Consider the following 112574-nt stretch of genomic DNA (forward strand, 5'->3'; position numbering starts at 1 on the left):
CATTGCCACGGTCTGTTCCGTCATGGTCGGGGAAGGAGTGAAGCGTCAGATACTTCAAACCTACCCTGTTCCGGGCGGAACAGATTTCTTTTTGCCCCAGCTTTAGTACCCCGCAACTTGGGTTAGCAACGAAACGACGGGGCTTTACTCCACCACCTCCCGGCAGGCCCGGTACAGGTCTTTCCACCCCTCGCGCTCCTTCACCACGGTTTCCAGGTATTCCAGCCACACCACGCGGTCCTGCACGGGGTCTTTCACCACGGCGCCGGTGAGGCCGGCGGCCAGGTCGGCGGCCTGCAGGGTGCCGTCGCCGAAGTAGGCGGCCAGGGCCAAGCCGCTGTTGAGCACCGAAATGGCCTCGCCGGTGCTCAAGGTGCCGCTGGGGCTTTTGAGCTTGGTCTTGCCGTTCTCGGTCACGCCGCCGCGCAGCTCCCGAAACACCGTCACCAGGCGGCTGATCTGCTCCAGGGCGGCCGTGGTGGGCGGCAGCTGCAGGGCCCGGCCCGTCTTCTCCACCCGGCTCTGCACAATCTGCACTTCCTCGGCCACCGACGTGGGCAGGGGCAGCACCACCGTATTGAAGCGGCGGCGCAGGGCGCTGCTCAGCTCGTTGACGCCCTTGTCCCGGTCGTTGGCGGTGGCAATGACGTTGAAGCCCCGCGTGGCAGCCACCTCCGTGCTCAGCTCCGGCACCGGCAGCACCTTCTCGGAAAGCACCGTAATCAGCGTGTCCTGCACGTCGGCCGGAATGCGCGTCAGCTCCTCGATGCGCACCAGCGCGCCCTCGCGCATGCCGCGCAGCAGGGGTGAGGGCACCAGGGCGTCGGGCGAAGGGCCTTCGGCAATGAGGCGGGCGTAGTTCCAGGAGTAGCGGATGGCGTCCTCGGAGGTGCCGGCCGTGCCCTGGATAAGCAGGTTGGAGTGCCCGCTGATGGCCGCCGTCAGGTGCTCCGACACCCAGCTTTTGGCCGTGCCGGGCACGCCCAGCAGCAGCAGGGCGCGGTCGGTGGCCAGGGTGGCCACGGCAATTTCCATCAGCCGCCGCTGCCCGATGTACTTGGGCTCGATGACGAAGCCGTTGTCGAGCGTGCCGCCGAGCAGGTAGGTCACCACGGCCCAGGGTGAGAGGTGCCAGTTCGGGGGCTTGGGCCGGTCGTCGGCGGCGCGCAGGGCGGCTAGTTCTTCGGCGTACTGCACCTCGGCGTGCGGGCGCAGGATGTCAGGGGTGCTGGGCGTGGCGGACATGGCGGAACGAGGGTAGGATGAAAGACTGGAAAATCGGGCGGAGGCGTCCGGGTATAGTGCTGACGTGAGCTACGCGCGGGCCTCAGCCGCCGTCGGGGGCGGGCGGCTCGGTGAAGGTGCCGGCCAGCTGCTCCCGGAACTGCAGCGCGTCGAGCAGGTGGTTGAAGGCGTAGTTCAGCGAGGGTTCGACTTCCCGCAGCGCGTTCAGCACCTCGGCGCAGCGGGCGTACTGCTCGGGCGGCACGGCCCCCTGCATGTGGCGCAGCAGGGCCTGCAGGCGGTAGTGCAGGCTGTAGCGCGGCGCCGTGCCCGATACGGTCAGCGTGTTTTCGATGAGGCGCAGGGCCCGCTCGGTGAGGGCGGCGGGCCAGGGGCCTGGCGCAGTCAGCAGCAGCGGCTCCCAGGCGGCTTCGGGCTGGCCCAGGCGCGGCTGATTTGGCAGCTCCCGCAGCAGCAGGGCGTGCACCTCGGTGGGCGGCAGCAGCTCCGTCACCACCTCGGCGGGCAGCAGCACTACCTTCGGATTGGCCAGCTGCAGGCCCAGGTAGGCCAGGGCCCAGTCGGCGGCGCGGTGCAGGTGCAGGGCTTCGCGCCAGGCGCCCAGCAGCAGGTCGGACCACTCGCCGGCGGCGGCCAGCTGCAGCAGCTTGTCGGGGCCGACCTGCCAGTGGGCGGCCCAGCGCTGGGGCGGCACCAGGGCCAGTAGCTGCCCGAGCCAGGCGGCTTTTTCGCCGGTGTAGCGCGCGTCCTTCTGCTCGATACCGTCGGCCAGCCAGCCGGCGTCCCAGGCTTCGGGCAGGGTGACTTCCAGCTTGTCGGCGCCGAGGAGGGGCGTTTTAAGGTTCAGGTAGGGCTGGGCGCGCTGCCACAGGCGCTCGGCCAGGGCGCTGCAGGGCAGGCGGGCCAGCAGGGGCACCACGGCGCGGCGCACTTCCTTGCTTTTGGAGGCGAGGTAGGGCGTGAGCAGGGCCTCGTCGGCGGGATTGGGCTGCTGCAGGGCGGCCAGCAGCACGGCCTGGTTGCGGGCGGGCTCCTGGGGCAGGGCGGCGGCCAGCAATTCGCGGGCCCGGGCCGGGTCGCGGCGCAGCAGGGCGGCGAGGTAGTCGCGGCGCTGGGCGGGCGTACCGGTGTCCCAGGAGGCTGCGTCGGCGGCGGAGGCGGCCAGCAGGGCGGTCCAGGCGGGGTTCAGCGCGGCCAGCCAGGCCCCGCGGGTGCCCAGCACGGCGGCGGCCGGCTCGCGCAGCTCGGGGCGGGTAGCGGCCAGCTCGAGCAGGGCGACCAGCAGGCGGTGCGGCACCCGGCGGCCGTGGCGGGCCAGCGCCTGCAGGTAGCCGGGCAGCAGCTCGGGGTACTGCCCGTCGAGCAGCTGGCGCAGGGCGTCGGTGCCGGTTTTGCCCAGGGCGGGGAGGGTTTCGGGGCCGGCGGGGGCGGGCGCGGCAGCCGTTACGGTAGGCGCGAGGTAGCCGGCTTTGCGCATCAGGCCCAGGGCGCCGGCGGCGTGCAGCAGCTGGGCTTCGGCGGGGGCGTCGGGTGGGGCGGGCAGCTCGGGCAGGGCCGGCACGGGGCCGCTGCCCTGACGGGTGCCCAGCAAAGCCAGGCGCAGCAGCTGGGGCCAGGCGGTGGGGTCGGTCATGGCGCGGTGGGGGCCGCTACGGGCGCGGCGGCGCTGGTGTAGGTGATGGGCAGAAAGGTGCGGCCGTTCCACTCTCCGAACAGGGTAATGGGGTACCCGCCGCTGGCCGCCAGCAAGTCCCAGCCGGCGGGGCTGTCGGGGTGCAGCGCGAGCTGCTGGCCAGTGGGCGCGTGGCGCAGAGCCACCTGCCCGTCGGGCAGCAGCACGGGCACCATACCGGCCAGGGTGCCGGGCCACTCGCGCAGCCAGGGCAGCCGGCCCAGGGCGGCGGCGTAGGCGTCGAGCAGCTCGGCGGGCGCGGTGGCGGGAGGCAGTTGCTCGGTTTGCAGGCCCCGGAAGGTCCAGTCGGGCCCGACGGCGGCGCGCAAACCCAGGGCGCCGGGGTAGAACACCACCCCGCCCCGGTACCGGGCCCCGAACACCAGCGGGGTGGCGAAGGGCTGCCCGCCGAAGCTGAACTCCAGTACCAGGGCGTAGCGCCCGGCCGTTTCGCCCCAGAGCCAGCTGCGGCGCACCAGCAGCCGCTCTTCCTCGATGCTCACCTGCCCGGCCACCAACCAGGTATCCGTCACGGCGGGCTGCCGGGCCAGCAGCTCCTCCTTCTTCACGTTCACGCCGGCCAGCTGCAATACATCCTGCCGCAAGGCCTCCGGCAGCTCATCCAGGCGCAGCAGGGCGCGGGCCAGCAGATACAGCTCCCCGAGGCGGCTCAGCTGCCGCTCGGGCCAGTCGGCACCGGCGTAGCGCAGGCCGGGCAACTCGCGCAGGGTGGCCGCCAGGCCCGGCACCTGGTCGTCGACGAGGCGGGCGGCCTGCTGTTCCCAGAAGGCGGCGCCCTGCTGCTCGGCCTGGGCCAAGCCGGTGCCCATCACGTCGTGCAGCCAAGTGAGCAGCTCGGCGGCCCCGCGCGCCATGCGCTGCCGCCGGGCCGGGGCTACGGCGGCGCCGGCCGGGGCATCGGGGGCCGCAGCTTCCTCGGGCGCGTCGGCCGCTTTGGCAGCGGCTTCCTCGGCTTTCACGGCTTTCTTTTCCTGGGTTTGCTGGCGCTTGCCCAGCCATTCGGCCAGCCAGGCGGGCGGCTCGGTACCGCTTAGGAGCTGGGGCTGGCGGGCCAGCAGAATCAGCAGGCCGGCGCCGTGCTTGCAGGGGAAGACGCGGCTGGGGCAGGAGCACTTAAAGGCCGGGCCGCCGCCCAGGTCGATGCCGACCAGGTAGGGCTTGGAGCCGCTGCCGGCGCACTCGCCCCAGGCGGCTTCGGTGGTCTGGCCCAGGTTCTGCCACTTACTGGGCGAGGCCAGCTCCAGGCCGCGCTTGAGCGTGCCGGCGTCGGGTATCAGGGAGCGGGCCTGTTCTTCGGTCCACATAAAGACGGCGCGGGGAATACGGGCGGAGGTAACATATAGCGCGGCCGGGCCGCGGCGGGCAAGATAGACGCTGCCGGGCAAATGGCCGCCGCGGTGGCAATCGGTGACTGAGCGAGTGAGTGAATGAGTGATTGACCTGGACGTCTGCTCAATTCACTCATTCACTCAGCCACTCATTCACCGATGGGTCTCAGGCCGAAAATTCCTCGCCGCAGTGCTGGCAGCGGTGCAGGGTGGTGCCGGCGTAGAAGATGCGTTTGTACCAGGGCTGCTGGGCCTCGGGCTCGGGCCACACGTGGTAGGAGCCGCAGTGGGGGCAGCGCACGGCGGCCCGCTCGGTGCGCCGCCGCTCAAACTCGGCCACGATGTCCTGGGCCGCGGCCACGTCTTCTTCCTCGATGAGCAAGCGGAAGTACAGCCCGTCGCCGAAGGGTAGGGTGGCCGGGCCGTAGTTTTTCACCAGGCTCACAATGCCGGCCTCGTCGTGCAGGCGCTGGTACAGGCCCACGGCTTCGGTGTAGGTGAGGTATTCGGCGGCGGGGACGAGCATCACCGGCAAAGGTAGCGGGGCCAGCCGGCCGGAAAAGCCGGGTACGCCAGGATGTAGCGCGGGCTTTAGCCCGCGTTGCGCAGGACGATTGTTGCGGAACGGATGGCGTCTGGATGATTGGGGTTACTATCTGCCGGACGCGGGCTGAAGCCCGCGCTACCCACTCACCCGCTGCTACCGGCGCTTGCTGCGCCGCGCCCCGGTGGCATTCAGCTGGCTGCGGAGCTTGGCCACGTACAGCAGCAGGCCCAGGCTGAGCACGGCCAGGCCGGCGGCCAGCAACTGGGGCGTGCTGCGGCCCGACTGGGCTTCGCGGGCGGCGTCCTCGGCGTCGCGCAGTTTTTTCTCGCGCTGCTTGTCGCGCAGCTCCAGGTTGGCAATCTGGTTTTGCAGGTCGTAAAACCGCTCCTTGGTGGAGGTCTGGTCGGTCTGGGCCACGGTGACCTGCTGCACGGCCTGCTGCTTTTCGGCCACGAGGCTGGCCTGGCGGCGCAGTTCCCCGTCTTTCAGCGCCTTCACAATCTCGGTATCCTTGCGGATGATGCCTTTCAGGGCGTCGATGACTTCCTGCAGGTCTTTCTTGGATGGCTTGTTGGCCAGAAAGGCGTTGCGCTGGGCGTTGGCGGCCTCGTAATCTTTAATCAGGGTTTCGCGCTGCTGAATCAGGCCCGGCAGCGGGTCGGTAGGGGCGGCGGGGGGCGTCTGGGCCGGGGCGGCGGGGGACGTCAGCAGCAGGGCAGCGGCCACGAGCCGGGTCGCCGCGGAGCGGGAGAGGGGCAGCAAAGCAGAAAGGGTCATGCGGTAAAAATCAGGCGGATAAGCCAGTCGGGCCTTGGCCGGAGCTGCCGGAATGCGTAACCCGGCAGCATGAAACGCTACCTATACGCAGCTATTGCCGCCATGGCGGTCCTGGCCTCGGCCTGTGCCGGCGCCAAAGCTACCACGGCCACCGCCGACAACGGCCCGCGCCTGACCGGCTCCAACAACGTCCCGCAAAGCTACTACGACCAGGCCCGCCGCACCGTGGCGCCCTTCGCCCTGGTGGAAGCCAGCCCCGACGCCGACTACGGCTACACCGCCGAGAAGCCCGCCTGCGTGGGCGGCATCAAAGACAACGACTGCGCCCGCAACGAGCAGCGCTTCCTCAACGCCCTGCGCGGCCCCGAAGGCCAGGAAATCAGCTGCCGCCGCCTCGGCAGCTGCTGCGGCTTCAGCACCCCCAACGGCCTGATCAATAACATGGGCCTGCTCGACGTGTACCAGCTCACCTGGCCTGGCCAGGACAAGCCCGTTAAGCTCTACCTCAACTGCTACGACAGCGAATCCCTGCGCATTCCCCAGGGCCTGCGCGTCGCCGGGCTGTAGGCGCGGCTTCCACCTCGAACAGCCGCCCGTCGAAATTTTCGACAGCGGGGTAGCAGCGTCCGACTCCCGTGTCGAAAATTTCGACAGGCTTCCCCGAAGGCTTGGGATGCCTTGCCGCCGTTCGCGGCAAGGCATCCCAAGCCTTCGACCATACTTCCTCCGTTCGCGGCAAGGCATCCCAAGCGTCCGACCACGCTTCCGCCGTTCGCGGCAGGGCTTCCCAAGCGTCCGGAAAACCTTCCGCCGTTCGCGGCAGGGCATCCTAAACGTCCGACCACGCTGCCGCGAATGGCGGAAGCGTGGTCGATCTGCTTCACGTCCCTTTTCAGGCTGCTGCGTGCCGGGCCCGGCCCACGCGGGGCTTTTTGTAGAACAGCAGGATGAGGATGGGCAGCAGGGTCAGCTCGGCCACCACGCCGAAGAGCAGGGTGAGGCCGATGAGCAGGCCCACGTAGAAGGTGCCGTCGAAGGAGGAGAACAGCAGGGTGCTGAAGCCGCCCACCAGGATGAGGGAGGTGACGATGACGGCCTTGCCGGCCAGCCGGTAGGTGCGGCTCACGGCGCGCCGGACGGTGGGCTCCTTGCCCAGCATCAGGCGCAGCTTGCTGATGAAGTGAATGGTGTCGTCGACGGCAATGCCGAAGGCAATGGTGAAGATGATGCTGGTGCTGACTTTCATGGGCACCCCGCACAAACCCATCACCCCGCCCACCACCACGATGGGCAAGAGGTTCGGGATGAGCACCACCGGCACCATGCGGATGGAGCGGAACAGGGCCAGCACGATGGCCGTGACCATCAGCACGTCGACCCCGATGCCGATGAGCATGTCGCGCGTGAGGTTCTGGTTGTTCTTGTCGATGAGCAGGGCGGAGCCGGTCTGCCGGGTGCGCAGGACGGTGGGGTCGGTGTGCTCCCGCAGGAAGCGCTGCAGGCCCCGGTTGAGGCCGGCCACCGTGGTGCTGCCTGGGTCGGGCATGCGGCCGGTCAGGCGGCCCTGGCTGGCGTCTTCCAGGGCCAGGGCCCGAAACTCGGCCTTCTTCCGGAACGGCCGCACCCGCCGCAGCAGCCGCTGCAGCTCGGCTTCCGAGTCGGGGAGGCGGTACTCTTCCAGCGCGCCCCCGTTCACGGCCTTGCGCACCGACTTGACCACCGTCACGGGCGAGGCCACGAAGCGCAGGCCGTAGCCCCGTTGCAGGTAATTCTCGATTTCCTCGGTTTCGCGCAGCACGTCGAGGCTGAAGACCGAGCGGCCGCCCTGCGGAACCAGGTGCAGCTCGAAGGGGCGCACCCCGGCAAACTGCCGCTCGAAGAAGCGGAAGTCCAGCTGCACCGGGTCGTCGTCGGCCAGGTCGTCCAGGAGGCGCGACTCGATGCGCACGCGCGAGGCGGCGGCGAGGCTGCCGGCCACCAGCACGGCGGCGGCCCCCAAAATCCAGCGGCGGCGCAGCAGCACCAGGCGCAGCAGGCGCGTGAGCGGCCCGTCCCAGCTGCGCCCGGCCCCAAACTGCTGCTGCGGCCGCGGCAGCAGCACCAGCAGGGCCGGCAGCAGCGTGAAGGAAAGGGCGTAGGCAATGAGCACCGCCAGCCCCGTGTACAGCCCGAAGTTGTGAATCGGCCGAATGTGGCTGGTCGTGAGCGTGAAGAAGCCCAGCGAGGTGGTCAGCGCCGACAGCCCCGAGCCGAACATTGACTCCTTCATGCTCACGCGCAGGGCCGGCACCGTCGGGGTGCCTTCGCCCGTCTCCGTCACGTAGCGCGTGAGCAGGTGCACCGAGTCGGCAATGCCCACCACGCACATCATCACCGGCAGCAGGGCCGTCATCAGGTCGATGCCCGCCCCCGACCAGCCTACCAGGGCCAGCCCCCCGATGGTAGCCCCGGCCACCACCGTCAGCGGCAGCACCACGCCCCACCAGGCCCGGAACGTAAGCCAGAGCAGCCCCATCACCAGCAGCACCGACAAGGACACGAACAGGGCCATTTCCACCTTGAGCCGGTCCACGAACACCGACTGCGCCACCAGCTTGCCCCCGAGGTGAATCCGCGCGTCGGGGATGCCCAGGCGCGTCAGCTCCCCGCGCAGGGCCGCCATCAGCGAGTCGCCGGGCGGCTTCTTGAGGTCGGGGTCCGTCAGCAAGACCACCGTCACGGCCCGCGCGTCGGGCGCGAACAGGTTGCCCACCAGCCCGGGCGTGCGGTAAATCAGGGCCGAGTCCTGGGCGCGGCTGGCGGGGTCGGTGGCGAGGCGGTCGAGGTGCAGGTAGGGTACGTTGAACACGCCCAGGCCCTCCACGATGGGGTTGGCGGCGGTGGTGGGCCCGATGACCTGCTGCACGTGGGCCTGCCGCTGCGCGAAGTGAGTAAAGGTGTCGACACGCTGGGCAAAGCCGGCGTCGAACAGGGTGCGCCCGGCCGGCGCCTCCAGGCCCACGAGCACGTAGTCGTTGTCGTTGCCGAAGCGGGCGGCGTAGTCCTGGTAATAGGCCAGGTCCGGGTCGCCGGTGGGGTAGAAGTCGTTGAAATTGTAGTTGAAGCGCAGGCGGGCGAGGCCCGTCAGGGCCACGAGGCCCAGGATGGCCAGCCCGGCCAGGGTCAGAAAGCTCAGGGAGCGGGGACGAAGCACGCGGTAAAGCTAGGGTGAACCGGCGGCGGTATCGGGGGCGTTGCGTAGATTAGGGCCGGCGGTTGAGCCAACCGCCCGTTTCCGGCTTTTGTTTCTTCTCACCCCATTCAATTTCCACCCCATGAAAAACGCCCTGCTCGCCCTGGCCCTGTTCGCCTTCGTCGGCACCGCCTCCGCCCACGACAAGGACGGCAAAGACAAGGACAAGAAAGGCGCCAAGAAGGAAAACTGCTCGGCCGAAATGAAGGCCGGCTGCGCTTCCAAGGGTGCCACCGCCGGCACCCCGTCCTGCTGCATGAAGAAAGGTGCTTCGGCCTCGGCCGCTGCCCCCGCCGCCCAGCCGGCCGCCCCGGCCGTGAAGTCGCTGTAAGGGGCCTCACCCCCCCCGGCCCCCTCTCCCGTGGAGAGGGGGAGCCTGATGTCAGCAACGACAGCGGGAGCCATGAGCATCAGGCTCATGGCTCCCGCTTTGTGTTTCCGCACTGCTCAGTGCGGAGAAATCATTTAGGCTACTTCGATAGCACACCAGCGGCGGGCAGCGGAGGCGCTAGCCGGAGCTGCCCGCGTCGTTGCTGATGGCTGGCTCCCCCTCTCCACGGGAGAGGGGGCCGGGGGGGTGAGGCCCTACTGCTTTTCCAGCGTCTTGCGCTGGTAGTCGTGGATGGCGCCCTCGCAGATCCAGTTGGCCAGGGCCTGGCGGTTCTGGGGCAGCACGAAGCGGCGCTGGTCCTTGCTGTTGCGGATGTTGCCCAGTTCGATGAAAACGGTGGGCGCGTAGCTGTTGCGCACCACGTAGAGGCTGGTGCGCGGCGAGACGGTGCCCACGTAGGGGCGGTTGGGCTGGTAGCGGGCGTAGCGGCGCTTGAAGACCTGGTGGATATTCTTCGCGAGGCGCAGCCCCACGGCGCTGCGCTCGTGGTGGTAAAAGAACACGTCGGTGTTCAGGCCCGCCGAGCGGCTGTCGACGTGGATAGTAATCATGCGCTGGTAGGTTTTCTTGCCGTAGCGCCCGTGCAGACGGTTGATGGCGTTGGTGTACTGGCGCAGGCGGGCTACGTGGCCCAGCGGGATGGTCAGGTTGGGGTAGGTCAGCTCGTCGGAGTCCATCTTCAGCACGCCCTCGTCGCGGATGCCGTCGTCGGGGTCCTGCACAATCATGTGCACGGTGGCGCCGTGCTCCATCAGTACCCGGGCCAGGCGCACGGTCACGTCGTAGGCGTACTCGTCCTCGGCCAGCTTGTAGTTGCCGTACTGGCCCACCGCGCCGGGGTCGGGCCCGCCGTGGCCCGACATGAGGTAGAACACGGCCCCGCGCAGGGCTTGGTCGCTGGCCGTGGGGCGGCCGTACTTGCCGAACAGCAACGCTGTGCTGCCGCTGCGCCCCTTCACGGCCCGCACCACCTCGGTTTTGGCCGCGGCCTTCTTCGGGCTGCCGCTTTTCTTCTTGGCCGCCGCCAGCTGCGCCGCCGATTTGCGGGCGGGCAAACGGTAGGTTTTGCCCACCCGCAGGCTGTTGCGCGGGCCCAGGTTGGCTTTGTTCAGGGCCACAAACTCCCGCTCGTACAGCCGTGGATTCAACCCGTGGCGCACCAGCAGCGTCGAAATGACGTCGCCGCGGCGGGGAGTGACCTTGCGATAATGCTGGCTAAAGGCTGCAACCGGAATGAGCAGGAGAAGGAGCAGAAGTATTCGCAAGGCAGCGGAAAGTCGGGTTGGAACGAGGCGGAGTAAGCAGGGCTAAGTAGCGGAAAAAGGCTGGATAACGACCGGGTAGGTGGGTAATAAATAGGACACGGCTAGGGGTAGTACCGCAAAAGTAGTCACAGGAGTTGCTGCGGGAAGTAATTCGGCGCGTACTTGGGCGTATTATTTGTGCCCTAAGCGCATGATTACCGGCCTGATTGCTGCGTGATGCCGACCGTTGAAGTTTCTACCGTTATCCGGGCGCCCCGCGCCCGCTGCTACCAGCTGGCGCTGAGCGTCGACCTGCACGCGCTGTCGACGGCCCGCACCGGGGAGCAGATTGTGGGCGGCGTGCGCAGCGGCCTGCTGCAGCTGGGCGACTCGGTCACGTTCCGCGCCCGGCACTTCGGCGTGTGGCAGCAGTTCACCAGCAAAGTCACCGAAACCCGGCCGCCGGCCTACTTCTGCGACGAGATGCAGCGCGGCGCCTTCCGCTCCATGCGCCACGAGCATTACTTCACCGAAACCGCCGGCCTGACCGAAATGCGGGACGTGTTTCACTTCGTTTCCCCGCTGGGCCCACTGGGCCGCCTCGCCGATGCTCTGGTGCTGCGCCGCTACCTGCGCCGGTTTCTGGCCGAGCGCGGCGCCGTCATCAAGCACTACGCCGAAACCGACGCCTGGCAACAGGTGCTGCCCGGCACCACCTGAACGCCATGACCATTGCCGAGTGCCTGCCGCAACTCCTGTCCGACCCGAATTATCAGCTGCTGCCGCCGGCTGCGGAAGCGGCGCTGCAGCAGCTGGAGCAGGCGGCGGCAGCGCCCCTGCCCGGCCAGCTGCGGGACTTATACCGGCTCAGCAACGGCATTGCGGAATACATGGACCTGGGCGCCGGCGTTGAGCTGGTCGGCTACCTGGTACTGCCCGCCGAAGAAGCTGCCGGGGAAAACCGGGCCGTCCGCCTGCACCCGCAAAGCCCAACGGAGGCTACTCTGCTGATTTTTGCGCACGCCTACACCGATGGTGGCCGGTTCGGGTTTCGGGTAGCTGATTTGCCGGCCGCGCAGTCCGCCGTTTACTGTTGGTTTCCCCTCGAAGACGAGCTGGAGCTGGTTGCCAACTCACTGCCGGAGTTTCTGCTGGGCTGGGCCGGCGGGCAGATTAGCATTTGAGCCTAGCTCCGGTGCCGCCTGCTTACTTTTGTCAACTACCCTAGCCCGCTTCCGCCGCCATGCAGCAATACCACGACCTTCTGCGCCACATCCTCGCCCAGGGCGCCCAAAAGACCGACCGCACCGGCACCGGCACCTTGTCGGTGTTCGGCTACCAGATGCGCTTCGATTTACAGCAGGGCTTTCCGCTGGTTACCACCAAGAAGGTGCACCTGAAGAGCATCATCCACGAATTGCTCTGGTTTCTGCAGGGTGACACCAACACCGCCTACCTCAAGGAGCACGGCGTGAGCATCTGGGACGAATGGGCCGACGCCGCGGGCAACCTCGGCCCCGTCTACGGCAAGCAGTGGCGCAGCTGGCCCGACGGCCGCGGCGGCCACATCGACCAGATGCAGCAGGTGCTCGACCAGCTGCGCCGCTCCCCCGATTCGCGCCGCATCCTCGTCTCGGCCTGGAACGTGGCCGAGCTCGACCAGATGGCTCTGATGCCCTGCCACGCCCTGTTCCAGTTCTACGTGGCCGACGGCAAGCTCAGCTGCCAGCTCTACCAGCGCTCCGCCGACGTGTTCCTCGGCGTGCCCTTCAACATTGCCAGCTACGCCCTGCTCACGCTGATGGTGGCCCAGGTAACGGGCCTGCAGCCCGGCGAATTTATCTGGACCGGCGGCGACACCCACCTCTACAGCAACCACCTGGAGCAGGCCCGGCTGCAGCTCAGCCGGGAGCCCCGCCCGCTGCCGCAGATGCGCCTGAATCCCGCCGTGCAGGATTTGTTCAGCTTCCGGTACGACGATTTTAAGCTCGAAAACTACGACCCCTGGCCGGCCATCAAAGCTCCCGTGGCCGTGTAGCGGCGGAGCGCCTGACCTTGCTAAGTTGCAAAAGACCGTTCGCGGCATTTCTCCCGGGAAATGCGCGGCGGTCTTTTTTGTTTGAATGGTATTATGTTGGTAATGCCCTGGCTGCAACTGGTAAGATGGATAGTGCTTTGGCTAGGAAATAGCCTACTGATATGGCCGGCAAAGGGCTCATAAGCTATTATTTGGAAAGTTGAATCACATTTTCATGTGATAGAAAGACTGATTTTGCGACTTCCGGCGTTGTAGTACAAACGCCGGAAGCCTCTTCAGCGGACAAGGCTGATAGATCCGAAAAAAGGCCCAATCTTTGTGTTGGGAAAATTAAACCCTGGCGTCTGAATCCAATCAAATCGGTCTGACGTACGTAAGCCCGTGACTTCCACCACTTCATACCCGACGCTTTCCCCTGCCTTTGGCCGCTGCCCGCTGCCACTGCGGCACCGCGTCCTCATTGCGCTGTACGCGCTGGAGCTGGGCCGGCAGTCCCGCGCCGAAATTCTGGCCATCAACGACGTGACCGAAGCCGATTTGCAGGAATTCCAGGCCGACTGGCTGCGTATGCGCCGGCGCGGCCGCGTCAAGGCCTAAACGGCCTCCCAGCGTCGCAGGTCCGCTAGTAAAGGGTGGTCGGCGGCAAAAAGAACGGATTCTATTTGGGCCACAGCCCGGATGCCGGCCACGTTGGCCGTAAATGCGGCCTCGGCCGTGAGCAGCTCCGCCGCGGCAAACAACCCTTCCTGGCAGGGCAAGCCGTGGGCCCGTGCCACCCGCAGCAAGTGCGCCCGGCGTATTCCGGCCACGCAGCCGCTTTCGAGGCTCGGCGTGTACAACACCCCGTTTTTCAGCCAGAACACGGCCGCGGCTACGGCTTCGGCCACGTGGCCGTGGGCGTCGAGCAAGAGCAGCTCGTCGAGGCCGCGCGCCTGCCGCTCCTGGGCGGCCAGCACGTAATGCAGCGCGTACGGCCCCTTGCAAAAGGACAGGGGGGAAAACTGCGTGCGGATGCCCGTGGCAAAGCTGGCTTGTGCAATCAGGGCGTCATGGGGCGTGAAGGGCGCGGCCGTCAGCAGCCAGTGGGCGTTGGCGGTGGGCGGGGCGTAGAGGCCGCCGCCCCCGCGCCAGAGCTGCAGCCGCAGGCGCACCGGGCCGGCTACGCCGCTGGCCGCGGCAAAGCGGGTTAGGGTGGCGCCTAGAGCGGCCGGCGTGCTCAGGGAGGCGGGCAAGTCCAGGTGCAGGGCGGCGGCGGCGCGCTGGAGGCGGGCGGCGTGGTCGGGCAGCCACTTGACGCGGCCGCCCGCGCAAATCAGCGTCTCGAAAAAGCCGTCGTTGAACTGCAAGCCGCGGTTGGGTAGGGGCAGGCGCACGGCTTCAAGGGGCAGCAGCTCCCCATCGAACATAGCCAGCGTGGAAGCTTCGGCGCTCATACCAGCGCGAATTTCTTGCCCGGCAGGGCCCGCACCACGCCCCGAAACTCCAGCCCCAGCAGCAAGGTCGACACCTCGTTGATGGGCAACTGGGCCTGCCAGCTCAGCTCGTCGATCTGCTTTTCCTTGCAGGCCTGCAGAATTTCGAGCAGGCTGAACTCCTGGGCCGTAAAGTCGGCCGGGCTGAGGGCGGAGGCCGGCACGGCGGCGGGCTGCAGCGCGCCGTCCCAGTTGAGCAGCTGCTCCACGTCCTGGGGGCCGGTGTAGATGGCGGCCCGCTGGTTGCGAATCAGGTGGTTGCAGCCCTCCGAAGCGGGCTGGTCGAGGCGGCCGGGCACGGCCAGCACTTCGCGGTTGTAATCCTGGGCCAGCTCGGCGGTGATGAGCGCACCGCCTTTTTTGGCCGCTTCCACCACCACCGTGGCGTCGGCCAGCCCGGCAATGATTCTATTCCGCGCGGGGAAGTTGTACTTGTCGGGCGGGGTGCCGAAGGTGAATTCGGTGAGCAGGCCGCCGCCCTGCTCCAGCATCTTTTCGGCGGTGCGGCGGTGGGCATGGGGGTAGATGCTGTCGAGCCCGGTAGCCATGACGCCCACGGTCGGCAGGTTTTCCTGCAGGGCCGCGCGGTGGGCCACGATGTCGATGCCGTAGGCCAGGCCGCTGACGATGAGCGGCTGGTAGGGCGCCACGCCTTTGATGAGCTTCTCGGTCTGCTCGCGGCCGTAGTCGGTGGCCTGGCGGGTGCCCACCACGGCCAGGGTGCGCGCATTGTTTAGCTCGGCCGTGCCCTGGTAGTAGAGCAGCACCGGCGCGTCGGGCACGGGGCGCAGGCGGGCGGGGTAGTCGGGGCGGGTGTAGTAGAGCAGGCGGGCGCCGTCTTTCTCGGCCCGGCGCAGCACCTGCTCGGCCTGGCGCAGGGCGGGGCCGGCGTTGCGCAGCACGTTTACCAGCGCGGGGCCCACGCCGGGCACTTTCAGCAGGCGGGCCTGGGGCGCGTCGAGCACGTTCTGGGCCGAGCCCAGGTAGCCGATGAGCTGGCGCGTGACCAGCGGGCCGATGCCGGGCAGCAAGGTCAGGGCGACTTCGGATAGGAGGGAAGCGGGTGCGGTGGCTGGCTGCGCATCGGCAGCAGAGGCAAATAGCGGCACGGCAATACGTCGTTAATAACCCTGGCTCGGAAAGCGTCGAGCCCGGTAAGCGGTAAATATAGTTTCCTGGTACCCATCGGTCCTACAGCCGCGTAGCGGCGCCATATCAACAGCCGGCAAGAACCGATAAGAACGACTGAGCTCCGTAGGAGCGGTACCTTGACCGCGCGGTCAAGGTACCGCTCCTACGGAGCTCGGGTTTGTTTTTGGCTACGGCTTTCTATTGGCGTGACGCCGCTACGCGGCTGGGGCTACTGCTCGGGCTGCTGAGCGGGATTCTGCTGCTTCCCGGCCACGTCCAGCTCCTTGCGCAGCTGCACCAGGAAGTTGCGCACCTTTTCCAGGGAGTGAATCACGTCGACTTTCTCCTTGAGCTGGGGGCCGCGCTGCTTCATAATGTCGCGGGCGCCGGGGATGGTGTAGCCGCGCTCCTTTACCAGGTGGTAGATGGTGCGGAAGGTCTCAATGTCCTGCGGAGAGTAAAGGCGGTTGCCTTTCTTGCTCTTGCGTGGCTTCAGATCCTCGAACTCGGTTTCCCAGAAGCGGATCAGCGAGGGCGCCACGTCGAACTGCGCGGCCACTTCGCCGATGGTGTAGTACTGCTTCTCGATGTCGCGCTCTTTGTAGGGCATGGGGCGGGTAGAACTGAGACCTTAGAAATTAGAGCTGAGAAGCGCATTACGCGGGACGAAAAGGCGTCAGAACAGGTCTCAGTTCTAACTTCTCAATTCTCACTTCTCCAAACTACCTTTGCCGGAAGGCGTTTCCGGGGCCGCTGCGGCGGCTTCCGAAGCCGAAAAATAGCCAAAAACCGGCGGCGGCCAATTTTTCCGGCTGCCGCGTTGTTCCAAACCGATACCCACGTTACGCGCCGCTTCCCGCGCGCCCGCAGCCGCTCATGTCACTTCCCTCCGCTTCCCAGGTTCGTCAGCAGTTCCTCGACTTCTTCGCCTCCAAGGGCCACCACATCGTGCCCTCGGCCCCCATCGTGGTGAAGGACGACCCCACGCTGATGTTCATCAACTCGGGCATGGCCCCGTTCAAGGACTTCTTCCTGGGCAACAAGCCCGCCCCGTACAAGCGCATTGCCGACACGCAGAAGTGCCTGCGCGTGAGCGGCAAGCACAACGACCTGGAGGAGGTAGGCTACGACACCTACCACCACACCATGTTTGAAATGCTCGGGAACTGGTCGTTCGGCGACTACTTCAAGACCGACGCCATTGCCTGGGCCTGGGAGCTGCTGACCGAGGTGTATAAGCTGCCCAAGGACCGCCTGTACGTGACCTACTTCGAGGGCGACCAGGGCGACGGCACCGCCGCCGACACCGAGACCCAGGAGCTGTGGCGCAAGTACACCACCGATGACCGCATTCTGCCCGGCAACAAGAAGGACAACTTCTGGGAAATGGGCGACACGGGCCCCTGCGGCCCCTGCACCGAAATCCACATCGACCTGCGCAGCGAGGAAGAAGTGGCCCAGAAGCCCGGCCGCGAGCTGGTGAATGCCGACCACCCGCAGGTCGTCGAAATCTGGAACAACGTGTTCATGGAGTTTGAGCGTCGCGCCGACAAGTCGCTCATCAAGCTCCCCCAGCAGAACGTGGACACCGGCATGGGCTTCGAGCGCCTGATGATGGCCGTATCGGGCGTGAAGTCGAACTACGACACCGACGTATTCCAGCCGCTCATCCAGTTCATTGCCAAGGAAGCCGGCGTGCAGTACCACGGCACGACGCCGGGAATTAATAATGAAGAATTAAGAATTAATAATTCGGTAGAGGCCGACAACAATCAACAATCAACAATCAACAATCAACAGCAGAAAACCGACATTGCGGTGCGCGTCATTGCCGACCACATCCGCACCATCGCCTTTACCATTGCCGACGGGCAGCTGCCTAGCAACGTGAAGGCTGGCTACGTCATCCGCCGCATCCTGCGCCGGGCCGTGCGCTACGCCTTCTCCTCGCTGAACCAGAAGCAGCCCTTCCTCTACAAGATCGTGCCGGTGCTGGCCGACCACATGAGCGGCATCTTCCCCGAGCTGAAAGCCCAGGAGAAGTTTGTGACGCGCGTGATTGAGGAGGAGGAAATTGCCTTCCTGCGCACCCTCGAAAACGGCCTGCGCCGCTTCGACGCGCTGGAAGAAGGCTTCCGCCAGAACGGCGGCCACGTCGACGGCAAGTCGGCGTTCGAACTCTCCGACACCTTCGGCTTTCCCTTCGATTTGACGGCCCTGCTGGCCCGCGAAAAGGGGCTGACGGTGAGCGAGGAGGAGTTCAAAAAGGAGCTGGAGCAGCAGAAGGCCCGCTCGCGCAACGCCTCCGAGCAGGAGCAGAGCGACTGGACCATCGTGGAGCCCTCGCAGGAGCAGCCGCGCTTCGTGGGCTACGACGCCACCACGGCCGAGGCGCGCATCCTGCGCTACCGCGCCGTGACGCAGAAGGGCAAAACCGAGTACCAGCTGGTGCTCGACCAGACCCCGTTCTACGCCGAGTCGGGCGGGCAAGTGGGCGACACGGGCTACCTGCTCACCCCGCTCTCCAAGGTGCGCGTCATCGACACCAAGAAGGAAAACGACCTCATCGTGCACTACACGCTGGATTTGCCGCACGACCTCGACGCCGCGGTGACGGCCCAGGTGGACGAGGCCCGGCGCCAGCAGATTCGCAAAAACCACTCGGCCACCCACCTCATGCACGCGGCCCTGCGCCAGGTGCTCGGTACGCACGTGGCCCAGCGCGGCTCGCTCGTGAACGAAAAGCTGCTGCGCTTCGACTTCTCGCACTTCTCGAAAGTGACCGAGGACCAGCTGCGCGAGGTGGAGCGCATCGTCAATGAGCGCATCCGCCAGCAGATTCCGCTGGGCGAGGAGCGCGCCGTGCCGCTGGAAGTGGCCAAGGAGCGCGGCGCCACGGCCCTGTTCGGCGAGAAGTACGCCGACGTGGTGCGCGTCATCACCTTCGATGCCGACTACTCGGTGGAGCTGTGCGGCGGCATTCACGCGCCCAACACCGGCGAAATCGGCTTCTTCAAGATTGTGAGCGAGTCGGCCGTGGGCGCCGGGGTGCGCCGCGTGGAAGCCGTGACGGCCGAGCGCGCCGAGCAGTTTGTGGACGAGCAGCTGGACCTGCTGGCCCAGGTGCGCGAGCTGCTGGGCAACCCCCAGCACCTGACCACCAGCATCCAGAAGCTCTCGGAGGAAACCGCCACCCTGCGCAAACAGCTGGAGCAGGCCGAGCAGCAGCAGCTCGGGCAGCTCAAGGACCAGCTGGCCCAGCAGGTGAAGCCGCTCAATGGCGTAAACTTCCTGGCCGCCAAAGTGCCCGCCCGCTCGGCCGACGCGCTCAAAACGCTGGCCTTCGGCCTGCGCCAAGTGACGGAAAACCTGGTGCTGGTGCTCGGCGCCGACGTGGACGGCAAGCCCCAGCTGGCGGTGATGCTCGACGACGAGCTGGCCAAGGGCGGCAAGCTCAACGCCTCGCAGCTGGTGCGCGAGCTGGCCAAGGAAATCCAGGGCGGCGGCGGCGGCCAGCCGTTCTTCGCCACCGCCGGCGGCAAGAATGCGGCCGGGCTGGACGCTGCTATCGGTAAGGCCGAAGGGCTGGTGAGCGGGTTGCTGGGGTAATTCCTGGCTGACGCTGGATCAATAAGCAACGGCTCCGGGCGGCAACGTCCGGGGCCGTTGGCGTTTTAGGGCCGTTCGGGCAATGCAGAGACGCATACTTGCGTCTCGTCGTTGAACATCCTCGTGGGGCGTCAATACCCAGGCGGCGCGGACGAGGAGACGCGAAACGCCGCGTCTCTACACGCGGGAGGCACTATTGGAAATAATTCTGAAAGCTGGACCAGAATTATTTCCGACGGCCAGAAATAATTTTACTCCGTCAGTCAGAATTATTTCCACCCGCCAGAAATAATTTTAGACTTTTAACAAAAATTATTTCCGCTTATGGCCCGCCCCGCTACCCATTCGAGCTTATCGCGGCTATACACGCATTTTGGGCTGAAAGCATACGAGCTGGCCCAATACCTGGGCATTACGGCCGTTCAGCTGAGCCGCATGAACACGGGGCAGCGCCCGTACAGCCAAGAGGCGCGTGAGGGTCTGGCCCCTTTCGAGGCGGCCTTGGAAGCGGCCACCGCCGCCCCGCCGCCCCCGGTGCTGGAGGCGCCCGACGCGGCTCCGCTGCAGCGCCGGCTGCGCTACTGTGAGCACCACGCCCGCCGCCTGCGCTGGGAGCTGCGCCCCCTGGAGGAACAGGCGCGGCAGGCTGGTGCCCGGGTGGCTGCGCTGCCTGCTGTGCGGGCCGCGCTGGCCCCCGACCCCGGCCCCGAGAACAAGCCCGCCGTCAGCCGCGCCACCTGGCCGGCCTGGCTGAACTGGTTTCGGCACCGCTGGCTGGGCGAGTATTTTACGGCCCTGCCCGCTGACCTAAGCGCCCAGTATCACCTACTACGGCTGCAAGCCGAAGCCCTGGAAACCGAAGCCGCCGCTTTGCAACAGCTGCTGGCCGGCGAAACAACCTGAACCCTCGCGTGTACTGCGCCATGAAGATGCCTGAACCGAGCCCGGAGCTACTCGCGCAGCTACAAGGCTTGCTGCTGCCCAAAACCCAGCTTACCGTCGCGCCCGCTGCCCGGCCCGCCGCTACCCAGCTGCTCTCGCACCTCGGCGGCGACCCGTACTTCGAAGCGGGGGAAGCCTGGCCCGTGAACCCCAATACCGGGCAGCCGCTGGAGCTGATTTTTCAGCTGGTGGACGAGGGCGGCCGCCTGAACTGGCCCTTCCCGGCCGCGGTGGTGCAGTTCTACCTCGATCAGTACGGCGAGGAGGGCGTGTACGACGACAGCGACCCGGCCCAGTACCGCTTCCAGGTGTACCCCGCCATCCGGCCCGGGCAGCAAGCCCTGGTGCCGCGCCCGGCCGCGCTGCCGGCCATCGGGTGCTACAGCATCACGGCGCAGCCCCGGCAGTCCTTGCCCGACGACGACGAGCTGGAGCTGATTAGTCCCGCTACCAAGGCCCTGTGCCGACAGCTCGCGGGCGAGAAGTGGCGCAAGGTCTACAACGCCGCCGTGGCGGCCGTGCTGGGTGAGGCGCCGGACCTGGGCTCCTGGGTGGGCGGCTACGCCCAGTGGCTGCAGGGCGCCTATCCCACGGGTGAGTTTCTGCTGCAGTTCGACAGCAACGAGGCCTTTATGTGGGGCGACTCCGGGCTGCTGTACTTTTGCTACGACCCGGCCGATCCGGCGGCGGTTTCGTTTCAGCTGCAGAGCTGCTGAGGCGGCCGGCGGGTTCTGCACCAGGGCGTTGCCGTTTGGTTATTTGCCGGAGTGACTGCGCACAGTTGGCCGCAAGGTGCTATTTTTAACCAAACGATTGGACAATGAAAGTGCTGTTATTGGCGGCTTGCGCGCTGCTCGGTCCGGTTGCGGCCTGGGCCCAGGCGCCGCAGGAGTGCATCAAGGATTCGCTGGTAAGCTTCTACGACATCGACTGGGTGGCGGTGAAGCCGGCCCAGGCGTACTACCTGCAGGTAAAAATGCCCGCGCGGGCCGGAGCGCCCGCGCTGACGCGGATTTTCTTTCCCGATGGCCGCCTCTACTCCGAAGTCAGCTACAGCACCGCCGACCGGCGCGTGGTGCAGGGCCCGGTGCGCACCTGGTACCCCGACGGGCAGCCGCGGCTGGACTACCGCGCCGACGACGGGAAAATCGACGGCTACCTGCGCAGCTACTACGCCGACGGCCGCCTGAAGCGCAACGACCTCTACGACCACGGCCGGCTGATCAAGGGGCAGTATTTCACGCCCGACGGGGAATTGGTGCAGCCCCACGTGCCGGTGCAGCAGGACCCGGCCTTCCCCGGCGGCCCGGCCGCCCTGACCAGCTACCTGCAGGGCCACCTCACGTACCCCACGTCCCTCACCGACGTGGGCGACGGGCAGGTGCTGGTAGCCTTTACCGTGACGGCCCGCGGCGACGTGACGGATGTACGCGTGCAGACCAGCATCAGCCCCCAGCTGGACGCCGCCGCCGTGGCCGCCGTGCGTACCCTGCCCGCGTTCGAGCCCGGCCGCATCGACGGGGAACGAACCCCTATGACGGTGCTGGTGCCCATCACCTTCAAAGCTCCGGGCGTTATCAAGGCCATGCGCCAGCTGGGGCTGTAGCGGCCCCCGGGCCGTCGGCTGCCTGTGCACAACGGCCCGCGGGCCTGCACTACCGCCCGAGCCGGCGACGGGCGGTGCCCCGGTGCCGTACCCGCAAACCTGGCCACGGCGCCCGGATTCCTTGGCCGCTGCCCAGTAGCTAAAGTAGCCTTATGATTCATCGTCTTGCCCAGTGGTGGCGGCAGTTGCGCGCCTCACCCGCTGCCCCGGCCGCCGCTTCGCCTGCCACGCCCGCCGCCGCCGACTACGCCCGGGTGCGCTACGAAGCCGCCGACGGCCGCCCGCTGCCCACGGCCGAGGGCGCAGCCCGGCGCATCGGCTACCGGCCGCTGCCCGACGGCGGCCTGGAAACCGAAACCTGGGAGCTGGCGCCGCCGGAGTGGCTCAGCACCCGCACCCGCGAGCAACCCGACGCGCAGGGCCTGCTCAGCTACCGCCGAACCCAATACTATCCCTGGGGGCAGGAGCGGCGGCGCGTGGCCCTGCAGCACCCGCCGGCCGGGCCGCCCATTGTCGACTACCACGAGTATTTTCCCACCGGCGAGCTGCAGCGCCACCGCCGGCTGGCCGAGGGGGCGCTTGGCACCGTGTTCGGGCTGGAGCCCTGGGTTCCCAGCGACCCGTATACCGAGGAAATGCCGCAGTTTCCGGGCGGCATGGAGCAGCTGATGCAGGATTTGACCCGCTACCTGAAGTACCCGCGGCAGGCGCTGATCAGCGGGCAGGAGGGACGCATTCTGGTGTCCTTCACCCTAGGCCCCGACGGGGTCATGCGCGACTTTACCGCCCCGCCGGAGGCCCCGCCCGTGCTGGCCCGGGCGGCCATCGAGGTGCTGGAGCAGGTGGCCCAGCGGCGGCGCTGGCGGCCGGGCTTCCAAAAGCGCCGGGCGGTGTCGGTTTCTTACTCGGTTCCCGTTACATTTACCATCCGATAACGCCCCGGGCGTGGTCGAAAGCATTATTACAGGCCGCTTTACGTGGTTATTGCCCGCATGAAATGGTTACTCGGAGCCGCCTTGGGGCTGCTCAGCGCCGCTGCGCCGGCCGCCTTGCTGCCCGGCCCCGCGCCGGAGCGTACTTTTTACCTCGACTACGGCTACCACGAGGCCGCCGAAGGCACGGCCGAACTGGGCTTCGTGGCCCGGCGCTACCGCCCCGCACCCGAGGTGACGGTCGACAGCATCTTCAGCCTCGATGCCCGCACGCTGCGGCGCGTGCTGACCCGCACCCGCCGGCCCGGCGGGGATACGCTGGTAGCCGCGGTGCACTGGCTGGCCGGCGGCACCCGCGCCCGGGAGGAAGAGCGCCTGGCCGGCAAGCTGCACGGCACCCAGCGCCTCTACGACGCCCAGGGCCGGCTGCAGCGCCAGGCCCGCTACGAGCGCGGCCAGCGCCGCGACAGCACCTGCTTTGACGCGCAGGGCGCCGCCGGGGCCTGCACCGGCCGCTTCTACACCGAGCAACTGCCCGAGTACCCCGGCGGCATGGCCGGGCTGATGCGCTACCTGGCCCAGAGCATCCGCTACCCGGCCGAGGCCCTGCGCCGCCGCGCCCAGGGCAAGGTGGAAATTACCTTTCTCGTCGACGAAACCGGCCAGCCCCGCGACGTGCACGTGAGCCAGGGCGTGCTGCCCGCCCTCGACGCCGAAGCCCTACGCGTGATGCGCCTGATGGGCCGCTGGGCGCCCGGCCGGCAGCAGGGCGAGCCGGTGCCGGTGTACTACACCGTGCCCGTCACCTTTGCCATTCGCTAATCCGCTTTTCTCACCCCAACCTTACTCTTATGCGCTTTTCTACCCTCAGCCTGGCGGCCACCCTGCTATTTACCGGTCTGACGGCCTCGGCCCAGACGTTCAATTCGCCCGGCGAGTACAACAACTTCATCGTGGCCGAGCAGCGGGCCATGCTCAAGAAAAACCTGCGCTACATCAGCAAATCGGCCCACTCCGACAACGAGAAGAAAATCGACTCGAAGCGCATGGAGCTGGTGAAGCAGACCGAGCAGAGCCTCAACAAGCTGGCCAAGATGCCCGCCTTCAAGGACGACAAGGGCTTCAAGGAGCAGACCACCGAGGCCTTCTACCAGCTACTGAAGGTGTACTCGGAAGACTACAAGGCCGTGGACATGCTGGCCGGTACTCGCACGGCCACCGTGGAGAACATGGAGCAGTACTTCCGGCTGCAGGAAGTGGCCGAGCACAAGCTGCAGGTTATCAACGACTCGGTGGACGCGGCCCAGCAGCGCTTCGCCAAGCGCCACGGCATGACCATCGGCGAGGACCCCGAGGGCAAGCGGCTGGCCAAGTACATGCAGCAGGTATCGGAGGTGAATGCCTACCAGCACAAGGTGTACCTGGCCCAGTTCCGCACCGAAAAAGCCAACGCCAAGCTCCACGACGCCCTGCAGGCCCAGGACGCGGCCGGCTTCGAGGCGGCCCGGCAGCAGCTGCTCACCGACGCCAAAACCGCCCTGGCCGAGCTGGCCGCCGTGCCCGCTTTCCGCGGCAAGGACGGGCAGTACCGCGACGCGGCCAAGGCCCTGGTGACGTTCTACGCCGGCATGTGCGAAAAGCAGTTTGTGCAGATGCAGGAGCTGATGACGCGCAAGGACCAGCTCAGCAAGAGCGACGTGACGACCTACAACGCCTGCATCAACCAGCTGAACACCGGCGGCCAGAAGTTCGGCGAAGCCTACAACCGCGCCGGCAATGCCTTCATGGCCGCCTACGTGCCCGTGTTCAACGACTAAGAGAAAGGCTCGGGCTGGCAAGGCAAAGAACGTCATCCTGAGCCCAAGCGAAGGACCTTCCTCGTACCCGGCACCGCCGCTGATGCCAACGTGAAGGCGCTAATCGACGGGAACGACAAAGCGCAGCTACTACCAAAACTTAGTGGCTGCGCTTGTTTTGTTGCTCGCGTAACAGGCGTCTGCACTTTGTCTGCCACGGCAGTGCAGGGCCCGAGGAAGGTCCTTCGCTTGGGCTCAGAATGACGGGCTGGGTTGGCCGCCTATCTGCTCACACCAGCCAGCTCATCGAAACCACGCGGTTGTAGGAGCCAAAAGCCCCGGCGCATGGTGCGGAGTCGGGGCAAACCGCGTACTTTCCGGCTGCTGAACCTCAACCTTTCCCGCGGCATGTTTTACCTGATTCCGCTGCTCCTGCTGGCGCTGCTCCTGTTTCTCTCCTTTGTCGTGGTGCAGCAGGGCACCGTGGCCGTCATTACCATTTTCGGCAAGTACCAGCGCATCATGCGGCCGGGCCTGAACCTGAAGATTCCCTTCATCGAGTTCGTCTACAAGCGCATCAGCATCCAGAACCGCTCCCTCGAACTCTCCTTCCAGGCCATTACCAGCGACCAGGCCAACGTAAACTTCAAGGCCATGCTGGTGTACGCGGTGCTGAACCAGGAGGAAGAGTCCATCAAGAACGTAGCCTTCAAGTTTGTGGACGAGGTGAGCCTGATGCAGGCCCTGGTGCGCACCGTGGAGGGCAGCATCCGCACCTTCGTGGCCACGCAGCGGCAGGCGGCCGTGCTCAGCCTGCGCGGCGAAATCGTGGCCCACGTGAAGGAGCAGCTGGATTCGACCCTGGAAACCTGGGGCTACCACCTTATCGACTTGCAGCTCAACGACATTGCCTTCGACGAGGAAATCATGCGCTCCATGGCCAAGGTGGTGGCCTCCAACAACCTGCGCGCCGCCGCCGAAAACGAGGGCCAGGCCCTGCTCATTACCAAAACCAAGGCCGCCGAAGCCGAGGGCAACGCCATCAAGATTGCGGCCGAGGCCGAGAAGATTGCTGCCCAGCTGCGCGGGCAGGGCGTGGCCCTGTTCCGGGAGGAAGTCACCAAGGGCATGGCCCACGCCGTGCAGGAGCTGACCGACAACAACCTCGACCCCTCGCTGGTGTACTTCTCCATGTGGACCGAGGCCATCAAGCACTTCGCCGAGCAGGGAAAGGGCAACGTCATCTTCCTCGACGGCTCGAACGAGGGCATGCAGAAAAGCATGCAGCAGCTGATGGCCATGCAGCAGCTGCCCCGTAACCCGCGCTAGGCGGCCGGCTGCGCCCCGCCGCTGGCTGCTTTAAGGGGCAAAATTCATCTTTCAGTAACCCGCGCCCGCGTTTCCGGCCCAACGGAAGCGCGGGCGCTGCGTTTAACAGGCTTCCACTGCTTCCTCCGTGCCCATGCGCCTACCGTTTACCCTCTGCCTGCTGGGCGGCCTCGTGGCCGGACCGCTGGCCGCCCAGCAAGTACCCAACCTGCCCGTGGTGGCCGTGCTCGACGAGCTGCGCGACAAACCCACCGCCCTGCGCTACTACGACCAGTGGTGGGCCCCGCTGCCCTCGGCCGAGGGCGCCGCCTGCTACGACGTGCTGCAGCGCCAGGACAGCGCCGGCGTCAACTGGCACGTGCGCCGCTACGATATAGCCACGAAACGCCCGCTGCTGGACTTGGGCTTCAGCGGCCCGCTGCCCTGGGCCGTGCCCGAGGGCCGCAGCCGGCAGTGGTACCCCTCGGGGCAGCTGCGCGAGGAAGCCAGCTACCGCAAGGGCATGGCCGAGGGGCGGCTGCGCACCCTGTACCCCGACGGCAAGCCCCGCCGCATCGTGGACTACTACCGCCAGCGCGTAGCCAAGGCCGAGTGCTTCGACGCGGCCGGGGAAGCCGTGGAATGCCCCGCTTACCACACCTTCGCCCAGCTGCCCGCCGACGGGGCCAGCCCCGACGTGGTGGAGCGTATTGCCCAAACCTACCCGCAGCACCTGCCCGCCGGCTTCAGCCGCGCCGGCAAGGGGGCCGTGTACTTCGCCTTCTACGTCGATACCCTGGGCCGGGCCCAGGCCCCGCGCATCCTGCGCAGCGACGACGAGGGCCTGAGCGCGGCCGTGCTGGAAGCCATTCGCCGCCTGCCCACCTTTGAGCCCGCCCGCCAGGAAGGCCGGCTCACCCACGACGCCGTCGAGGGTTTTGTGCTCTACAGCCCCGCCGTGGCCAAGCGCCGCAAGTAGACCCCTGTGGCGGTCCGTCGTTTGTCATCCTGAGCGCAGCGAAGGACCTTCCTCCAACCCAGCACCAACTAATAAGCGCAGCCACCAACGTCCTATCGTTGGTGGCTGCGCTTCTTTTATGCCCTGACTTTATAATAGCGTTAGAAGAATGTATCAGCGGCGGTGCGGGGTAGGAGGAAGGTCCTTCGCTCTGCCTAGGATAACTAACAACGCCTGCCGAAGAAGGACACTTATGTATCTTGGCCGCATGGCTACTCTTTTACCCAAGCTCGTCGTTTCCGCCGCCCTCGGGCTGCTTGCCACCGCTGCGGCGGCCCAGGTGAAAACCATCACTGCCCCCGAGCAGCTGGACGGCCAGCGCGTGGCCGTGCGCTACCTCGACCGGCACCTGGTGCCGCTGCCCTCGGCCGAAGGCGCCTACGCCTACGACGTCATTCGCCGGGCCGACAGCCTGGGGGTACGCTGGCGGGTGCGGCGCTTCACCGTGCAGGGCCACCAGCAGCTGCTCGACGCGGGTTTCAGCAGCGAAATGCCCTGGGTGACGCCCCACGCCCGCAGCCGCGAGTGGTACCCCTCGGGGCAGCTGCGCGAGGACGTGAGCTACCGCCTCGGCAAGCCCGATGGGCCCATGAAAACCTACTACCCCTCGGGCAAGCTGCGCCGCGACCAGCAGAACAAGGCGGGCACGGTGGTCAAGAGCGAGTGTTTCGGGCCGGAAGGCCAGGCGCTGGACGAGTGCCCCGGCTACCGCACCGCCGCCAAGCTGCCCGGCAAGGGCGCGGGCCAGGCCATCCTGTTTCAGAGCGCGCAGAAGCAGTTTGCGCAGTTTGTGCCCAAAACCTTTACCCGCGCCACCGACGCCACCGTGCACCTGGCCTTTCGCGTCGACAGCCTGGGCTACGTGCACGACGCGCGCGTGCTGGCCTCCGACGACCCCCAGCTGAACGCGGCCGCCCTGGAAACCGTGCGCAAGCTCCCGCGCCTGACGCCCGCCACCGAGGAAGGCCAGCCGGTGAGCAGCGTGATGGAGGGCGACTTTTTCTATTACCCCTCGCGCCGCACGGCGGCCAAGGAAGAATAGGAGGGTAGCGCCGTCCGGCTGCGGGCCAAATGCCCGGGGGCAGCGTGGTCTGGCGCTTCGCGCTGCCCCCGGGCAGGCCCAAATCGGCCCGCCAGCGCGTAAAAAAGCGCCGGGGTTTCTAACTTGCAGCTTCGACGGCCGCGCCGCTGCGTTGCCCGTCGCTCATTCCCCTATGGACGAAAGCATCAAATCGAAATACCAGCCGGTTATCGGGCTGGAAGTGCACGCGCAGCTGCTCACCCGCAGCAAAATGTACTCGGCGGACGAAAACGAGTACGGCGCCCTGCCCAACTCCAACCTCTCCGTCATTACCCTGGGCCACCCCGGCACCTTGCCGCGCATCAACCGCACGGCCGTGGAGTACGCCATCAAGATGGGCCTGGCTACCAACTGCCAGATTACGCGCGACAACCTGTTTGCGCGCAAAAACTACTTCTACCCCGACCTGCCCAAGGGCTACCAGATTACCCAGGACAAAACCCCGCTCTGCACCAAGGGCCACGTGGATATCCGCCTGGCCGACGGGACGGTAAAGCCCGTCGGCATCACGCGCATTCACATGGAGGAAGACGCGGGCAAATCGATGCACCTGGCCGGGGAAGTGGAGACGCTGGTGGACCTCAACCGCGCCGGCGTGCCGCTCATCGAAATCGTGTCGGAGCCCGACATCCGGGATGCCGACGAGGCCTACGCCTACCTCTCCGAAATCAAGAAGCTGGTGCAGTACCTCGATATCTGCGACGGCAACATGGAGGAAGGCTCGTTGCGCTGCGACGCCAATATCTCGGTGATGCTCAAGGGCGCCACCAAGTTCGGCACCAAGGTGGAGGTGAAAAACATGAACTCCTTCCGCAACGTGCAGCGCGCCATCGAGCACGAAATCGAGCGGCAGATTGCCCTGCTCGAAGCCGGCGAAGAAGTGGTGAGCCAGACCCGCGGCTTCGACGCCACCACCGGCACCACCCAGGCCCAGCGCACCAAGGAGACGATGAACGACTACCGGTACTTCCCGGAGCCGGACCTGCCCCCGGTCATCGTCGACGACGAGTGGCTGCACCGCGTGCAGAGCGAGCTGCCGGCCCTGCCCCAGCAGCTCTACGCCCGCTTTACCGGCGAGCTGGGCCTCTCGGACTATGACGCCAACGTGCTCATCGCCGACAAGGAAGTGGCCCTGTACTTCGACGAGCTGACGCGCCTGACGCCCAACGCCAAGGCCGCCGCCAACTGGATTTCGGGCCCGGTAAAGTCGTTCCTGAACGAGCGCGCCCTCACCATCACGGAATTCCCGCTGACGCCCCAGCACCTGGCCGACATCATCGCGCTGCTCGACGAGAACAAAATTAACTCCTCGGTGGCCCGCCAGCAGCTCTTCCCGCACCTGCTGGAAAACTCCTCGCTCTCGGCTGCCGAAGCCGCCGACAAGCTCGGGCTGCTGCAGCAAGCCGACTCGGGCGAGCTGGCGGCCCTGGTGCAGCAGGTTATCGACGCCAACCCGGCCAAGGTGGCCGAGTACCGCGCCGGCAAGAAAAACCTGCTGGGCATGTTCATGGGCGACCTGATGAAGCTCACCAAAGGCAAGGCCGACCCCAAACTCTCCAACCAGCTGCTGCGCGACAAGCTGGAACAGGCTTAAGCCGGCTTGCCCACTTGCAACCTCGAACCCACCGATTGGCCTCCATCGGTGGGTTTCTTGTTTCATTTCGCTTGCTAGTATTCGATGTCCACAATTCGTATGGCCGCCCTGGCTCTGCTGGGTACGACTGCCCTGCCGACCTTCGCGCAGCAGAAAATGCCCGCCACCCGCCGCGCCCCGGCGCCCAACTTTGCAGTCAGCGGGCAGCTCAGCCACGCGCCGGCCGGTACGCGGGTGCTCCTTGCCACCGCCGGCCGCCAGCCAGTAGTCCTCGACTCCGCCGCCACCGATGCCGCCGGCCGCTTCCGGCTGCGCGGCGCGGTGCCCGGGCCCGACGTGTACGTGCTGCAGGTGCGGGGGCAGCGGCCCACCACCGGCCTGGCCCTGGCTCCCGGCAGCCGCCTGCAGGTGCGCGCCGACGCCGCCCAGCTCTGGCGCACGGGCGAAGTCACGGGCTCGGCCGAAGCCGCGGCGCTGTCGGCCCTGAACCGGGAACACGCCCGGCTGATGGCCCACATCGAGGAGCTGGCCCAGCAGCGCGGGCAAACCGCCGATACGGCCGTCCAGCGCCGTATTCAGCGCGACTGGGACGCCACCATGGCCGCCTTCGGGGCGGCGAACCTGCGGCTGGCCCGCGGCTCGTCGTACCTGGCGCCGTACGCCGTGTACACCTACCTGAGCGGCGTCGGCTCCGACGTGGCTTTTGTCGATTCGGCCACCGCGCGCTACGCCCGGCAGTGGCCCGCCTCGCCCTACACCAAGAAGCTTCTGCAACTGCAAGACAGGCGCCGCGCCACGGCCATCGGGCAGCCGGCCCCGCCGGTAGTGCTGGCCGACCCGCAGGGGCAGCGCATGGCCCTGAGCAGCCTGCGCGGCCAGTATGTGTTGCTGGATTTCTGGGCCTCGTGGTGCGGCCCCTGCCGCCAGGAAAACGCCCACCTCGTGCAGCTGTACCGGCAGTACCGGGCCAAGGGCTTCGCGGTGTACAGCGTGTCGGTCGACAGCAAGAAGGCCGACTGGCTCAAGGCCATCGAGCAAGACGGGCTAACCTGGCCGCAGGTGCTCGACGAGCCGGGGGAGCGGAGCGTGGCCGCCAACAGCTACGACGTGATGGAGTACCCCACCACGTTTCTGCTGGACCGGGAAGGGCGCATCCTCGCGAAAAACCTGAGCGGCGCGGCCCTGGATAAGAAGCTGGCCGAGCTGCTGCCCTAGGCCAAAGCGCCCCGGTTGCGCGCCGGCGCGTATCTTGCCGGTCTTCCATTTTCCGTGCCCCGATTTATGCCGCTCAAACCGTATTCTGCCCTGGCGCTGGCCGCGCTGCTGGCCACGCCGGCCCTGGCCCAACAGCCCCGCAAAGCCGCCAAAACCACCAAGCCCGCCCCCAACTACGAGCTGCGCGGGACCCTGCAGAGCGCCCCAACGGGCAGCAAGGTGTACGTGGTCGACTACAACGACGGCCGCGCCACCCGGCTCGATTCGGCCACGGTGGACGCCAAGGGACAATTCAGCCTGCGCGGCACGGTGGCTGAGCCCGCCGTGTATTACCTGGGCGCGGAGCAGAAGCAGGAGCTGCTGGCCGTGCCGCTGGCCGCCGGCACCAAGCTCGACGTCAGGGGTAATGCCGAGAAGCTGGCCGCCTCGGGCGCGGCTACGGGCAGCCCCGAAGCCGAAGCCCTGGCCACCCTGCAGCGGGCCCGCATGGAAAACGCCAGGAAAAGCATGGAGCTGCGCCAGCGCTACCGCGGCACCGCCGACGACGCGGCCCGCGCCGCCATCGAGCGGGAAGCCGAGGCGCTGGACGCCCAGCTGACGGCCCTGACCAAGCAAATGGCCCGCCGCCCTACTTACTTGGCCCCGTTTGCTGCCCTCAGCCTGCTCGGCGACGACGCCCAGACCGCCTTTCTCGACTCGGTGACGGCCGTGTACCAGAAAATCCAGCCCGTGTCGCGCTACACCAAGGCCCTGCTGGCCCACCAGGCCCGGCAGCGGGCCACCGCCGTGGGCGCCACCGCCCCCGATATCCGGCTCACCGGCGTCGACGGCAAGATTATTCCGCTCAGCTCCCTGCGCGGCAAGTACGTGATGATTGACTTCTGGGCCTCCTGGTGCGGGCCCTGCCGCCAGGAAAACCCCAACGTGGTGAAGCTCTACAACGCCTACAAAAGCAAGGGCTTTGAAATCTACGGCGTGTCGCTGGACCAGGACAAGGCCAAGTGGCAGAAAGCCATTGAGACGGACGGCCTGGCCTGGACGCAGGTGTCGGATTTGAAGGGCTGGCAGTCGGCCGCCGGGCAGGCCTACGGCGTGCAGTCCATCCCGGCCACCGTGCTCATCGACCCGCAGGGCCGCATCGTGGCCAAAAACCTGCGCGGCGAGGCCCTGGAAAAGAAGGTAGCCGAGCTGCTGCACTAGCGCCAGCAGCCCCGCACCGTGCACAAAACCCACCGCTGGCTTGGCCGGCGGTGGGTTTTGTGCTTTATTCGCCGACCCGAATATTGTCCGCCCGGCTTTGCTCGGATTATTCTTCTCCTATCACTTCTTTCCGCATGCGTATCCTGTTGCTGCTGGCCGGGCTGAGCGCCCTGTCAGTCTCCGCCACCGACCCTTACGAGCTGCGCGGCCAGGTGCGTGGCCTGGCGGCCGGCACCAAAGTCTACCTCACCCAGTACCGCAACCAGCGCCACGAGCGGCTGGATTCAACCCAGGTGACAGCCGACGGGCAGTTTGTGCTGCGGGGGCAGGTAGCCGGGCCGGACATGTATTCCCTGGCCTTTTCCTCCCTGAAAGCCATTGTGCGGGTGCCGCTGGCGCCCGGAGCCCACGTCCGCTTCGAGGCCGCCCTTAGCAAGGACCGCATGAGCGGCCGGCTCAGCGGCACGCCCGACGCGGACCTGTGGCAAGCCTGCAGCAGCCTGATTCCCTACGTGTTGGTCGAGCAGCACAAAGCCAGTGACAAGAAGCTGCGGCAGTTGCAGGCCCTGCTGCGCCGGCACCCCGACTCGCACGCGGGGGCCTACTTCGTGCGCCACTACCTGGTCGGGCAGGAAAGCCAGCAGCTATTCATCGACTCGATGGCCGCGGTGTACCGGCAGCACCTGCCCGCGCTGCCGCTGGTGCAGGAGCTGACCGAGCGCCGCGGGCTGCGCCAGGCCACCAACGTGCAGGATATGGCTCCCGACATAAGTTTGCCCGATGCCAGCGGCAACACTGTGACGCTGAGCAGCCTGCGCGGCAAGTACGTGCTGGTGGATTTCTGGGCCTCCTGGTGCAGGCCCTGCCGGGAGGAGAATCCGGCCCTGGTGAAGCTCTACCAGCAGTACCACCCCAAAGGCCTGGAAATCTTCAGCGTCTCGCTCGACAACTCGAAGGAGAAGTGGCAGAAAGCCGTGCAGACCGACGGGCTGCCCTGGATTCACGTGTCGGATCTGAAAGGCGGACAGGGCCCGGCCGAGGGCGCCTACAACGTGACGGCCGTGCCCTACACGGTGCTGGTGGACCCACAGGGTCGTATCGTAGCCAAAAATCTGCGTGGGACGGCCCTGGAAAGAAAGGTGGCTGCGCTGCTGAAGTAGGGGCGGAGCCGCGGCCAGCTTCGGCGGCCGTCTGCCCCAGTTGCCCGGCTGGCGTTGGATGAGGTCTACATTGATTTGCCTGACTATTCAAGAGGAACATGTTGCTGTTTGCCCTAAGCGGATTGCTGGCGGCCGCACCGGCCCCGCCCGATTCGGCCCGCCTCAGTGGCCGCGTGGCCCATGCACCCGCCACTACCTGGGCCTACGTGTACCCGCCCGGCGGCGACACCCGCCGCCGCGTCTGCCTCGATTCGGCCCGCCTGGATGCCAAGGGGCGCTTTGCGCTGCGCGTGCCGCTCACGCAGGGGCCGGAACGGTACAACCTGCAGTTTTCGGGCGAGGCGGGCTACTGGCCGGTGCCGCTGGCGCCCGGCCGGCTGGTGCAGTTCGAGGGGGATTTGCGGCCCAGTGGCCCGGTGAAGGTCAGTACCGGTCACTTCCGCGGCTCCCCCGAAACCGAGCTGGACGACGCCTTTATGGCCGCCTACCGCACCGCGCTGAGCAGCAAGCGGGCCGGCAAGCACGACAAGGCGCTGGCCGCCCAGGCCCGGGCCCGCCAGCTCGTGCGCCGGCACCCCGATTCGTTTCTGGCCGCCTGGTGGACCAGCGCCTTTCTCACCCAGGATACCGACCAGCGCGTGTTCGTCGACTCGATGACTACGGTGCTGCGCCAGCGCCTGCCCGACTCGCGCTACACCCGCGCCCTGCTGCGGCGCCAGCAGCAGCAGGTGGCGCTGCAGCCCGGGCAGCCCGCGCCGGCCTTTGCCCTGGCCACCGCCCTCGGCGGCGACTCGCTGCGCCTGGCCAGCCTGCGCGGGCGCTACGTGGTGCTGCACTTCTGGTACCTGTACCAGGCTTCGGCTTCGGTGCGCCTGGCCCCCGGCAGCCGCCCGGCCGATCTGCTGCCGCTCTACCACTGGGCGCAGGGCCGGCCGGTGGAGCTGGTGAGTGTGGCCTTCACGCCCGACCAGCTGCGCTGGCTGGCTGAGGTGCAGCGCGAGCCGGGCGTGAGCTGGCCCCAGGCCGCCGATGCCCGGGGCTACCGCGGCCCGCTGGCCGAAAGCTACGGCGTGAACAAGGCGCCGGGCTTCGTGCTCATCGGTCCCGATGCGCAGCTGCTGGGCCTGGGGCTGGATTTGGACGAGGTGGAAAAGCAACTGCGCCAGCTGCTGCCGTGACCTTAGCGCGGCGGGTTCGGGACAAATCACCAACTTGCGGTGTTGCTAAGTCCGGCGCGGGCAAGTCCGCGCCGTCCCGCCTTCTGATTTCATGAAATACCCTATGACAAGCCTGTTTCTGGTCGCCTCGCTGCTGGGCGTATCCTCCGCCTGCTCCGACGCCGCTTCGTCCACTTCGTCGGCCGCTGAAACGGCGGCGGGCCCCGGCTACGAAATCAGCGGGCAGCTGCGCAACGCCGCCGCCGGCACCAAGGTGTACCTGGCCGAGCTGAACGGCAACCAGTTCGTCTCGCGCGATACGGCCACCACCGACGCGCAGGGCCGCTTTACCCTCAAGGGCTCGACCCCGGAAGCCGCCCTCTACCAGCTCAAGCTCGACGAGCAGAACCAGGTGCTGGTCAGCCTCGACAACAAAACCAAGCTGCAGCTGACCGGCGACGCCAAGCGCCTGAACGAGGACTACACCGTGAAGGGCTCCAAGGACTCGGAGATGCTGCAGCAGCTGGTGCGCCAGCTCAACACCAGCGGCCGGCAGGCCCAGGGCGTGATGCAGCGCTACCAGAACAATGCCCAGGCCGGCCGCCAGGACTCGATGCAGGCGCTGGAAGCCAAGTTCTACGCCGTGCAGGGCCAGAAAACGGCCGCGCTGAAGCGCCTCATCAAGGCCAACCCGACCTCGGTGGTATCGGCCTTTGCCCTGAGCGACCCGCAGATTGTCAATCCCGACGAGAACTTCGGCTTTGCCGATTCGGTGGCTACCCAGCTGAAGAAAGCCCAGCCCAACTCGCGTTACACCAAGGCCCTGGTGCAGGCGCTGGAGCCGCTGCGCAAAACCGCCGTGGGCACTATCGCGCCGGACATCAACCTAACCGACCCCAGCGGCAAGACCGTGGCCCTGAGCAGCCTGCGCGGCCAGTACGTACTGTTGGACTTCTGGGCCTCGTGGTGCGGCCCCTGCCGCCAGGAAAACCCCAACGTGGTCAAAACCTATCAGCAGTACAAGAACAAGAAGTTCACCATCTACGGCGTCTCGCTGGACCAGGACAAGGGCAAGTGGGAAAAAGCCATTCAGGCCGACGGCCTGACCTGGACGCACGTATCGGACCTGAAAGGCTGGCAGTCGGCCGCCGGGCAGGCCTACGGCATTCAGTCCATCCCGATGAACTTCCTGCTCGACCCGCAGGGCCGCATCATTGCCAAAAACCTGCGCGGTGCCACCCTGGCCGCCGAGCTGGCGAAGCGGATCAAGTAAATGGCCAAATGGCTGGATGGTTAAATGGCTGGTCGTTCTTGCGGCCCCGACTCATCAGCACAAAAACGGCCCTTTCCGAGCGGGAAGGGCCGTTTTTGTGTAACCCTAAACAGGGCAGGCAGTACCACTTTAGCCATTTAGCCATTTAGCCATTTAGCCATTTAGCCATTTAGCCATTTAGCCATTTAGCCATTTAGCCATTTAGCCATTTAGCCATTTAGCCATTTAGCCATTTAGCCATTTAGCCCAGAAACATCCGCTGCAGGGCCTGCCAGAGTTGTTTCTTGCGGCCGTTGTCGTACTCGATGATTTCCACTTCGGCGGCCGGCAGGTAGGCCACGTCGCCGATGCGCACGGGCTCGTAGGGCTGGGTGCGCTTGGTAGCCACGTCCAGCAGGTTCTTGCCGAAGCCGATGACCTCACGCACGGCCAGGCCGCGGGCGCGCAGCTCCTCCAGGCTGACGGGGTAGGGCGAGCGGACGTTTACGATAACGCACTCCTCCATCACCCGCTGAATGGCCTTGAGCATGTTGTTCAGGAACACGTTGCGCTGCAGGCGCGGCAGCAAGGCGGCGTCCTCCAGGCGCACCAGCAGTACCAGCCCGTTGGCATTGCTGCCGAGCGTGTCGAACTGCACCGGGGGGCGCGAGGCGGGGGCGGCGGGGGCTGGCGGGGGAGTAGGAGCCGCTGCGGGCGGGGCAGGCGCTGCAGCCGCGGGCGTCGGGGCCGGACTGGGCGCGGCTGCGGCCGTACGAGCGGCTTTCAAATCGGCCAAAGAGGGCAGGCGGCCAGGCGCCGCGGCGGGCTGAGCAGCGGCAGCCTCAGCAGCCACCGGGACGGTGGCAACTGGCGGCGCTACTGGCGGCGGGGCAACCGGGGGCGCGGGAGCTGGGGCGGGCTGGGGCGGGGCGGCCACCGGCGCGGGCGGCGTCACGGCTGCGGTTGGTGCTGCCACCGCCGGGGCCACTGCTGGCGGCGCTACCGCTGCTGGTGCTGCGGCCGGAGCGGCAAAACCGGGCTCGGGCACCACGTAGAGCGGGGTGCCGGCGTAGAGCTGCTGGTAAAAGGCGAGGGTGGCGTCGTCCACGGGCGGGCGCGGGTAAATGAGAAGAGCTGACTGGAAGATGCAAAAACCGCCGGATTTTTCCGCTGGTTCCGGGGGCGGCAGGCACGTACCGCTGCTGACTTGGGCCGGTTCGGCGTACGGGTGGTGGCCGCGCAGCGGACTGTACGGCTCAGCCTGCAGCTGCTATTCCAGCGCCAGGAAGGCTTTCAGCTCGGTGGCTTCCTGAGGCTTCATGCGGCCGGCCAGCACCAGGCGCAGCTGCCGGCGGCGCAGGGCCCCTTCGTAGAGGCTGATTTCCTCGGGCGTTTCGGCCACAGCCTCGGGCACGTCGATGGGGCGGCCGCTCTGGTCGACGGCCACGAAGGTGAAGAAGGCCTCGTTGGATTTCACTTTGGTGCCCGAGGGAATGTCCTCGGCCCACACGTCGATGTGCACTTCCATGGAGGAGCTGAAGGAGCGCGTGACCTTGGCTTCCAGCGTTACCACGTTGCCCAGCCGGATGCCCTCCCGGAACGAGACGTTGTCGACGGAGGCCGTGACGACGATGCGGTTGGAGTGGCGCTGGGCCGAAATGGCGGCGGCCACGTCCATCAGGTGCATCATGCGGCCGCCCATCAGGTTGTTGAGCGTGTTGGTATCGTTGGGCAGCACCAGCTCGGTCATCCGGACGAACGACTCGCCGACGGGCTTCTGTTTGCGCATGGCAGAAAAACTAGAAAGGGAAAATCGGCCGCAAAGATAGCGCCGGGGGCGGCTGCGGCGGCATGGGGCCCTAAAACAGACCGCCCCCGCACCAGAAGGCGCGGGGGCGGCAGTTCGGAAGCCGGTGCGGCCGCAGCGGGCTATTGCACCAGCACGCGAGTGGTAAACAGCTCCTGGCCCAGCGTGAGCTGCACCACGTACACGCCGGCGCTCAGGCGGCGGCCCTCGGTGCCCAGCGCAATGCGCTGCTGCCCGGCGCCCAGCTGCTGGGCGAGCGTGGTCAGCACGGGGCGGCCCAGCAGGTCGAGCACCTGCACCTGGGCCCGGGTGGCTTTGTCGAGGGTAAACTGCACGGCCGTTTCCTGGGTCAGCGGGTTCGGCGCCACCGAAATGCCGCGGGTACGCATGTCCTTGGCGCTGGAAACGGTGGCCGACTCTACCCGGAAGTTGTCCAGGAACAGGTTGTTACCGTCGTTGGTGGTTACTTCGATGCGCACCACCAGACGCGCCGAGCCCTGGTAAGCCGCCGGAATATTGAGCGTGGTGGTGGCCCACTCCGTGGCCGTGGGCGTGAAGTTGCCCGCAATGGGCAGGCGGGTGGTGTTGGTAATCAGCAGGCCCGCGTTGTAGTTCACGTTGTTGCTCCAGGTCACGCCGCAGTCGGAGCTGAAGGCCACGCGCAGCTGGTCGGTGGAGGTAGACACGCGGCGGGCGTAGGCCCGGTCAAATGACACCTGGTAATCGGTAACGCCCGGCACGCTCGTCAGGTCGATAACGGGCGAGTACAGGGTCGTGACCACGCCGTTGTTGATGTTGGGCAGGCGCAGGCGCAGGGCCGCGGTGCCGGGCCGGCTCGGGCCGTTCACCCCGTTGATGCGCTGCCACCGGTCGGAGCCGGGCGAGGAGGTTTCGTTGCGCCAGCTGCGGTCGGCATTGCTGGAGTTGGCCTGCCACTCGTTGTCCTCGAAGGCTTCGGCGTAGGGAGCCGGGAAGGCCGCCCCCGGGCCGAGCACGCGCACCACTTGCTGCTTGGTCACGAAGCTCGGGCCGTTGGGGCTGCTGATGGTCAGCGTCACGTCGTACACGCCGGGCGTGTTGTAGGTCACCGTCACGTTCTGGGCCGTGGAGGAGGAGGGCGAGCCGCCGGGGAAGCTCCAGCTGTAGCTCACCGTGCCCAGGTTGCCGTACGACTCGTTGATGAACTGCACCGAGCCGCCGGGGCAGATGGTGCTGACGTTGCTGCGGAAAGCCGCTACCGGCGGGCAGGCCGGGGCCACGTAGCCGTCGTTGGTGCCGGTGGCCACCAGGTTGGCGGCCGACACCAGCGTGGAGCGGCAGGCCAGGCTCAGCGAGGCGCGCATCACGGCTTTCTGCCCCTCCGTGAACATGTTGGAGCAGTCGGCGTAGTCCATGTAGTTCTGCGTGTTGGCCACCGGGCCGCAGGTGGCCTGGTTCAGGTTGCAGTCCTGCTGGGCACCCACCGTGTTCGGCGTGTCGGCAATGCCGTCGTCGATGTTGCAGTTGGAGGGCAGGCCGGGCGTGTTCGAGCCGCCCCAGGTGTGGGGCAGGCCGAAGTAGTGGCCCAGCTCGTGGGTGAGGGAGCGGGCGCAGAAGTTGGTGCCGCAGCTACGGCCGAGGGAGCCGAACTGCGCGTTGCGAATCACGATGCCGTCGTAGAGCGAGCCGCCGCCGCAGGGCAGGATGGCGTAGCCGCCGACGCCGTTGGCGTTTTCGGCTACCCAGATGTTGAGGTAGCGGCTCACGTCCCAGCGAATGACGTTCTTGATGGAGTTGTCGCCCACCAGCGTCTGCGTGGAGTAAGTGCGCGTGATGCCGGAGGTGCAGTTGCCGTTGGGGTCCTTCTGGGCCAGGCGGAACTGAAAGCCCGGGCGCGCGGCAATGGCCCGGAAGCGCGGGTCGATGGCGGCCGTGTCGGAATTCTCCTTGTTGAAGTCGCGGTTGATGATGCGGACCGCGTCGTACACCTGCGCGTCGGAAATGTTGTTGCTCGTGCCGTTGTAAATTACGTGGACCACTACGGGCACAATCACGTCGGGCAGGGCGGCTACGCGGGCCTGCTCGGCGGGCGTCATCTGGGCTACGCTGCGCAGGAAGTTGCGGTAGTCCTGCTCCATGCCGGGATGGCGGGCAAATTCAGCTTGTTGCACGCTGTCGAAGGCGCAACGGAAGCCGTAGGTGTGCTCAGGGCGTTGCTGGCGCTGCGCCGAAGCCTGGCCAGCCGAGCCCAGCACTGCCGCCACGGCCACCCACAGGAAGGGTAGAGCTTTGCGTAACATGAAGGGGGTTAGGGTGTAAGAAAGGGTGGTAGCCGGCCATACGTCGGCGGGTCGACTATTAGACCCCCGTCGCAGCTCAAGCGTTGCCCAAGGTACGCACCCCGGCCCGAATTAATTCCCGCCGCGGCCTAGCTGGCCCAGCCCGCCGCCCCGCGCAGGGGCACGAAGCGGAACTCCTCAAAATCCTCGCGGGCAAAGCCGTCGGCCGATTCGCGCACCACGCGCACCATGCGCTGGGCCTGCTCCGAGCCCACCGGCACCACCAGCACCCCGCCCACGGCCAGCTGCTGCAGCAGGGGCCGGGGCAGGGCCGGGGCCGCCGCCGTCACCAGGATGCAGTCGAACGGGGCCTGGGCGGGCAGGCCCACCGAGCCGTCGCCGCAGTAGAGCTGGGCGCCGCGGTAGCCCAGGGCGGCCAGCCGCTGCCGGGTGCGCTCAAACAGCACCCGGTTGTACTCGATGGTGAAGACCTCGGCCCCGAGCGTGAGCAGCACCGCGCACTGGTAGCCCGAGCCGGTGCCCACTTCCAGCACCCGCTGCCCGGGCCGCAGCTGCAGCAGCTCGGTCTGGTAGGCCACCGTGTAGGGCTGCGAAATCGTCTGTCCCTCGCCGATGGGAAAGGCCTTGTCTTGGTAGGCGTGCGACTCGAAGGCCGGCTCGAAAAACAAGTGGCGCGGCACTTCGCCGATGGCCCCGAGCACCCGCTCGTCGCGGATGCCCTTGCGGTGCAGCTCGGCCACCAGGGCGCGGCGCTGGCCGCGGTGGCGGTAGGAGTCGGGGGCAGCGGCGGCGGAAGCGGGAGGAAAGGCGGGCATGGCGGACGACGGGCAAAACCGCCCTACCTTTGCGCGCGGCCGGGCGGCCTCTACTGCCCGCAAAGCTACGGCGGCGCGGTAGTTGTGCCGCGCCCCGGCTTGGTAGTTTCGCTTTTCCATTCCTTACGCCCCGTTGATTCGCTCCCTGCAAAAGTTTAAGCTGCTGGCCGCCGATTTTGGGGCGGGCCTGCTGGCCTGGGGTAGCTTTTACCTGCTGCGCAAATACCTGCTGAGCGAAATCAACGCCGGCTACCGCTTCACCGGCGACCAGCTGTTCACGCTCACCGGCTCGGCCCTGATGATTGCCCTGTTCTGGGTGGCCCTGTACGCGCTCATCGGCGAGTACCGTGACATCTTCCGCAAGTCGCGGGTGGGCGAAATCATCCGGCTGGCCCGCATTTCCTTTCTGGGGGCGGTGGTCATCTTCTTCGCCCTGCTGCTCGACGACCAGGGCGTGAGCAACTACCGGCTCTACTACAAGACCATTTCGGCCTACTTCCTGCTGCACTTCACCATCACGGCGGTGCTGCGAACCTGGGCCATCACCAGCATTCAGGGGCTGGTGCGCAAGCGCGTCATTTCCTTTAATTCTTTGCTGGTGGGCTCCAGCCCGCTGGCCCTGGAAACCTACCGGGAGCTGGAGCGCAGCAACCGCCACCTGGGCCTGAACATCATCGGCTTCGTGCCCGTGGGCGACGCCGTCGACCCGGACCTGGCCACCGAGCTGCCCCGGCGCGGCTCCTACGAGCGGCTGCCGGCCCTCATCCGGGCCCTGCACGTGGAGCAGGTGGTGGTGGCGCTGGAGCCCTCTGAGCACCAGATGATTCAGCAGGTGCTGGCCCAGCTGGAAGGCACCCCGGCGCGCGTGAGCGTGCTGCCCGACGTGTACCAGATTCTGCTGGGCTCGGTGAAGGTCAACCACCTGTTCGGCACTCCGCTCATCGAAATCAAGCACGACCTCTTGCCGGTGTGGCAGGAGGTGCTCAAGCGCGGCATCGACGTAGTGGGCTCGTCCCTGTTTTTGCTGCTGGCCTGGCCGGTGTACGCCTTCACCGCCGTGATGGTGCGCCTCTCGTCGCAGGGGCCCATTTTCTTTGCCCAGGAGCGCATCGGCAAGCACGGACAGCCCTTTAAGATCTACAAGTTCCGCTCGATGTACATCGACGCCGAGCGGCTGGGGCCGGCCTTGTCGAGCAAGAACGACCCGCGTATCACGCCCTGGGGCCGCTTTATGCGCAAGGTCCGCCTCGACGAGCTACCGCAGTTCTGGAACGTCATCAAGGGCGACATGAGCCTGGTGGGCCCGCGCCCCGAGCGGCAGTTTTTCATCGACCAGATCATGCAGGTGGCCCCGCACTACCGCCATTTGCACCGCGTGCGTCCCGGCATTACCTCCCTGGGCCAGGTGAAGTACGGCTACGCCGAGACGGTGGCCGAGATGGTGCAGCGCCTCAAATACGACATCCTCTACATCGAAAACATGTCCCTGGCCATGGACTTCCGCGTGATGCTCTACACGCTGAAAATCATCGTGGAAGGCCGGGGTAAGTAATTAATAATGAATAATTAAGAATTAATAATTGATACTGGGCGGCTGCCAGCGGCGCCGATTCCAATTATTAATTGTTCATTCTTAATTCTTAATTGTGCGAAGCACCATGTTCACCGGCATCATCGAAGCCCTTGGCACCATCACGCAGGTGCGCACCGAGGGCACCAACCGCCATTTTACCGTCGCCTCGCCCTTTTTCAGCGAGCTGCAGATTGACCAGAGCGTGGCCCACGACGGAGTCTGCCTCACGGTAGTCGCCCTGGATGCCGCCGCCGGCACCCACACCGTCACGGCCATCGACGAAACGCTGCAGAAAACCAACCTGGGCTCCTGGGCCGAGGGCCGGCAGGTGAACCTGGAGCGCTGCCTCGCGGCCAACGGCCGCTTCGACGGCCACATCGTGCAGGGCCACGTGGACCTGACGGCCGTCTGCGAATCGGTGGAGGACCAGAACGGCTCCTGGCTCTACCGCTTCCGCCACGAAACCGGCCCGGGCCGCGTGACGGTGGAGAAAGGTTCCATCTGCGTCAACGGCGTGAGCCTGACCTGCTTCAACAGCACCGACGACGGATTTTCGGTAGCCATCATTCCGTACACCCACGAGCACACCACCTTTCAGCACCTGCAGGCCGGTGACCGGGTGAACCTGGAGTTTGACATCGTGGGCAAGTACGTAGCCAAGCTGCTCGGGCGGTAGCGGGCCACCACGCCGCTGCTGCCCGAACGAATGCTCCTTGCAACCGCTACGGGGCCATCGTGACTCCTATGGCAGACTCCAACGAACCGCAATGATACGGGCATGAGCAAAGTAAATGCGGTAGCGCGGCGGTGGATGGCGGTAATAGTCGCCACGGGCGCGTTGGCGGGCTGCCAGCGAATCGAGTGCGAAGAATTTCAGCTGGACCACCCGCTGATGCGCTGGCACTGGTTTGCCGATCTGCAGCCCGGCTACACCTTCGTCAACGGCCGGGGTGTGGGCGTACAGCTGACCCAGACGCAGTATGACCGCAGTGCTTACGAAAAGCGTTGGTGTCACCTATGCGCTTGTTCCACGGATCTGCAAACCGACTACACCTGCGAGGCGCTGGGCACGTTGTTTCAGAGCGGTGTGGGTTACGAAAGTCTGGCTAAGCCCAGTGATACGAATGGTGACGTGTATTACGGGATAAACCGTCTGTATTCCACCGAGCGCGACTATAGCTCGTTTCGCAGCCGCGATTCCACGCTGGAGGAAAACGTATATCAGGGCTTGCCACCGCAGTTTGCCGTACGTCGCCGCACATCGGTGACCTTGCTAACTACCACCGTGGCCGATGTGCTGGAACTGACCGTGCTGGATACGGCCCGGGCCGGGGTGGAAAAAGTGTGGGTGAAATCTGGAAGCGGACTGCTCGCCTTTCAGCGTCGGGGCGTAGTTTGGCTAAAACAGTAACGCCGCATACGCTCGATGCAATGCTGACACCGTCAGGCCGGAAGCCGCTGCGGAAGCCCCGTCGCCCGATACTCCTCGGCTTGTGCCTGAGTCTGACGGCCGTAGCCTGGCAGTCGGAGCCACCGCGGCACCAGCCGCCCGCCGCTGACGGCCGCTTCGTCAGTTACCGCGCCGACCCGCGCCGGCTGGCCCTGTACTGGCACGACGAGCACGGCCAGCCGCTGCGTAGCCTGGGCCGGCTGCGCGGCTGGCTGGCCGGCCAGCAGAAAACCCTGGTTTTCGCCACCAACGGCGGCATGTACCGCGCGGGCAACGCCCCGGTGGGCTTGTTCATTCAGGCCGGCAAAGTTGTCACGCCGCTGGATACTGCTGCGGGCACCGGCAACTTCTACCTGCGGCCCAACGGCGTGTTCTACCTCACTGCCGACGGCCGCGCCGCTGTGTGCCGTACCCAGGACTTCCGCCCATCGGGCCGCATCCGCTACGCCACGCAGTCGGGGCCGATGCTGGTTATCGACGGGCGTATTCACCCGGCCTTTCAGCCCGGCTCGAAAAACCTGAACGTGCGCAACGGGGTGGGCCTGCTGCCCGACGGGCGGGTGCTGCTGGCCATGTCGAAGCAGCCCGTCAGCTTCTACGAGTTTGCCCGCTACTTCCAGCAGCAGGGCTGCCGCCAGGCCCTGTACCTCGACGGCTTCGTGTCGCGCACCTACCTGCCGGCGGCGGGCTGGCGGCAGACCGATGGGGACTTCGGCGTCATCATCGGCGTGACGGCGGCGGGGCGCTAAGCTCAGCCGTTGGCACTTTTCGGCGGCTACTGCGTAGGAGCGAAGGAGTACCAACTCCTTCACCGTCATGTCGAAACGCGAATTAATCGAACCCACGCCCGGCGACAAGCGCTACGTGCGCCGCAACGACAAGGGGCAGTTTACCAGCGAGGTGGACCTAAACCGCTCCCTCTCGCAGGACGATAAGCACAATTCCCGCGTCACCAGCCGCCCCGGCCAGGGCGACCGGGGCGACGGCCACACCGGCAACCGCAAGCCTGCCCGCTGATAAGTGACAAGTAACAGGTGACACGTGACAGGTTTCGCTCACCAGCCGCGTAGCGGCGCCACGTCAATAGCCCGTCAGAACTGATAAGAACGACTGAGCTCCGTAGGAGCGGCACCCTGACCGCGCCGGTTGGGTGCCGCTCCTACGGAGCTCGGGTTTAGTTTCAGATACATCTTTCTATTGACGTGGCGCCGCTACGCGGCTGGCGGGCGAAACCCACCGCAGCAGGACCAGTATCATCCTGTCACCTGTCACCTGTCACCTGTCACCTGTCACCTGTCACCCCGTCGCCGGGGAGGACCACCAGCGGGCGGCGCCCAGGCGGTAGAGGCGGTGGCAGCCCCAGGCCAGCAGGCTGCCGAGCAGGGCGCCGGCCACCACGTCGGTGGGGTAGTGGGCGGCCAGGTAGATGCGGCTGAAGCTGACCAGCGCGGCCCAGGCGAGCAGCAGCGCCTTGGCCACGCGGAAGCGCGGGGGCAGGGCCAGGCACAGGAACACGGCCAGGGCGAAGGCATTGGCCGCGTGCGAGGAAATAAAGCCAAACTGCCCGCCGCAGCCGTTGGCCAGGTTCAGCGTGGCCGACAGCTCCGGGTCGTGGCAGGGGCGCAGGCGGGCGAAGTAAGGCTTAAAGAAGCGGCTGCTGATGCCGTCGGCCAGGGCCACGCTCAGGCCCAGCAGCGGCAGCAGCAGCAGGGCCCGCCGCTCGAACAGGTAAGCCAGCGCCACGATGATGACAAAGTAGGCCGGAAACCACACGAGGCGGTCGGTAAAGAAAATCATGAGCCGGTCGAAGGCCGGGGTGGCGGCGTCGTTGGCCGACTGCACCAGCCAGCGGTCCAGCTCCTGCAGGTGTTCAATCAAGGGGCGGATTGGGCGAATTGTCGAGCCAATTTACGCCCTTTTTCAGCCACCGCAGGGTGTCGGCCTCTCGGGAGCCGGGCGCGGGCTGCAGGTTGTAGTGCCACTCGCAGCGCGGGGGCAGGCTCATCAGGATGCTCTCAGTACGGCCGCCGGTTTCCAGCCCGAAGCGCGTGCCGCGGTCGAAGGCCAGGTTGAACTCGGCGTAGCGGGCCCGGCGCAGCATCTGCCACTGCACCTCGGCCTCGCCGTAGGGCAGCCCGGCGTTGCGGCGCATCAGTTCCGAATACGTGCGGCCGTATACCTCGCCCACGGCCTGCACGAAGGCGAAAAGCTGGTCCCGGTCGCCGTCCTTGCCCACGGTGAGGCGGTCGAAGAAGATGCCGCCCACGCCCCGGGTTTCCTGGCGGTGGGGCAGGAAGAAGTAGTCGTCGGCCCAGGTTTTAAACCGCTCGTAGTAGCCCGGGTCGTGCTGCTGGCAGACTTCCGCAATTTGCTCGTGAAACCAGCGGGCCTGCTCCACGTCCACGTAGATCGGGGTCAGGTCGAGGCCGCCGCCAAACCAGGCCTCGCCGTTGCCGGCCTCGAAGTAGCGCACGTTCATGTGCGAAATCGGCACCATCGGGCTGCGCGGGTGCTGCACCACCGACACGCCGGTGGCGAAGTAGTTCGGGTCGGGCATGAGCAGCACGCGGGCGGCCTGCTCGCTCATCTGGCCCTGTACGGCCGAGAAATTCACCCCGCCTTTCTCCAGGATGCGTCCGTGCTGAATCACCCGCGACTCGCCGCCGCCCCCCGAGTGGTGCTGCCACACGTCGGGCTGGAAGGTGGCCCCGCCGTCGGTGGTTTCGAGCAGGGTATAGAGCCATTGCTGAAAGCCGCGCATCCACTGCTCCACTTGCTGGCGGAACGGCGGCTGGGCGGTATCGGGGTCGAGGGCCATGTCGGAGGAAAGAGCGGGAGTGAGCAGCGGGGCAGCCATGAGCGGCGGAGCAGAGGTGAAACGATGCCGCAAAGCAAGGAACCACTGCCCGCCGCCGGCCTGACGAAAATCAGCCCCGCCGGGTGTTTGTTATCAGCCGCAAAGGTGGCGGTTTTTCGGCGTTGGGACCGACTGGTGGCGCGGCTCGAGGTTCGAGTTTGCGGCCGGCGCATAACTTTGGGCATGCGCATGCTGCTGGTTGTCGTGAGTTTATTCCTGTCGCCCTGGCTGGCCGCTGCCCAAGCGTCTGAACCCGCAGCACCAGTTAAAGGGGTCGATAAAATCCTGATTTTCACGGCCGACACCGGCCAGGTTGTCCTGAATCGAATGATTGAGGCGTTAACTCAAACCGGCTTCGAACTGGATACCGCCGTTGTCGGCTTTGCCCAGACGCTATACGTCCCGATTGTGGCCGCCTACGAATCGGCCGTGCCCGCTACGGTTTCCGCCCGCGTGCGCGTACGGCCCGGCAACGGTGGCTCGATTATCTTGCTGGATGGCGACTGCCTGGCCGAGTCCCGTCTGCCGCCAGACACGAAAGTCAAGACCGAACCGGCCCGCTACGCGGGCAAGCGGCGGAGCGTGCCCCGCGCGGCCTTTCGGATGCTGCGCGGCGCGGCGCTGGCTTACCCCAATGGGAAAGTGCTCTACCGACGGTGGGACGCCGGAACCCCGGAACCGTAAGGCGGTGGGCTGGCTGCTGGCAACCGTATTACTGTCAAGGGTTTTCGTTGTATCCTAACGAGTGTTTGCTGCCGGGCCGCCCGCATCTGCGCCCGATGCCTTAATTTCGCCATCCGCCACCTTCCGCGCTCAGCATGCAAACCGATTCCGCCCTGGAAACTCCCAAAACCGTCGTTGCCAGCAAGGCCGCCCACATCGACCGCGCCACCCTGCTGCGGGCCTACCGCCTGATGCAGACCTCGGCCGAAATGGCCCGCATCTACGAGGAAAACAAAGCCGTGACGGCCAAGTACGTGCACGCCACGGCCCGCGGCCACGAGGCCATTCAGCTGGCGGCGGCTTTCCAGCTGCGCGAAACCGACTACTGCGCCCTTTACTACCGCGACGACGCCTTTATGCTGGGCCTGGGCCTGCAGCCCTACGAGCTGATGCTGCAGCTCATGGCCAAGCGCGACGACCCGTTTTCGGGCGGGCGCACCTACTACTCGCACCCCTCGCTGCGCCGCCCGGGTGTGCCGATCATCCCGCACCAAAGCTCGGCCACCGGCATGCAGGCCATTCCGGCCACCGGCATGGCCCACGGAATCAAGTACCTTGAGTCAATTAATAATGAACAATTAATAATTAATAATTCGGCGGAGGGCCCCACGGCGCACCAGCAGGAAATTATTAATTCTTCATTGTCAATTATTAATTCAACACCCGTGGTTTTGTGCAGCATCGGCGACGGGGCCATGACCGAGGGCGAGGTGGCCGAGGCCCTGCAGATGGCGGCCCTGCACCAGCTGCCTATCATCTACCTGGTGCAAGACAACGAGTGGGGCATTTCGGCCACCGGCCGCGAAATGCGCTCCATGAACGCCTACGAGTTTGCCGCCGGCTTCAAAGGGCTGCACCGCCTGCAGTGCGACGGGGCCGACTTCGTCGACAGCTACGCCACCATGCAGGCCGCTACCGACTACGTGCGGCAGCGCCGCGGGCCGGTGCTGGTGCACGCCAAATGCCCCTTGCTGGGCCACCACACCAGCGGCGTGCGCCGCGAGTGGTACCGCGGCGACAACCTGGCCAAGCACCAGCAGGACGACCCGCTGCCGCGCTTCCACCAGCAGCTGCTCACCGAAGGCTTCTCCGAAGGGGAGCTGGGCTACGCCCGCGCCGCCGCCGAAGCCACCGTGCAGGAAGACTACCAGCGCGCCCTGGCCGCCCCGAACCCCGACCCGGCCACCTTCGCCGACCACGAATTCGCCCCGGCGGCCGTGACCGAGGAAGCCGGCGAGCGGGCCCCCCAGGGCGCCGACAAAGCCATCATGGTGGATGCGGCCCTGCACGCGGTGGACGACATTCTGCGCGAGTTTCCGGAGTCGCTGTTCTACGGCCAGGACGTGGGCGGGGAGCTGGGCGGCGTGTTCCGCGAGGCGGCCCTGCTGGCCAAAAAGTACGGCGACGCTCGGGTGTTCAACACGCCCATCCAGGAGGCCTACATCGTGGGCTCGACGGCCGGCATGTCGGCCGTGGGGGCCAAGCCCATCGTGGAAATCCAGTTTGCCGATTACATCTGGCCGGCCCTGAACCAGCTGGTGGAAGAGCTGTCGAAGTCCTGTTACCTGTCGATGGGCAAATTCCCGGTTCAGTCGCTGATTCGGGTGCCCATCGGGGCATACGGCGGGGGCGGGCCCTACCACTCCGGCTCCATCGAAAGCACGCTGCTCACCATCCGCGGCATCAAGGTGGTGTACCCCTCCAACGCGGCCGATATGAAAGGCCTGATGCGCGCCGCCTTCCTCGACCCGAACCCGGTGGTGATGCTGGAGCACAAGGGCCTGTACTGGAGCAAGGTAGCCGGCACCGAGGACGCTAAAACCGTGGAGCCCGAGGCCGGCTACGTCATTCCGCTGGGCAAGGCCAACGTGGTGCAGGAAGCCGCGGCCGACAAGCTGGCCCAGGGCGACACCTGCGTGGTCATCACCTACGGCATGGGCGTGTACTGGGCCAAGGCAGCGAGCAAGCAACTGCCCGGCCAGGTCGAAATCCTGGATTTGCGCACCCTGAACCCGCTCGACTGGGACGCCGTGCAGGCGGCCACGCGGCGCCACGGCAAAGTGCTGGTGCTGACGGAGGAGCCGCTGATGAACAGCTTCGCCGAAAGCCTGGCCGGCCGCATCCAGCGCCACTGCTTCCAGCAGCTCGATGCGCCGGTCTTCACCCTCGGCGCCGCCAACCTGCCCGCCATTGCCCTGAACGTGGAGCTGGAAAAGCAGATGCTGCCCAACGCCGACAAAACCCTCGCCGCCCTGCAGGAGCTCTTGCAGTGGTGAAATGGCGAGATGGTGAAATGGTGAGTTGACGTTCACGCGGCTCCTGCTCCGTCAACAACTCCAAAGGCAAACGGCCCCGGCAACATCAGTTGCCGGGGCCGTTTATGTATGAACGTCAACTCACCATTTCACCATCTCGCCATTTCACCACTCAGAAGGGGTACCCAATGCCGATGTTGGGCTGCACGCGGTAGTCGCCCTGGCCGTTCTTGCCCAATTGCGGCAGCACGAAGCGTTTACCTTCCGGGGCGGTGGGGTCGTGTACCTTGGCGGCGAAGTCGAGGCGCACGATGAGGAAGGTGAAGTCGAAGCGCACCCCCAGGCCCGAGCCCACGGCAATTTCGCGGTAGAAGCGGTTGAAGGCAAACTGGGCGTTGGACTGCGCGTCGCCCTGGTGGCGGATGGTCCACACGTTGCCGAAGTCGGTGAAGGCCGCCCCGTAGATGAAGTCGTAGATAGGGAAGCGGTACTCCACGCTGCCTTCCAGCAGCACTTCGCCGGGCTGTTCAAGCAGGCCCGCAGTCGTATTAGCCAGGGAGCCGGTGCCGAGGCGGCGCGGCAGCCAGGCCCGCACGCTGGAGCCCCCGCCGGCAAACAGGTAACGGTCGTAGGGAATGATGTAGCCGCTGGGCTGCTGGACGCTGTTAAACTGGGTGCGGGTCAGGGCAGTAGCCAGTCCCCCATTGACGCGCCACACGAAAAACTGGCGGGTGCTGAGCTTGTGGTAGCGGCGGTAATCGGCGTTGAGTCGGATGAAGTCATACACCGTTACGTTCGAATTGCCCACGTCGTGGTTGGACGCCTCCCCGTTGGCCGTGTACAGGCTGCGGAATGGTCCGCCGAGCTCGGCAAATAGGCGCAGATAGCGCCCGTCGAGCGTTTGGGTGAAGTCGTTGTCGTTGTAGAGCGAGGTAGCGTTGATGCTGGGCACCAGCACGGGCTGAAAAGCCTGCAGCAGGGCCGCCCCGTTGGGCTGCTGGGCCAGCGTACGTCGAAAAGAAGTATCCAGCTTGCTGCGCACCAAGCTGATATCCAGCGGTGTCAGGATAAACTGGTGGAAGATATTGCGCTGCCAGATGTAGTCGTACGTCGCCTCCAGGTTGGTCCGTTTGTACTGCTGACGGTCCACGTACGTGAAGCTGGCGGTAAGGCGCGTCCGGGGACTATAGTTCGTAAAGTACCGGTTGGTATGCCACGGCACCAGAAACTGCGGCAGCGTCAGGTTCACGTTGGCCCCGAACTGGGTGGTAAGGCGGCTTTGGCGGGTATTCGGATTACCATCCGAACCAGCCAGAGCAAACTGCCCTTCCAAACCGGCCCGCAGGCCAATGTCCAGCACTTCGGCACCGCCAAACGCATTGCGGACGCGCACCCGGTAGTTTACGAACGGCCCCGGCCTGTTGGCCACCACCGTGCCGCCCAGCTCGGTATTCTGCTGAATGCGCTTCTGCGGCGTGGTACTCACCGTCGCGTCCAGAATGCCCCGGAGCGAGTCGTTGGCGGGTTTCTGGTAGTTCACGGCCACGTAGCGGAACACGTCGAGGCCGGAGAGCTGGCGCTGGGTCTGAATGGTGTTCAGCAGGCTGTACTGCTCGCCGGGGCGCACCAGCAGCTTGCGGTCCAGGATACGGGTGCTGAAGCGGTGGTTGTAAGCCAGATAGTCTATCCCGTTGCGCCGCACCGTGTCGCGCTGCAGGCCGAAGCGGTTCAGGCCCGCGTCGGTGATGAAGCTCACGCGGCGCACCCGGTACTGCTGGTGCCGGTCGGCGTCGTCGGGGTTGGCCACCTGCACCAGCAGGCGCACGGTGGTCGGGGCAAAGCTGGTGTCGGCTTCCAGCGTGATGTACTGGGCCTTGAAGTCGTAGTAGCCGCGGTTTTTCAGCAGGGCCTCCAGCCGGCTGCGTTCCTGCCCGATCAGCCCCTCGTCGTAGTACTGGCCCACGTGCAGCAGCTGGCGGGTGGTGTCCGCGCGAATGAGGCGGGCCACGGCCGTGTCGGGAATGTCGTAGCGCAGCTGGGTAATTTTGAAGCGCGGACCTTCCTCCACGTTGTACACCACCGTCACGCGGCGGCTGCGGGCCTGAGCCTCGGCGTGCTTGGCCGAATCGGCCCGAAACAGGCGTGCCAGCGGGCCCAGCGGCTCGGGCGGAGCCTCCGCGGCCGACACGCGGGTGCGGAAAAAGCCCTTGGAGCGCATGTAGATGCCAATCTGGTCGGTGGTGACGGCCGTCAGGGCGGAGTCATACACCACCGGCGGCTCCCCAATGCGCATGATGGCGTTGCCCTTGTCGAGCTTGCGCTGCAGCTTCTGGATGCGCCGCTCCCGCTTCTGCAGCAGCCGGCCCACCGCCACCGAGTCGGTGCCGGCGGCGGCAATGCGCTGCTTGAACTCGTACAGGGTCGTGTCGAGTTTGGTCTGCAGGCGCTCGGGGTTATAGAAGGTGTAGCCGAGGTTGTAAATTGCGAGCTGTGGCACCGGAAACTTCCGGTTGGGCCGCTGCCGCAGCAGCTCCTCCAGCGACTCCCGCTCCAGCTGCCGCACGCCTTCGATGCGTACGGCCGTGAGCAGGCGCTGCTTCGGCCCCAGCAGGCGCATGGGCGAGCAGCCCGTCAGCTGGGCCACGGCGGCCGCGCCCAGTACCCAATAAGCTCCGCGCCACCGCGGCCAGGAGAGACGTATCACTGAAAGAATGGTTTCGAAAGCCGTTGCCAAGTACGTGCAGCAATTGCACCAAAAAAAATACCGCCAGCGCACCGGCACCTTCCTGGTGGAGGGCGCCAAAAGCCTGCGCGAGCTGCTAAGTTCCGGACTTCGGCCCGAACGGCTGCTGCTCACGACCGATTTTGCCGCCCAGCCCGGCCTGCGCCTGCCCGCCCAGGTGCCCGTCGACGTGGTCAGCGCCGAGGAGCTCACGCGCCTGGGCACCCTGCAAACCAACGACGCGGGCCTGGCCGTAGTGCGCATTCCGGAGGAAACCGCGCTGCGCCCCCGGCCCGGCGAGCTGCTGCTAGCCCTCGACCAGGTGCGCGACCCGGGCAACGTGGGCACGCTCATCCGCCTGGCCGACTGGTACGGCCTCCAGGGCGTGGTGTTGTCCGACACATGCGCCGACGCCTGGAACCCCAAAACCGTCTCTTCCACCATGGGCTCGTTCACCCGCGTGCCCGTCTGGCAGCGCGATTTGCCCGCCTGGCTCCGGCAGCTGCCCCCGGAGCTGCCCGTCTACGGCGCCGACCTGCACGGCGACAACGTGCACCGCCTGCAGCTGCGCCCCACCGGCGTGCTGGTAATGGGCAGCGAGTCGCACGGCCTCACCGAGCCGGTGGAAGCCTGCCTCACCCAGCGCCTGCACATCCCCGGCCGCGGCGGCGCCGAAAGCCTGAACGTGGCCATTTCCGCGGCGATATTGCTGGATAATTTCTTCCGGGGAGAGTGAGTCGTTGCTCTAAGTAGCCGTCAGGTCGGGCTCCGAAAGCTATTTCACCAGAAACAACTCATAACTATTAATTAAATGCAGGGTGTACTACCACTTGTCAGCTTGGTTTTTTTGTCGTCTTGCGTTGTTGGGGTCAAACCCAAGAAGTCGGCTGCGCTAAGCGACAGAGGCATTGTGTTGAGAAATAATGTCTGCTCGATATTTATACGAAAGGACGCGATTATAGCTAAGGCTCAACAGATACGTGACAGAAATAAAACCGACTTGCATATTAAGCAAGTGCTGGAAAAGATGATGCTGGAATGCGGAAAGGACACCGCTAGGCTGGTAACGATAGATGTGAATGAAAGATGGGACGATACAGCTTCCAGTGCAAGCTCGTTAAATAGCTCTTATAGGTTACTGCGCTATTATCAAATTGACTTGGCGCTGTTGAAAAAAGGCGACGTGAAACTCGTTGACAATAGCAGTGGCGCAGTTATTAGAAAATACTACTACCAGAAGCACAGTCATGGTGGATATTTGGGTTATGAATTTTTGCTGAAAAAGGGCGCCGTATTTTACGACCGGGTCGTCAGGGTAGAATAAGACGAAAAATGGCTGGCCGTTCCATCTGAACGACCAGCCATTTAACCATTCGGCCATTTAGCCTTAAATATCCCCCAGTGTGATGCCGAAGCTGATGGCCTGGGCTTTGGGGCCGCGGTTTTCCTTGAACACGTCGTTGAGGTTGTACTTCACGAACAGGTCGAAGTTGCGCACGCCGATGGTGCCGCTCACCCCGTACTGGAAGTCCTCCAGGTTGTAGCTGCCGCGGTCCTTGTCCTTGTGGGTGCGGCCGTCCTGCTCGTACTTCAGCTTGGTGTGCGCCCCGATGCGGTAGCCCACGAAGCCGCCGGCGCCGATGCGGAACAGGTCTTTATCCGAGTCCTTGTCCTTGAACTTCAGGGTGAAGCCCACCGGCAGGTTCAGCGAAGTCACGGCCAGCTTGCTCTTCTCCAGGTTGCGCTGGTCGGCCGGCTCCTGCACGATGTCGGTGCGGTTGGCGGCGGCGTTGGCCGAGAAGTAGCGGTTGCCTTCTAGCATGTAGTTGTTGAAGGCTATTTCCGGGCCGAGGTGGAAGAACAGCGGGCTGTTCTTGCCGGTGCGGGCCCAGAATTTCCAGTTCAGCGCCACGTAGCGGGAGCCCCAGGCCCGCAGGTCGTAGGGCTGCTCCACGCCGCCGGGGGCGTAGGTTTGCTTGTTGACGAAGGTGTTCAGACCCAGGTCGACGCCGAAGTCGGTGCCGCTAAGCTTTTTCTTGTGGGCCACGCGCTTGGCCTGCTTCACGGAGTCGGCCTTGGGGTCGTTGCTGTTGATGCGCACCGACACGTTCTCGTTCTGGCCGTCCTCCTCGGTAGTGACGGTCACGCCGAGCTTCTTGTTCATGAACACCTCCACGCGGTCGGCGTTGGGCTTGGAGCCGCGCACCGTCACGCGCACCTGCTCGGGGGCGGCCTTGCTGCTGGGCTTGTCCTTGGCGGGGTAGAACTCCATGGTTACCTGCCCGTTGCTGCCCTTGCGCCCCGCCGATTCGGCCTGGGTGATGTAGGCGTCGAGCAGCACCATCAAGGAGTCGAGCTTGTAGGCTTTCAGCTCGCGCAGCTGCTGCTTGTCGCGGGCTACAATGGTCATCGACACCTGGTTGGGCAGCTTTACCATGATGGTATCGTCGTTGCCGGCGGCGGCGGCGGGCAGGTTTGCGGCGGTGGCGGCGGTGGCACCGGTGAAGAGCAAACCAAGGGCAGCGAGAAAGGAAGCGGGTTTCATAGTCAGGGAAGGAAAGGCAGGAGGAAGGGGAGGCGAAAGGCGCCGGCGGGGCGCGGCTTACAGCGAAATAGTCTTGGTGAGGGTGTGGCCCGCCACGCGGGCTTGCACCGTAAGGGCAGGGTTGGCGGGCAGGCCGACCTCGGTCAGGTCGGGTTTTTCGCCCTGGGCGAGGCGGCGCACCTGGCGCAGCACCCCGCGGACGCTGGGCCGCGTCCGGCCCGGGGTTTCGTCGGCAGCGGGGGCGGCGGCCAGGGCGGCCACGTTGTCCGGCTGCTGCCGCACTTCTACTTCAATGGCGCCCATCGTGGGGGCCGTGGCCACGGCCGGGGTGTTGGGGGCCAGCGCAGCGTTGGTCGTCGGGGCCGGGGCGGTTACCGGTTGGGCCGCCAGGGCCTGACGCTCAACTACCGAAGCCTGCGGGGCGGGGCGGAAATCCGGAGTTTCCGTCCGGGCCGGCTCTGGGCGCGCTGCAGCGCGCGGCGAGGTGCGGGCCAGTAGGTGCTGCTGTTGATGGGTAGATGGAGTGCGGGGGGCCACCGTTGCCTGGGCTACCGCCGTTTTTTCGATTTTTTTCGCGGCGTCGGCCGGAGCTTCTTCAGCAGTAGTGGCGGCGTCGGTGCGGGCGGCTATATCGGCCGGGTTACCCGCGGTTGCTGACCCGAAACCGGCGCCATTGGCAGCTGCTTCGGGCGTGGTAGCTGGAACCGTGGCCGGGTTGGTGGCCTGGCTCGGGCGGGTCGTCGTCGAACCCGAGGCCAGCGTGCCTTGCCCGGCGCCCTGGCCCAGCTGCGGATTCTGCCACACGAGCCAGCCGCCGCCGGCTACCAGCAGCAGGGTCACGGCGGCGGCTACGGCCATCCAAAAGAAGCCGCCGCGGCGCTTTTTCTCTTCGGGCTCCAGCTGCTCCTGCAGATCGTACCACAGGGAGGGCGGGGGCGGAGTGGCGTGCTGCTCCAGCTTGGCGCGAAACAGCTTATCAATATCTTCCGGTTGCATGATGAGGCGTAGTTGAGGTGGAAGGAAGGGCCGAAGCCGAGGCGGCTTCGAGGCGGCGCTGGAGCATGGCCCGCGCCTTGCTGAGCTGGGATTTGCTGGTGCCCTCCGAAATGCCCAGCAGCTCCGCAATTTCGGGGTGGGTGTAGCCTTCGATGGCGTACAGGTTGAACACCGTGCGGTAGCCGGCCGGCAGCTCGCTCAGCAGCTGCATCAGGTCGGCCGCCGCCAGGTCGCTTTCGGCCGTGGCCTGGGTCGAGGGCACGTCGGTCACCATGTCGTCGATGGCCAGGTGCAGGGGCTCCTTGCGGCGCAGCTGCCCCAGGGCTTCGTTGACCATGATGCGCCGGATCCAGCCCTCGAACGAGCCTTCGTGGCGGTACTGCTCCAGGGCCCGGAACACCTTCACGAAGCCGGTGAGCATGGCTTCTTCGGCGTCGGCGCGCTGGCGCAGGTAGCGCAGGCAGACCGTCAGCATCAGCCCGGCGAAGCGCTCATAGAGCTGCTTCTGCGCCCGGACGCTGCCTTGCCGGCAGGCACTGATGAGTTCGAGTTCGTTCACAGCTCAGAAGGGTAGTGGTAGGCCGGTAGCGGTGGGGTTTGAAGCGCTAGATGAAGAAGCCCGGGGCGAGGTTGCCCGAAGAGGTAGAAAATTTTTCAGCGCGGCCCAGGCAGCCGTTGCCGGGCGGCCGCCCGCGCCCTTGGGGCCGCTTTTCAGCGGACTGGCACCAGCCAAACCTTACCCGGTGCCGCGGTCGGCCAGCCGGTGGGCTGAACAATTGCGGCCGGTAAGGGGTATTGTATGTATCAACATTGATTCTGTGATATGAGCAACATGCAAGGAAAAGTCGTGCTGATAACGGGTGCCGCCATGGGCCTGGGCCTGGCCGCCGCCAAGGAACTGGCCCGCCAGGGCGCCCGCCTGGCCCTGGTCGACTACAACGAGCAGAGCCTTCAGCAGGCCCAGCAGGCCATCAGCCAGGAGTTTGCCGACGCGGAGGTGCTGATCGTGGTAGCCGACGTATCCGACGAAGCCGCCGTGCGAAAGTACGTCGACGAAACCGTGGCCCGCTTCGGCCGCATCGACGGCTTCTACAACAACGCCGGCATCGAGGGCAAGCAGGCCAGCATCACCGAGTACGACCTGGCCGTGTTCAAAAAGGTTATCGACATCAACCTGCTGGGCGTGTACTACGGCCTGCGCTACGTGCTGCCGGTGATGCAAAAGCAGGAGTACGGCCGCATCGTCAACGTGGCCTCGGTGGGTGGCATCCGCGGGGTGCTGAACCAGATGCCTTACGTGGCCAGCAAGCACGCCGTATCGGGCATGACCAAGAACGCGGCCCTGGAGTACGGCCGCTACGGCATCACCACCAACGCCATTGCCCCCGGCGCCATCCTCACGCCGATGGTGGCCGAGGCCTTCAAGCAGGTGAACCCCGCCGACCCCAAGCAGGCCGAAGCCCAGTACGCCAGCCACAACCCCACCCGCCGCCTGGGCCAGCCGGAGGAAGTAGCCAAGCTGGTAGCTTTCCTGCTCAGCGAAGACGCCTCCTACGTCAGCGGCCAGACCATTGCCATCGACGGCGGCGAATCCAACATGTACGGCAACGCGGAGTAAGGCTCCTGGAGGTGTTGGCAGAAGACAAAAAGGCCGTCATCCTGAGCCCAAGGCGAAGGACCTTTCTCACACCCCGCACTGACTAAAAAGCGCAGCCACCAACGCCCTGACGTTGGTGGCTGCGCTTTTTGATGCTACTGTTAGGCCGCCCGAGCTCGGACTGTAGCGGCGGTGCAGGGTAGGAGGAAGGTCCTTCGCAAGCTCAGGATGACGTTCTGAAGAATCAATAATTGCCCACCGACAGCATCACCAGCGTGCAGGCTTCGATGGTTTGAATGCCCTGCTCGCGGGCCTTGCGCTCCAGCTCGTAGTTTTCGGTGCCGGGGTTGAAGATGATGCGCTTGGGCTTCAGGTCCAGGATGTAGTCGTACCAGGCGGGCTGGTTTTGCGGGCCCACGTACAGGGTCACGGTGTCCACACCCTCGACGGCGGGCTTGTCGAGCTGAATGTCGAGGCCGGCTACCTGGCCCTTGCGGATGCCCACCGGCACCACCTCGTGCCCGTGGCTCTTGAGGCGGTTGACGGCCTGAAAGGAGTAGCGCGCGGGGTTGTCGGAGGCGCCGAGGACGACGGTTTTCTTATTCATAGTGCTTGGTGCTGAGTGCCTGGTGCCTAGAACGCGACTAAGCCAGGAAAGGGGGAGAGTGTTAATGGAATACGCGCAATAACCGGCAAAGGTGCAACCAGGTTTGCCGACCATGGGTACCGCACTAAGCACTAAGCACTAAGCACTAAGCACTAAGCACTAAGCACTAAGCACTAAGCACTAAGCACTAAGCACTAAGCACTAAGCACTAAGCACTAAGCACTAAGCCAATGCCGCCGCGGCTTCGGCGCACCGCTCCCCGTCCATGGCCGCCGACACGATGCCGCCGGCAAAGCCCGCGCCCTCGCCGCAGGGAAACAGGCCGCGCACTTCCGGGTGCTCCAGCGTGGCCGCGTCGCGGGGGATGCGCACGGGGGCGGAGGTGCGGCTTTCCACGCCCACAATCTGCGCCCCGTTCGAGGTGAAGCCCGGAATCTTGCGCCCGAAGGCCCGGAAGCCCTGCCGCAGCCGGTCGGCCAGCACCGGACCCAGCACCTCATCCATGGGCACCGACACCAGGCCCGGCTGGTAGGAGGTTTCGAGCAGGTTGCGCGAGGTCTTTTTCTGCACGAAGTCGCCCAGCAGCTGGGCCGGGGCCAGCTGGGTGCTGCCCGCCAGCCGGCAGGCCCGCTGCTCGATTTCCTGCTGCAGCCGCAGCCCGGCCATTACCCCGTCGCGCCGCAGATTCATGTCCTCCGGCTCTATGGCCACCACAATGCCCGAGTTGGCAAACTGCGAGTCGCGGCGGCTGGGGCTCATGCCATTGACCACCACCTCGCCCGGGGCCGTGGCCGCCGGCACGATAAAGCCGCCCGGGCACATGCAGAACGAAAACACCCCGCGCTGCCCGCCCGGCCCGTCCGACTGCTGCACCAGGGCGTACGAGGCGGCCGGCAGCTGCCCGCGGTCGGCGCGGTGGTACTGGGCCTGGTCGATGAGGCTCTGCTGGTGCTCCACGCGCACGCCCAGGGCAAAGGGCTTGGCCTCGATGCGCACCCGGCGCCGCTCCAGCAGCTCGTAAATATCCCGCGCCGAGTGCCCGGTAGCCAGAATGACGGCGTCGCCCAGGATTTCCTGGCCCTGCTGCGTCAGCACCCCGCGGATGCGGCCGTCGGTGAGGATGAGGTCGTCCACCCGGGTGTCGAACAGCACCTCGCCGCCGTGGTCGAGGATGCTCTGGCGCAGGGCCTGCACCACGTAGGGCAGCTTGTTGGTGCCGATGTGCGGGTGCGCGTCGATGAGGATTTCCGGGGTGGCGCCGTGCTGCACCAGCAGGCGCAGCACCCGCTGCACGTCGCCGCGCTTCTTGGAGCGGGTGTAGAGCTTGCCGTCGGAGTAGGTGCCCGCGCCGCCCTCGCCGAAGCAGTAGTTGGAGTCGGGGTTGACGAGGTGCTCCTTGTTGAGGGCGGCCAGGTCGCGGCGGCGGCTGCGTACGTCCTTGCCGCGCTCTAGCACCAGCGGCTTCAGGCCCAGCTCGATGCAGCGCAGGGCCGCAAACAAACCGGCCGGCCCGGCGCCTACGATAACCACCGTTTTCGGGGCCCGGCTCACGTCCTGGTACTGCACCCAGGGCCCGAACAGCTCCCGGGGCGGGGGCGACTGGTACACGTCGGCGCGCAGGCGGATGCCCACGTTGCGCCCCCGCGCGTCGATGCTGCGGCGCAGCAGGTGGACAAAATCAGCCTCGCCGGGCTGCAGGCCGGCGGCTTTCAACAGGGCCCGGTAGCGGGCCAGCTCGTCGTACGCCTCGGCGGACGACAGAACGATTTCAACTTCGCGTTTTTGCATCAGCAGAGGCGGCGGGGAGCTGGGCCCGCAAGCCGGTAGGGTAAGGGTCAGACGGCAAAGATACGGCGAATGGTTCCAGTGGGGGAGCCAAGCTGCCTGACTTACCGATTACGTTTTATCTATATCAACCTCTGGTTTTGGCTGGCCCGCTCAATGGGGAGGCTCGCAACTCAAGCTGACAATCCCTCGGCAAATTAGGAGCAAATTCAACGAATGGTTGAGCTGATCCGCCGAGCCAGCAACTTCAAAAATAAAGCTCTTCAAAAGGGACGCCATAAGTCACGCTCGCGAAGCCACTTTTGACGCTCTAAAACTGCTATAGAAGCGTCAAGGACGAGACGATGAACTTCATAGAGGGCTTTGGGAAGCGAACCAGCTTAGCAAAAAACTAACAGAATAAAAAGCCCTGGTTCTTGCCATTGTCCTAAATAATCACTATTACCTTTGGTGTAAAGCACGACTAGCTGCCCGGTCAACGCATCGTCCCCGAAAGACGAAGCCCCCGGCAGTTACAGCTACCGGGGGCTTCTAGAAGTGGGCAGCGTCACACAACCCATTTCTAGTATGACTAAGCGTCGTGCTCCGCGAGAGAAGCCTGAAGGGGGCGACTTTCGCAGCCAGCTGATTGCCCAGCTGGTGAATGCCCTGGTGCGGGTAGGTCTAGACCACCTACTGAAGCACTTCGGGCTCTAGGACGGCGGCGGTTCGGTGGTGGTACACCGGGCCGCCGCTTGTCGTGTCATGACAAATATACGTTAAGCGTCCACAAGTAGTACACATTCGGTTACTCCTTTTAGGCACCGATTTAGCTGCCTGTCCATTTGTGATTTTATTTATTGTGTTGATAATCAGGTGCATTTATTCGGGCAGTTGTCCGTTGGATCATCTGCTAGGCCAGCAATTTGGTTACCAATTCGGTTACCATGTTCAGCTGCTAGGTGCGCTTCGCTACGAAGGGAGCCAGTCAATTCATCTTAATCAAAAAGGCCCACGCAGTAATTGCGCGGGCCTCTGAATAACAAACCAAACTCAAGCCAACTACACCGCCCCCGCGCTGCGCGAGGCCGTCTGCTTGCGGCTCTGGTAGTACAGCGTGAGCCGCTCGTAGTACTTATTGGCGCCCTGGTTCTGCACGTCGTAGCGCTGGGCGAGCTGGAAGTAGCGGTGGGCGGCGGCCGCTTCGCCCTGCTCGGTGAGGCAGGCGCTGAAGCCGTAGTACACGTTGGCGTTGGTGGAGTCCAGCAGCCAGGCCTGGTTGAAGCGCTTGATGCTGGTGGTCAGGTCGCTGGCGTAGAAGTGGCTCCAGCCCTCCGACACGCTGCTTTCCGAAGCGGCCCGGCGGTTCTGGCGGTACTGCTTCAGCGACTGGGCGATAAACTCTTGGTCCAGCTTGCGCAGGGCCTTGGACTTGGCCGCGCCGCCGTAGCGCGGCAGCGTGTTCAGCGGGGCCGGCCCGCTCTGCTGGCCGGTAGCCAGGGCGTCGGTCAGCGAAAGGGCAACCAGGGGCAGGGCGAGGAGCAAGCGTTTCATAGACAGGCGGTCGGGCAGGGGCGGCTATCAGGGGGCAATATAACAAAACCGCCCGGAGAACGAGCGTCCCCGGGCGGTTAGTATGCGTCCGTTAGTGCTGGCTGACGGCAGCCGACTCTTCCAGCACCTTGTCGACCCAGCTGCGGCCCCAGTCCTCAAACTCCTGCGCGGTCCAGAGCTGGGGGTAGAAAATGCGGCGCTGGAACTTCGGGGGCAGGTATTTGCGCCAGTTGGTGCCGCCGGTGGCGGGCACCGCGTCGCCGGCCTGCCGCTCCAGGTAGCGCACCGCCGATTTGTAGTGCATCAGGGGCCAGTTGATGTTCACGTTCACGTCGAGCTGCTTGAGCTGGCGCAGCAGGCGCGGGTGGCGGCGGTCTTCCTCGGGCAGGCGCTGCACCACGGCCCACACGTTGCGCTGGCGGAACTTGGCGGCGTGGTCGAGCAGCTGCTGGTGGTATTTGCGCTCAAACTCAATCAGCGTCAGGGCCTTGGCGCCGGTGTCTTCCACGGTGGCGCCGGCTTTCCAGTAGATGCAGCCCATCAGCTCCTCGTGGTTGTCCGACTCGCCCAGCAGGCGCGCCTTTTCCTTGTCGACGAGGTTGCCCAAATCGGTGGAGCTGATTTCGATGAAGCGGTACTGCACCGATTGAAAGCCCGAAGCCGGCATCAGGGCCATGCGGAACTGCAGAAACTGCTGCCGGTCCATGCCGTCGACCATCACGTCGAACGAGTCGATGAGGTTCTCAAAGTAGCGGTTGATGCGGCCCAGGCGCAGCACCAGCTCGCCCAGGGTGGGGGCTTGCAGGTCGCCGATCTGCTCGTACTCCACCAGGCAGAGCTTGAAGTACAGCTCCGTAATCTGGTGGTACATGATGAAAATCCGCTCGTCGGGAATCTTGGTCAGCGGACGTTGCAGGGAAAGCAGCGTATCCAGCTCGATGTAGTCCCAGTAATTGATGTAATCGGCGTGGTAGAGGCCTTCGAGGTAGGCTGCCAAATCCTGGCCGTCAGCGGCATATTTCTCCTGGAGGCGCCGCAGCTGGGTGAGGACTGCGGGCGAAAACTCTTCCTGGTTTGGCATGGAGGGGTGGAAAGAACGAGAAGGGTGGTGGGGTGGTGGGTGGGTGAGGGAAGGCACAAAGAACGAAAAAGAAGAGAAAATGCCAGCCCGGCCCCCACCTTTTGTGCAATTGGGGCGTCTCGCGGGCACGCGCGAGGCCAGGCCGCTTCCGTACCAGGCCGGCGGCCGGGTTGGTTTTGTGGCCCAACGCAGTACCTTTAGCCCGCTTTCCCGCAGAAAAATGGCTGAGAAGTCCTCGATTTTTGACATGATCGGACCGGTGATGATCGGGCCGAGTTCCTCGCACACGGCTGGCGTGGTGCGCATTGCCCGCGCCGCGGTGCGGGTGCTGGGCTCGTTGCCCACCCACGCCACCATCACGTTCTACAACTCCTTCGCCCGCACCTACGAGGGCCACGGCTCCGACCGCGCCATCGTGGCCGGGCTGCTGGACTACGCCACCGACGACGTGCGCATCCGCGACTCGTTCGACCACGCCAAGGCCGCCGGGCTGCAGTACGCGTTTCAGGGCGTGGGCAATGCCTCCACCATGCACCCGAACACCATCCGGCTGGAGCTGCGCGACGAGCGGGCCGGTACCCAGGTAGAAGTCATCGGCCAGAGCCGCGGGGGCGGGGTTATCCGCATCGTGGAAGTCGACGGCTTTCCCTGCGACTTTTCGGCCGCCCTGCACACGCTCATCATCGACGCCGACGACGTGAAGGGCTCCATTGCCTTCATTGCCGACGTCATTGCCCACGACGACTGCAACATTGCCACCATGAACGTGTCGCGGAAGGGCAAAAACCAGGTGGCCCGGCAGTTCATCGAAATGGACTCCCCGCTGACCGACATTTCGCTCGAGTACCTGCGGCATTTGCGCTGGGTACACGCCGTGCGCTACATCCCGGCCATTGATTAATGCAAGCATTATCAGTTATTCGCGGACACAACGTTGGGGAATTGCGTAATCTCGCCCCCGTTAACCGACCCCTTTGCCCTACTACCGATGAAACAAACTGACTCGACCCTGCCGGGGCGGGCCATCCGCGCCGCCGCTCTGCTGGCCACGCTGGGCCTGGCCCTGCCCGCCGCGGCCCAACAAGCCCCGCCCGTCGCGCCGCCGGCGGCCGCTGTGCCCCAGGCCGCGCCCGCCGGCCCGCTCTCGCTGATGCAAGCCGTGGAATACGCCCTGCAGAACAACCTGAACGTGCGCCTCTCGCAGCTGCAGGCCGAGCTAAACGAGGCCACGCTGCGCCAGAGCCGCCTGCAGCAGCTGCCCACGGCCCAGGCCAACGCCTCGCAGACCTGGAACTACGGCACCAACGTCGACCCGCTCACCTATACTTTCCAGAGCCAGACCACGCGGGCCAATAACTTCTCCGCCTCGGCCGGCCTGAACATCTTCTCGGGCTTCCAGGTGCGCAACACCATCCGGCGCAACGGGCTCGACTACCAGGCCGCCCTGCTCGACATCGACCAGGCCCGCAACGACCTGTCGCTGAACGTGGCGTCGGCCTACCTGCAGTACCTGCTGGGCGAGGAGCTGCTGCGCGCCAGCCAGCTGCGCATCGACACCGACCAGCAGCAGATTGAGCGCACCCAGAAGCTGCTGCGCGCCGGGGCCGTGGCCGAAAGCAACCTGCTCGACGCCCAGGCCCAGCTGGCCTCCGACGAAGTGAGCGTGGTGACGGCCCAAAACCAGCGCGATTTGGCCCGCCTGCAGGTGGCCCAGCTGCTCAACCTCGACCAGGCCCGCACCAGCTCCCTGCAGCTGCAGGTGCCCACCCTGCCCGACCCCGACGAGATGCCCGCCATGGACGCCGATGCCGATGGCACCTACCAGATTGCCCAGGGCACCCAGCCCCAGGTGAAGGCCGCCGATTTGCGCGTGCAGAGCGCCGTGCGCGGGGTGGAAGTGGCCCGCGGGGCCTACTACCCGCGCCTGACGTTCGGGGCCAGCATTTTCTCGGGCTACTCCTCGGCCCGCATTGCCCGCAAGCTCACCGGCGACTCCACCATCGTGCCCTCGGGCTTTATCTACCAGGTGACGCCCAACGGGCCCCAGGCGGTGCCGGGCGTGTTTGCCGGTATTCTGCAGCCCCGCTTCGAGACGCTGTCCGAGGGCTTCGGCTCGCAGGTGAAGAACAACATTGGCAAGCAGCTGAGCTTCAATCTGATTGTGCCCATCCTGAACGGCTGGCAGGCCCGCACCAACGTGCAGCGCTCCGTCATTGGGGTGAAGCAGGCCGAGCTGCGCGCCGAGCAGACGCGCCTGACCCTGCGCCAGACCATTCAGCAGGCCTACGCCGATGCCTTGGCCGCCCAGCGCCGCTACGCCTCAAATAAGCGGCAGGTGGAAGCCCTAACTACGGCCTACCGCAACGCGGAAATCCGCTTCAACAACGGCCTGCTCAACGGCACGGACTTCAACCAGGCCAAAAACAACCTGGCCGGGGCCGAGTCGTCGATGATTCAGGCCAAGTACGAGTACCTGTTCCGCCGCAAGGTGCTCGATTTCTACCAGGGTAAGCCGCTCGATTTGTAAAATGGCCAAATGGCTAAAATGGCTAAATGGCTAGTCGTTCAACCGGGTTGAACGACGGTCAGCTAGCCGTTTAGCTATTTCTTGTCGTGCCTAGGCGACCAGCCATTTAGCCATTCAACAATTTAACAGTCAAATGAAAAACAACCGCTTGTTGTGGATCCTGCTGGGCGTGCTCGTGCTGCTCGTCATTGGCGGGGTGACGGCCAAGAAAAAGGGCTGGATTGGGAAGCCGGAAGGCACCGAAGTGCTGACGGACAAGGCCGCCCCGGCCAACATCGTGGAGAAGGTCAGCGCCTCGGGCAAGGTGCAGCCCGAAACGGAGGTGAAGATTTCGCCGGACGTATCGGGCGAAATAACGGAGCTGTACGTGCGCGAGGGCGACTCCGTGCGCAAGGGCCAGCTGCTGCTGCGCATCCGTCCCGACAACTACCAGGCCATGGTCAGCCAGCAGTCGGCCATGGTGGGCACCCAGCAGGCCAACGTGGGCCAGTCGCAGGCGCGGCTGCAGCAGCTGATGGCCAACGCCAAGCAAACCGAACTGACCTACCGCCGCAACGCCTCGCTCTACAAGCAGAAGGTGATTTCGCAGGCGGAGTACGAGCAGGCCAAGGCCGCCTATGAAGCCTCGCAGGAGGAAATCAACTCGGCCCGGGCCAGCATCAAAGCCGCCCAAAGCTCGGTGCGCTCGGCCCAGGCCGGCCTGGAGGAAGCCCGCCGCAACCTCGACAAAACCACCATCTACGCCCCGGTGAGCGGTACCGTGAGCAAGCTCAACGTGGAGAAGGGCGAACGGGTAGTAGGCACCTCGCAGATGACCGGTACCGAAATCATGCGCATTGCCAACCTGAACTCCATGGAGGTGCGCGTGAACGTGAACGAAAACGACGTGAGCAACGTGGACCTGGGCGATTCGGCCGACGTGGAAGTGGACGCCTACGCCTCGCGCAACATCAAGTTCCGCGGCATCGTGACCAGCATTGCCAACACGGCCAAGGACGCCCTGACCGCCGAGGCCGTGACCGAGTTTGAGGTGCGCGTGCGCCTGCTGCCCGAGTCGTACCGGCAGCTGGTGCGCACGGTGGGCGGCCGTACGGTGGTGCCCTTCCGCCCCGGCATGACGGCCTCCGTCGACATCATCACCGACCGCAAGAGCGGCGCCCTGGCCGTGCCCCTGGCCGCCGTGACGACCCGCTCCGACAGCGCCCTGGCCAAAAACGACAAGCCGGAAAGCAGCGGGGTGAAAGTGGGCCGCGGCCGCGGCGGCAACAGCTCCGCGGGCGACGAGGCCAAGCCCAAGGGCGACATCGAGGAGGTGGTGTTCGTGGTGCGCGGCGGCAAGGCCGTGCTGACGCCCGTCAAGACCGGCATCAGCGACTTCGACCACATCGAAATCCTCTCCGGTGTGCAGGCCGGCGAAGAAATTGTGAGCGGGCCGTTCCGGGCCGTGTCGAAAACCCTGAAGGACGGGGCGCTGGTGACGGTGAAGGATGCCAAGTCCTTGAACCGCGCCGCCTTGAAGGAAGGCGAGAGCGAAGGCAAAGAATAAGCAACGGATACGGTTGCTGCCGGCAGGGGCCGGGCCGAACGAGCGTTCGGCCCGGCCTTTCGCTTTTTTTGGCTAAAATCGGCCTTTCGTAGCGCTGTAGCGCGGGCTTTAGCCCGCGTTTGTCCGAACGGTTGTCGTTGCACCGGCTGGGCGGATTATACTATTCGACGGACGCGGGCTGAAGCCCGCGCTACGGGCACGCTGCTTCTTCCGACTCCATTTCCCTCGCATTCCCCTTGGAAAAAATTGCCATGATTGGCGGCGGCTCCTGGGCCACCGCACTAGCCAAAATTCTCTCCGAAAACGGTGCCCGCGTGGGCTGGTGGCTGCGCCACAAGGAGGACGTGCAGCACCTGCAGCGCACCCGCCACAACCCGCGCTACCTCTCCTCGGTGCAGTTCGACCTCACCCGCGTGTTTCCGTCGACCGACGTGGAGGACGTGGTGAAGGAAGCCGACTGGGTGGTGCTGGCCGTGCCCGCCGCCTTCGTGAAGGAAACGCTGGACAAGCTGGACCGCGACGCGCTGAAAAACAAGCGGGTCATTTCGGCCATCAAGGGCATGATTCCGGGGCGCAACGAGCTGGTGACGGACTACGTGTCGGAGCGGTTCCGGCTCAGCCGCGAGAAAATGGGCTGCGTGGCCGGTCCCTGCCACGCCGAGGAAGTGGCCCTGGAAAAGCAGAGCTACCTGACCATCGGCTCGCCCGACCTGGCCTTGGCCGAGGATTTCTCGCAGCTGCTGCGCAACCGCTACGTGAAGGCCCACGCCGCCGCCGACCTCGACGGCATCGAGTACTGCGCCGTGATGAAGAACATCATTGCCCTGACCTGCGGCGTGGCCCACGGCCTGGGCTACGGCGACAATTTCCAGGCCGTGATGGTGGCCAACGCCGTGCAGGAAATCCGCCGCTTCCTCTACGCCCTGAACCCGCAGCCCCGCGACCTGTCGGCCTCGGCCTACCTGGGCGACTTGCTGGTGACGGCCTACTCGCAGTTCTCGCGCAACCGCACCTTCGGCAACATGGTGGGCCGCGGCTACTCGGTGAAGTCGGCGCAGATGGAAATGAACATGGTGGCCGAGGGCTACTACGCCGTCAAGAGCATCTTCGAGGTCAACAAGGACCTGCGGGTGAACATGCCCATTACCTCGGCCGCCTACCACATCCTGTACGAAAAGGTGGCCCCGGCCGTGGAAATCGAGCTGCTGAAGGAGAAATTCCGGTAGGCGTGGGGCGGCCTCAGACGATGGTAAAGTCCGATGGGTCGGCGGGGTTGTAGATGATCTGCACCGACTCGCCAGCTTTGTACCTCGGAATGAGTAGGGCGACACCGTACTCTTCTAGCCGCTCTACCGTCTGTCCAGACTGCGTCTGAAAGCGAACAACCGGCCGGACTACGGTCGTGCGGCCCCAGCAAATCTTGTTGCGCACTACTGTGCCGGTGGTGCGGATGCCCGTAGCCTTCAAGTCTATTTCGCGCTGGAAAGCTTTGATAACGCCAACGATAATCACTCCCAACACGAGCACAGAACAGCAGCCGAACAAAGCCACCAACTGGGAATCAGATAAAAACATGAGTAGAGGACTTAGGTCAGGTACTAGACGGCTGTTATACGTCCCAGCAACTGCTCCCCGGCCGATTTCTGCCGCCGCGCTTCCACCAGCTGCTGGGCCTCCGCCAGGCTCTGGGGCACCACACCGATACCGTCGCAGCCGCAGGAAAAGAAGTTGAAGCGGTTGTTGGCCAGGTACTCAATGGCCGCCCATTGCTCCGTTTGCGCCTGCTTCGGCAGCTTCAGGTCACGGCCCAGGTTGCGCGTGGGGCCGCCGCAGCCGGGGCAGCGGGCCGGGGTTTCGGGGTGGCGGTGTTCTGGTAGCAGGTCTTCGGCGTTGCGGCGCTTGAAGCCTTTGCGGCACTGGAAGCAGGCGTACGTGGCTTTGTACTGGTGAAAAGCGTATCTACACATCGGTTTATTCGTTGAATGAGCCCTAAAACAGCTTGATTATGCAAAGTACGCCGCCAGCCGGCAATCGGCCCGGCGGGCTACGGCGTCACCCTGACTCATCACCACAAAACCTCCTATGGCCACCTGGGACTACCACAATTTCGACAACGACGCGGCGGCTGACTTCGCCGAGGATTTTCGCCAGCGGCCCAACGAGGCCGTGCTCTACGAGGCCCTGGCCACCGTGGCCGAGGAAGAAGGCGTAATCGAGGCCGCCGACGCCAGCCAGGCCCTGGCCGCCGCCGAGCTGGTGGCCGCCATCATCGGCAAGCCCGCCCAGGACATGCCCGTGGGCCTGCTGCCCGCCACCACCCTCCTCGACGCCGACGGGCAGGAGGACTTGCAGGAGCTGGCCATCGAAGCCGTGGAAGCCGTGCTACGCAGCTCCGAGCTGCAGCAGCGCTGGGCCGAATCGGAAAACCACGCCGCCTGGCAGGCGCTGCAGCAGAACCTGCTCCAGCGCCTCGGCTTCGACGAGGAGTAGCCGTGCCCTGGCTTGTACTGGCCCTGCTCACGGCCCTGGCGCTGGCCTTCTACAACTTCTTTATCAAGCTGGCTTCCAGCCACGTGCCGGCGGCCGTGGGCGCGGTGTGGCTGCAGCTGGTGGCCGCGGCCCTGGGCGCGGTGTGGCTGCTGCGGCTCAAGCTGCAGGGCCAGCCGCTGCCCCTCAGCGGCAAGGGCCTGGGGCTGGCGGCGCTGGCCGGGCTGGGCGTGGGCCTGGCCGAAATCCTGACCTTCGTGGTCTTCAGCCGCGGGGTGCCGTCGTCGGTGGGCACGCCGGTTATCGTGGGCGGCTCGGTACTGCTGACGGCCGTGCTCGGGCTGGTGCTGCTGCGCGAGTCCCTTACGCTACCGCAGGCGCTGGGTCTGCTGCTCATCGTGGGCGGCATTGCCCTGCTGGTGCGCGGGCATTAGAGCAGCCGATGACATACAAATGCCTCCGACCACAACAAAAAAAGCAAAAGGGAGTTATATACCTATATTTAGGCAATTGCATTGTTTGCTTAGGCTGTAGCTGCCTGCAATAGCCCGGCCGCAATGCTCAACCGACATACCCGCATCCGCCGCGAGGCCCGAGGAATGGTTAACTCGCAGCGGGGTAGCCGCCGTATCTACGGCCCCGGAGTGGCAGCCGGCCCTCCGTTACCCCCGTCGGCACCCGGCGGATGCCGGTAGAACAGGCGCCCCAATCGGGGCGCCTGTTCGCGTTTCAGAGGTCGTTGCGGGCGGGGCAGCTGGAGCATAAGTAGCTGCTCACCGCGGCGGCTCCGAAAAAAATGCGCAGCGCAAACGTTTGTATTTATCCGCGAGCCAACGCTTTACGCGGCGCCCCGTAACTTTGTCGAACTGCACTAAACCATTTTCCACCCCCGATAGAGCGCGCCCGTTGGGCGGCGTATGGTTGAACGCTTTGACCGGGACTCACATGATTACGTTGGCATTGCCGGGACAGATAACTCCGCGTACTCACCGCCTGGCGGTGGCTACCTGGTTCTTTTTACAAGGGCTGATTTTTGCGAGCTGGGCCTCGCGCATTCCCTCCATTCAGCAGCGCATGGGCCTGTCCGAAGGCGACCTGGGCCTGCTGCTGCTGGCCATTCCGCTGGGGCAGCTGCCCTCGTTGCCCGTCACGGGCTGGCTGGTGCACAAGTACGGCAGCCGGCGCACCGCCCTGGCCGGCGCCATGATTTACAGCACGGCCCTGGTGGGCCTGGGCTGGGCGCCCAGCCTGTGGCTGCTGCTGCCCTGCCTGGTGCTGTTCGGCTTCGCTAGCAACCTGATGAACATTTCCATCAACACCCAGGCGGTGGGGGTGGAGGCCCTGTACCCCAAGCCCATCATGGCCTCCTTTCACGGCATGTGGAGCCTGGCCGGTTTCACGGGCGCGGCCATCGGCACGGCCATGATTGGCTGGGGCGTGATGCCCGAATACCACTTCCTGCTCATCCTGGCGCTGATTCTGCTCGGGGCGGTGCTGAGCTGGGGCGCCCTGCTGCCGCACGCCCGCACGGAGGACGAAACCGAGCAGCCCCTGTTTGTGCTGCCCGACCGTACCCTGCTCAGCCTTGGGGCCATTGCCTTCTGCGCGCTCATCTGCGAGGGGGCCATGTTCGACTGGAGCGGGGTGTACTTCAAAAAAGTGGTGCACGCCGACAAGGCCTGGGTAGGCGCGGGCTACACGGCCTTTATGAGCACCATGGCCCTGGGCCGCTTCGGCGCCGACTGGCTCACGGCCCGCCTCGGCCCCAAAGCCGTGATTCAGCTCAGCGGCTGCCTCACGGCCGTGGGCTTGCTCATTGCGGTGCTCTTCCCGACGCTCGGGCCAGCCATGCTGGGCTTCATGCTGGTGGGCTTCGGTACCTCGTCGGTGGTGCCGCTGGTGTACAGCGCGGCCGGCAAGTCCACGGTGATGTCGGCCGGCATGGCGCTGGCGGCCGTGTCCACCATCGGCTTCCTGGGCTTCCTCATCGGCCCGCCCATTATCGGCATGGTGGCCGGGGCCACTTCGCTGCGCATTTCCTACTCGCTGATTGCCGTGATGGGCCTGTGCGTGGCCGCCGTGGCCAGCCGGGCCAGGCTGTAGCGGCTGGGGCAACGGGGGCGCGCAACGGAATCCGGCGGGTGAGCAGGCTCGTCCGCCGGATTATTTTTTGGTCAGTTATTGGGGCGTAGTGGAGAATTATTCTCCGCTAGCAAGAACAAATTTCTACCTTGGGGGTATAGTACCTGCAACCCTCAACCCATTACGCCTATGACTCCCAATCAGCCCAATTCTCCGCAGAACGGCCACAATGGCCACTCGAACGGCAACGGCCACTCGCCCGTCGACGGCACTGGCACGGCCGTCACGGGCGCCGGTACCTCGCAGGACCAGCGCACGGCGGAGGGCGAAGGCGCCCAGACCCTGACCACCCGCCAGGGCCACCCCGTCACCAACAACCAGAACCTGCGCACCGTGGGCAACCGCGGCCCCGCAACGCTGGAAAACTACCACTTCCTGGAGAAGATGAGCCACTTCGACCGGGAGCGGGTGCCCGAGCGCGTGGTGCACGCCCGCGGCGCCGGCGCCCACGGCGTGTTCGAAGCCTACGGCAAGGTGGGCGACGAGCCCATCGAGAAGTACACCCGGGCCAAGCTCTTCAACCAGGCCGGCAAGCAGACGCCGGTGTTCGTGCGTTTCTCCTCGGTAATCCACGGCGGCCACTCGCCCGAAACCCTGCGCGACCCGCGCGGCTTCGCGGTGAAGTTCTACACCGAGGACGGCAACTGGGATTTGGTGGGCAACAACCTGAAAGTGTTCTTCATCCGCGACGCGATGAAGTTTCCGGACCTGGTCCACGCCTTCAAGCCCGACCCGGTGACCAACCGCCAGGACGGCGGGCGCATCTTCGACTTCATCTCGAACACGCCCGAGGCCCTGCACATGATTACCTTCCTGTTCTCGCCCTGGGGCATCCCGGCCAACTACCGGCAGATGCAGGGCTCGGGCGTGAACACCTATAAGTGGGTGAATAAGGACGGCGTGGCGCACCTGGTGAAGTACCACTGGGAGCCGCTGCAGGGCATCAAGAACCTGACGCAGCCCGAGGCCGAGGCCATCCAGGCCAAGAACTTCAACCACGCCACCCAGGACCTGTTCGACCACATTGCCCAGGGCGACTTCCCGCAGTGGGAGCTGCGCGTGCAGCTGATGTCGGACGACGAGCACCCGGAGCTGGACTTCGACCCGCTCGACGACACCAAGCTCTGGCCCGAAGACCAGTTTCCGCACCTGCCGGTGGGCCGCATGACCCTGAACAAGAACCCCGAGAACTACTTCGCCGAGGTGGAGCAGTCGGCCTTTGGGACCGGCGTGCTGGTCGACGGCCTGGACTTTTCGGACGACAAGATGCTGCAGGGCCGCACCTTCTCGTACTCCGATACCCAGCGCTACCGCGTGGGCACCAACTACCTGCAGCTGCCCATCAACGCGCCCAAGAAGCACGTGGCCACCAACCAGCGCGACGGGCAGATGGCCTACCACGTGGACACGGTGCCGGGCCAGAACAACCACGTCAACTACGAGCCCAGCTCCATGAACGGGCTGAAGGAAGCCGCCAAGTCGGGCGAGGAGTACACCCCGAGCTACAACGCCAAGCTGGTGCGCCAGCCCATCGACCGGCAGAACAACTTCAGGCAAGCCGGGGAGCGGTGGCGCCTGCACTCCGACCTGGAGAAGGACGACCTCGTCAGCAACCTGGTGGACGCCCTGAGCGGGGCCGTGCCGGAGGTGCAGCAACGCATGGTGGAGCTGTTCACCCAGTGCGACGAGGAGTACGGCCGCCGCGTGGCCGAGGGCCTGAAATCGGCCAAGGGCTCCAACGGGCAGCAATTCTACGGCAACGGCCTCAATAACAAAGGCGCCGAAGCCGTGGCCCAGGCCGAAGCCGTGTCGCACGAAGCCAAGCCGTATTAATTTAAGCTGTTAATTGCGAGTAATTGGTGGTCAGCGCAGATAGCCGCTAACCCGCAACCGACAACCAAACACAACCGCTGCCGGTTGGCCCTCTTCGGAGGTCCGGCCGGCAGCGGTTGTGTTTAGGGCTCAGGTGGAATGTGCGGGTCTACTCGTCGTCTTCGACGGAATCGGCGTCGAGGTAGCCGGGCGTGGGGGCCAGCACCGAATCGGTGGGCGCGGGGCCGCTCTGGGCGCCGCCGGTGGAGTCGATGACGGGGTTGTTGAGCCGGTCCTCGAGCTGCTGCTCGGCCGGCGTCGGGGCGGCTTCTTCGGGCGGGGCGGTTGCGTCGGCGGCGGATTGTTCCCGCGGCGCCCGGCGGGCTTCGCGGCGGGGCGGGGCGGGTTTGGCGCGGTGCTGATACAGGTACCAGAGGCCCCAGCCGCCCAGCACCACCCCGATGACCACGGCCACCACGGCCGCCGCGCGCCAGGGCTGCAGCCGCCACGCCGAGTACCGCCGAACCGTGGGGCGGGGCGCGGGCCGGGCAACCGGCGGCGCCGGAGAGTGGGCGGCCGGCCGCGCCGGCGGCGCCGCAGCCGGAGTGGGGCCAGGGGGCGTCGGGGTGGCGGGCCGGGCCTGCAGCTGCTGAATAAGGGTGCCGAGCTGCTCGATGCGAGCGTCCAGCTCCCGGTTGCGGGCCGCCGATTCGGCGCGGGCCAGCTGCACGGCTTCGCGCAGGGCTTCTTTTTCCTGGGTTTCGGCGGCCAGGCGGGCCTGCAGCTCGGCGGCGGCCGGCGCGGCGGCCGAGGCCTGGGCGGCCAGCTGCTGCTGGAGCTGCCGGATGATATGTTCCCGCTCGGCTTCACGGGCGGCGGCGGCCTGGGTGTGCTGGTCCAGCTCGGCCCGCACCTGCTGCTGCACCTGCTCCAGGCGCTGCTTTTCGGCGGCCGCGTCGGGGGCGTAGCTGGCGTACTGGGTGTCGGGCGGAATGTCCTCGGCCCCGAGCCAGCGCCAGAGCTGCCGGGCCTTTTGCGTCCAGAAATCCTCGGCGCCGCTGTCCTCTGCCTCGGCGGCGCTTGCCGTTTCCGCCGATTCGGTCAGCAGGTGCTGCAGCCACTGCTGCAGGGCCGCCGGGGACAGGGCCGCGCCGGGCACCTGCAGGCGCTGCAGCCGCCGCGGCAGGTGGGGCAGACTGCTGAGCAGCTGGTAGTGGTCGGCGCCGGTCAGCGCGTTCAGCCGGGCTTCCACCTCCGAGCCGAAGGTGACGGGCTGGGCAAACAGGGCAATGCCGGCAATGACTTCGGGGCGGATGGGGCCGAGGCCGGGCTGGGCCGTCAACCAGGCGGCCAGGGCGCGCTGCTGGCGCTGAAACTCGGTGTAGGGGTTGGCGCTGCTGCCCCGGCCCGGCAGGGGCTGGCCGCTCAGCTGCCAGGGGCTGTGGCCCAGGGCCGGAATGTGCAGGGAGCCGCCGCGGGCAATAAACTGCAGCAGCACGATGCCCGCCGGGCGCACCACCACGGCGTCGAGCGAATCGGCATCGGCCAGGGGCAGATTGCCCAGTAGCAGCAAGGGGGCCTCGTCGGCCTCGGCCAGGGGCTGCAGCAGCGCGTGCAGGGCATCGAACTGCGCTTCGGCGGCGGAATCGGGGAAGGGCGCGAACAGAAAGCTGTGCAGCATGGAAAAGCAGGGTGGAAAACCGGCCGCGGGGCCGCGGCGGCTAAGGTACGCGCTGCGGGCGGGGGCGGCCCAAAAGTAGCCGCTACAGCCCCCATCGGCCCCGGCGGGGCAGTCGGCGGTCTGGGCAGAAAATGCAGCGGCCGGCGGCCAGGTCGGGAGCTTGCCGCCTTCGATGAGCAGGCCGCTGCCGAGCCGGCGCAGGGTCGGCCCCACATATCTATGCGTCACATCAAAAAGGGGCTTTTTCTGGCCTTTCAGCGGCTTTTGGCCCCCGTTTATGTGATTGTGCCGGGGCGGATTTGGGCGCTCCTTTGTCTTCGGTGCCGCGCTGCCGTGCGGACCGAGTTCTACCGCCGCCCAACTCCGCCCTGACCATGAACAAGCTTGCGCCCCTGCTGATGCTGCTGTTTGCCTGCAGCCTAGCGGGTAATCATACCACCCCGTTGCGCTTGACCAGCCGCCCGGTGCTGGCTGCGGCCAGCGCGCCCGATGCCGCCCGGCTGCTCACCTGCCGCCTGCCCTCCAGCGCCTCGGCCGTGCGCGCCCTGGCCCGCCTGCTGCGCGCCTACGCCGAAGCGCCGGCCATAGCGCGGGAGGCGTATCGGGCCATCCGGAGCGCGTAACCCAGCCGCGGCGTCAGGGCTGGGCCGGCAGGAGGCGGAACACGCGCACGTCGGCATTTTCCAGCACCAGCGGGGCGGCGGGCGGCGCGGCGTGGCCGGCTTTGTCGAGCAGCTGAAACTCGTAGCCAATGCCCGGGGCCGGCGCGGCATCCACGCGCAGGCGCCAGCCGGCGGCTTCGCTGTAGTGCAGCAAATACACCTGGTAGTGGCCGTGGTCGGTGAGCACCCGGTGGGCGCCCTGCCGGCGCAGCCACCGGGCGGCGGCCTCCACGCGGGCGTTGCGCTGGGCCTCGTCGGCGGCGCGGCGCTGAAACGGCACCAGGCCCGCTCCGGCCCACAGCAGCACCGGCAGCCCTACCGACAGCAGCACCCGGCGCCGCAACGGGGCCAGGGGCCGCCAGCGCAGCAGCAGCTCGGCCAGCAGGGCGCCCAGCAGCAGCAGGAAAAATACCCGGTACGACAGCACCCGCGTGGGCGGGTACACCTCGCGCACAGCCAGCAGCAGGTAGGGCAGCCACAGGGCCAGCAGCGCCGCCAGCACCAGGGCGCGGTAGGGCCGGGCCGGGCGCCACCAGCGCAGCAGGGCCAGCCAGCCCAGGCTCAGCGCCAGCGTGGGCCAGAGCCCCAGCGGCCCGTAGCCCAGCAGCTGCCCCTCGATGTGCTGGGCGTAGTGCAGGGCTTCGAAGACGCTGTGCCCGGGCCGCGGACTCACGTAGTCGTTGCCGAACAAGGCCGCCGGTCCCGACACCACCAGCACCGGCGCGTACAGCAGCACCGTCAGCAGGCCCGTGAGCAGGCCGGCCAGCGTCAGGCGCAGCAGCCCGGGTCCGTCGCGCCGCCCGAGGGCCGCCAGCCCCAGGGCCCCGAACAGGCTGGCAAACAGCAGCAGGTAAGTAGGCATGGCGTAGAGCCCGGCCAGGCTGCTCAGCACCAGCGCCGCCCAAGCCAGGCGGGGCCGGGCCGTGCCCCGCAGCAAAGCCACCGCGGCCACAAAGCCCAGCTGCCCGCACAAGGCCAGCAGGAGGTAACCCCGCCCCACCGCGCTCTGAAACAGAGCGTAGGGAAAGAAGCCGAACAGCAGGGTAGTGAGCAGGGCGGCCCGGTAGCCCACGCGCCGCAGCAGCAGCAGGCCCACCACGGCGCTGCCCGCGGTGCCGAGCAGGAAGGTGGGCACGCGCATCGTCCAGTAGATGTTGCCGCTCAGCTGGCTGCTGAGCCAGCACAGCGCGCTGTACAGAATGTGGTTGTTGGGAATGGGGTAGAAGCTGGTGGCCGCCAATACGCCCGGCCGCACGAAATACTGGTAGCTCACCACCTCGTCGCCGTACAGGGGGTAGTGCAGTAAGTAGTAGAGGCGCACCAGCGTCAGCAGCGCCAGCAGGGCCAGCGCGGTGCGGCGGGCCCCGGCGGGCAGGCGGCGCCAGGCGCCCAGCAGGGGCGGGGCTGTGCGCCACTCCCGGGCCAGGGCGGCCAGCTCCTGGTACCAGCGGCCCCGGCGGCGCCATTGCCAGAGCAGCGCGGCTCCGCTGCCGGCCAGCAGCACCAGCAGCAGGGCCTTGGCCCGGGCGTAGGCGGGGAAGGTCAGGGCCAGGTCGAGGTAGCGAAACGTGCCGTCGTGGTAGCGCTGCTGGCGCAGCTGGGCCAGGGCCGCGTAGGTGCTCGGGCCGTACAGCAGGGCCAGAAACAGGCTGATGGCGCCGAGCAGCGCCAGGCCCAGGGCCAGAAAAAAGCGGATAGACGGCTCCGGCGCGGATGGGCGGCTCATTCGGGAAGGGTAGAAGGCGGCAGGGCCGGCAAGAAACGAAAGACGGGCTAGGCCGCCGGCGCGGGCCGGGGGCAGCGGCCAAAGGTAGGGCCGCCGCCAAGCAGCCGCCAAGCAGCCGCCAAGCCCGGCGCGCCGCCGTCGACCCGCAAAAAAACCGGAGCACGCAGAAGTTCTTGACATAGGGTTGTCGCAGCCGGCGGGCAGCTTTGCGGCGTACCTTTTCTGAATCTGCCATGATGCAACTCCCCCTGACCGGCAAAACCGCCCTGGTAGCCGGGGCCACCCGCGGCGCCGGGCGCGGCATTGCCCTCGAACTCGGCGCGGCCGGCGCCACCGTCTACGTTACCGGCCGCAGCACCCGGGCCCAACGCTCGGAGTACAACCGCCCCGAAACCATCGAAGAAACCGCCGAGCTGGTGACGCAGGCCGGCGGCCGGGGCATTGCCGTGCCCACCGACCACCTTGAGCCCGCCCAGGTGCAGGCCCTGGTCGCCCGGATCGAGCGCGAGGCCGGCCGCCTGCACGTGCTCGTCAACGACATCTGGGGCGGCGAACAGCTGGCCCAGTGGAATACCCCGGTGTGGGAGCATTCGCTCGCCAACGGCCTGCGCATGCTACGCCTGGCCCTCGATACCCACCTCATCACCAGCCACTACGCCCTGCCGCTGCTGCTGCGCGAGCCGGGCGGCCTGGTGGTGGAAATGACCGACGGCACGGCCGAGTACAACGCCGCGCACTACCGCCTGTCGGTGTACTACGATTTGGTCAAGAACGCTGTCACGCGCATGGGCTGGGCGCTGGCCCGGGAGCTGGCCCCGCACGGGGCCACGGCCGTGTCGCTCACGCCCGGCTGGATGCGCTCGGAAATGATGCTCGACCACTTCGGCGTGACCGAGGCCAACTGGCGCGACGGGGCGGCCAAGGAGCCGCACTTCGTTATTTCCGAGACGCCGCGCTTCGTGGGCCGGGCCGTGGCCGCCCTGGCCGCCGACGCCAACCGCAGCCGCTGGAACGGCCAGTCGTTGTCGAGCGGGCAGCTGGCCCAGGTCTACGGCTTCACCGACGTCGACGGCTCGCGGCCCGACTGCTGGCGCTACCTGCGCGAGGTGGAGGAGCCCGGCCGGCCGGCCGACGCTACGGGGTATCGGTAGGCAGCTGCGCGTCGTCGGGCGGGAAGTGGTGGCGGGCGGCCCGCGTCAGCACGTCCCGCACGGCGTCGCGCAGCGCCCCCGGCCCCACAATGCTGACCTGCTCGCCGAAGTACAGTAGCCAGTGGGCCACCGCGGGCAGCGCGTGCACCCGCAGCGTCATTTCCACCGCGCCGCCGGGCAGCACCTGCTCCTGCTCCCAGCCGAAGAGGTACTTGTCGTCGCGCACCAGGGCGTAGCCGCGGGCCGTGAAGCGGAGCGTCACCGCCTGCCCCGGCCGTTGTTGTTGTTGCTGCCAGTAGCTGTGCAGGGTTTCGGGCCGGGGCGCAAACCTCTCGTCGAGCAGTTCCAGGGCTTCGATGCGGTCGAGGCGGAAGTTGCGCAGCTCCCGGCGCAGGCGGCAGTAGGCCAGCAGGTGCCAGTGCAGGTGAAAGTACAGCCCGACGGGCTCCACCGCGCGCGTGGTCGGGGGTTGGTGCGCGGCGGCGCGGTAGTGCAGGCGCACCACCCGGTGCTGGGCCAGGCTGCGCAGCAGCGGCTGGCGCACGTCGGGCCCGGCGGCGGGGGGCGGCTGCCGCAGGGGCTGGCGCACGGCAATGAGCGGGGTGAGGTGCTCGGCGTAGTCGCGCTCGGGGCGGCGCAGCACGGCGCGCACCTTGTCCAGGGCCGCGCGGGTGAGCCGGGCGGTGGCGGGGTCGGTAAACTGCTCGGCCAGCTTTTCGGCCGTGAGCAGGGCCGATACCTCCTCGCGCGAGAACATGACCGGCGGCAGGCGGTAGCCCTCGGCCAGCGAAAAGCCCACGCCCGGCTCCCCGCACAGCGGCACCCCGGCTTCTTCCAGGGTGCGCAGGTCGCGGTAAATCGTGCGCACGTTCACTTCGTGCCGGTCGGCCAGCTCCTGGGCCCGCACCACGCGCCGGGTTTGCAGCTGCAGCAGAATGGCGGTAAGGCGGTCCAGGCGGTTCATAAGCAAACCAGGCAAACGGCGGGTACAGACGCACGCCTACGTCTTCGTCGTCAGCTACGCTGACCTGCAGCTGCCGACCTTGCTCTAATACTGCGGCGGACGGGGCCCTCCGACCGTTCAACGACGAGACGCAAATATGCGTCTCTACCGAACGTCAGCCGAGCCCGGCAGGCCGAAGCCCAGCTTACCCAGCTCTTCCCACACGCGGTGCACCGGCAGGCCCATCACGTTGAAGTAGGAGCCTTCGAGCCGCGTGACGGCCACCAGCCCAATCCAGTCCTGGGCGCCGTAGGCCCCGGCTTTGTCGAGCGGGCGGTAGTGCTGCACGTAGTGGCGGATTTCAGCTTCCGTGAGCGGGCGGAAGTGCACCCGGGTTTGGTCCGAAAACACCACCTGCCGCCCGTCGCCGGTGAGCAGGCACACGCCGGTGTACACGTCGTGGGCGCGGCCCTGCAGCAGGGTGAGCATGCGCACGGCGTCTTCCGCGTCCACGGGCTTGTTGAGCACCTGCTCGTCGAGGCACACGATGGTATCGGCCGTGAGCAGCACCTCGCCCGGCTGCAAATCCTGGCGGTAGGCGCTGGCCTTGTGGGCGGCCAGGTACTCGGCCACCTCAGCCCGCTGCAGCTGGGCCGGGTACGTCTCGTCGACTTCCTTCAGCCGCACTTCGTAGGTCAGCCCCAGGTCGGTCATCAGCTGCCGGCGGCGCGGCGAGTTAGAAGCTAGAATTAGACGCATTTCTTTGGTGACAGGTAACACGTGACACGTAACAGGTGAAGGTGATGCAGGGACTGGTAACATACGCCAGGCTCGGAACGACTAACCTGTTACGTGTCACCTGTCACTTGTTACCCCAACAGCCCCACCGGCTCGGTGTCGCGGATGCTGGTGAAGAGCAGGCCGCCGAGGGTTTTGGGGTAGAAGAAGGTGGATTTGGGCGGCATCACGGCCCCGGAGTGGCACACGCGCTCCACTTCCTGCATGGTCACCTCGTTGGTAATGAGGGCCGCGCGGGCCTCGCCGCGGTCCACGCGCTGCAGGCACTCGGGGAAGTTGCGCACGTAGGTCACGCCCGGCCACTGCCGCTGCGCATCCGGCCCCACGATGCCCAGGGCCCGCTCCAGCACGAAGTAGTGCAGCACCGTCAAATCCAGCTGCTTGACCTCGGGCGTGGTGTCCCAGCTGAGTTGCTCGTGCACCTCGGGGCGCAGGCGCAGCTTGTAGGGCTGCCCGCTCAGGTACAGCCCGAAGGCCCAGGGCTTGCCGGCAATAATGTCGGGCAAATCCCCCGCATCCTCCTTGGGCGTGACGACGAAGTAGGGCTCCAGCCGGGCCAGAAATTCCGCGTCCGTCAGGCCGCCGGGCAGCTCCAGCAGCAGGCGGTGGGTGGGCAGGATGCGCAAATCATTCGAGGCCGCGTTGGTGAGGTACATCAGGTGGAAATGCCAGGGCTCCGCGCCGGTATTAGCCGGTTCGGCGGCCATGCGGGCCTGCCGGTAAGCCAGGGAGCCTTCGTAGCGGTGGTGCCCGTCGGCCAGAATGATTTGCCGCTCGGCCAGCAGCTGCTGGAAGCGGCGGATAACGCGCGCGTCCTGAATGACGGCCAGCACGTCGCGGGCGCCCTGGTAGTCCTCCTCGGTCTGGCAGAGCGGATCCAGAATGGCCTCGTCGAGGTAGCGCTCTAGCTCGTGGCTGTCGTCGCGGTACAGGCCGTGGGTGGCGCTGGTCTGAAACTGGGTGCGGGCCAGCAGCTCGGCGCGGTCGTTGACGGCCGCGGGCAGGGTATTTTCGTGGCGCAGCACCACGTTTTCGCCCCAGTCGTAGGCCCGGATGTGGCACATAAAGCCTTTGCGCACAAACTCCTGCGGGCTGCCCGGCAGGCGGAAATACTGGTAGTAGGCGTAAATTCCCGGCAGCGCGTCCTGGCGCAGCACCCCCGACTGCTCCCAGTCGGTAAGCCGGCGCAGGGCCTCGCCGCTGGGGTCGGGCCCGGGCCGCGGCACGGAGAGGTGGATGCTGTTCAGGGGGTTGCGGTACAGCGTCTCCCGCTGCTTCTGCGACACCACGTCGAACAGCGGCGACACGTAATCATCAATGCGCTGGCTCAGCTCAGCATTGTAGCGCCAAGCGCGCACGGGTTGGATTTCGGCCATTTTTAATTAAGAATGAAGAATTAATAATTAATAATGAAAGAACCAGAGAGGCGCCCGCAAGCCAACACGCCAATTATCAATTCTTCATTCTTAATTATTAATTAAGCTCAAGGCGCCAGCCGGCTGCGCTGCCAGCCCGCGGCGGTGCGCTCGTACACCAGCCGGTCGTGCAGGCGGGAGGGGCGGCCCTGCCAGAATTCCAGGCGGTGGGGGCGCAGTACGTAGCCGCCCCAGTGCGGGGGGCGCGGCAGCGGGTCCTGGCCCGCGAAGCGCTGCTCCACCTCTTGTTCGCGCTGTTCCAGCTCCTCGCGGCTGCCGATGACCTGGCTTTGCGGCGAGGCCCAGGCGCCCAGCTGGCTGCCGCGCGGCCGGCTCTGGAAATACTCCGTCGATACCTGGTCGGGGGCCTGCTCCACGGTGCCCTCCACGCGCACCTGCCGCTCCAGGGCGGGCCAGAAAAAGGTGAGGGCGGCTTTGCCAGTAGCGGCCAGCTCCCGGCCCTTGCGCGAGTCGTAGTTGGTGAAAAACAGGAAGCCCGCGTCGTCGGGCAGGCCTTTGAGCAGCACGATGCGCGCCGACGGTTGCCCGTCGGGGCCCACGGTGCTCAGCGTCATGGCCGTGGGCTCGTCGGCCTGGGCCTGCAGGGCTTCGTCGAGCCAGCGGCGAAACTGGCGCAGGGCGTCCGCGTCGGCGGCGGCTTCGCTCAGCTCGTGCTGGGCGTAGGTTTTGCGAAGGTCGGCCAGGTGTTGGTCTTGCATAGGGCGGCAAAATGAACCGGGCGTAAAAGTAGAGAAGTAACACGTGACAGGTAACAGGTGCCGCGTTATTGGGCAGAAGCACCCCAAACCGCTCCGCGGCCCTTCCAGAAATACCCGCCGCCCGGTTGCAACCAATTCCGTCGCCCGCAGTACCCACCTGTCACCTGTCACCTGTCACCTGTCACCTGTCACCTGTCACCTGTCCCGGGAACCCGCAGGCCCCCCGTCAACGTAAGGCTAAGGGCCCCACCCAAACTTGCGCGTGCCATTTCTTCGCGCATCTTTGCGCCGTGCCGAGCGTCCGTGGTAATATCTTTCACCCTTATCAGCCCCCTTCGCGTCATGTCCACCGAACTCCGCAGCGGTAGCCTGCTGATATCCCAGCCTTTCCTGGGCGACCCGAACTTCGAGCGGTCGGTGGTACTGCTGTGCCGCCACGACGAGGAGGACGGCACCTTCGGGCTGATGCTGAACCGCCCCACCACCGTGCGCCTGGGCGACGCCATGAACCTGCCCGGCGGCGACGAGCACCCCGCCGCCACGCTGCCCTTGCACGTAGGCGGCCCCGTGCAGCCCGATACCCTGCACTACCTGCACCAGCGCGCCGATTTGCCCGGCGCCGAGTCGTTGGGCTCCGACGTGTACTGGGGTGGCGACTTCGAAATCCTGCTCGGCCTCATCGCGGCCGGTGAGCTGACGGAGAACAACTTGCGCCTGTACGTCGGCTATTCGGGCTGGACGGCCGGGCAGCTGGCCGGCGAAGTGCAGGAAAATACCTGGATAGTGCACCCGAATGCTGCCGGGAAAGTGTTTACTTTGACCACTGATGCCTTCTGGCAGGCCATTTTGCGCGAAAAAGGCGGCCGCTACCGCCTGCTGTCCAACTACCCCGTGGACCCGCGCCTGAACTAACGTACATCGCCTGCCCGGCCTGCCCACTTCCTGGGGCCGCCGGGCAGTCTTGTTGAGAGAGAACCATGCAACCGGAGAACGAGAACACCGCCCCCAACCGCCCCGAGCCCGAACAGGAGTCGCCGATGAGCATCCTGGAGCGCCGGCTGGCCGAAATTGCGAAGTCCCGTCAAGGCGACGAGGCTGGCAATGCCCCTGCTGAAACCCAATCCGCCACTCCCACGGCCCCGACGGCCGCCACCTCGCCCGCGGCAGAGGTACCGGCCGCTTCCACGCCCGTCGCTTCCTTGGCCACGCCCGACGTGCCCGCCGATGCTTCGCCCTCGGCCCAGCCCGCTGCCCCGGCACCCGTAGCCGCCGCTGCCGCCGACGACATCACCGAGCACGCCAACCAGAGCGCCCCGGCTCCCGTCGATGCCACGGCGGCCCCCGGTACCGCTGGCACCGAAACCACGCCCGTCGTGCCGGCCGAGGCCAGCACCAGCGCCGCTGAACCGGCTTCAAGCCCGGCTGTAGCTGACCTGGGCCAGTCGGCTGCCAATAAGGCCTTTGCCGAGCAGCAGCAAGCCGAAGCCGCTCCGGCGGCGGAGCCCTCGGCTGCCCAGCAGCGCGCCGAGCAGCACTACGGCAACGAGGGTCCCGGCGCCGTGGCTCAGGCCTCGGAAAACCAGCCGCCCGTGGAGGCCATTCAGCCCGACGTAACTCCGGCTGCGCCCGCCGAATCTTCCGAACCGCTGGCCGTAACGCTGCCCGCCCAGCCCCTGGCTTCGGCCGAGGCGCTGGAGGCCGCGCCGGCTCCGCTGGCCGCCCTGCCCACGTCCAACAACGAATCGGCCACGGAAGCGGCCCACGCCGCCCCGCACCACGACGACGAGGAGGACTACGTGCCGGAAACCCCGGCCCCGGACTTCACCAAGCTCGACCAGGTGGCCCAGGGTGCCTACCTGCTGGAGCTGTTGCGCCGCCCCGATGCCCGCCAGAACCGCCGCCAGATCCTCGACCTGCACCGCCAGTACGAGCAGGGCGTGGGCCACGAGCGCGGCGCCGCCCGGCAGCGCTTCACCGAGGCCGGCAACCAGGCCGAAGACTTCAACTTCGCCGGCCCCGAGCACTACGCCGAGGTGACGAAGAACATGCAGGAGTACCGCGACGCCCGCGTGCGCGATGCCAAGCAGGAAGACGAGCAGCGCGCCAAAAACCTGGTGCACAAGCAGCACCTGTTGTCGCAGCTGCGGCAGCTGGTGGAGTCGGCCGAAACCAAGGACTCCTCGGCCCGCATCAAGACCCTGCAGGCCGACTGGAAAGCCACCGGCCCGGTACCGCAGGCCCAGTCGCAGGAGCTGTGGAACAGCTACCACGCCCTGCTCGACATCTACTACAACAACCGCGGCCTGTTCTTCGAAATGAAGGAGCTGGACCGCCGCCGCAACCTCGAAGCCAAGGAAACGCTGATTCAGCGCGCCGAGGCCCTGGTCAGCCAGCAGAGCATCAACAAGGCCCTGACCGAGCTGCGCCAGCTGCACGAGGAGTGGAAGGGCGTGGGTCCGGTGCCCAACGACATGCGCGAGCCGCTGTGGCAGCGCTTCCTGCAAGCCTCCGAGCAGGTGCACAACCGCAAGCGCGCCTTCGTGGACGCCCGCTCGGCCCAGGAAAACGCCAACCTGCAGCGCAAGCAGGAGCTACTGGCCCAGATTCTGCCCTTCGGCGAGTTCAAGACCGACCGCGTGAACGAGTGGCGGGCCAAAACCGACGAGCTGCAGGCCCTGAAGGAGCAGTGGGACGCCGCCGGCCTTGTGCCACGCAGCCAGGCCGAAACCATGAACAAGCAGTTCTGGGGCGCCTATAAGGGCTTCTTCCAGCACAAAAACCAATACTTCAAGGCCCTCGACGAGGAGAAAAACCGCAACCTCAAGGCCAAAATCGCGCTGTGCGAGGAGGCCGAGGCCGCGCTGCAGAACCCCAACTGGGAGGAAGGCCGCGAGGTGGTGATTCGGGTGCAGAAGGAGTGGAAAAACATCGGCCGCGTGCCCGAGAAGCAGTCGGACAAGATCTGGCACCGCTTCCGCACCGCCTGCGACTCGTTCTTCGAGCGGAAGCAGACCGAGACGCGCCAGCGCGAGCAGCACCAGCAGCAACTCTCGCAGGAGCAGGCCGCCCGCCTCGACGCCATTGCCTCGCAGGTGGCCGTGCTGTCGGAAGACAACCCCGGCACCCAGGAAGGCCTGCAGGCTTTGGTGGCCGAGTGGAGCCAGAGCGAGGTGCCCCAGCCGGGCCGCCGCGGCGGCAGCGCCGCCCAGGCCGAGGAGAAGTTCCTGGAGCTGATGGGCAAGTACATCGACACCATCCCCGGGCTGAGCTACGCCGAGCGCGACGAGCAGCGCTTCCAGCTGGAAGTGCAGCGCCTGAAGTCGAACCCGGAGGCCCAGCAGCTGCTGTACCGCAAGGAGCAAAACCTGCGCCGCGACATCAACGAGCTGGAAAACGACGTGGCCACGCTGCAGACCAACCTGGACTTCTTCGCCCGCTCGAAGAACGCCGGCCAGCTGCGCGAGGAGTACCAGGGCCGCATCGACGAGGCCAAGCAGCGCATCGAGCGGCTCAAGCGGCAGCTGCGCGTGGTGCGCAGCTAAGCAGCGAACCTTGATTGAAACGAAAAGCCCCGTGCCAGCTCTGGCGCGGGGCTTTTTTCGTGAACGGCGGGTTGGGTTTGGGCGGACAGACGGCGGCGGATGTATCAGGGAAGCCACGGCGCCAAAACGGGGCGCAAGGGGCTGGAAGCAGGAGGTTACAGGCTGGGCGGCAGCAGGGCCTGCAGCTGCTGGTAGAGCTGTCGGGCGCCGTGCGGGGCCAGGGTATCGGGGCGGCCCCAGGCCAGGCGCACGGGCTGGCCGGCTGCGGTGCAGCCTTCGAGGAAGTAATAATGCGGGCCGGGCTGCTCGAAGTACAGGCTGTCGGCGGACAGGGCGGCGAGGCGGCGGAAGGCGGCGCGTGCCTGGGCGGCGGGCACTTTCAGGGCCGCCGTGGGCGGGCTGCCCGTCGGCAGGCCAATGCCGGCCTGGGCCAGCAGCACCCCGTCGGCCCGCAGGGTGTAGGTGGTGCGGTGGCTGGAATAGGCGCTGCCGTAGCCGAACTGCAACTGGCGCACGGCGGGGTCGGTGGCCAGCAGGGCGGGCGGCGTGGGGCCGCTGAACAGCTGGCGCTGGCAGGCGCCGAGGCCGCTGAGCAGCCCGCAACCGAGCAGCAGGAAAAGGGGAGAAGCAAGGGGCGTTTTCATAGCGCAGAAAGAGCAGGAGCAGCATCGGTCAGCCGTGCCGAACCGACAGGGCAAAGGTCTACCGCGCTGACGTACAGATCAATGCCACGATGATGCGAGGGTTCTGCGGCGTTGATTGGAGTTTGCCGGGTTGCGCCCGGGAATCAGCCGGCCGGGCCCCGGCCGCGGCCCCGATGATGTGAATGGCCGCCGCCGCGCCCGGAATTAGACGCCTTTTGGCACCTTTGCGCCGCGGCCCTTCACCTTCCGCCGCGCCCGCGCCATGCCCCAAGGCACTATCCTCATCATCGACGACGAACCCCGTCTGCGCCAGCTGCTGGCCCGCTTGCTCGAGCTGGAAGACTACCACGTGCTGCAGGCCGTCAACGCCGCCGAGGGACTGGAACTGCTCGGGCAGCACCCGCAGGTGCTGGTGGTGCTCTGCGACGTGAAGCTGCCCGACGCCCACGGCGTGCAGCTGCTGCCCCGCCTGAAGCAGAAGGCCCCGCTGGCGGAAGTCATTCTGATGACGGCCTACGGCACCATCATCGACGGGGTGCAGGCCATGAAGGACGGCGCCTTCGACTACCTCACCAAGGGCGACTCCAACGACCAGCTGCCGGTGCTGGTGGAGCGCGCCGCCGAAAAGGCCCGCCTGCGCTACCGCGTGCAGGAGCTGGAGCGGCAGGTGGGCGCCCAGCACTCCTTTGAGTCGATGATCGGGCACGCGGCGGCGCTGGAGCGGGCCAAGACCCTGGGCCGGCAGGTAGCCGCCACCGACGCCACCGTGCTGCTGGAAGGGCCCACCGGCTCGGGCAAGGAGCTGTTTGCCCAAGCCATTCACCAGGCTTCGGGGCGGCGCTCCAAGCCCTTCGTAGCGGTGAACTGCTCGGCTTTTCCGAAGGATTTGCTCGAATCGGAGCTGTTCGGCTACAAGAAAGGCGCCTTCACTGGGGCGCTCGGCGACAAGAAGGGCCTGCTGGAAGAAGCCTCGGGCGGCACCTTGTTTCTGGACGAAATCGGGGAGCTGGAGCTGGCGGTACAGGCCAAGTTTCTGCGGGTGCTCGAAACGCAGACCTTCACCAAGCTCGGCGACACCAAGCCCACCAAGGTGGATGTGCGCTTGGTAGCGGCCACCAACCGCAACCTCAAGCAGGAAGCCACCGCCGGGCAGTTCCGCCCCGATCTGTACTACCGCCTCTCCGTCTTCACCATCCCCGTGCCGCCCCTGCGCGACCGGCCCGAGGACGTGCAGCCCCTGGCCGAGTATTTCCTGCGCTACTTCGCCGCCCGCATGAGCAAGCGCGTGCCCGGCCTGGAGGCCGAAACCCTGCGCCTGCTGCAGCGCTACGACTGGCCCGGCAACGTGCGCGAGCTGAAGAACGTGCTGGAGCGCGCCGCCATTCTCACCCCCGACGCCCAGCCCCTGGCCGCTGCCTACCTGCCCGACGAGTTTCACGCCACTGCCGCACCCGGCGCCGGCCTACCCGGCTTTAGCCCCGACGACCGGAGCCTGCGCGCCCTCGAAGCCCGGCACATCCGCCAGGTGCTGGCCGAAACGGAGGGCAACCTTTTCGACAAACCAGACCCTTCCAAAACGGAAGGGTTTGCCGTTTTCTGGCCGGGTCAGTGAAGGCTTGCTTGATTTTTATATGCTGATAATCAAGGTGAAATAAAATGACCTTGATTTGGCCGGCCGCCGTCGGCACCTGGATTGGCTTAGGGTCCGCGTCCCGCAAGACGTTACCCTAACCGCCTTTTTCCATGGCCATCTTCGACAACCTCGCCAAAGCCACCAAAAACTTCTTCATCGAAGAAGACGGCGCGGCGGCTCCCAAACCGGCCCCGCAGCCGCGGCCCCTGCCCGGCACCGGGCCGGTAGCCCCGCCCTTCGCAGCAGCGGCCCCGGCCGCGCCGAATGCTGCCGGGGCGCCGCTGCCCGGTTTCAGCCTCGCCGCGCCGGCTGCTCCCGCGCAGCCCGAGCAGCGGCACCTGGACCACATCAATGGGCTGCTGGCCGGCAACGGCAAGGACTTCGTGGCCTACACCAAGATGGTCAGGAGCATGGCTGCCAGCGGGCTGACTGGGCCGGTGCTCTACCAGACGGCCTACCACGCCTTTGCGGCGGTGACGGGCCTCTCGGTGCCGGAGCTGCTGGCCTCGGCCGACCAGTTTGAGCGCACCCTGCAGTCGGACCGCAACAAGGTGCTGGAGCGCCACCAGGAAAAGCTCGGCGAAATCAAGATTCCCAACACCCGCCCCAGCACCATCGTGCAGCTGCTGGCCCAGGAGCAGAAGCTGCAGGCCGACCTGGCCGAGCTGACCCGGCAGCTGGAAGCCAAAAGCCAGGAGTTGCAGGCTACGCAGCAGCAGCTAGGGGAGGAGCGGCAGCGCGCCCAAATGGCCCTGGCCTCCTACGAGCTAGCCAACGCCAACGCCGCCACCGAGCTGCGCGCCCACTTCCAGGCCGCCCAGAACTTTCTGCTGACCCTGGGAGCGGTGAAATAGTGAGATGGTGAGTTTGACGGCCTTGCGGCGCAATCTGCGCGGTTTGGGCCTCCCCAACATCAGACTCACCAAGCACTATCTCGCCAATCACCATTTCACCATTTCACCATCTCACCACTCAAGAAACATGGACACTTCCCTTTTAACCACCGGCTCGGACGCCGGCAACGTCAAATGGCAGAAGCCGGAGAAAGTCGCCGGCTGGATTTTTCTCGCGGGCCTCGTGGGCACCGGGGTGTACTTCTGGGGCCAGATCGTGCCCTTCCTGGTCGACATGGTGTTCGACACGGTGAAGCTGGGCGTGGGCCTGGGCGCCTTGTTCGTGCTGATTATGCTGGTCACCAGCAAGCGGATTAAGGCGGGGCTGTGGTACGCCGGGCAGCGGGTGTTCCGCACCGCGGCGGGCATCTTCGTCGAGACGGACCCCATCGGCATCATGCAGGACTACATCCGCAACACCGAGCAGGAAGCCAAGAAAATGGACGGCGAGGTGGCCCACGTGGAGGGCGCCCACGAGCTGGTGAAGCGCAAGATGGAGGGCAACAAGCAGCAGATGCGCGAATACCTGAGCCTCGCGGCCTCGGCCCAGCGCCAGGGCGAAAAGGACGCCGCCGAGCAGTACGCTTCCCGCGCCGCCCAGCTGGAAGACTACAACGCCCGCCTGCAGCCCATGCTCACCACGACGGCCAACGTGAGCCTGGTGATGCGCCAGATCCTGAAAGCCGCCCTGCGCCAGATCGACAACTCCAAGTTCAAGGTCAACCTGCTCAAGGACGAGTACGAGCTGGTAAAACGCACCAGCTCCGGCATGCGCGCCGCCATGAACATTCTGCGCGGCGACCCGGACAAGAAGTACTTCTTCGACCTGGCTACCGACCGCGTGGCCCAGGACATGGCCCAGAAGCTCGGCCAGATCAAGCAGGCCATGCGCTACTCCCAGGCCTTTGTGAAGGAAATGGACATCCAGAACGGGGTGATGAGCCAGAAGGGCCAGCAGCTGCTGGAACGCTACCAGAAAGGCGACTTCAACGCCCTGCTCGACGAGAAAACCCCGGCCGCCACGCCCCGCACCGTGGCCCAGGCCAGCAACGACGCCTTCGGCAAGCTGCTGGACTAAGAGCTGAATGTGGGGGAATGTGGAGGGGAATGTGTGAAATGTGAAAAATGAGGGCAGTACGGCAGAGCGGTTACGCCAACCTGCCCGAAAAATCAGACAACATATTTCCTCATTCTGCTCACGCTACACATTCCCAAACGCACTTCCCCACACTCGCCTCATTTCCCACATTCCGCACATTCTCAACCACATTTTTCACATTACCTACCATGACTACTCGCGGTAAAATCGTCATCGGCCTGCTGCTGGTGCTGGCCGCTTACTTCGGCATCAACAAGCTGGTGAGCAGCGGTGCCGTCTTCCAGAAAGCCGAAACGCAATCGGTGCTGCTCAACTCCATCGAGCTGCCCACCCAATCGGGCGGCTCCCGCACCAACCTGGCGGTGCCGCTGGCCCCGCTGCCCGGCGCCACGCCGGCCGAAAAAGGCACCCCGGTGACCTGGGAAGTAATGGCCTGGAACTCGCAGATGGGCGCCATGCTGGCCAACGGCGGCCCGCGCAGCACCGAGGGCTCGGCCATGGCTGCCAACGGCATCGACATGCAGATTGTGCGCCAGGACGACGTGGCCAAGATGCAGGCCGACCTCGTCAAAAACGCCCTCGACCTGCAGAACAACCCCAACACCCCGGGCCTCATCGTGAGCATCATGGGCGACGGGTTGCCGGCCTTCTCGGCCGTGCAGCAGCAGCTGGAAAAAGCCGGCACCGGCCTGCAGATTCTACCCTACAGCCCCGGTAAGTCGTTCGGCGAGGACAAGCTGATGGGCCCGAAAGAATGGCTCGACAACCCCAAAGCGGCCCAGGGCAAAACCATTGCCTGCTACCTGCGCGACGGGGACCAGAACATTGCCCTGAAGTGGTGCGCCGACAACGGTCTTAAAGTCAACCCCGACGAGACGACCTACGACCCCGAAGCGGTGAACTTCATGGCCGCCTCCGACTTCCTGGTGGCCGCCGAGAAATACATCCTCGGCAAGCCCGAACAGCGTCTGAAAGTGGTCAAGGGCCGCAGCACCGGCGTAAGCGTTGACGTGGTAGCCGACGCGGTGGCCACCTGGACGCCCGGCGACGTGAACATTGCCAAGCAGAAAGGCGGCCTCGTGAACATCGTCTCGACCAAGGACTACTCCAACCAGATGCCCAACATTATGGTCACGACCAAGCGCTGGTACCAGGCCCACGAGAAGGAAGTACAGGGCATCATCACCGCCTTGGCCGTGGCCGGCGACCAGGTGAAAAGCCACCCCGAAGCCCTGCAGCGCGCCGCCGATATTTCCTCGGAAGTGTACGGCGACAAGGACAAGCCCGGCGCCTACTGGCTGCGCTACTACAAGGGCGTGAGCGAAGCCGACCGCACCGGCGAAGTGGTGGAGCTGGGCGGCAGCAAGGCCTTCAACTTCGCCGACAACCTGACCCTGTTCGGCCTCGACAACGGCGGCACCAACATCTACGCCTCCGTCTACAAAACCTTCGGCGACGTGCAAAGCAAGCTCTACCCCAAAGAGCTGCCCAGCTACGTGCCCCTGGACCAGATGCTGGACCTGAGCATTCTGAAGAAGCTGCAGCAGCAGTACAAAGGCAAAACCATTGCCCCGGCCGAGCAGCAGCAGTTTGCCGCCGACGACGAAATCCGCCAGCGCGTGAGCCGCCGGGCCTGGAACATCGAATTCGAAACCGGCCGCAGCGCCTTCACCCCGGCCGCCGAGCAGGACCTCAACCGCCTCTTCGACGACCTGGTGGTAGCCGGCCGCCTGAAAGTGGCCGTGCACGGCCACACCGACAACGTGGGCGCCCCGGCCAGCAACCAGCAGCTCTCGGAGCAGCGCGCCCTGGCCGTCAAAAGCTGGCTCGAACAGAAAAGCCGCTCCTCGTTTCCCGACGGCCGCGTGCAGGTCTACGCCCACGGCGCCCTGGAGCCCGTGGCCGCCAACACCACCGAAGACGGCCGCGCCAAAAACCGCCGCGTCGAAATCGTCCTCGGCAACTAACGGGTCTTGCGGGCCCTGCTATCCATCGTGCTTTATCCTATTCCAACCCCCGCTAGTGGAGTATCCGCAAGCTGCCGAAGGGGCCCTGCCGGTAACAGGGCCCCTTCCTGCGGCGGCAGTAGCGCGGGCTTTAGCCCGCGTCCGCCAGATAGTAATCAACTGGCTGCCGTAGCGTGGGCTTGGCTTCGCCTTCCGGCGGTTCAGCCCGCGTCGGCCAGCTAATAATCAGCTCGTTCAACGCCAAACGTCCTGGCAAACGCGGGCTAAAGCCCGCGCTACGTCTTTCCCCATGAAAGAGCTTTTCTCTCCCAATGCTACCCCGCGCCGCGCGGTCTTCACCACGATGGTGGCGCTGCAGGTGCTGGTGCTGCTGCTGCTTTGGGCCTTCTACCCGGTGCAGATATTCCCCAGCCTGGGCCAGGTGCTGCGGGCCCTCGGGGAGCTGACCACGGGGCAAGGCCTCATCCCGGAGCTGTGGGCCAGCATGACGACGGCCCTGCAGGCCCTGGCCATCGGCACCGTGCTGGCCCTGCTGCTGTCGTACCTGACGGCGCTGCCCTTCTTCCGCCCACTGGCCTACGCGGCCACCAAGATGCGCTACCTCACCCTCACCGGCCTCACCTTTTTCATGGCCCTGCTGCTCAGCTCCGGCCACGAGGTAAAGCTGTCGGTGCTGGTTTTTGCCACCACCGTGTACCTGGTCACCGGCATAACCAGCGTGATTCTGACCACCACCCAGGAGGAAATGGACCACGCCCGCACCCTGGGCCTGGGCGAGTGGCGCAGCTTCTGGGAAGTCGTCGTGCTGGGCAAGCTGGATTTGATGCTGGAAGTGGTGCGCCAGAACTTCGCCATCATCTGGACGATGATAACCCTGGTGGAAACGCTCTACCAGTCGGAAGGCGGCATCGGGCTGCTGCTCTACAAGCAAAACCGCTACCTCCACCTCGACGGCGTGCTGGCCATTCAGCTGGTCATCCTCGCCACCGGCGCCGCCCAGGATTACGCCTTCGCCCTGCTGCGCCGCGTGTTTTTCCCGTACTCGGCGTTGACGGCGGCCGGGCAGGGGTAGGATGGACCGCCAACAATCGATTGTCATCCTGAGCCAACGCGAAGGACCTGGCTGGGCCGGCCGCCTCGGGGTCTTTGTATGCTATTTCGGTTCGCCGATGTATTAAGTATACACCTGCTGTAGCCTATTTCGGCTGGCGAGCCTGAATAGTATACAGCGCAGCAAGTGTTATAAAATTCAGCTCACTGTGCAGAAATTATAACACCTGGTGTTATAAAATACGGCCCACAAGCTACAAATTATAACACCGCTGCCCGCGGCAAGTCAGCCGCCCACCTCCCAGACTCCTATCCCCACACCCTCATACCCTAAAAACCCATGAGTCCCTACAGCCACCACGAGCCCGTTCTCACCCTCGACAACATCTCCATGAGCTTCCGCGGCGAGCTGGTGCTGCGCGACATCAGCGCCCAGGTGCGCAACGTGGTGCGCCCCGGCATGAGCCAGGGCCAGGTCGTGGGCTTCTACGGCCGCTCCGGCATCGGCAAATCCGTGCTCTGCCGCATCATCGCCGGCCTCACCGCGCCCAGTACCGGCGCCGTGCAGGTAGGCGAGGAGCAGCACCCCGTGCGCCCCGGCGACGTGGGCCTGGTGCAGCAGCGCTACCCCTTGTTCAACCACCGCACCCTGGCCGACAACCTGCTGCTGGCCGCCCAGCGCAAGCACCAGCCCGAAGCGGCCCGGCAGGAAGTCGAAGCCTTCCTCGAACGTTTCCGCCTGGCCCCGCACCGCCAGAAGTTTCCCGCCCAGCTCTCGGGCGGCCAGCGCCAGCGCGCCGCCATTGCCCAGCAGCTGCTCTGCTCCGACCACCTCATCATCCTCGACGAGCCCTTCTCCGGCCTCGACGTGGCCATGATCGACGAGCTAAAGAAAATCATCGTCGAAGTCACCACGATGGACGAGCTGAACACGGTCGTCATCGTCTCCCACGACCTGGCCACCACCACCGCCCTCTCCGACACGCTCTGGCTCATGGGCTACGAGCGGGACCCGGCCGGCCAGCTTATCCCCGGCGCCACCATTTCCCCGGAGCACCAGTACGACCTAGCGGCAATGGGCCTGGCCTGGCACCCCAACGTGGAAGCCGAGCCCGAGTTCGGCCGCTTCGTGGAGCATTTGAAGGAGGAGATTCGGCGGTCGTAGGAACGGAGCTTATTCGGGTTCGGGGCGCTGAAAATAGCTTTTGATCCGTTCCGACTCAAACCACTCCTTATCGTTCCAGAGAAAGAAGTTAATGGCGCCAAGCGGCTTGGTAATGGCGAATCGAGGGTTGTCGACCTGAACCAGTACTATTAATTTATTTCCCCAGGCCAATTCAGCTCGGGAGCAGTGGGAGAGGATATCGAGCAGCGTGTGCGTTAAATCAGGGGGCAAGCTGTTCAGATGACGGAAAACGAGAGCCGTACCGTTGGGAGCGGGGTGCCATTCCCGTAAGCAGTCGATCAGGGCGTCAAAATCAGCCACGCCCCAATCCGGAAGATGCAGCTTCTGCTCCAGGTCAAAAAGCAGCTCCGTTTTAGTGGTGATAAAATTGCCCTCGAATTCCAGAATCTGGTAGCCCTGCTCGGAAATAAGGTCTACATCATAATCCAAAACAGATTCCTGATAATAAAACCTTACCCCACCCCTGGCAAGAATAGTAACCGCTACATTTTGGTCGCGCGGATAGTGGTAGTCCCCAGGTGTGCTCATTTTTTATAGTGGTTGGCGGGTCAATAATCCAGAACCAGTTCCGGCCACTGTTGTGGCCAGACTATCTTGCAAGGTAAACGGCCCCGGCGGCTCCCCGATGAACATCCGCACGAAAATAAGCCTGGGCTTCGGTGTGGTGCTGGCCCTGCTGCTGCTGCTGGGCGGCTACGCCACCACGGCCCTGCTGCGTCTCGACAACACCACCCGCCGCATCCGCCAAACCAACCTCTACTCCGTGGAAGTGGGCCAGGTGCTGCTGCAGGCCATCGACCAGCTCGAAACCCAGCCGGCCGCGCCCGGCGGGCTGCCGCTGCTGCGCCAGGCCCTCGGCCGCGCGGCGGGCAACGTGACCGAGCCCGGCGAGCAGGCCGTCATTGACAGCCTGCGGCAGGCCACCGCCGCCTACCAGCAGCGGGTGCGGGGTGGCATCGAGCCCGGCGCGCTGGCGCCCTACCGCAGCTACCTGCGCGGCCTGGCCCACCGCCTGGTCGACCTGAACGTGGAGGCGCTGGAGCGCAAAAGCCAGGTGGCCGATGGCCGCGCCGCCGAGTCGTTTCGCATCATGCTGGCCCTGGCCGCGCTGGCCGTGGTCATTACGCTGGGCCTGATTATTGCCACCGCCGAGGCCGCCGCGCAGCCCATCGAGGAGCTGACGCGGGCCCTGGAGCACGCCGCCCGCAACAACTTCGAGTCGACCATTCCGGCGGCCGAGTACAACGAGCTGGGCCGCGCCGGCCGGGCCTTCAACCGCTTGCTGCTGGAGCTGCAGCGCTTCCGCCGCTCGGCCCTCACCGAAATTATGACCGAGCGCAACCGCCTCTCGGGCGTAGTCAGCAGCCTCGACGAGGGCCTGCTGCTGCTCGATGAGCGCGGCGTCATCCTGATGGCCAACCCCGCCCTCTGCCGCCTGCTCGGCCGCGCCGATACCGAGCTGGTGGGCCGCCGCGCCCAGGAGCTGGCCCCGCACCACGAGCTGCTGGCCCGCCTGCTGCACCCCGTCGCCGCCAGCCACCCCGACGACGAGGCCGGCGAGCCTGAAGCTGGGGCGCCCGTTCCCGTACCGGCCAACGAGGAAGCCGCGCCGCTTATCACCGTGCGCATCAGCGGCTACGATACCTACTACCGCCTTAGCGCCCACGAGCTGCGCACCTTCGACGAGAGCGGGCAGCACGTGCGCCCGGCCGGGCAGCTGCTGGCCCTGCGCAACGTGTCGGAGTTCAAGAAGCTTGACCAGCTCAAGTCGAACTTCCTGGCTACCGTCTCCCACGAGCTGAAAACCCCGCTGGCCAGCATCGGCCTCAGCTTGAAGCTGCTGCAGCACGAGCGCACCGACGCCGAGGAGCGCGGCCGCCTGGCCCAGGGCATCGGCCAGGAAACCCAGCGCCTGCAGCGCATGGTGGACGAGCTGCTCACCGTGGCCCGCCTCGACGCCGGCGCCGGCATTCAGCTCAGCCTGCGCCCCACCAGCCTCGCGGCCGTGGTGCAGCACGCCACCGACACGGTGCGCCCCCAGCTCGACGACAAGCGTCTGCAGCTGCAAGTGGAGCTGCCCCTGGATCTGCCGCCGGTGCGCGCCGACGAGGAAAAGACCACCTGGGTGCTCATCAACCTGCTCAGCAACGCCATCCGCTACTCCCCGGGCGAGGCCCCGCTGCACATCCGCGCCCGGCTCACCCCCGACGGCCGCGTGCAGCTCAGCGTGCAGGACTGCGGCCCCGGCATTGCCCCCGAGCACCACGAGCGAATCTTCCAGCGCTTCCACCAGAGCCCCGAGGGCGAAGTGCGCCGCGGCAGCACCGGCCTGGGCCTGAGCATCAGCCGCGAGTTCATGGCCGCCCAGGGCGGCCGCCTCTGGGTCGAGAGCTTCCCCGGCTGCGGCAGCACCTTCCACCTTACCCTGCCGGTGGGAGGTGAGATGGTGAAATAGTGAGATGGTGAGTTTATGTTCGTGGGGCAGATGCCGCACATTTCGCGCCGCCAGAACGGCACTCACCATTTCACCATCTCACTATTTCACCATCTCACTATTTCACCATCTCACTATTTCACCATCTCACTATTTCACCGACTCGTCAACGTCGCCCCGGCGCTGGCGGCCACGATGAGGGCTACGGCCAGCCACTGGCCGGCGGTTAGCTGCTCGTGCAGCAGCAGCCAGCCAGAGAGGGCCGCAGCTACCGGTTCCAGGCTCATCAGCACGCTGAAGGTGCGGGTGGGCATGGTTTTGAGGGCCTGCATTTCCAGGGTGAAGGGCAGTACGCTGGAAAACACGGCCAACAAGGCGCCCAGCAGGAGCAGCCCGGGCGTGAGGGCCGCCAGCTGCCCGCCGGCCAGGCCCAGCGGCACCACCGGCAGCGCGGCAAACAGCAGGCCCACGGCCACGGCCTGGCTGCCCGGCAACACGGCCGCCGTGCGCCGGCCCAGCACGATGTACACCGCCCAGCAAGCCCCGGCGCCCAGCGCGTAGGCCATGCCCAGCCAGTCGAGGCCGTGGCCCTGCCAGGGCGCAATGAGGGTAATGCCCGCGCCGGCCAGTACCACCCACACCGCGTCGAGCCACCGGCGGGAGCCGGCCAGGGCCACGGCCAGCGGCCCCACAAACTCCAGCGTCACGGCCAGACCCAGCGGAATGCGGGCCAGGGCGCAGTAGAACAGGAAGTTCATGGTGCCCAGCGCCAGGCCGTAGGGCACCACCGCCCGCCACTGCGGGCCCGTCAGCCGGCCCAGGCGCGGGCGCACTACTAGCAGCAGAATCAGCGCCGAAAAGCCGATGCGGATGCTGGCCGTGCCGGCCGCGCCCAGCAGCGGAAACAGCCCCTTGGCAATGGCCGCGCCCCCCTGCACGCTGATGATGGCCAGCAGCACGGCCGGCAGGGGCGGAATGGTAAAGCGGAGACGGAGCGACATGAACGGGCAAAGAAAATGCAGAGCGGCGGTGCGTTACTGCCGGCCACTGGTACGGGCGGCCCGCCGGAATCGTAGGTTAATGGAGGCCCCCGGCCGCTACGTTGCGGCGCCCGGCCGTGCCACTCAGTGCGAGACGAACTTCAGCCCGATGACCGACGCCACGAGCAGGGCCAGGAAAAACACGCGGCCGGGTGTGGCCGGGTCATCGAAGACCACCATGCCCAGCACGGCCGTGCCCAGCGCCCCGATGCCCGTCCAAACGGCGTAAGCGGTGCCGATGGGCAGCTGCTGCAGGCTGCGGTTGAGCAGCAGAAAGCTCAGCGCGGCGCAGGCCGCGAAGCCGGCGTACCACCACCCGGCGGCCGCGCCCGGAGTAGCCTTGGCCTTGCCCAGGCAAAAGGCAAAGGCCACTTCCGTCAGGCCGGCCAGTACCAGAAACAACCACGCCATAACAAGCATCAGTAGAAGGTGAATGTTGCGGCAAAGGTCCGGCGGGGCGGCTCCCGGTCTTTTTACAAATGCTAAAAAGCATCGCGCGGCCCTACTTCAGCGCGGCCCGCACGCGGCTCAGCGTCACCTGCGAAATGCCCAGGTAGGAGGCAATGTGCCCCAGCGCCACGCGCTGCAGCAGCTGCGGATTGTGGCGCAGCAGCTCCTCGTACCGCTCGGTGGCCGTCTTGAACTGCCGGGCAATGAGCTGCTGCTCGGTTTGCAGCCAGCACTGCTCCACCAGCACGCGGCCCCAGTTGGCCAGGTGCACATCGGTGGCGTACAGGGCCTGCAGGGCCCGGGCACTCACCCGGTACAGCTGACTGTCTTCCAGCAGCTCGATGGTTTCGTAGCTGATGGCCCGCTCGATGTAGCTGCGGATGGAGACGAGTACCGCCCCGTCGCCGCTAAACCAGAACGTCACTTCCCGGTCTGCGCGCCGGGCGTAGGCCCGGGCCAGGCCGTGCTGCAGAAAATACACGTCGTCGGCCAGCCGCTCGTCGGTAAACAGGGCCGTGCCCTTGGGCAGCGCCACGTGTTCGGCCAGCGGCGCCAGCCGGGCCAGCGACGCCGCGGGCAGGGGGCAGATGGCCTGGACCAGGGCGGCGAAAGGCGAAGTGCCAGGGGCGGAGGGGAGGCGAGGTTCCACCGGGCGAAGGTACGGCCGGCGGCTACTGCGGCGGCGGCAGCGTCAGGGTAAACGTGGTGCCGGCCTCATCGGAGGCGGGCTCGATGCCGATGCCGTGAAACTGCGTGACCGAGCGCACCACCGCCAGGCCTAGCCCGTAGCCCTCCACCCGGCCGTCGTCGAAGCGGCGGAACCGCTCGAACAGGTGCGGCAGCTGCTCGGCCGGGATGGGGCGGCCGGTGTTGTGGATGCGGAGCTGATAGCTGCCGTCGGGCTGCGCCGCGCCGCGCACGGTTATCGTGCCCTCCGGGTGGTTGTACTTGATGGCGTTGCTAATCAGGTTGAAAAACAGCGCAAACAGCAGCGTGCGGTTGGCCGGCGCCAGCGCGGGCGTGCCCTCCAGCTGCTGCGTCAGCGTGATGTGCCGGTCGACGAGGCGGTCCTCCAGCTCCTCCACCACCTCGCGCAGCAGCTCGCGCACGTCCACGCGGTCGGGACGGGCAAACTGGGCGTTTTCGATGCGCGAAATCAGCAGCAGGGTGCGCAGCGTGGCCGTCAGCCGCTGCAGGGTTTTCTGGGAGGTGACGAGCTGGGTTTCGGCTTCCTCGGGCAGGTTTTCGGCCTGCAGCATGTTCTCGAAGCGGTTTTGCAGGATGCTGATGGGCGTCAGCAGCTCGTGCGAGACGTTGGCAATAAACTGCCGCTCCTGCTCAAACACCGACCGGATTTTGAGCAGCATCTGCTGAATCGACTCGTCGAGGTAGCGAAAATCCCAAGTGTTGGTGCTGAGCGGGGGCTGGGGCGGCGGCGTGGGGCCCTGCACCGCCCGCAGCCGGTGCACAATCAGGTCGAAGGGCCGCAGCAGGTGGTTGATGACGCCCAGCTCCAGCAGCAGGGTGGTCAGCACCGCAAAGGCCAGGGCGTAGGCCGCGAAGCTGCGCAAGAGCCCGTACACGTCCTCCACCGACTCCATGCTCTTGCCGATTTCCAGGGTGTAGGGCTGCCCCTCGTGCACGAAGGAAGCCCGCAGCACCCGAAAATCCACCAGCTGCCCCTGCCGCAGGCGCGGCAGCGTGGCAATGGTATCGGCGCCTCCTGGGTGCAGGCGGCGGCCGCGGCGCAAATCGATGAATTCGTCCTGCAGCAAATCGTAGTGCAGGCGCTGGTCCTGGGTGGTCAGGAAGGAACCCACGCCCACCCGCTCGATGCGCTGACGTACCTGGTGCAGCTCGTTGCGCAGGCGGGCTTCGGTGTGGCGCAGGGCAAACAGCTTGATGGCCCAGGGCAGGGCCAGCAGCAGCACCCCGGCCATGAGGCACTTGGAGAGGGTGGTCAGCAGTACCAGCTGCTGCTGCAGCCTCACGCCTCCTGGGCCGTTTTGATGCGGTAGCCCACCCCGCGCACCGTCTCAATCCAGTCGCCGGAATCGTAGGGCGCCAGCTTCTTACGGATGTTCTTCACGTGCACGTCGATGAAGTTCGAGTCCCTATCGTCGCTGTCGCTGATCATGCTGCCCCAGATATGCTCGCTGAGCTGCAGGCGCGTAAGTACCTTGTGGCGGTGCAGCAGCAGGTAGTGCAAGAGGTCAAACTCCTTTTTGGTGAGCGTCACCTCTTGCTCGCCGTGGTAGCGCAGCGTCCGGTCGCTCACGTTCAGCACGAAGGGGCCGAAGCCAAGCGTGTCCTGGGTCACGCCGTGCTTGCGCCGCACGATGGCCTGCATCCGCGACACCAGTTCCAGCAGCGAGTACGGCTTGGCCAGGTAGTCGTCGGCCCCGAGGTCCAGGCCCTTGATGCGGTCATCCACGGTGCCGCGGGCCGAAAGAATGATGATGCTGGCCTGCTGGTTGCGTTCCTTGCGCGCTTCGGCCAGCAGCTGCAGCCCGTCCTGGTCGGGCAGGCCAAGGTCGAGCAGCACGAAATCGTATTCGTTCACGAAGAGCTTTTCGGAGGCCTCGCGGCCGGTACGGGCGAAGTCGCAGTGAAACCGCTCGTTGTGCAGGTACAGGCCCAGCTCTCGGGCCAGGGCCTTGTCGTCTTCGATAATCAGGACGTTCATGTGGGAGCAGCAGAACAGGTAGAAGGAACAATGGGCAATTACGGGCATTCGCGCCGCAATGGCCGCTCCAGGCCGGCAGGGGCTGTTATTTCACTGCCCGAAAACCGCTGAGGCCGGACAAAAAACTGAACCCGCCGCCAAAGGCTGCCGGGCGGCCCGGGGGCCGATAAGCAGTCGGGGCCGGACCTCGACTGCACTCATCGGCGGTGACAAACTTCCTGGCAGGGCCGTGAAGGGATTATGAACGCCCGCCTGCTGGCTCAGGGGCAAAAACCGGCTTGCTTTGGCGTACTCAAACCCAACGCGCGGGGCCGTGCCGCCCGCCGGGGCCCTCATCGGCACAGCCGACGAACACCCGATAGCAAAGCCGCCCAACCCCGCGCCGGGGAGCCAAGCAGACGGCCGCGTGATGACCAACCTCGCAACGTCCGGTCTGGTTGGGGCCAGCTAGGCCGTATCCCCGGTCCGCAACATGGTCCCGGCAGCATGAAGTGCAGGTGAAGTGAGGCCAGCCCTCTGAACTGGCCAGATGTTGGAATCCACCGCTCGAATGCCGGGCCTGACATGCCCCGCAAAGCCCCGCTGCGCCGCCACGGAGCCAGCTATGTGCAAGGATAAATGCCCCGCTGTGTTGCGCAAGTGCCGTCGAAACGCTAGGTTTGCGCCAGCATTACGCCTCCTTAGCTCAGCTGGTAGAGCAACTGACTTGTAATCAGTAGGTCGCTGGTTCGATCCCGGCAGGGGGCTCAGATGTCACAAACGCCACTGTAAATCAAGTATTTACAGTGGCGTTTTTTCGTCTGTGCCCGCGTGGGGCAATTCATAACTGCATTAGCACGTCAGCGCGTGCAGAAACTTGTGGTAGTAGCCGCCCTTTGTGGGCGAGAGAAGGGTGACTGGGTGGTTACGTCCTCTTGGATAGGAAGCCTCGGTGTGGGACCGGGGCTTTCTTGTTGTCAGGCCACAGAAAACGACGAAAGCCCGGGCGTTAAGCCGGGCTTTCTTGTTCTGACCAGCACACTGGTTACTCTAGCAAGTACGGGGCAAAAGAGCACCTATTTCAGCAGCTCCGCCTGTTGACGCAGTACATCGCGGGCAATGGCCAGGTTGGTGTCGCGGGCGTTGACAGCCAGGTAAATGAACTTTTTGCCGCCTTCCAGCAGGTTGATCAGGTGCAATTGGTTGGTCAGGGAGATGAGGATGTCGTCAATCTGCTCGCCCTGCAACTTGAGCGCGGCCATGGCTTTCTGTTTTTGCTTGACCACTTCGGTGTTGTAGGCCGCAGCCGTGTCCGGATCGAACGCGGGCGAATTGGAGTGCGAAGCTAGCGTCATGCCGGACTGCGTGTCGACGATGGCCACGGCCAACAGTTGGGGCAGATCAGCAAGAATGTTTTGCACGGCTTTGCCGGCAGCGTTAGAGGCAGAGTATGCCATAGGAGAAAAGTAACATGTGGGAAACGGGGTGCAATAGGCAAGGCGTGGCTTCGGGACTAGTCTGGAAGCCGAGGTGCGCTGTGGAGATGGGGCGTTGGCTAAACCAGGGATTCCTGGCGCAGCACCGCGCGGGCCAGGGCCAGGTTCGTGTCATCAGTGCTGACCGCCACGTACAGAAAGCGGCTCCCGTCGGCAGACACGCGCAGCAGGTGCACTTGTTCGCGCAGCGACACCAGGATGTCTTCGATCCGCTCCCCGGGCAAGCCCAACGCGCACAACGCCCGCTGCTGCTGACGGATGACTTCGGCGTTGCAGGCGGCGGCCCGCTCGGGCTGCAATCCGGTACGGCCAAAGCTGGCCAGCGGGCGGCCACTGGCTAAATCAACCACGGCGGCGGCGAGCAACTCGGGTATCTCGGCCCGGACCCGGGCCAGCGAGGCGGCCGCGGCTTGCCCCCGGGCGTCGTTGACTGCAGGGGCCTTGAGCAATGAAAAAGGCCTGGTGAGAAGCAAGGGAATGGCCATTGAGAAGGAACACGTGAGGTCGTGGGTACTTTAACCCGACTGGTTCCAGAGCAGTTATTAAAAACAACCTACCTCGAGGTAAGTGCTTCGCTACGCCTGGTACAACCACTGGCGCGCGTCTTCCTCCTGCTGGAAGTACGCGAAGTGCAACGGACCCGTCGAGCCGGTACTAACAGCCCGTGCCGCTAACCAGCTCCCGGCGTCTGGACTTTCCAAGATGGCGCAGTGGCTGTGGATGCATTGGGCCAGGGCCGCGGGTATCCATTGCTCGACGATCCAACCCTGCTCGTGTTCGGGCAGGGGACGCCGCCGCTGGTCAGTGAGCAAGCGGCAGGTATCGTAATGCTTGAGCGCCTGCAACGTGTGTGCGTACAGCGACTGCATCAGATCGGGTTCAATCGCCGCATCGGTCCAGGTCAGGCACACGAAGCCGAGTAAGTCGTAAGAAATGCTTCCCAGAGGATTGCTGTAGTAGTGGTGAAAGGCAGGCATACACGCGCGGCGGCACGCGCCGCCGAAAGAGGAATGCGCCGGGCGGGCCGGCGGGTTAGCGTGGGGTACCCACAACAGCGGGGGCCAACGGTGGGAAGGAGCTAAGGCCGTTGCTCGGCCCATTGCCTAGCATCCTCCACGGTTGTGAACAGTTCCATGCGCAGGGTGGGCGTGCCGAGCAGCGAAGTGGCCAAGGCGGACTGAATGGTGTCGCGCAGGATGCTGAGCGGCGGCAATACTACGCCCATGGACTGCACGCCTAGCAAAGCCAGGTGGGGCAGCCACTCCTGGTACAACCAGAGCAGGTCGGCCGGCGTCGGCACGCCGAATACAGCTAGGTCGCTGATCCATGTACGTACCTGCAACGGACTGGCTAAGCGCAAGGCCACTTGCAGCAGGTGGCGCAGCTGGTCACTGTTGGGGGATGTGTGCCAACGTACCTCAAGCGTGGCAATGTCCGGATGGTAGTTGATTTCGCCAAAGGGCAGGTGCAGCAACCGGTCCATGGAGGGGAGGCGGCAGGAATCGGGTGGGGAGAAGCGCATGTAGGGCAAGGGGAGGCCCGGCGAGATGGTGAAAAGGGCATTTTCAGGCGCTGCCTGTGTACAGGCACATCCACTCAGCACCGAACCTACGTAGTTTTGCCTCGCCTTGGCTCCCGAATTCACCTACCTTGAGGTAAGTATGCCCGCTTCTCGACTTCTCATCACGCCGCGGTGTCCGGTACGTACCGCACTCGAATTGCTCAGCGGCAAATGGCGGCTGCTGCTGTTGCAGCAAGTGGCAACCGGAGCGGCCCGCTACGGCGAGTTGCGGCAAAGCCTGCCCGACATCAGCGAAAAGGTGTTGGCCCACGAACTGAAGTTCCTGGTGGATGCCGGCCTGCTCACGCGCCAGGATGCTCCAGAAGGGCTGGTCCGTAGTTTGTATGCCCTCACGGCGCTGGGCGAGCAGACGCAGCCCGTCACGCAGGCCTTGGCTAGGTTTGGATTGGCGTACAACGCCGAGGTAGCATTGGAGCCATCCCGCGAGAGGGCAGCGGACGCGAATGCGCGTCCATGAAGGTTGCGTTTTAGGAGCAAGCCTTGGTTGCAGGCAGGGTTGTTGGCATGGTGGCCGCGGCGGTATTCCCTGCCGCCAGCCATTTGATCCGAAAGCCCCGGAGTCCTGCGTTGGGGGTTTTAGTTCGCGTGCGGAGGTGTTAGATGGTGGTTTGCTAAATTGCCATCAACATTAGTAACTGCCCGATGCCCGTCCGCCTCTTCCTGCACTCCAAGACCTACACCGATGGCCGCCGCGCCGTGTACCCGGACGCACGCTGGGGCCAGGGCGAAGCTGCTGGCCAGCCCGATACCAGTCGGCTGCGCACCAGCACCGGGCAGAGCTGCTTACCTGAAAACTGGGATGCCGCCAAGGAGCGCGTCAAAAGTGCTGAGCCGGGCTACCTGATAGAAGAATCGCAAAATCGGGGAGGCCCGCCTCAAAGCCAAGCGGGCCATCGAGCAGGCCGAGCTGAACGCCGAGCCCCTGACGACGGCCACCTTGCGGGCCCAACTCAAGCCTGCGCCGGAAGGTACTGTTGCTGATGCCCACCAGGCCACCACGCCGGCGGCCGTGCGCACCCTGGCCGATGTGTACGCAGACTGGAAAACGGCCTACCGGGCCCGCCTGGCCAGCAAGACGTTGAGCACTCCGCAAGGGCTAATGTCAACTAAAAAGCCCCGATTGTGGCTGCGGCCGGGGCTTCGTGCACGGATGAAACCCGCATCGTCAGCAATGACAGGTTAAGACACCCAACGACCAGGCGCTGGGCCCCGTGACGCCAGCGGATGCGCAATGGGCGCACGTGCTGCTCGACTCGTTACGCACCCAGTGCATGGTGGACCGTTTCGCACTGCTGCCCTCCCCAGAGCTCGAAAACCAGCGACTGTTGTTGCCCCTGGTGCTGAACGGAGCCGCCACACCCATGCACATGCGTCGGTTCTCTGCGGTGGTTCAGGCCTGCCGTTGGGCCTTGCACGCTAACGCTTAGCGTCGGCAGTCCTCGGCAATGAAAAGCCCCGACCGTGGCTTCGGCCGGGGCGTCGGATGCGGATGGAACCCACGTCGTCTGCAAAGACAGGCAAGTATACGGCGGGTGGTGCTCAACAGGTCAGCGCGTGAAGAAATGCAGCGTAGTAGCCGGCAATGCGCTCGGCCCGGTCCAGCCCGTTGACGGTGCGCCGGGCCTGCACCGGGTCGGCCTGGAGCGGGGTGAAGTAACGGCTCAGCTTCTTAGTTTGCGGCACTTCTTTGCGTTGGTGCAAGAACAACGGTGGCCAGCTGAGGTATTCGGGGAGCATAAGCCATGCTCCATTATGAATTATGGAGAATAGAGTGGGTTAACCCCTGCCGACAGAAGCGACTTGGCGGTATTGCACCTGGCCGTTTGGAGAAAGGCCATAAAGCACATCAATGGTACGCCGATCCGCCTGGTAAAACCATATAGTGCTTTGTTGCCGGGCACGGTTATTGGCACAACGGCCGTGGCGGTTTCCCTGCCGCCAGCCATTTGTTCCGAAAGCCCCGGCGCGCTGCGTTGGGGTTTTTAGTTTACCTTCTGCTCGCTACGCACCTACCACTGTAGAGGGCGAGGCCGGCGGTGTATCTTTAAGCAAAGCACGGCTGGCTGTCCGGTCAACGCATCGTCCTGGAAATACGAAGCCCCCGGCAGTTCTCACCTGCCGGGGGCTTCTGGAAGAGGGCAGCGTCATGGCTACCGCCCGGGGTTCTGCAGACCGTACGGGCCGGCGTTACGGCTACTTAGTGGGGAGCTGTAGCCGGAGCGCGGCCAAATCTTCGGCCGTAAAGCCATACAGCAGCTGCGCGTCCAGCGCATCGAGGCCGTGAGCCATGGCCGTCAGCGCCCGCCGTGCCTGGGCGAGTTGTTTGGGGGTGAGCCGTTCGGCCAGCGGGGCCACCGTCGAGGCTGGTACGTGGTCGACATTCATGGCGGAAGTAAGCTAAGGGAGAAGGTTCAATTGGTGCCGTACAGGAATTGTGCCGACTACGAAAACCAGCTAGCAGAGGCTCCTGGAGCCGATTTAGGGCGCACAGGAGCGTCCCATTATGGACCGCCAGTCCCGCTTTGGGAGGGTGTCCAACGGCCGTTTACGGGACCTTTTATCGGGCAGGTTGCTGCTGGCTAGGCCGTGGCTGCGCTGGCGTCGGCAAACCAGGTACATGAACCCAGAACCGGCCACGGCAGCCCACGAACGCTGCAGCCCGAGATGGTCACTCTTAAAACAAGGACCGTGCGGACCTCGCCCGATAAAAAGCCCGCAGTCCGGTCGGTACGGAGTGCTTTTTGGCGGCCTTCCGCAGCAGACGCGGGACCGTTGGCAGGGGGGAGGCTTGCCAAAAAAATTAGTGGGTGCTAATTTGGCTGAAAATTTTAGCCTGGTAAGTATGGGAACCACGAAGAAAGCCCCGCGCTATATCATAGCTGACGAGCAGCAGAACCCTAAAGAAACGGTCATGGCGGTGACGGCCGAGGAACTGCTGCCGGAACTGGACGATTCGCTTTGTAGCTGCTGCGGCGAGCCGCTAGCCTGGCACGAGGCTGCTTGTGTCGAGCCGGCAGCCATTAGCGTGGCCGCCGAGCCGGCTCCTGCGCTGCTAGGCGGTGCGGCCGCGGCGGCCTACGCTTACCAGGTGGGCCAGCCCGTGCAGCCGGCCTTTGCGCTGCGGGCCCACAAAATCATCTGGCGCGGGCAGCTCAAGGAGCGGCACCCGCGTACGGGTTGGGTGCACCGCATCAACGTCTACCGGCTCGACGACGGGCACTGGGATTGTTACCGCGAAGACGAGTTGCAGGCCGCGTAAAAAAACTGCTCCTTCCGCCGTGGTAGCAGAAGGAGCAAAGCATTGGATGAACCCGAAACGGCGGCTTAAGCCGGCAGATGGGCCGAAGTCTCAGCGGGAAGCTGTGCTGCCGTCAGCATCAGGGCCAGGGCCAGCAGTGGAAGAGAGCAAGAGGTGGTCATGGGCGGTAGGAGCTTTTGTGTACACAAAACTCGCGGATCCACACGAGGCTTTCCAGGAAGCTACCCCTGGTGCTGTGACTAGCTGTTTTATATTTAAAATGTAACTATCCTTCTGGTTAGTGACTGAATGCGTCAATAGAAGCACTGTATGCGGTGTGAGCCTGACTAAAATATGTCCCTTTGTGACAAGCCCTTTGGCTCGCACCGGCTGCCGCTACTACTGCTGGAAGTAGCCCGGGCCCGATAGCGCCGACCAGTCCGGCTTGCGGCCGCGGCGGGCCGGCCGGGCCGCTTTGGCGGGTGGGCGCACGGCCCGCCGAACCGGGCGGGGCCATAGCGCCGCGGAAGGGGCCTGCACCGGCGGGCGCAGGGGACGGCCGCTGGCATTGTCGGCAAACAGGGCCGGGTGGCCGGTGCGGTCCAGCACCCAGCCATTATCGACCCAGCCCAGGTAGCGGCCCTGGGGCGTGTAGAGCAGGCCGTTGTCGAACCAGGCGGCCAGGGTGCCGTCGGGCAGGTAAACAGCCAGGCACAGGTCATCGGCGTACGCTACGGGGGCGCCGGAGTAATCATACAGCGGAATCATCACGAGCGGGCGGTTAACGGGCGAATGCCCGATTAACGAAAGTCCCGGCCCGGCGGATTGGGGCTAAAAACCAAAACGCCCCGCCGACCGAAGTCGACGAGGCGCGAAAGAATAGTTTTGGTGCCCGCAAGATAGGCAAAGGATTTGATTCGGGCCCGGAGCCGCACCAAAAAAGTATCCCCGCGGTTTTGCGTTATTTCGCGCTTTGCCCGTTTTACCGTACTGCGCTTTTCGCATGCAGCTTATCGAAGTCAGCACCCCGGCCCTGGCCCGCGAGTTTCTGGAGTTTCCGCCCCGCGTCATCTACCGCCACGATCCGAACTACATCCGGCCGCTCGACCAGGATATCGACGCGGTGTTCGATCCGGCCAAAAACAAGCTGCTGCAGAAAGGCGAGTGTACCCGCTGGCTACTGCAGGACGAGCGCGGCCAAACCATCGGCCGCATTGCCGCCTTTTTCAACCGCGAAACGGCCTTCCCGGCCGAGAAACTGCCCGTTTCGGCTGAGGGCGAAACCAAACCTGCCAAGGAAGACTTTGCCCGCGGCATCGGCGGCGTCGGGTTTTTCGACTGTATCAACGACCAGGCGGCGGCGGCCCGCCTCTTCGACGCGGCCCGCGACTGGCTGGCGGCCCGGGGCCTGGAAGGCATGGACGGCCCCATTAACTTCGGCGACCGGGACCGGTTCTGGGGCGTGGTGACGGAGAATTTCGGCTCGCCCATCTACGGAGCTGCCTACAACCCGCCGTACTACGCGGAGCTGTTCCGCCAGTACGGCTTCGAGACGTTCTACAAGCAGATTACTTACTACCGCACCGTGGCGGCGCAGTTGCACCCGGCCGTGCAGGCCCGGGCCGAGCGCATTGCCAATGACCCGAACTACAGCTTCCGGCACATGCGCAAGAAGGACTGGCGCAAGTACGCCGAGGACTTCCGCATCATCTACAACAAGGCCTGGGTGAAGCACGAGGGCGTAAAGCCCATGTCGGAGGAAACCTCGGTGAAGCTGATGAAGAGCATGCTCGATATCCTGGATGAGCGCATCATCTGGTTCGGCTACTACGACGGCCAGCCGATTTCCTTCTACATCAACCTGCCCGAAATCAACGAAATCCTGAAGCGTTTCAACGGCAAGCTGGGCTGGTGGCAGAAGCTGCAGTTCAAGTACCACCAGCTGCGCGGCACCATCAAGACCATGTTCGGGGTGGTGTTCGGGGTGGTGCCCGAGCAGCAGCGCAAGGGCGTGGAAGCGGCCATGGTGTACGCTTCCTCCCTGCTCATTCAGAAGCCCGGCGCCGTGCCCTACCAGCAGACGGTGATGAACTGGATCGGCGACTTCAACCCCAAGATGATGACCGTGACCAAGCTGGTGGGCGGGGAGCCGTGGCGGGAGCACCAGACCCTGCGCTACTACTTCGACCGCACCCGGGAATTCCAGCGCCACCCGGTTATCGATTAAGAAATTCCTGCCGGGGGGCGGCGTACAGGTTATCAGCCAGATACCGCCCGCCGTTTCCGTTTCGAAGCAAAAGCCGCGGCTGCGTTTGCCGCGGCTTTTGCATTTTTGCCCCATGACCCCCGCTGCTGCCCCCGATCTGATTGCCCGCACCGCTGCCTTCGTGGAAGAGAAATTCACCGGCGAAGGCGCCGGTCACGACTGGGCCCACATTCGCCGGGTGTGGCTCGGCGCCCGCGCCCTGGCCCGGGCCGAAGGCGCCGATGCCACCGTCACCGAGCTGGCCGCTCTCTTGCACGACATTGCCGACTGGAAATTCCACCACGGCGACGAGGAAGCCGGCCCCCGCGCCGCCCGGGCCTGGCTGCTGAGTCTGGGTGCCGACGAAGCCTTAATTGCCCGGGTGGAGGATATCATCCGCGAAGTTTCGTTCAAGGGCGCCGGCGTAGCCACGCCCGTCAGCTCCCTGGAAGGCGCCTGCGTGCAGGATGCCGACCGCCTCGACGCCATTGGGGCCATCGGGGTGGCGCGGGCCTTTGCCTACGGCGGCCACAAGGGCCGCGCCCTGCACGACCCGCAGCAGCCGCCGGTGCAGCACGGCACCTTTGCCGAGTACAAATCCAACGGCGGCCCGACCATCAACCACTTCTACGAGAAGCTGCTGCACCTGCGCGAGCGGCTGCACACCGCCGCGGCCCGCCGCGTGGCCGACGAGCGGCACCAGTTTATGGAAGCGTTTCTGGCGCAGTTTCTGAAAGAGTGGGAGGGAAGCGACCTGCAGCCGGCGGGCTGATCGGTTTTATCCAATCCGGCCGGCACGAAAGCGGGCATTTTTGCGTTGTTTTACCAGCAAGATGAAAACTGAAAACTCCTTGTTTCGCCGCGTTTGGCTCTTGCCGGTCCTGCTGCTGATGGTGCTGGCCAGCTGCCGCACTTGCCCCATTGCCTCCTGTCACGTGCGCAAGGTGCATTTGCACGGTACGCAGAAGTACCGGGGCCAGCCGCTGTGGAAAAAACAGAACCCGGCCATCGGCGAAAAAATCAAAGTGCACCGCGAATCAGAGAGCGAGAAACGTAACGACCGCAGCAAGTCAAAACCTTGATTTAGCTAGGAAAAACGGCCTTTTTTCGGTATCTTGCCCACTTAAATCCTACTTCACACCCGGTGTCTGCGGCCCTCGTTTGGGCGGCCGCGGGCCTTTCGTTTTGACTAATGGCTGAAGGCGAAAAAATCATTCCCATTAACATTGAGGATGAGATGCGCGGCGCGTACATCGACTACTCGATGTCCGTCATCATCTCCCGGGCCCTGCCCGACGTGCGCGACGGCCTCAAGCCCGTGCACCGGCGCGTGCTCTACGGCATGTCGGAGCTGGGCGTATCCTACACCAAAGCCCACAAGAAGAGCGCCCGTATCGTGGGGGAGGTGCTCGGTAAATACCACCCCCACGGCGACTCCTCGGTGTACGACACCATGGTGCGCATGGCCCAGGACTGGTCCCTGCGCTACCCGCTCGTCGACGGCCAGGGCAACTTCGGCTCCATCGACGGCGACTCGCCGGCCGCTATGCGCTACACCGAAGCCCGCCTCAAGCGCCTGGCCGATGAGCTGCTCGGCGACCTGGACAAGGACACAGTGGACTTCCAGCCCAACTTCGACGACTCGCTGGAAGAGCCGTCGGTAATGCCCGCGAAGTTTCCGAACCTGTTGGTGAACGGCTCGTCCGGCATTGCCGTGGGCATGGCCACCAACATGGCCCCGCACAACCTGACCGAGGTAGTCGACGGCATTGTGGCCTACCTGGCCAACCCCGACATCACCGTGCAGGAGCTGATGGAGTTCGTAAAAGCGCCGGATTTCCCTACGGGCGGCGTGATTTACGGCTACGAAGGCGTGCGCCAGGCCCTGGAAACCGGCCGCGGCCGGGTGGTGATGCGCGCCAAAGCCACGTTCGAAACCACGCCTTCGGGCAAGGAGCAGATCATCGTGACGGAGGTGCCCTACATGGTCAACAAAGCGGCCATGATCCAGCGCACCGCCGAACTGATCAACGAGAAGAAAATCGAGGGCATTGCCGATCTGCGCGACGAATCGGACCGCGAAGGCATGCGCATCGTGTACGATCTAAAGCGCGACGCCGTGCCTCAGGTGGTCTTGAACAACCTGTTCAAGTACACCCAGCTGCAGTCGACCTTCGGCGTCAACAACGTGGCCCTGGTGAAAGGCCGCCCGATGACGCTGAACCTGCGCGACCTGATCCACTACTTCGTGGAGCACCGCGGCGACGTTATCGTGCGCCGCACGCGCTTCGAGTTGGCCGAAGCCCAGAAGCGGGCCCACATCCTGGAAGGCCTGCTCATCGCCCTCGACCACCTCGACGAAGTTATTGCCCTGATCCGCGCCTCCCGCGACCCGGAGCTGGCCCGCACCCAGCTCATTGAGCGGTTCGCGCTCAGCGACGTGCAGGCCCGCGCCATTCTCGATATGCGTCTGCAGCGCCTCACCGGCCTGGAGCGCGACAAAATCGTGAACGAGTACCAGGAGCTGATGAAGCTCATCGACCACCTCAAGGCCGTGCTGGAGTCGCCCGAGATGCAGCGCGACATCATCCGCCAGGAGCTGCTCGACATTCGCGACCGGTACGGCGACTCCCGTCGGACGGAAATTGAGTACGCCGGTGGCGAAATCGACTTTGAGTCGCTCATCGCCGAGGAATCGATGGTTATTACCATCTCCAACGAAGGCTACATTAAGCGCACCTCCCTCGACGAGTACCGGGCCCAGGGCCGCGGCGGCGTGGGGGCCAAGGGCGTCTCGACCAAGGACACGGACTTTACCGAGCACCTGTTCATTGCCTCCACCCACGATTTCCTGCTGCTGTTTACCGAAGGCGGCCGCCTGTTCTGGAAAAAGGCTTATGAGCTGCCCGAAGGAGGCAAAGCCGCCAAGGGCCGTCCGATTCAGAACCTGATTCCGGAGCTGGCCGACGACCCGGTGCGCTCCGTGCTGAACGTGCGCGACCTGCGCGACCCGGACTACGCCCAGAACAACTACCTGATGTTCTGCACCGAGCAGGGCACCGTGAAGAAAACCACGCTCGAAGCCTACTCGCGCCCCCGCGCCGCCGGCATCAACGCCATTACCATCAACGAGGGCGACCGGCTACTCGACGTGCAGCTCACCACGGGCTCGAGCGAAGTGATTCTGGCCTCGAAGCTGGGCCGGGCCGTGCGCTTCAACGAGGAAAACGTGCGTCCGATGGGTCGCACCGCCGCCGGTGTGCGTGGTATCACGCTCTCGGAAGAAGGCGAGGACCGCGTAGTGGGCATGGTCTGCCTGGCCGACCCGAACAAGGAGCTGCTGGTAGTGTCGGAAAACGGCTACGGCAAGCGCAGCCCCATCGACGACTACCGCATCACCAACCGCGGCGCCAAGGGGGTAAGCACTCTGAAAATCACGGATAAGACGGGCGCGCTGGTATCCATCAAGGACGTCAACGACGATGACGACCTGATGATTATCAACCGCTCGGGCCTCACCATCCGCCTGCGCGTAGCCGAGGTACGCTCCATTGGCCGGGCTACGCAGGGCGTGCGCCTGATCAAGATCAGCGAAGGCGACGAAATTTCGTCGGTAGCCAAAGTGGCGGCCGACGACAAGGAGCTGGGGGCGTCGGAAGATGCTGAGCAGCAGGAGGGAGGCCTCCCCAGTGCCCTGGTCGACGACGAACTGCCCGCCGCTGACGAAGAAACGGCTACGGCCGACGACGAAACGCCCGACACCGAATGAACCCGGTGTCGGGGTTTCCCGTTACCCCCGCAAACTCTCTCAACCTAAGTTTTCCACTCTTTCCATTCCCATGAAGAAGCTCGTTCTGACGATTCTGCCCGCGCTGGCTTTCCACGCCGCTGTGGCGCAGAATTCCGCCGTCAACAACGCTCAGCTGCTGAAGAAAAACGGTACGCTGGATAAGGCCAAAGTCGAAATCGACAAGGCCATAACCAACCCGAAGACGTCGAACAGTGCCAAAGCCTGGTACACCCGCGGGGAAATCTACGAGGACATGGGCCAGAGCCCGATCTACGCTAAGCTGCTGCAGCCGGGCGAAGGCGCGAAAGTCGCTTTTGAGTCCTACCAGAAGGCCATTGCGCTGGAAGGCAAGGACAGCGACTACGGCAAGCAGGCTTCTCAGCGGCTCGACAACATGTACGGTCTGGCCCTGAACGCC

105 protein-coding genes and 1 tRNA gene (1 of these 106 running past the window's edge) are annotated in these 112574 nt (G+C 65.6%); 60 read left to right on the top strand and 46 right to left on the bottom strand.

Annotation, left to right across the window (positions count from 1 at the left end; translation table 11 throughout):
* Positions 1–144: 144 nt before the first annotated feature.
* From EJV47_RS24175 to EJV47_RS24195, 5 genes are all read right to left on the bottom strand, one after another.
* Complete coding sequence (locus EJV47_RS24175; protein WP_126695790.1) at positions 145–1245, bottom strand: ATP-binding protein; 1101 nt, start codon at positions 1243–1245, stop codon at positions 145–147.
* 82 nt (positions 1246–1327) lie between these two features.
* Positions 1328–2878, bottom strand: a complete 1551-nt coding sequence (locus EJV47_RS24180) for a DUF5691 domain-containing protein (protein ID WP_126695791.1) — start codon at positions 2876–2878, stop codon at positions 1328–1330.
* Positions 2875–4242 carry an SWIM zinc finger family protein gene (locus EJV47_RS24185; RefSeq protein ID WP_126695792.1) on the bottom strand — a complete coding sequence of 456 codons (1368 nt, stop codon included), beginning with the start codon at positions 4240–4242 and terminating at the stop codon, positions 2875–2877. The genes EJV47_RS24180 and EJV47_RS24185 overlap by 4 nt, the downstream gene beginning before the upstream one ends.
* Before the next feature lie 190 nt (positions 4243–4432).
* Positions 4433–4792 (bottom strand): putative signal transducing protein, encoded by a 360-nt coding sequence (locus EJV47_RS24190; RefSeq protein WP_126695793.1) that lies wholly within the window; start codon positions 4790–4792, stop codon positions 4433–4435.
* A gap of 174 nt (positions 4793–4966) precedes the next feature.
* Positions 4967–5590 carry a hypothetical protein gene (locus tag EJV47_RS24195; protein WP_126695794.1) on the bottom strand — a complete coding sequence of 208 codons (624 nt, stop codon included), beginning with the start codon at positions 5588–5590 and terminating at the stop codon, positions 4967–4969.
* A gap of 69 nt (positions 5591–5659) precedes the next feature.
* On the opposite strand from EJV47_RS24195, the gene EJV47_RS24200 reads away from it, so the two are divergent.
* Positions 5660–6157, top strand: coding sequence for a hypothetical protein (locus tag EJV47_RS24200; RefSeq protein WP_126695795.1), 498 nt, complete (start codon positions 5660–5662; stop codon positions 6155–6157).
* 325 nt (positions 6158–6482) lie between these two features.
* On the opposite strand, the gene EJV47_RS24205 is transcribed toward EJV47_RS24200, so the two are convergent.
* Positions 6483–8783 carry an efflux RND transporter permease subunit gene (locus EJV47_RS24205; RefSeq protein ID WP_243651298.1) on the bottom strand — a complete coding sequence of 767 codons (2301 nt, stop codon included), beginning with the start codon at positions 8781–8783 and terminating at the stop codon, positions 6483–6485.
* Between the two features lie 121 nt (positions 8784–8904).
* Here EJV47_RS24205 and EJV47_RS24210 point away from each other — a divergent pair, with 121 nt between their 5' ends.
* A complete protein-coding gene (locus EJV47_RS24210) occupies positions 8905–9153 on the top strand; it encodes a hypothetical protein (protein WP_126695796.1) in 249 nt (82 codons plus the stop codon).
* Positions 9154–9407: 254 nt separating this feature from the next.
* On the opposite strand, the gene EJV47_RS28775 is transcribed toward EJV47_RS24210, so the two are convergent.
* Positions 9408–10478 (bottom strand): N-acetylmuramoyl-L-alanine amidase family protein, encoded by a 1071-nt coding sequence (locus EJV47_RS28775; RefSeq protein ID WP_243651299.1) that lies wholly within the window; start codon positions 10476–10478, stop codon positions 9408–9410.
* 216 nt (positions 10479–10694) lie between these two features.
* Between EJV47_RS28775 and EJV47_RS24220 the strand changes: the two genes are divergently transcribed.
* From EJV47_RS24220 to EJV47_RS24235, 4 genes are all read left to right on the top strand, one after another.
* A complete protein-coding gene (locus tag EJV47_RS24220; RefSeq protein ID WP_126695926.1) occupies positions 10695–11177 on the top strand; it encodes an SRPBCC family protein in 483 nt (160 codons plus the stop codon).
* A 5-nt stretch (positions 11178–11182) separates the two neighbouring features.
* A complete protein-coding gene (locus EJV47_RS24225; protein ID WP_126695797.1) occupies positions 11183–11641 on the top strand; it encodes an SMI1/KNR4 family protein in 459 nt (152 codons plus the stop codon).
* A gap of 59 nt (positions 11642–11700) precedes the next feature.
* Complete coding sequence (locus EJV47_RS24230) at positions 11701–12495, top strand: thymidylate synthase (RefSeq protein WP_126695798.1); 795 nt, start codon at positions 11701–11703, stop codon at positions 12493–12495.
* Between the two features lie 381 nt (positions 12496–12876).
* Positions 12877–13092 carry a hypothetical protein gene (locus tag EJV47_RS24235; RefSeq protein ID WP_126695799.1) on the top strand — a complete coding sequence of 72 codons (216 nt, stop codon included), beginning with the start codon at positions 12877–12879 and terminating at the stop codon, positions 13090–13092.
* Here the strand turns inward: EJV47_RS24235 and EJV47_RS24240 are convergent.
* From EJV47_RS24240 to EJV47_RS24250, 3 genes are all read right to left on the bottom strand, one after another.
* Positions 13089–13928 carry an aminotransferase class IV gene (locus EJV47_RS24240; RefSeq protein WP_126695800.1) on the bottom strand — a complete coding sequence of 280 codons (840 nt, stop codon included), beginning with the start codon at positions 13926–13928 and terminating at the stop codon, positions 13089–13091. The two genes, EJV47_RS24235 and EJV47_RS24240, sit on opposite strands and share 4 nt — an antisense overlap.
* Positions 13925–15076 (bottom strand): DNA-processing protein DprA, encoded by a 1152-nt coding sequence (gene dprA, locus EJV47_RS24245; RefSeq protein ID WP_243651300.1) that lies wholly within the window; start codon positions 15074–15076, stop codon positions 13925–13927. Before dprA ends, EJV47_RS24240 begins: the two co-directional genes overlap by 4 nt.
* Positions 15077–15327: 251 nt before the next feature.
* Positions 15328–15708 (bottom strand): MerR family transcriptional regulator, encoded by a 381-nt coding sequence (locus EJV47_RS24250; RefSeq protein WP_126695801.1) that lies wholly within the window; start codon positions 15706–15708, stop codon positions 15328–15330.
* A 266-nt stretch (positions 15709–15974) separates the two neighbouring features.
* On the opposite strand from EJV47_RS24250, the gene alaS reads away from it, so the two are divergent.
* From alaS to EJV47_RS24330, 16 genes are all read left to right on the top strand, one after another.
* Positions 15975–18707: an alanine--tRNA ligase gene (alaS, locus tag EJV47_RS24255; protein WP_126695802.1), complete on the top strand. Its 2733-nt coding sequence runs from the start codon at positions 15975–15977 to the stop codon at positions 18705–18707.
* A gap of 324 nt (positions 18708–19031) precedes the next feature.
* Positions 19032–19610, top strand: coding sequence for a hypothetical protein (locus EJV47_RS24260; protein ID WP_126695803.1), 579 nt, complete (start codon positions 19032–19034; stop codon positions 19608–19610).
* Between the two features lie 20 nt (positions 19611–19630).
* A complete protein-coding gene (locus EJV47_RS24265; protein WP_126695804.1) occupies positions 19631–20365 on the top strand; it encodes a DUF1963 domain-containing protein in 735 nt (244 codons plus the stop codon).
* Positions 20366–20469: 104 nt separating this feature from the next.
* A complete protein-coding gene (locus EJV47_RS24270; protein WP_126695805.1) occupies positions 20470–21255 on the top strand; it encodes an energy transducer TonB in 786 nt (261 codons plus the stop codon).
* A 152-nt stretch (positions 21256–21407) separates the two neighbouring features.
* The gene (locus EJV47_RS24275; RefSeq protein WP_126695806.1) at positions 21408–22190 is read left to right on the top strand and encodes an energy transducer TonB; all 783 of its coding nucleotides are present in this window, start codon (positions 21408–21410) and stop codon (positions 22188–22190) included.
* A gap of 57 nt (positions 22191–22247) precedes the next feature.
* Positions 22248–23009, top strand: a complete 762-nt coding sequence (locus EJV47_RS24280) for an energy transducer TonB (RefSeq protein WP_126695807.1) — start codon at positions 22248–22250, stop codon at positions 23007–23009.
* 29 nt (positions 23010–23038) lie between these two features.
* Positions 23039–24004, top strand: coding sequence for an LIC11966 family surface protein (locus tag EJV47_RS24285; protein ID WP_126695808.1), 966 nt, complete (start codon positions 23039–23041; stop codon positions 24002–24004).
* A 387-nt stretch (positions 24005–24391) separates the two neighbouring features.
* On the top strand, positions 24392–25312 hold the full coding sequence (locus EJV47_RS24290; RefSeq protein WP_126695809.1) for an SPFH domain-containing protein: 921 nt from the start codon (positions 24392–24394) through the stop codon (positions 25310–25312).
* A gap of 133 nt (positions 25313–25445) precedes the next feature.
* Positions 25446–26270, top strand: a complete 825-nt coding sequence (locus tag EJV47_RS24295; protein ID WP_126695810.1) for a toxin-antitoxin system YwqK family antitoxin — start codon at positions 25446–25448, stop codon at positions 26268–26270.
* Positions 26271–26517: 247 nt separating this feature from the next.
* Positions 26518–27351, top strand: a complete 834-nt coding sequence (locus tag EJV47_RS24300; protein WP_165903919.1) for a TonB family protein — start codon at positions 26518–26520, stop codon at positions 27349–27351.
* 172 nt (positions 27352–27523) lie between these two features.
* Positions 27524–28984, top strand: a complete 1461-nt coding sequence (gene gatB, locus EJV47_RS24305) for an Asp-tRNA(Asn)/Glu-tRNA(Gln) amidotransferase subunit GatB (protein ID WP_126695812.1) — start codon at positions 27524–27526, stop codon at positions 28982–28984.
* An 84-nt stretch (positions 28985–29068) separates the two neighbouring features.
* The gene (locus EJV47_RS24310; protein WP_126695813.1) at positions 29069–30199 is read left to right on the top strand and encodes a TlpA disulfide reductase family protein; all 1131 of its coding nucleotides are present in this window, start codon (positions 29069–29071) and stop codon (positions 30197–30199) included.
* A gap of 66 nt (positions 30200–30265) precedes the next feature.
* Entirely contained in the window at positions 30266–31399 is a 1134-nt protein-coding gene (locus EJV47_RS24315) for a TlpA disulfide reductase family protein (protein ID WP_126695814.1), read from the top strand.
* A gap of 134 nt (positions 31400–31533) precedes the next feature.
* The gene (locus EJV47_RS24320; RefSeq protein WP_126695815.1) at positions 31534–32559 is read left to right on the top strand and encodes a TlpA disulfide reductase family protein; all 1026 of its coding nucleotides are present in this window, start codon (positions 31534–31536) and stop codon (positions 32557–32559) included.
* A 98-nt stretch (positions 32560–32657) separates the two neighbouring features.
* On the top strand, positions 32658–33737 hold the full coding sequence (locus EJV47_RS24325) for a TlpA family protein disulfide reductase (protein ID WP_126695816.1): 1080 nt from the start codon (positions 32658–32660) through the stop codon (positions 33735–33737).
* Between the two features lie 91 nt (positions 33738–33828).
* Complete coding sequence (locus EJV47_RS24330; RefSeq protein WP_126695817.1) at positions 33829–34989, top strand: TlpA disulfide reductase family protein; 1161 nt, start codon at positions 33829–33831, stop codon at positions 34987–34989.
* Between the two features lie 241 nt (positions 34990–35230).
* Here the strand turns inward: EJV47_RS24330 and EJV47_RS28265 are convergent, their stop codons facing one another.
* From EJV47_RS28265 to EJV47_RS24355, 4 genes are all read right to left on the bottom strand, one after another.
* Positions 35231–36076 carry a hypothetical protein gene (locus EJV47_RS28265; RefSeq protein ID WP_165903920.1) on the bottom strand — a complete coding sequence of 282 codons (846 nt, stop codon included), beginning with the start codon at positions 36074–36076 and terminating at the stop codon, positions 35231–35233.
* Positions 36077–36238: 162 nt separating this feature from the next.
* The gene (locus EJV47_RS24345; protein ID WP_126695820.1) at positions 36239–36757 is read right to left on the bottom strand and encodes an acyl-CoA thioesterase; all 519 of its coding nucleotides are present in this window, start codon (positions 36755–36757) and stop codon (positions 36239–36241) included.
* Positions 36758–36897: 140 nt separating this feature from the next.
* The gene (locus EJV47_RS24350; protein WP_126695821.1) at positions 36898–39054 is read right to left on the bottom strand and encodes a M43 family zinc metalloprotease; all 2157 of its coding nucleotides are present in this window, start codon (positions 39052–39054) and stop codon (positions 36898–36900) included.
* Between the two features lie 128 nt (positions 39055–39182).
* Positions 39183–39869, bottom strand: coding sequence for a protein-L-isoaspartate(D-aspartate) O-methyltransferase (locus tag EJV47_RS24355; RefSeq protein ID WP_126695822.1), 687 nt, complete (start codon positions 39867–39869; stop codon positions 39183–39185).
* A 133-nt stretch (positions 39870–40002) separates the two neighbouring features.
* On the opposite strand from EJV47_RS24355, the gene EJV47_RS24360 reads away from it, so the two are divergent.
* From EJV47_RS24360 to EJV47_RS24380, 5 genes are all read left to right on the top strand, one after another.
* Positions 40003–41421 (top strand): sugar transferase, encoded by a 1419-nt coding sequence (locus tag EJV47_RS24360; RefSeq protein WP_243651301.1) that lies wholly within the window; start codon positions 40003–40005, stop codon positions 41419–41421.
* 106 nt (positions 41422–41527) lie between these two features.
* Positions 41528–42118, top strand: a complete 591-nt coding sequence (locus tag EJV47_RS24365; RefSeq protein WP_126695929.1) for a riboflavin synthase — start codon at positions 41528–41530, stop codon at positions 42116–42118.
* A 102-nt stretch (positions 42119–42220) separates the two neighbouring features.
* Positions 42221–42853: a hypothetical protein gene (locus EJV47_RS24370; protein WP_126695823.1), complete on the top strand. Its 633-nt coding sequence runs from the start codon at positions 42221–42223 to the stop codon at positions 42851–42853.
* Between the two features lie 80 nt (positions 42854–42933).
* The gene (locus tag EJV47_RS24375; protein ID WP_243651302.1) at positions 42934–43641 is read left to right on the top strand and encodes a phosphodiester glycosidase family protein; all 708 of its coding nucleotides are present in this window, start codon (positions 42934–42936) and stop codon (positions 43639–43641) included.
* Positions 43642–43708: 67 nt separating this feature from the next.
* The gene (locus tag EJV47_RS24380) at positions 43709–43909 is read left to right on the top strand and encodes a hypothetical protein (RefSeq protein ID WP_126695825.1); all 201 of its coding nucleotides are present in this window, start codon (positions 43709–43711) and stop codon (positions 43907–43909) included.
* A gap of 279 nt (positions 43910–44188) precedes the next feature.
* Here EJV47_RS24380 and EJV47_RS24385 read toward each other — a convergent pair whose 3' ends face one another.
* Both EJV47_RS24385 and hemF read right to left on the bottom strand, forming a co-directional pair.
* Complete coding sequence (locus EJV47_RS24385) at positions 44189–44770, bottom strand: phosphatase PAP2 family protein (RefSeq protein WP_126695826.1); 582 nt, start codon at positions 44768–44770, stop codon at positions 44189–44191.
* Positions 44763–45710 carry an oxygen-dependent coproporphyrinogen oxidase gene (hemF, locus tag EJV47_RS24390; protein ID WP_126695930.1) on the bottom strand — a complete coding sequence of 316 codons (948 nt, stop codon included), beginning with the start codon at positions 45708–45710 and terminating at the stop codon, positions 44763–44765. The genes EJV47_RS24385 and hemF overlap by 8 nt, the downstream gene beginning before the upstream one ends.
* Positions 45711–45932: 222 nt before the next feature.
* Here hemF and EJV47_RS24395 point away from each other — a divergent pair, with 222 nt between their 5' ends.
* Both EJV47_RS24395 and EJV47_RS24400 read left to right on the top strand, forming a co-directional pair.
* Positions 45933–46433 carry a hypothetical protein gene (locus EJV47_RS24395; RefSeq protein ID WP_126695827.1) on the top strand — a complete coding sequence of 167 codons (501 nt, stop codon included), beginning with the start codon at positions 45933–45935 and terminating at the stop codon, positions 46431–46433.
* 134 nt (positions 46434–46567) lie between these two features.
* Positions 46568–48748, top strand: a complete 2181-nt coding sequence (locus EJV47_RS24400; RefSeq protein ID WP_126695828.1) for an alpha-ketoacid dehydrogenase subunit alpha/beta — start codon at positions 46568–46570, stop codon at positions 48746–48748.
* Between the two features lie 151 nt (positions 48749–48899).
* On the opposite strand, the gene tamL is transcribed toward EJV47_RS24400, so the two are convergent.
* Positions 48900–51431 (bottom strand): translocation and assembly module lipoprotein TamL, encoded by a 2532-nt coding sequence (gene tamL, locus EJV47_RS24405; RefSeq protein ID WP_126695829.1) that lies wholly within the window; start codon positions 51429–51431, stop codon positions 48900–48902.
* A 7-nt stretch (positions 51432–51438) separates the two neighbouring features.
* Here tamL and EJV47_RS24410 point away from each other — a divergent pair, with 7 nt between their 5' ends.
* Together EJV47_RS24410 and EJV47_RS28500 are read left to right on the top strand one after the other, a co-directional pair.
* Positions 51439–52185, top strand: a complete 747-nt coding sequence (locus EJV47_RS24410) for a TrmH family RNA methyltransferase (RefSeq protein WP_126695830.1) — start codon at positions 51439–51441, stop codon at positions 52183–52185.
* Between the two features lie 264 nt (positions 52186–52449).
* A complete protein-coding gene (locus EJV47_RS28500; RefSeq protein ID WP_207895986.1) occupies positions 52450–52773 on the top strand; it encodes a hypothetical protein in 324 nt (107 codons plus the stop codon).
* 63 nt (positions 52774–52836) lie between these two features.
* Here the strand turns inward: EJV47_RS28500 and EJV47_RS24420 are convergent, their stop codons facing one another.
* From EJV47_RS24420 to EJV47_RS24430, 3 genes are read right to left on the bottom strand one after another with little or no spacing between them, the layout of a single operon-like run.
* Entirely contained in the window at positions 52837–53994 is a 1158-nt protein-coding gene (locus tag EJV47_RS24420) for an outer membrane beta-barrel protein (protein ID WP_126695832.1), read from the bottom strand.
* A 57-nt stretch (positions 53995–54051) separates the two neighbouring features.
* A complete protein-coding gene (locus EJV47_RS24425; RefSeq protein WP_126695833.1) occupies positions 54052–54990 on the bottom strand; it encodes a hypothetical protein in 939 nt (312 codons plus the stop codon).
* Entirely contained in the window at positions 54971–55549 is a 579-nt protein-coding gene (locus EJV47_RS24430) for an RNA polymerase sigma factor (RefSeq protein WP_126695834.1), read from the bottom strand. The genes EJV47_RS24425 and EJV47_RS24430 overlap by 20 nt, the downstream gene beginning before the upstream one ends.
* A gap of 273 nt (positions 55550–55822) precedes the next feature.
* On the opposite strand from EJV47_RS24430, the gene EJV47_RS24435 reads away from it, so the two are divergent.
* Complete coding sequence (locus EJV47_RS24435) at positions 55823–56608, top strand: SDR family oxidoreductase (protein ID WP_243651303.1); 786 nt, start codon at positions 55823–55825, stop codon at positions 56606–56608.
* Positions 56609–56831: 223 nt separating this feature from the next.
* On the opposite strand, the gene EJV47_RS24440 is transcribed toward EJV47_RS24435, so the two are convergent.
* Positions 56832–57194: a CoA-binding protein gene (locus EJV47_RS24440; protein WP_126695836.1), complete on the bottom strand. Its 363-nt coding sequence runs from the start codon at positions 57192–57194 to the stop codon at positions 56832–56834.
* Between the two features lie 222 nt (positions 57195–57416).
* Entirely contained in the window at positions 57417–58982 is a 1566-nt protein-coding gene (locus tag EJV47_RS24445; RefSeq protein WP_126695837.1) for an NAD(P)/FAD-dependent oxidoreductase, read from the bottom strand.
* A gap of 564 nt (positions 58983–59546) precedes the next feature.
* Here EJV47_RS24445 and EJV47_RS28985 point away from each other — a divergent pair.
* Positions 59547–59675: a hypothetical protein gene (locus EJV47_RS28985; protein WP_279389077.1), complete on the top strand. Its 129-nt coding sequence runs from the start codon at positions 59547–59549 to the stop codon at positions 59673–59675.
* A 345-nt stretch (positions 59676–60020) separates the two neighbouring features.
* Here the strand turns inward: EJV47_RS28985 and EJV47_RS24450 are convergent, their stop codons facing one another.
* Positions 60021–60512, bottom strand: a complete 492-nt coding sequence (locus EJV47_RS24450; protein ID WP_126695838.1) for a hypothetical protein — start codon at positions 60510–60512, stop codon at positions 60021–60023.
* A 91-nt stretch (positions 60513–60603) separates the two neighbouring features.
* Positions 60604–61593 (bottom strand): tryptophan 2,3-dioxygenase family protein, encoded by a 990-nt coding sequence (locus EJV47_RS24455; protein WP_126695839.1) that lies wholly within the window; start codon positions 61591–61593, stop codon positions 60604–60606.
* A gap of 220 nt (positions 61594–61813) precedes the next feature.
* Here EJV47_RS24455 and sdaAB point away from each other — a divergent pair, with 220 nt between their 5' ends.
* The 4 genes from sdaAB (at position 61814) to EJV47_RS24475 (ending at position 66892) form a co-directional block, all read left to right on the top strand.
* Positions 61814–62494: an L-serine ammonia-lyase, iron-sulfur-dependent subunit beta gene (sdaAB, locus tag EJV47_RS24460; protein WP_126695840.1), complete on the top strand. Its 681-nt coding sequence runs from the start codon at positions 61814–61816 to the stop codon at positions 62492–62494.
* An 87-nt stretch (positions 62495–62581) separates the two neighbouring features.
* Entirely contained in the window at positions 62582–64120 is a 1539-nt protein-coding gene (locus EJV47_RS24465; protein ID WP_126695841.1) for a TolC family protein, read from the top strand.
* A 133-nt stretch (positions 64121–64253) separates the two neighbouring features.
* Positions 64254–65666, top strand: a complete 1413-nt coding sequence (locus tag EJV47_RS24470) for an efflux RND transporter periplasmic adaptor subunit (protein ID WP_126695842.1) — start codon at positions 64254–64256, stop codon at positions 65664–65666.
* A 236-nt stretch (positions 65667–65902) separates the two neighbouring features.
* Positions 65903–66892 (top strand): NAD(P)H-dependent glycerol-3-phosphate dehydrogenase, encoded by a 990-nt coding sequence (locus EJV47_RS24475; protein WP_243651304.1) that lies wholly within the window; start codon positions 65903–65905, stop codon positions 66890–66892.
* Positions 66893–66905: 13 nt separating this feature from the next.
* Here the strand turns inward: EJV47_RS24475 and EJV47_RS24480 are convergent, their stop codons facing one another.
* The gene (locus EJV47_RS24480) at positions 66906–67241 is read right to left on the bottom strand and encodes a DUF3592 domain-containing protein (RefSeq protein ID WP_126695844.1); all 336 of its coding nucleotides are present in this window, start codon (positions 67239–67241) and stop codon (positions 66906–66908) included.
* 23 nt (positions 67242–67264) lie between these two features.
* Complete coding sequence (locus tag EJV47_RS24485) at positions 67265–67633, bottom strand: hypothetical protein (protein WP_126695845.1); 369 nt, start codon at positions 67631–67633, stop codon at positions 67265–67267.
* A gap of 115 nt (positions 67634–67748) precedes the next feature.
* On the opposite strand from EJV47_RS24485, the gene EJV47_RS24490 reads away from it, so the two are divergent.
* From EJV47_RS24490 to EJV47_RS24505, 4 genes are all read left to right on the top strand, one after another.
* Entirely contained in the window at positions 67749–68156 is a 408-nt protein-coding gene (locus tag EJV47_RS24490) for a DUF4259 domain-containing protein (RefSeq protein WP_126695846.1), read from the top strand.
* A 2-nt stretch (positions 68157–68158) separates the two neighbouring features.
* Entirely contained in the window at positions 68159–68587 is a 429-nt protein-coding gene (locus EJV47_RS24495) for an EamA family transporter (RefSeq protein WP_126695847.1), read from the top strand.
* A 565-nt stretch (positions 68588–69152) separates the two neighbouring features.
* Positions 69153–70256 (top strand): MFS transporter, encoded by a 1104-nt coding sequence (locus EJV47_RS24500; protein WP_243651305.1) that lies wholly within the window; start codon positions 69153–69155, stop codon positions 70254–70256.
* A 168-nt stretch (positions 70257–70424) separates the two neighbouring features.
* On the top strand, positions 70425–72128 hold the full coding sequence (locus EJV47_RS24505; protein ID WP_126695849.1) for a catalase: 1704 nt from the start codon (positions 70425–70427) through the stop codon (positions 72126–72128).
* 148 nt (positions 72129–72276) lie between these two features.
* Here the strand turns inward: EJV47_RS24505 and EJV47_RS24510 are convergent, their stop codons facing one another.
* Positions 72277–73788, bottom strand: coding sequence for a hypothetical protein (locus tag EJV47_RS24510; RefSeq protein WP_126695850.1), 1512 nt, complete (start codon positions 73786–73788; stop codon positions 72277–72279).
* Between the two features lie 374 nt (positions 73789–74162).
* Here EJV47_RS24510 and EJV47_RS24515 point away from each other — a divergent pair, with 374 nt between their 5' ends.
* Positions 74163–74411 (top strand): hypothetical protein, encoded by a 249-nt coding sequence (locus tag EJV47_RS24515; protein ID WP_126695851.1) that lies wholly within the window; start codon positions 74163–74165, stop codon positions 74409–74411.
* A gap of 13 nt (positions 74412–74424) precedes the next feature.
* Here the strand turns inward: EJV47_RS24515 and EJV47_RS24520 are convergent, their stop codons facing one another.
* Positions 74425–76176 (bottom strand): glycosyltransferase family protein, encoded by a 1752-nt coding sequence (locus tag EJV47_RS24520; protein ID WP_126695852.1) that lies wholly within the window; start codon positions 76174–76176, stop codon positions 74425–74427.
* 233 nt (positions 76177–76409) lie between these two features.
* Here EJV47_RS24520 and EJV47_RS24525 point away from each other — a divergent pair, with 233 nt between their 5' ends.
* Positions 76410–77327: an SDR family oxidoreductase gene (locus EJV47_RS24525; protein ID WP_207895989.1), complete on the top strand. Its 918-nt coding sequence runs from the start codon at positions 76410–76412 to the stop codon at positions 77325–77327.
* Here the strand turns inward: EJV47_RS24525 and EJV47_RS24530 are convergent.
* The 4 genes from EJV47_RS24530 to pdxH form a co-directional block, all read right to left on the bottom strand.
* The gene (locus EJV47_RS24530; protein WP_126695853.1) at positions 77311–78291 is read right to left on the bottom strand and encodes a helix-turn-helix transcriptional regulator; all 981 of its coding nucleotides are present in this window, start codon (positions 78289–78291) and stop codon (positions 77311–77313) included. The genes EJV47_RS24525 and EJV47_RS24530 overlap by 17 nt on opposite strands.
* A 144-nt stretch (positions 78292–78435) precedes the next feature.
* Positions 78436–79029 (bottom strand): Maf family nucleotide pyrophosphatase, encoded by a 594-nt coding sequence (locus EJV47_RS24535; protein ID WP_243651306.1) that lies wholly within the window; start codon positions 79027–79029, stop codon positions 78436–78438.
* A gap of 110 nt (positions 79030–79139) precedes the next feature.
* The gene (locus EJV47_RS24540; RefSeq protein ID WP_126695855.1) at positions 79140–80444 is read right to left on the bottom strand and encodes a DUF1015 domain-containing protein; all 1305 of its coding nucleotides are present in this window, start codon (positions 80442–80444) and stop codon (positions 79140–79142) included.
* Positions 80445–80551: 107 nt separating this feature from the next.
* A complete protein-coding gene (pdxH, locus tag EJV47_RS24545) occupies positions 80552–81202 on the bottom strand; it encodes a pyridoxamine 5'-phosphate oxidase (protein ID WP_126695856.1) in 651 nt (216 codons plus the stop codon).
* A gap of 342 nt (positions 81203–81544) precedes the next feature.
* Here pdxH and EJV47_RS24550 point away from each other — a divergent pair, with 342 nt between their 5' ends.
* Positions 81545–82114: a YqgE/AlgH family protein gene (locus tag EJV47_RS24550; protein WP_126695857.1), complete on the top strand. Its 570-nt coding sequence runs from the start codon at positions 81545–81547 to the stop codon at positions 82112–82114.
* Positions 82115–82179: 65 nt separating this feature from the next.
* Positions 82180–84744 carry a DUF349 domain-containing protein gene (locus EJV47_RS24555; RefSeq protein WP_126695858.1) on the top strand — a complete coding sequence of 855 codons (2565 nt, stop codon included), beginning with the start codon at positions 82180–82182 and terminating at the stop codon, positions 84742–84744.
* 155 nt (positions 84745–84899) lie between these two features.
* Here EJV47_RS24555 and EJV47_RS24560 read toward each other — a convergent pair whose 3' ends face one another.
* A complete protein-coding gene (locus EJV47_RS24560) occupies positions 84900–85388 on the bottom strand; it encodes a hypothetical protein (RefSeq protein WP_126695859.1) in 489 nt (162 codons plus the stop codon).
* A 262-nt stretch (positions 85389–85650) separates the two neighbouring features.
* On the opposite strand from EJV47_RS24560, the gene EJV47_RS24565 reads away from it, so the two are divergent.
* From EJV47_RS24565 to EJV47_RS24590, 6 genes are all read left to right on the top strand, one after another.
* Entirely contained in the window at positions 85651–87000 is a 1350-nt protein-coding gene (locus tag EJV47_RS24565; protein WP_126695860.1) for a sigma-54-dependent transcriptional regulator, read from the top strand.
* A 131-nt stretch (positions 87001–87131) separates the two neighbouring features.
* Positions 87132–87875 (top strand): hypothetical protein, encoded by a 744-nt coding sequence (locus tag EJV47_RS24570; protein ID WP_126695861.1) that lies wholly within the window; start codon positions 87132–87134, stop codon positions 87873–87875.
* 127 nt (positions 87876–88002) lie between these two features.
* Complete coding sequence (locus EJV47_RS24575) at positions 88003–88992, top strand: PspA/IM30 family protein (RefSeq protein WP_165903921.1); 990 nt, start codon at positions 88003–88005, stop codon at positions 88990–88992.
* A gap of 209 nt (positions 88993–89201) precedes the next feature.
* Positions 89202–90980 carry an OmpA family protein gene (locus tag EJV47_RS24580; RefSeq protein ID WP_126695863.1) on the top strand — a complete coding sequence of 593 codons (1779 nt, stop codon included), beginning with the start codon at positions 89202–89204 and terminating at the stop codon, positions 90978–90980.
* Positions 90981–91269: 289 nt separating this feature from the next.
* A complete protein-coding gene (locus tag EJV47_RS24585; RefSeq protein ID WP_126695864.1) occupies positions 91270–92052 on the top strand; it encodes an ABC transporter permease in 783 nt (260 codons plus the stop codon).
* 318 nt (positions 92053–92370) lie between these two features.
* A complete protein-coding gene (locus tag EJV47_RS24590; protein ID WP_126695865.1) occupies positions 92371–93195 on the top strand; it encodes an ATP-binding cassette domain-containing protein in 825 nt (274 codons plus the stop codon).
* Positions 93196–93204: 9 nt separating this feature from the next.
* Here EJV47_RS24590 and EJV47_RS24595 read toward each other — a convergent pair whose 3' ends face one another.
* Positions 93205–93744 (bottom strand): barstar family protein, encoded by a 540-nt coding sequence (locus tag EJV47_RS24595; RefSeq protein WP_126695866.1) that lies wholly within the window; start codon positions 93742–93744, stop codon positions 93205–93207.
* Positions 93745–93796: 52 nt separating this feature from the next.
* Between EJV47_RS24595 and EJV47_RS24600 the strand changes: the two genes are divergently transcribed.
* On the top strand, positions 93797–95671 hold the full coding sequence (locus EJV47_RS24600; protein WP_126695867.1) for a sensor histidine kinase: 1875 nt from the start codon (positions 93797–93799) through the stop codon (positions 95669–95671).
* Positions 95672–95805: 134 nt separating this feature from the next.
* Here EJV47_RS24600 and EJV47_RS24605 read toward each other — a convergent pair whose 3' ends face one another.
* The 5 genes from EJV47_RS24605 to EJV47_RS24625 all read right to left on the bottom strand — a co-directional run bounded on the left by EJV47_RS24605 (position 95806) and on the right by EJV47_RS24625 (position 99826).
* Positions 95806–96651: an EamA family transporter gene (locus tag EJV47_RS24605; RefSeq protein WP_126695868.1), complete on the bottom strand. Its 846-nt coding sequence runs from the start codon at positions 96649–96651 to the stop codon at positions 95806–95808.
* 123 nt (positions 96652–96774) lie between these two features.
* Positions 96775–97101, bottom strand: coding sequence for a DMT family transporter (locus tag EJV47_RS24610; RefSeq protein ID WP_126695869.1), 327 nt, complete (start codon positions 97099–97101; stop codon positions 96775–96777).
* A 91-nt stretch (positions 97102–97192) separates the two neighbouring features.
* On the bottom strand, positions 97193–97789 hold the full coding sequence (locus tag EJV47_RS24615) for a Crp/Fnr family transcriptional regulator (protein ID WP_207895993.1): 597 nt from the start codon (positions 97787–97789) through the stop codon (positions 97193–97195).
* A gap of 22 nt (positions 97790–97811) precedes the next feature.
* Positions 97812–99131 (bottom strand): sensor histidine kinase, encoded by a 1320-nt coding sequence (locus EJV47_RS24620; protein ID WP_126695870.1) that lies wholly within the window; start codon positions 99129–99131, stop codon positions 97812–97814.
* A complete protein-coding gene (locus EJV47_RS24625) occupies positions 99128–99826 on the bottom strand; it encodes a response regulator transcription factor (protein ID WP_126695871.1) in 699 nt (232 codons plus the stop codon). Before EJV47_RS24625 ends, EJV47_RS24620 begins: the two co-directional genes overlap by 4 nt.
* A gap of 674 nt (positions 99827–100500) precedes the next feature.
* On the opposite strand from EJV47_RS24625, the gene EJV47_RS24630 reads away from it, so the two are divergent.
* Positions 100501–100573 (top strand) — tRNA-Thr (locus EJV47_RS24630).
* Positions 100574–100881: 308 nt separating this feature from the next.
* Here EJV47_RS24630 and EJV47_RS24635 read toward each other — a convergent pair.
* The 4 genes from EJV47_RS24635 to EJV47_RS24650 form a co-directional block, all read right to left on the bottom strand.
* Positions 100882–101262 (bottom strand): hypothetical protein, encoded by a 381-nt coding sequence (locus EJV47_RS24635; RefSeq protein WP_126695872.1) that lies wholly within the window; start codon positions 101260–101262, stop codon positions 100882–100884.
* A 98-nt stretch (positions 101263–101360) separates the two neighbouring features.
* On the bottom strand, positions 101361–101786 hold the full coding sequence (locus EJV47_RS24640; RefSeq protein WP_243651307.1) for a hypothetical protein: 426 nt from the start codon (positions 101784–101786) through the stop codon (positions 101361–101363).
* A 90-nt stretch (positions 101787–101876) separates the two neighbouring features.
* Entirely contained in the window at positions 101877–102278 is a 402-nt protein-coding gene (locus EJV47_RS24645) for a SpoIIAA family protein (protein ID WP_126695873.1), read from the bottom strand.
* A 101-nt stretch (positions 102279–102379) separates the two neighbouring features.
* On the bottom strand, positions 102380–102823 hold the full coding sequence (locus EJV47_RS24650) for a hypothetical protein (protein ID WP_126695874.1): 444 nt from the start codon (positions 102821–102823) through the stop codon (positions 102380–102382).
* Positions 102824–102962: 139 nt separating this feature from the next.
* On the opposite strand from EJV47_RS24650, the gene EJV47_RS24655 reads away from it, so the two are divergent.
* Positions 102963–103340, top strand: a complete 378-nt coding sequence (locus EJV47_RS24655) for a winged helix-turn-helix transcriptional regulator (protein WP_126695875.1) — start codon at positions 102963–102965, stop codon at positions 103338–103340.
* Between the two features lie 1082 nt (positions 103341–104422).
* On the opposite strand, the gene EJV47_RS28270 is transcribed toward EJV47_RS24655, so the two are convergent.
* Together EJV47_RS28270 and EJV47_RS24665 are read right to left on the bottom strand one after the other, a co-directional pair.
* Positions 104423–104584, bottom strand: coding sequence for a hypothetical protein (locus EJV47_RS28270; protein ID WP_165903918.1), 162 nt, complete (start codon positions 104582–104584; stop codon positions 104423–104425).
* Positions 104585–105076: 492 nt separating this feature from the next.
* Positions 105077–105268: a hypothetical protein gene (locus tag EJV47_RS24665; protein WP_126695876.1), complete on the bottom strand. Its 192-nt coding sequence runs from the start codon at positions 105266–105268 to the stop codon at positions 105077–105079.
* A gap of 457 nt (positions 105269–105725) precedes the next feature.
* Between EJV47_RS24665 and EJV47_RS24670 the strand changes: the two genes are divergently transcribed.
* On the top strand, positions 105726–106142 hold the full coding sequence (locus EJV47_RS24670; RefSeq protein ID WP_126695877.1) for a hypothetical protein: 417 nt from the start codon (positions 105726–105728) through the stop codon (positions 106140–106142).
* A 378-nt stretch (positions 106143–106520) separates the two neighbouring features.
* On the opposite strand, the gene EJV47_RS24675 is transcribed toward EJV47_RS24670, so the two are convergent.
* Positions 106521–106889 carry a 4-fold beta flower protein gene (locus tag EJV47_RS24675; protein ID WP_126695878.1) on the bottom strand — a complete coding sequence of 123 codons (369 nt, stop codon included), beginning with the start codon at positions 106887–106889 and terminating at the stop codon, positions 106521–106523.
* 235 nt (positions 106890–107124) lie between these two features.
* On the opposite strand from EJV47_RS24675, the gene EJV47_RS24680 reads away from it, so the two are divergent.
* The 5 genes from EJV47_RS24680 to EJV47_RS24700 form a co-directional block, all read left to right on the top strand.
* A complete protein-coding gene (locus EJV47_RS24680) occupies positions 107125–108348 on the top strand; it encodes a hypothetical protein (protein WP_126695879.1) in 1224 nt (407 codons plus the stop codon).
* A 112-nt stretch (positions 108349–108460) separates the two neighbouring features.
* Entirely contained in the window at positions 108461–109138 is a 678-nt protein-coding gene (locus EJV47_RS24685) for an HD domain-containing protein (protein WP_126695880.1), read from the top strand.
* 100 nt (positions 109139–109238) lie between these two features.
* Complete coding sequence (locus EJV47_RS24690) at positions 109239–109448, top strand: hypothetical protein (RefSeq protein ID WP_126695881.1); 210 nt, start codon at positions 109239–109241, stop codon at positions 109446–109448.
* A gap of 110 nt (positions 109449–109558) precedes the next feature.
* Positions 109559–112135: a DNA gyrase subunit A gene (gene gyrA / locus EJV47_RS24695; protein ID WP_126695882.1), complete on the top strand. Its 2577-nt coding sequence runs from the start codon at positions 109559–109561 to the stop codon at positions 112133–112135.
* Positions 112136–112205: 70 nt separating this feature from the next.
* Positions 112206–112574, top strand: the 5' end (the start) of a protein-coding gene (locus EJV47_RS24700; RefSeq protein ID WP_165903922.1) for a tetratricopeptide repeat protein. Its footprint extends 753 nt past the window's final position; 369 of the gene's 1122 nt are visible here — the first part of the coding sequence; the start codon lies at positions 112206–112208; the stop codon falls past the right edge of the window.

It is taken from the genome of Hymenobacter gummosus (assembly GCF_003970915.1).
In the GTDB taxonomy this organism is placed as follows: domain Bacteria; phylum Bacteroidota; class Bacteroidia; order Cytophagales; family Hymenobacteraceae; genus Solirubrum; species Solirubrum gummosum.

Excerpts from the sequence above, each read along its gene's own strand:
- EJV47_RS24355 (WP_126695822.1), bottom strand. The coding sequence starts at position 39,869 with ATGCCCGCCTTTCCTCCCGCTTCCGCCGCCGCTGCCCCCGACTCCTAC.
- EJV47_RS24280 (WP_126695807.1), top strand. The coding sequence starts at position 22,248 with ATGAAATGGTTACTCGGAGCCGCCTTGGGGCTGCTCAGCGCCGCTGCG.
- EJV47_RS24200 (WP_126695795.1), top strand. The coding sequence starts at position 5,660 with ATGAAACGCTACCTATACGCAGCTATTGCCGCCATGGCGGTCCTGGCC.
- EJV47_RS24420 (WP_126695832.1), bottom strand. The coding sequence starts at position 53,994 with ATGAAACCCGCTTCCTTTCTCGCTGCCCTTGGTTTGCTCTTCACCGGT.
- EJV47_RS24320 (WP_126695815.1), top strand. The coding sequence starts at position 31,534 with ATGCGTATCCTGTTGCTGCTGGCCGGGCTGAGCGCCCTGTCAGTCTCC.
- EJV47_RS24210 (WP_126695796.1), top strand. The coding sequence starts at position 8,905 with ATGAAAAACGCCCTGCTCGCCCTGGCCCTGTTCGCCTTCGTCGGCACC.
- EJV47_RS24540 (WP_126695855.1), bottom strand. The coding sequence starts at position 80,444 with ATGGCCGAAATCCAACCCGTGCGCGCTTGGCGCTACAATGCTGAGCTG.
- EJV47_RS24400 (WP_126695828.1), top strand. The coding sequence starts at position 46,568 with ATGCAAACCGATTCCGCCCTGGAAACTCCCAAAACCGTCGTTGCCAGC.
- EJV47_RS24270 (WP_126695805.1), top strand. The coding sequence starts at position 20,470 with ATGAAAGTGCTGTTATTGGCGGCTTGCGCGCTGCTCGGTCCGGTTGCG.
- EJV47_RS24455 (WP_126695839.1), bottom strand. The coding sequence starts at position 61,593 with ATGCCAAACCAGGAAGAGTTTTCGCCCGCAGTCCTCACCCAGCTGCGG.
- EJV47_RS28985 (WP_279389077.1), top strand. The coding sequence starts at position 59,547 with ATGACTAAGCGTCGTGCTCCGCGAGAGAAGCCTGAAGGGGGCGACTTT.
- EJV47_RS24605 (WP_126695868.1), bottom strand. The coding sequence starts at position 96,651 with ATGTCGCTCCGTCTCCGCTTTACCATTCCGCCCCTGCCGGCCGTGCTG.
- EJV47_RS24425 (WP_126695833.1), bottom strand. The coding sequence starts at position 54,990 with ATGCAACCGGAAGATATTGATAAGCTGTTTCGCGCCAAGCTGGAGCAG.
- pdxH (WP_126695856.1), bottom strand. The coding sequence starts at position 81,202 with ATGCAAGACCAACACCTGGCCGACCTTCGCAAAACCTACGCCCAGCAC.
- EJV47_RS24665 (WP_126695876.1), bottom strand. The coding sequence starts at position 105,268 with ATGAATGTCGACCACGTACCAGCCTCGACGGTGGCCCCGCTGGCCGAA.
- EJV47_RS24465 (WP_126695841.1), top strand. The coding sequence starts at position 62,582 with ATGAAACAAACTGACTCGACCCTGCCGGGGCGGGCCATCCGCGCCGCC.
- EJV47_RS24410 (WP_126695830.1), top strand. The coding sequence starts at position 51,439 with ATGGTTTCGAAAGCCGTTGCCAAGTACGTGCAGCAATTGCACCAAAAA.
- EJV47_RS24175 (WP_126695790.1), bottom strand. The coding sequence starts at position 1,245 with ATGTCCGCCACGCCCAGCACCCCTGACATCCTGCGCCCGCACGCCGAG.
- EJV47_RS24685 (WP_126695880.1), top strand. The coding sequence starts at position 108,461 with ATGACCCCCGCTGCTGCCCCCGATCTGATTGCCCGCACCGCTGCCTTC.
- EJV47_RS24590 (WP_126695865.1), top strand. The coding sequence starts at position 92,371 with ATGAGTCCCTACAGCCACCACGAGCCCGTTCTCACCCTCGACAACATC.
- EJV47_RS24575 (WP_165903921.1), top strand. The coding sequence starts at position 88,003 with ATGGACACTTCCCTTTTAACCACCGGCTCGGACGCCGGCAACGTCAAA.
- EJV47_RS24285 (WP_126695808.1), top strand. The coding sequence starts at position 23,039 with ATGCGCTTTTCTACCCTCAGCCTGGCGGCCACCCTGCTATTTACCGGT.
- hemF (WP_126695930.1), bottom strand. The coding sequence starts at position 45,710 with ATGGCCCTCGACCCCGATACCGCCCAGCCGCCGTTCCGCCAGCAAGTG.
- EJV47_RS24560 (WP_126695859.1), bottom strand. The coding sequence starts at position 85,388 with ATGAAAACGCCCCTTGCTTCTCCCCTTTTCCTGCTGCTCGGTTGCGGG.
- EJV47_RS24580 (WP_126695863.1), top strand. The coding sequence starts at position 89,202 with ATGACTACTCGCGGTAAAATCGTCATCGGCCTGCTGCTGGTGCTGGCC.
- EJV47_RS24585 (WP_126695864.1), top strand. The coding sequence starts at position 91,270 with ATGAAAGAGCTTTTCTCTCCCAATGCTACCCCGCGCCGCGCGGTCTTC.
- EJV47_RS24380 (WP_126695825.1), top strand. The coding sequence starts at position 43,709 with ATGTCGAAACGCGAATTAATCGAACCCACGCCCGGCGACAAGCGCTAC.
- EJV47_RS24230 (WP_126695798.1), top strand. The coding sequence starts at position 11,701 with ATGCAGCAATACCACGACCTTCTGCGCCACATCCTCGCCCAGGGCGCC.
- EJV47_RS24345 (WP_126695820.1), bottom strand. The coding sequence starts at position 36,757 with ATGCGCAAACAGAAGCCCGTCGGCGAGTCGTTCGTCCGGATGACCGAG.
- EJV47_RS24395 (WP_126695827.1), top strand. The coding sequence starts at position 45,933 with ATGCGCATGCTGCTGGTTGTCGTGAGTTTATTCCTGTCGCCCTGGCTG.
- EJV47_RS24565 (WP_126695860.1), top strand. The coding sequence starts at position 85,651 with ATGCCCCAAGGCACTATCCTCATCATCGACGACGAACCCCGTCTGCGC.
- alaS (WP_126695802.1), top strand. The coding sequence starts at position 15,975 with ATGTCACTTCCCTCCGCTTCCCAGGTTCGTCAGCAGTTCCTCGACTTC.
- EJV47_RS24510 (WP_126695850.1), bottom strand. The coding sequence starts at position 73,788 with ATGCTGCACAGCTTTCTGTTCGCGCCCTTCCCCGATTCCGCCGCCGAA.
- EJV47_RS24180 (WP_126695791.1), bottom strand. The coding sequence starts at position 2,878 with ATGACCGACCCCACCGCCTGGCCCCAGCTGCTGCGCCTGGCTTTGCTG.
- EJV47_RS24625 (WP_126695871.1), bottom strand. The coding sequence starts at position 99,826 with ATGAACGTCCTGATTATCGAAGACGACAAGGCCCTGGCCCGAGAGCTG.
- EJV47_RS24310 (WP_126695813.1), top strand. The coding sequence starts at position 29,069 with ATGTCCACAATTCGTATGGCCGCCCTGGCTCTGCTGGGTACGACTGCC.
- EJV47_RS24640 (WP_243651307.1), bottom strand. The coding sequence starts at position 101,786 with ATGGCCATTCCCTTGCTTCTCACCAGGCCTTTTTCATTGCTCAAGGCC.
- EJV47_RS24480 (WP_126695844.1), bottom strand. The coding sequence starts at position 67,241 with ATGTTTTTATCTGATTCCCAGTTGGTGGCTTTGTTCGGCTGCTGTTCT.
- EJV47_RS24650 (WP_126695874.1), bottom strand. The coding sequence starts at position 102,823 with ATGCGCTTCTCCCCACCCGATTCCTGCCGCCTCCCCTCCATGGACCGG.
- EJV47_RS24570 (WP_126695861.1), top strand. The coding sequence starts at position 87,132 with ATGGCCATCTTCGACAACCTCGCCAAAGCCACCAAAAACTTCTTCATC.
- EJV47_RS24260 (WP_126695803.1), top strand. The coding sequence starts at position 19,032 with ATGGCCCGCCCCGCTACCCATTCGAGCTTATCGCGGCTATACACGCAT.
- EJV47_RS24655 (WP_126695875.1), top strand. The coding sequence starts at position 102,963 with ATGCCCGCTTCTCGACTTCTCATCACGCCGCGGTGTCCGGTACGTACC.
- EJV47_RS24525 (WP_207895989.1), top strand. The coding sequence starts at position 76,410 with ATGATGCAACTCCCCCTGACCGGCAAAACCGCCCTGGTAGCCGGGGCC.
- EJV47_RS24185 (WP_126695792.1), bottom strand. The coding sequence starts at position 4,242 with ATGTGGACCGAAGAACAGGCCCGCTCCCTGATACCCGACGCCGGCACG.
- EJV47_RS24350 (WP_126695821.1), bottom strand. The coding sequence starts at position 39,054 with ATGTTACGCAAAGCTCTACCCTTCCTGTGGGTGGCCGTGGCGGCAGTG.
- EJV47_RS24555 (WP_126695858.1), top strand. The coding sequence starts at position 82,180 with ATGCAACCGGAGAACGAGAACACCGCCCCCAACCGCCCCGAGCCCGAA.
- EJV47_RS24645 (WP_126695873.1), bottom strand. The coding sequence starts at position 102,278 with ATGCCTGCCTTTCACCACTACTACAGCAATCCTCTGGGAAGCATTTCT.
- EJV47_RS24240 (WP_126695800.1), bottom strand. The coding sequence starts at position 13,928 with ATGAGCGCCGAAGCTTCCACGCTGGCTATGTTCGATGGGGAGCTGCTG.
- EJV47_RS24505 (WP_126695849.1), top strand. The coding sequence starts at position 70,425 with ATGACTCCCAATCAGCCCAATTCTCCGCAGAACGGCCACAATGGCCAC.
- EJV47_RS24365 (WP_126695929.1), top strand. The coding sequence starts at position 41,528 with ATGTTCACCGGCATCATCGAAGCCCTTGGCACCATCACGCAGGTGCGC.
- EJV47_RS24330 (WP_126695817.1), top strand. The coding sequence starts at position 33,829 with ATGAAATACCCTATGACAAGCCTGTTTCTGGTCGCCTCGCTGCTGGGC.
- EJV47_RS24635 (WP_126695872.1), bottom strand. The coding sequence starts at position 101,262 with ATGGCATACTCTGCCTCTAACGCTGCCGGCAAAGCCGTGCAAAACATT.
- EJV47_RS24515 (WP_126695851.1), top strand. The coding sequence starts at position 74,163 with ATGAACAAGCTTGCGCCCCTGCTGATGCTGCTGTTTGCCTGCAGCCTA.
- EJV47_RS24450 (WP_126695838.1), bottom strand. The coding sequence starts at position 60,512 with ATGAAACGCTTGCTCCTCGCCCTGCCCCTGGTTGCCCTTTCGCTGACC.
- EJV47_RS24315 (WP_126695814.1), top strand. The coding sequence starts at position 30,266 with ATGCCGCTCAAACCGTATTCTGCCCTGGCGCTGGCCGCGCTGCTGGCC.
- EJV47_RS24250 (WP_126695801.1), bottom strand. The coding sequence starts at position 15,708 with ATGCCCTACAAAGAGCGCGACATCGAGAAGCAGTACTACACCATCGGC.
- EJV47_RS24190 (WP_126695793.1), bottom strand. The coding sequence starts at position 4,792 with ATGCTCGTCCCCGCCGCCGAATACCTCACCTACACCGAAGCCGTGGGC.
- gatB (WP_126695812.1), top strand. The coding sequence starts at position 27,524 with ATGGACGAAAGCATCAAATCGAAATACCAGCCGGTTATCGGGCTGGAA.
- EJV47_RS24470 (WP_126695842.1), top strand. The coding sequence starts at position 64,254 with ATGAAAAACAACCGCTTGTTGTGGATCCTGCTGGGCGTGCTCGTGCTG.
- EJV47_RS24290 (WP_126695809.1), top strand. The coding sequence starts at position 24,392 with ATGTTTTACCTGATTCCGCTGCTCCTGCTGGCGCTGCTCCTGTTTCTC.
- EJV47_RS24535 (WP_243651306.1), bottom strand. The coding sequence starts at position 79,029 with ATGCGTCTAATTCTAGCTTCTAACTCGCCGCGCCGCCGGCAGCTGATG.
- EJV47_RS24275 (WP_126695806.1), top strand. The coding sequence starts at position 21,408 with ATGATTCATCGTCTTGCCCAGTGGTGGCGGCAGTTGCGCGCCTCACCC.
- EJV47_RS24440 (WP_126695836.1), bottom strand. The coding sequence starts at position 57,194 with ATGAATAAGAAAACCGTCGTCCTCGGCGCCTCCGACAACCCCGCGCGC.
- EJV47_RS24195 (WP_126695794.1), bottom strand. The coding sequence starts at position 5,590 with ATGACCCTTTCTGCTTTGCTGCCCCTCTCCCGCTCCGCGGCGACCCGG.
- EJV47_RS24370 (WP_126695823.1), top strand. The coding sequence starts at position 42,221 with ATGAGCAAAGTAAATGCGGTAGCGCGGCGGTGGATGGCGGTAATAGTC.
- EJV47_RS24680 (WP_126695879.1), top strand. The coding sequence starts at position 107,125 with ATGCAGCTTATCGAAGTCAGCACCCCGGCCCTGGCCCGCGAGTTTCTG.
- EJV47_RS24670 (WP_126695877.1), top strand. The coding sequence starts at position 105,726 with ATGGGAACCACGAAGAAAGCCCCGCGCTATATCATAGCTGACGAGCAG.
- EJV47_RS24265 (WP_126695804.1), top strand. The coding sequence starts at position 19,631 with ATGAAGATGCCTGAACCGAGCCCGGAGCTACTCGCGCAGCTACAAGGC.
- EJV47_RS24225 (WP_126695797.1), top strand. The coding sequence starts at position 11,183 with ATGACCATTGCCGAGTGCCTGCCGCAACTCCTGTCCGACCCGAATTAT.
- gyrA (WP_126695882.1), top strand. The coding sequence starts at position 109,559 with ATGGCTGAAGGCGAAAAAATCATTCCCATTAACATTGAGGATGAGATG.
- EJV47_RS24435 (WP_243651303.1), top strand. The coding sequence starts at position 55,823 with ATGCAAGGAAAAGTCGTGCTGATAACGGGTGCCGCCATGGGCCTGGGC.
- EJV47_RS24530 (WP_126695853.1), bottom strand. The coding sequence starts at position 78,291 with ATGAACCGCCTGGACCGCCTTACCGCCATTCTGCTGCAGCTGCAAACC.
- EJV47_RS24550 (WP_126695857.1), top strand. The coding sequence starts at position 81,545 with ATGTCCACCGAACTCCGCAGCGGTAGCCTGCTGATATCCCAGCCTTTC.
- EJV47_RS24595 (WP_126695866.1), bottom strand. The coding sequence starts at position 93,744 with ATGAGCACACCTGGGGACTACCACTATCCGCGCGACCAAAATGTAGCG.
- EJV47_RS24675 (WP_126695878.1), bottom strand. The coding sequence starts at position 106,889 with ATGATTCCGCTGTATGATTACTCCGGCGCCCCCGTAGCGTACGCCGAT.
- sdaAB (WP_126695840.1), top strand. The coding sequence starts at position 61,814 with ATGGCTGAGAAGTCCTCGATTTTTGACATGATCGGACCGGTGATGATC.
- EJV47_RS24325 (WP_126695816.1), top strand. The coding sequence starts at position 32,658 with ATGTTGCTGTTTGCCCTAAGCGGATTGCTGGCGGCCGCACCGGCCCCG.
- EJV47_RS24520 (WP_126695852.1), bottom strand. The coding sequence starts at position 76,176 with ATGAGCCGCCCATCCGCGCCGGAGCCGTCTATCCGCTTTTTTCTGGCC.
- EJV47_RS24490 (WP_126695846.1), top strand. The coding sequence starts at position 67,749 with ATGGCCACCTGGGACTACCACAATTTCGACAACGACGCGGCGGCTGAC.
- EJV47_RS24445 (WP_126695837.1), bottom strand. The coding sequence starts at position 58,982 with ATGCAAAAACGCGAAGTTGAAATCGTTCTGTCGTCCGCCGAGGCGTAC.
- EJV47_RS24485 (WP_126695845.1), bottom strand. The coding sequence starts at position 67,633 with ATGTGTAGATACGCTTTTCACCAGTACAAAGCCACGTACGCCTGCTTC.
- EJV47_RS24295 (WP_126695810.1), top strand. The coding sequence starts at position 25,446 with ATGCGCCTACCGTTTACCCTCTGCCTGCTGGGCGGCCTCGTGGCCGGA.
- EJV47_RS24220 (WP_126695926.1), top strand. The coding sequence starts at position 10,695 with ATGCCGACCGTTGAAGTTTCTACCGTTATCCGGGCGCCCCGCGCCCGC.
- EJV47_RS24300 (WP_165903919.1), top strand. The coding sequence starts at position 26,518 with ATGGCTACTCTTTTACCCAAGCTCGTCGTTTCCGCCGCCCTCGGGCTG.
- EJV47_RS24610 (WP_126695869.1), bottom strand. The coding sequence starts at position 97,101 with ATGGCGTGGTTGTTTCTGGTACTGGCCGGCCTGACGGAAGTGGCCTTT.